The sequence below is a fragment of the Pseudocolwellia antarctica genome, assembly GCF_049933045.1.
In the GTDB taxonomy this organism is placed as follows: domain Bacteria; phylum Pseudomonadota; class Gammaproteobacteria; order Enterobacterales; family Alteromonadaceae; genus Pseudocolwellia.
In genome coordinates this window covers 807400-922742 of the sequence record NZ_CP187926.1, presented here as the reverse complement: position 1 = coordinate 922742, position 115343 = coordinate 807400, and the positions used below count along the sequence as shown (strand labels likewise).

General features: G+C 34.6%; 110 protein-coding genes, 1 other RNA gene and 1 pseudogene (2 of these 112 only partly in view). 38 read left to right on the top strand and 74 right to left on the bottom strand.

Features of this window, described 5'->3' with window-relative positions:
* The 4 genes from ACPUVN_RS04040 to ACPUVN_RS04025 all read right to left on the bottom strand — a co-directional run.
* On the bottom strand, window positions 1–351 hold the 5' portion of the coding sequence (locus ACPUVN_RS04040) for an anti-sigma factor (RefSeq protein WP_426370008.1). 333 nt of this gene lie to the left of the window's left edge; the window shows 351 of its 684 coding nt (coding positions 1–351); it begins with the start codon at window positions 349–351; its stop codon lies beyond the left edge, outside the window.
* Window positions 348–884 (bottom strand): sigma-70 family RNA polymerase sigma factor, encoded by a 537-nt coding sequence (locus ACPUVN_RS04035; protein WP_426357893.1) that lies wholly within the window; start codon window positions 882–884, stop codon window positions 348–350. The genes ACPUVN_RS04040 and ACPUVN_RS04035 overlap by 4 nt, the downstream gene beginning before the upstream one ends.
* 283 nt (window positions 885–1167) lie before the next feature.
* Complete coding sequence (locus ACPUVN_RS04030) at window positions 1168–1566, bottom strand: hypothetical protein (RefSeq protein ID WP_426357894.1); 399 nt, start codon at window positions 1564–1566, stop codon at window positions 1168–1170.
* Between the two features lie 117 nt (window positions 1567–1683).
* On the bottom strand, window positions 1684–2580 hold the full coding sequence (locus ACPUVN_RS04025; RefSeq protein WP_426370007.1) for a LysR family transcriptional regulator: 897 nt from the start codon (window positions 2578–2580) through the stop codon (window positions 1684–1686).
* A gap of 241 nt (window positions 2581–2821) precedes the next feature.
* Between ACPUVN_RS04025 and ACPUVN_RS04020 the strand changes: the two genes are divergently transcribed.
* Window positions 2822–3343 (top strand): NADPH-dependent FMN reductase, encoded by a 522-nt coding sequence (locus ACPUVN_RS04020; protein WP_426357896.1) that lies wholly within the window; start codon window positions 2822–2824, stop codon window positions 3341–3343.
* 143 nt (window positions 3344–3486) lie between these two features.
* On the opposite strand, the gene tnpA (ACPUVN_RS04015) is transcribed toward ACPUVN_RS04020, so the two are convergent.
* Window positions 3487–3930: an IS200/IS605 family transposase gene (tnpA, locus tag ACPUVN_RS04015; RefSeq protein WP_426357338.1), complete on the bottom strand. Its 444-nt coding sequence runs from the start codon at window positions 3928–3930 to the stop codon at window positions 3487–3489.
* 178 nt (window positions 3931–4108) lie between these two features.
* On the opposite strand from tnpA (ACPUVN_RS04015), the gene ACPUVN_RS04010 reads away from it, so the two are divergent.
* Entirely contained in the window at window positions 4109–5035 is a 927-nt protein-coding gene (locus ACPUVN_RS04010) for a sensor domain-containing diguanylate cyclase (RefSeq protein ID WP_426370006.1), read from the top strand.
* Window positions 5036–5142: 107 nt separating this feature from the next.
* Here the strand turns inward: ACPUVN_RS04010 and ACPUVN_RS04005 are convergent, their stop codons facing one another.
* The gene (locus ACPUVN_RS04005) at window positions 5143–6771 is read right to left on the bottom strand and encodes a methyl-accepting chemotaxis protein (RefSeq protein WP_426357898.1); all 1629 of its coding nucleotides are present in this window, start codon (window positions 6769–6771) and stop codon (window positions 5143–5145) included.
* 356 nt (window positions 6772–7127) lie between these two features.
* On the opposite strand from ACPUVN_RS04005, the gene ACPUVN_RS04000 reads away from it, so the two are divergent.
* Together ACPUVN_RS04000 and ACPUVN_RS03995 are read left to right on the top strand one after the other, a co-directional pair.
* Window positions 7128–7301: a hypothetical protein gene (locus tag ACPUVN_RS04000; RefSeq protein ID WP_426357899.1), complete on the top strand. Its 174-nt coding sequence runs from the start codon at window positions 7128–7130 to the stop codon at window positions 7299–7301.
* A gap of 27 nt (window positions 7302–7328) precedes the next feature.
* Window positions 7329–8555 carry a sensor domain-containing diguanylate cyclase gene (locus ACPUVN_RS03995; RefSeq protein ID WP_426370005.1) on the top strand — a complete coding sequence of 409 codons (1227 nt, stop codon included), beginning with the start codon at window positions 7329–7331 and terminating at the stop codon, window positions 8553–8555.
* Between the two features lie 39 nt (window positions 8556–8594).
* Here ACPUVN_RS03995 and ACPUVN_RS03990 read toward each other — a convergent pair whose 3' ends face one another.
* Window positions 8595–8909 carry a hypothetical protein gene (locus ACPUVN_RS03990; RefSeq protein ID WP_426357901.1) on the bottom strand — a complete coding sequence of 105 codons (315 nt, stop codon included), beginning with the start codon at window positions 8907–8909 and terminating at the stop codon, window positions 8595–8597.
* A gap of 444 nt (window positions 8910–9353) precedes the next feature.
* Here ACPUVN_RS03990 and ACPUVN_RS03985 point away from each other — a divergent pair, with 444 nt between their 5' ends.
* Together ACPUVN_RS03985 and ACPUVN_RS03980 are read left to right on the top strand one after the other, a co-directional pair.
* Window positions 9354–10247 (top strand): LysR family transcriptional regulator, encoded by an 894-nt coding sequence (locus ACPUVN_RS03985; protein ID WP_426357902.1) that lies wholly within the window; start codon window positions 9354–9356, stop codon window positions 10245–10247.
* Between the two features lie 127 nt (window positions 10248–10374).
* Window positions 10375–10908, top strand: coding sequence for an NUDIX hydrolase (locus tag ACPUVN_RS03980; protein WP_426357903.1), 534 nt, complete (start codon window positions 10375–10377; stop codon window positions 10906–10908).
* A 125-nt stretch (window positions 10909–11033) separates the two neighbouring features.
* Here the strand turns inward: ACPUVN_RS03980 and ACPUVN_RS03975 are convergent, their stop codons facing one another.
* The 5 genes from ACPUVN_RS03975 to yeiP all read right to left on the bottom strand — a co-directional run bounded on the left by ACPUVN_RS03975 (window position 11034) and on the right by yeiP (window position 14713).
* Window positions 11034–11714, bottom strand: coding sequence for a methyl-accepting chemotaxis protein (locus ACPUVN_RS03975; protein ID WP_426370004.1), 681 nt, complete (start codon window positions 11712–11714; stop codon window positions 11034–11036).
* Window positions 11715–11939: 225 nt separating this feature from the next.
* A complete protein-coding gene (locus ACPUVN_RS03970; RefSeq protein WP_426370003.1) occupies window positions 11940–13034 on the bottom strand; it encodes a cache domain-containing protein in 1095 nt (364 codons plus the stop codon).
* A gap of 61 nt (window positions 13035–13095) precedes the next feature.
* Window positions 13096–13539, bottom strand: a complete 444-nt coding sequence (tnpA, locus tag ACPUVN_RS03965) for an IS200/IS605 family transposase (RefSeq protein WP_426357338.1) — start codon at window positions 13537–13539, stop codon at window positions 13096–13098.
* 78 nt (window positions 13540–13617) lie between these two features.
* Window positions 13618–13806, bottom strand: a complete 189-nt coding sequence (locus ACPUVN_RS03960; protein WP_426357907.1) for a hypothetical protein — start codon at window positions 13804–13806, stop codon at window positions 13618–13620.
* A gap of 334 nt (window positions 13807–14140) precedes the next feature.
* Window positions 14141–14713 (bottom strand): elongation factor P-like protein YeiP, encoded by a 573-nt coding sequence (gene yeiP / locus ACPUVN_RS03955; RefSeq protein ID WP_426357908.1) that lies wholly within the window; start codon window positions 14711–14713, stop codon window positions 14141–14143.
* A 246-nt stretch (window positions 14714–14959) separates the two neighbouring features.
* On the opposite strand from yeiP, the gene ACPUVN_RS03950 reads away from it, so the two are divergent.
* Window positions 14960–17239 carry a marine proteobacterial sortase target protein gene (locus ACPUVN_RS03950; protein ID WP_426370002.1) on the top strand — a complete coding sequence of 760 codons (2280 nt, stop codon included), beginning with the start codon at window positions 14960–14962 and terminating at the stop codon, window positions 17237–17239.
* Window positions 17223–17834 carry a class GN sortase gene (locus ACPUVN_RS03945; RefSeq protein ID WP_426357910.1) on the top strand — a complete coding sequence of 204 codons (612 nt, stop codon included), beginning with the start codon at window positions 17223–17225 and terminating at the stop codon, window positions 17832–17834. The genes ACPUVN_RS03950 and ACPUVN_RS03945 overlap by 17 nt, the downstream gene beginning before the upstream one ends.
* A gap of 148 nt (window positions 17835–17982) precedes the next feature.
* On the opposite strand, the gene ACPUVN_RS03940 is transcribed toward ACPUVN_RS03945, so the two are convergent.
* From ACPUVN_RS03940 to ACPUVN_RS03920, 5 genes are all read right to left on the bottom strand, one after another.
* Window positions 17983–18420 (bottom strand): DoxX family protein, encoded by a 438-nt coding sequence (locus ACPUVN_RS03940; RefSeq protein ID WP_426357911.1) that lies wholly within the window; start codon window positions 18418–18420, stop codon window positions 17983–17985.
* Between the two features lie 46 nt (window positions 18421–18466).
* Entirely contained in the window at window positions 18467–19291 is an 825-nt protein-coding gene (locus ACPUVN_RS03935; RefSeq protein ID WP_426357912.1) for a putative DNA-binding domain-containing protein, read from the bottom strand.
* Window positions 19284–20306, bottom strand: coding sequence for a DUF692 domain-containing protein (locus tag ACPUVN_RS03930; protein ID WP_426370001.1), 1023 nt, complete (start codon window positions 20304–20306; stop codon window positions 19284–19286). The genes ACPUVN_RS03935 and ACPUVN_RS03930 overlap by 8 nt, the downstream gene beginning before the upstream one ends.
* Before the next feature lie 31 nt (window positions 20307–20337).
* A complete protein-coding gene (locus ACPUVN_RS03925) occupies window positions 20338–20625 on the bottom strand; it encodes a DUF2282 domain-containing protein (RefSeq protein WP_426357914.1) in 288 nt (95 codons plus the stop codon).
* A gap of 76 nt (window positions 20626–20701) precedes the next feature.
* The gene (locus ACPUVN_RS03920; RefSeq protein WP_426357915.1) at window positions 20702–21169 is read right to left on the bottom strand and encodes a YHS domain-containing (seleno)protein; all 468 of its coding nucleotides are present in this window, start codon (window positions 21167–21169) and stop codon (window positions 20702–20704) included.
* A gap of 300 nt (window positions 21170–21469) precedes the next feature.
* Between ACPUVN_RS03920 and ACPUVN_RS03915 the strand changes: the two genes are divergently transcribed.
* Window positions 21470–22138, top strand: a complete 669-nt coding sequence (locus ACPUVN_RS03915) for a helix-turn-helix domain-containing protein (protein ID WP_426370550.1) — start codon at window positions 21470–21472, stop codon at window positions 22136–22138.
* Between the two features lie 26 nt (window positions 22139–22164).
* On the opposite strand, the gene ACPUVN_RS03910 is transcribed toward ACPUVN_RS03915, so the two are convergent.
* From ACPUVN_RS03910 to recR, 8 genes are all read right to left on the bottom strand, one after another.
* Window positions 22165–22626 carry a DJ-1/PfpI family protein gene (locus ACPUVN_RS03910; RefSeq protein ID WP_426370549.1) on the bottom strand — a complete coding sequence of 154 codons (462 nt, stop codon included), beginning with the start codon at window positions 22624–22626 and terminating at the stop codon, window positions 22165–22167.
* Window positions 22627–22898: 272 nt separating this feature from the next.
* Window positions 22899–23843: a DUF4339 domain-containing protein gene (locus tag ACPUVN_RS03905; protein WP_426357917.1), complete on the bottom strand. Its 945-nt coding sequence runs from the start codon at window positions 23841–23843 to the stop codon at window positions 22899–22901.
* 49 nt (window positions 23844–23892) lie between these two features.
* Entirely contained in the window at window positions 23893–24336 is a 444-nt protein-coding gene (locus tag ACPUVN_RS03900) for a DUF4339 domain-containing protein (RefSeq protein WP_426357918.1), read from the bottom strand.
* 237 nt (window positions 24337–24573) lie between these two features.
* On the bottom strand, window positions 24574–25374 hold the full coding sequence (gene pepA, locus ACPUVN_RS03895; protein WP_426357919.1) for a flocculation-associated PEP-CTERM protein PepA: 801 nt from the start codon (window positions 25372–25374) through the stop codon (window positions 24574–24576).
* A 199-nt stretch (window positions 25375–25573) separates the two neighbouring features.
* A complete protein-coding gene (locus tag ACPUVN_RS03890) occupies window positions 25574–28669 on the bottom strand; it encodes a glycoside hydrolase family 15 protein (RefSeq protein WP_426357920.1) in 3096 nt (1031 codons plus the stop codon).
* Window positions 28670–28899: 230 nt separating this feature from the next.
* A complete protein-coding gene (gene adk / locus ACPUVN_RS03885; RefSeq protein WP_426357921.1) occupies window positions 28900–29544 on the bottom strand; it encodes an adenylate kinase in 645 nt (214 codons plus the stop codon).
* Between the two features lie 149 nt (window positions 29545–29693).
* Entirely contained in the window at window positions 29694–31637 is a 1944-nt protein-coding gene (htpG, locus tag ACPUVN_RS03880; RefSeq protein ID WP_426370000.1) for a molecular chaperone HtpG, read from the bottom strand.
* A 249-nt stretch (window positions 31638–31886) separates the two neighbouring features.
* Window positions 31887–32489, bottom strand: coding sequence for a recombination mediator RecR (recR, locus tag ACPUVN_RS03875; RefSeq protein ID WP_426357923.1), 603 nt, complete (start codon window positions 32487–32489; stop codon window positions 31887–31889).
* A 388-nt stretch (window positions 32490–32877) separates the two neighbouring features.
* Between recR and xdp1 the strand changes: the two genes are divergently transcribed.
* The 3 genes from xdp1 (at window position 32878) to cobA (ending at window position 37644) form a co-directional block, all read left to right on the top strand.
* Window positions 32878–33708 (top strand): exosortase-dependent surface protein XDP1, encoded by an 831-nt coding sequence (xdp1, locus tag ACPUVN_RS03870; protein ID WP_426357924.1) that lies wholly within the window; start codon window positions 32878–32880, stop codon window positions 33706–33708.
* 130 nt (window positions 33709–33838) lie between these two features.
* Entirely contained in the window at window positions 33839–36604 is a 2766-nt protein-coding gene (locus ACPUVN_RS03865; protein ID WP_426369999.1) for a tetratricopeptide repeat protein, read from the top strand.
* Between the two features lie 212 nt (window positions 36605–36816).
* Window positions 36817–37644 carry a uroporphyrinogen-III C-methyltransferase gene (gene cobA, locus ACPUVN_RS03860; protein WP_426357926.1) on the top strand — a complete coding sequence of 276 codons (828 nt, stop codon included), beginning with the start codon at window positions 36817–36819 and terminating at the stop codon, window positions 37642–37644.
* Between the two features lie 7 nt (window positions 37645–37651).
* Here the strand turns inward: cobA and ACPUVN_RS03855 are convergent, their stop codons facing one another.
* From ACPUVN_RS03855 to ACPUVN_RS03840, 4 genes are all read right to left on the bottom strand, one after another.
* Window positions 37652–38389 (bottom strand): tRNA-uridine aminocarboxypropyltransferase, encoded by a 738-nt coding sequence (locus tag ACPUVN_RS03855; RefSeq protein ID WP_426357927.1) that lies wholly within the window; start codon window positions 38387–38389, stop codon window positions 37652–37654.
* A 62-nt stretch (window positions 38390–38451) separates the two neighbouring features.
* Window positions 38452–39039: a PepSY domain-containing protein gene (locus tag ACPUVN_RS03850; RefSeq protein WP_426357928.1), complete on the bottom strand. Its 588-nt coding sequence runs from the start codon at window positions 39037–39039 to the stop codon at window positions 38452–38454.
* A 28-nt stretch (window positions 39040–39067) separates the two neighbouring features.
* On the bottom strand, window positions 39068–40018 hold the full coding sequence (locus ACPUVN_RS03845) for a DUF808 domain-containing protein (RefSeq protein WP_426357929.1): 951 nt from the start codon (window positions 40016–40018) through the stop codon (window positions 39068–39070).
* 26 nt (window positions 40019–40044) lie between these two features.
* Window positions 40045–40365, bottom strand: a complete 321-nt coding sequence (locus ACPUVN_RS03840; RefSeq protein WP_426357930.1) for a DUF6172 family protein — start codon at window positions 40363–40365, stop codon at window positions 40045–40047.
* Between the two features lie 196 nt (window positions 40366–40561).
* Here ACPUVN_RS03840 and ACPUVN_RS03835 point away from each other — a divergent pair, with 196 nt between their 5' ends.
* The 3 genes from ACPUVN_RS03835 (at window position 40562) to ACPUVN_RS03825 (ending at window position 42423) form a co-directional block, all read left to right on the top strand.
* Window positions 40562–41128 (top strand): paraquat-inducible protein A, encoded by a 567-nt coding sequence (locus ACPUVN_RS03835; RefSeq protein ID WP_426357931.1) that lies wholly within the window; start codon window positions 40562–40564, stop codon window positions 41126–41128.
* Window positions 41129–41252: 124 nt separating this feature from the next.
* Window positions 41253–42001 (top strand): IS5 family transposase gene (locus ACPUVN_RS03830; protein WP_426358621.1). Its coding sequence is split into 2 segments (ribosomal slippage): window positions 41253–41601 and window positions 41601–42001, totalling 750 coding nucleotides; the frame shifts between segments, so codons are not numbered across the junction.
* A gap of 128 nt (window positions 42002–42129) precedes the next feature.
* Window positions 42130–42423: a hypothetical protein gene (locus ACPUVN_RS03825; protein ID WP_426357932.1), complete on the top strand. Its 294-nt coding sequence runs from the start codon at window positions 42130–42132 to the stop codon at window positions 42421–42423.
* 645 nt (window positions 42424–43068) lie between these two features.
* On the opposite strand, the gene ACPUVN_RS03820 is transcribed toward ACPUVN_RS03825, so the two are convergent.
* From ACPUVN_RS03820 to ACPUVN_RS03770, 11 genes are all read right to left on the bottom strand, one after another.
* Complete coding sequence (locus ACPUVN_RS03820; RefSeq protein WP_426357933.1) at window positions 43069–43494, bottom strand: response regulator; 426 nt, start codon at window positions 43492–43494, stop codon at window positions 43069–43071.
* A gap of 27 nt (window positions 43495–43521) precedes the next feature.
* On the bottom strand, window positions 43522–45429 hold the full coding sequence (locus ACPUVN_RS03815; protein ID WP_426357934.1) for a sensor histidine kinase: 1908 nt from the start codon (window positions 45427–45429) through the stop codon (window positions 43522–43524).
* Window positions 45430–45650: 221 nt separating this feature from the next.
* On the bottom strand, window positions 45651–46022 hold the full coding sequence (locus ACPUVN_RS03810; RefSeq protein ID WP_426369998.1) for a response regulator: 372 nt from the start codon (window positions 46020–46022) through the stop codon (window positions 45651–45653).
* A gap of 3 nt (window positions 46023–46025) precedes the next feature.
* Complete coding sequence (locus ACPUVN_RS03805; RefSeq protein ID WP_426357936.1) at window positions 46026–46787, bottom strand: sensor histidine kinase; 762 nt, start codon at window positions 46785–46787, stop codon at window positions 46026–46028.
* A gap of 8 nt (window positions 46788–46795) precedes the next feature.
* Complete coding sequence (locus ACPUVN_RS03800) at window positions 46796–47251, bottom strand: response regulator (protein ID WP_426357937.1); 456 nt, start codon at window positions 47249–47251, stop codon at window positions 46796–46798.
* 29 nt (window positions 47252–47280) lie between these two features.
* A complete protein-coding gene (locus ACPUVN_RS03795) occupies window positions 47281–50289 on the bottom strand; it encodes a CHASE domain-containing protein (protein WP_426369997.1) in 3009 nt (1002 codons plus the stop codon).
* Window positions 50282–51517, bottom strand: coding sequence for an ABC transporter substrate-binding protein (locus tag ACPUVN_RS03790; RefSeq protein WP_426357939.1), 1236 nt, complete (start codon window positions 51515–51517; stop codon window positions 50282–50284). Before ACPUVN_RS03790 ends, ACPUVN_RS03795 begins: the two co-directional genes overlap by 8 nt.
* Window positions 51518–51766: 249 nt before the next feature.
* Window positions 51767–53461 carry a putative bifunctional diguanylate cyclase/phosphodiesterase gene (locus ACPUVN_RS03785; protein ID WP_426369996.1) on the bottom strand — a complete coding sequence of 565 codons (1695 nt, stop codon included), beginning with the start codon at window positions 53459–53461 and terminating at the stop codon, window positions 51767–51769.
* A 24-nt stretch (window positions 53462–53485) separates the two neighbouring features.
* Window positions 53486–54745 carry a GAF domain-containing sensor histidine kinase gene (locus ACPUVN_RS03780; RefSeq protein WP_426369995.1) on the bottom strand — a complete coding sequence of 420 codons (1260 nt, stop codon included), beginning with the start codon at window positions 54743–54745 and terminating at the stop codon, window positions 53486–53488.
* Window positions 54746–55044: 299 nt separating this feature from the next.
* Window positions 55045–55617, bottom strand: coding sequence for a tRNA-(ms[2]io[6]A)-hydroxylase (locus ACPUVN_RS03775; protein WP_426369994.1), 573 nt, complete (start codon window positions 55615–55617; stop codon window positions 55045–55047).
* Window positions 55618–56104: 487 nt separating this feature from the next.
* Window positions 56105–56278, bottom strand: a complete 174-nt coding sequence (locus ACPUVN_RS03770) for a DUF3545 family protein (RefSeq protein ID WP_426357942.1) — start codon at window positions 56276–56278, stop codon at window positions 56105–56107.
* Window positions 56279–56744: 466 nt separating this feature from the next.
* Here ACPUVN_RS03770 and ACPUVN_RS03765 point away from each other — a divergent pair, with 466 nt between their 5' ends.
* Together ACPUVN_RS03765 and ACPUVN_RS03760 are read left to right on the top strand one after the other, a co-directional pair.
* The gene (locus tag ACPUVN_RS03765) at window positions 56745–57713 is read left to right on the top strand and encodes a rhodanese-related sulfurtransferase (protein ID WP_426357943.1); all 969 of its coding nucleotides are present in this window, start codon (window positions 56745–56747) and stop codon (window positions 57711–57713) included.
* 725 nt (window positions 57714–58438) lie between these two features.
* Window positions 58439–58792 carry a PilZ domain-containing protein gene (locus tag ACPUVN_RS03760; RefSeq protein ID WP_426369993.1) on the top strand — a complete coding sequence of 118 codons (354 nt, stop codon included), beginning with the start codon at window positions 58439–58441 and terminating at the stop codon, window positions 58790–58792.
* A 120-nt stretch (window positions 58793–58912) separates the two neighbouring features.
* Here ACPUVN_RS03760 and ACPUVN_RS03755 read toward each other — a convergent pair whose 3' ends face one another.
* Window positions 58913–59482 (bottom strand): PhnA domain-containing protein, encoded by a 570-nt coding sequence (locus ACPUVN_RS03755; RefSeq protein WP_426357945.1) that lies wholly within the window; start codon window positions 59480–59482, stop codon window positions 58913–58915.
* Window positions 59483–59709: 227 nt separating this feature from the next.
* On the opposite strand from ACPUVN_RS03755, the gene sstT reads away from it, so the two are divergent.
* A complete protein-coding gene (sstT, locus tag ACPUVN_RS03750; RefSeq protein WP_426357946.1) occupies window positions 59710–60933 on the top strand; it encodes a serine/threonine transporter SstT in 1224 nt (407 codons plus the stop codon).
* 528 nt (window positions 60934–61461) lie between these two features.
* Here the strand turns inward: sstT and tilS are convergent.
* The 18 genes from tilS to rpsB all read right to left on the bottom strand — a co-directional run bounded on the left by tilS (window position 61462) and on the right by rpsB (window position 82811).
* Window positions 61462–62907, bottom strand: coding sequence for a tRNA lysidine(34) synthetase TilS (gene tilS, locus ACPUVN_RS03745; protein ID WP_426369992.1), 1446 nt, complete (start codon window positions 62905–62907; stop codon window positions 61462–61464).
* 96 nt (window positions 62908–63003) lie between these two features.
* Entirely contained in the window at window positions 63004–63960 is a 957-nt protein-coding gene (gene accA / locus ACPUVN_RS03740; RefSeq protein ID WP_426369991.1) for an acetyl-CoA carboxylase carboxyl transferase subunit alpha, read from the bottom strand.
* A gap of 41 nt (window positions 63961–64001) precedes the next feature.
* Window positions 64002–67511 (bottom strand): DNA polymerase III subunit alpha, encoded by a 3510-nt coding sequence (gene dnaE, locus ACPUVN_RS03735; RefSeq protein ID WP_426360574.1) that lies wholly within the window; start codon window positions 67509–67511, stop codon window positions 64002–64004.
* Between the two features lie 44 nt (window positions 67512–67555).
* Window positions 67556–68239, bottom strand: a complete 684-nt coding sequence (rnhB, locus tag ACPUVN_RS03730) for a ribonuclease HII (RefSeq protein ID WP_426369990.1) — start codon at window positions 68237–68239, stop codon at window positions 67556–67558.
* A gap of 16 nt (window positions 68240–68255) precedes the next feature.
* Window positions 68256–69401, bottom strand: coding sequence for a lipid-A-disaccharide synthase (lpxB, locus tag ACPUVN_RS03725; protein ID WP_426370548.1), 1146 nt, complete (start codon window positions 69399–69401; stop codon window positions 68256–68258).
* Window positions 69402–69476: 75 nt separating this feature from the next.
* Window positions 69477–70247: an acyl-ACP--UDP-N-acetylglucosamine O-acyltransferase gene (gene lpxA, locus ACPUVN_RS03720; RefSeq protein WP_426357950.1), complete on the bottom strand. Its 771-nt coding sequence runs from the start codon at window positions 70245–70247 to the stop codon at window positions 69477–69479.
* Between the two features lie 30 nt (window positions 70248–70277).
* Window positions 70278–70730: a 3-hydroxyacyl-ACP dehydratase FabZ gene (fabZ, locus tag ACPUVN_RS03715; RefSeq protein ID WP_426369989.1), complete on the bottom strand. Its 453-nt coding sequence runs from the start codon at window positions 70728–70730 to the stop codon at window positions 70278–70280.
* Window positions 70731–70789: 59 nt separating this feature from the next.
* Entirely contained in the window at window positions 70790–71824 is a 1035-nt protein-coding gene (gene lpxD / locus ACPUVN_RS03710) for a UDP-3-O-(3-hydroxymyristoyl)glucosamine N-acyltransferase (RefSeq protein ID WP_426357951.1), read from the bottom strand.
* 2 nt (window positions 71825–71826) lie between these two features.
* The gene (locus ACPUVN_RS03705) at window positions 71827–72345 is read right to left on the bottom strand and encodes an OmpH family outer membrane protein (protein ID WP_426357952.1); all 519 of its coding nucleotides are present in this window, start codon (window positions 72343–72345) and stop codon (window positions 71827–71829) included.
* Between the two features lie 74 nt (window positions 72346–72419).
* Complete coding sequence (bamA, locus tag ACPUVN_RS03700; RefSeq protein WP_426357953.1) at window positions 72420–74879, bottom strand: outer membrane protein assembly factor BamA; 2460 nt, start codon at window positions 74877–74879, stop codon at window positions 72420–72422.
* A 53-nt stretch (window positions 74880–74932) separates the two neighbouring features.
* Window positions 74933–76288: a sigma E protease regulator RseP gene (gene rseP, locus ACPUVN_RS03695; RefSeq protein WP_426369988.1), complete on the bottom strand. Its 1356-nt coding sequence runs from the start codon at window positions 76286–76288 to the stop codon at window positions 74933–74935.
* 1 nt (window position 76289) lies between these two features.
* The gene (gene ispC, locus ACPUVN_RS03690) at window positions 76290–77546 is read right to left on the bottom strand and encodes a 1-deoxy-D-xylulose-5-phosphate reductoisomerase (protein WP_426369987.1); all 1257 of its coding nucleotides are present in this window, start codon (window positions 77544–77546) and stop codon (window positions 76290–76292) included.
* A gap of 3 nt (window positions 77547–77549) precedes the next feature.
* Entirely contained in the window at window positions 77550–78416 is an 867-nt protein-coding gene (locus ACPUVN_RS03685; RefSeq protein ID WP_426369986.1) for a phosphatidate cytidylyltransferase, read from the bottom strand.
* Window positions 78417–78566: 150 nt separating this feature from the next.
* A complete protein-coding gene (uppS, locus tag ACPUVN_RS03680) occupies window positions 78567–79307 on the bottom strand; it encodes a polyprenyl diphosphate synthase (RefSeq protein WP_426357957.1) in 741 nt (246 codons plus the stop codon).
* Window positions 79308–79600: 293 nt separating this feature from the next.
* Window positions 79601–80158 (bottom strand): ribosome recycling factor, encoded by a 558-nt coding sequence (frr, locus tag ACPUVN_RS03675; protein WP_426357958.1) that lies wholly within the window; start codon window positions 80156–80158, stop codon window positions 79601–79603.
* A 16-nt stretch (window positions 80159–80174) separates the two neighbouring features.
* Window positions 80175–80915, bottom strand: coding sequence for a UMP kinase (pyrH, locus tag ACPUVN_RS03670; protein ID WP_426357959.1), 741 nt, complete (start codon window positions 80913–80915; stop codon window positions 80175–80177).
* Window positions 80916–81068: 153 nt separating this feature from the next.
* Complete coding sequence (tsf, locus tag ACPUVN_RS03665) at window positions 81069–81929, bottom strand: translation elongation factor Ts (RefSeq protein WP_426357960.1); 861 nt, start codon at window positions 81927–81929, stop codon at window positions 81069–81071.
* 153 nt (window positions 81930–82082) lie between these two features.
* Entirely contained in the window at window positions 82083–82811 is a 729-nt protein-coding gene (rpsB, locus tag ACPUVN_RS03660; protein WP_426357961.1) for a 30S ribosomal protein S2, read from the bottom strand.
* A gap of 288 nt (window positions 82812–83099) precedes the next feature.
* Between rpsB and ACPUVN_RS03655 the strand changes: the two genes are divergently transcribed.
* From ACPUVN_RS03655 to ACPUVN_RS03635, 5 genes are all read left to right on the top strand, one after another.
* Window positions 83100–83765: a hypothetical protein gene (locus ACPUVN_RS03655; RefSeq protein WP_426357962.1), complete on the top strand. Its 666-nt coding sequence runs from the start codon at window positions 83100–83102 to the stop codon at window positions 83763–83765.
* 130 nt (window positions 83766–83895) lie between these two features.
* Window positions 83896–84684 (top strand): type I methionyl aminopeptidase, encoded by a 789-nt coding sequence (gene map, locus ACPUVN_RS03650; RefSeq protein WP_426369985.1) that lies wholly within the window; start codon window positions 83896–83898, stop codon window positions 84682–84684.
* Window positions 84685–84737: 53 nt separating this feature from the next.
* A complete protein-coding gene (gene glnD, locus ACPUVN_RS03645) occupies window positions 84738–87374 on the top strand; it encodes a [protein-PII] uridylyltransferase (RefSeq protein ID WP_426369984.1) in 2637 nt (878 codons plus the stop codon).
* Between the two features lie 24 nt (window positions 87375–87398).
* Entirely contained in the window at window positions 87399–88223 is an 825-nt protein-coding gene (gene dapD, locus ACPUVN_RS03640) for a 2,3,4,5-tetrahydropyridine-2,6-dicarboxylate N-succinyltransferase (protein ID WP_426357965.1), read from the top strand.
* 255 nt (window positions 88224–88478) lie between these two features.
* Window positions 88479–88823 (top strand): hypothetical protein, encoded by a 345-nt coding sequence (locus ACPUVN_RS03635; protein WP_426357966.1) that lies wholly within the window; start codon window positions 88479–88481, stop codon window positions 88821–88823.
* Window positions 88824–88849: 26 nt separating this feature from the next.
* Here ACPUVN_RS03635 and tnpA (ACPUVN_RS03630) read toward each other — a convergent pair whose 3' ends face one another.
* Complete coding sequence (tnpA, locus tag ACPUVN_RS03630; protein WP_426369983.1) at window positions 88850–89293, bottom strand: IS200/IS605 family transposase; 444 nt, start codon at window positions 89291–89293, stop codon at window positions 88850–88852.
* A 178-nt stretch (window positions 89294–89471) separates the two neighbouring features.
* Complete coding sequence (gene truC / locus ACPUVN_RS03625; RefSeq protein ID WP_426357967.1) at window positions 89472–90236, bottom strand: tRNA pseudouridine(65) synthase TruC; 765 nt, start codon at window positions 90234–90236, stop codon at window positions 89472–89474.
* A 185-nt stretch (window positions 90237–90421) separates the two neighbouring features.
* Between truC and ACPUVN_RS03620 the strand changes: the two genes are divergently transcribed.
* The 4 genes from ACPUVN_RS03620 to ACPUVN_RS03605 all read left to right on the top strand — a co-directional run bounded on the left by ACPUVN_RS03620 (window position 90422) and on the right by ACPUVN_RS03605 (window position 94824).
* The gene (locus ACPUVN_RS03620; protein ID WP_426357968.1) at window positions 90422–91459 is read left to right on the top strand and encodes a DUF3549 family protein; all 1038 of its coding nucleotides are present in this window, start codon (window positions 90422–90424) and stop codon (window positions 91457–91459) included.
* Between the two features lie 5 nt (window positions 91460–91464).
* Window positions 91465–91767: a DUF3301 domain-containing protein gene (locus ACPUVN_RS03615; RefSeq protein WP_426357969.1), complete on the top strand. Its 303-nt coding sequence runs from the start codon at window positions 91465–91467 to the stop codon at window positions 91765–91767.
* An 877-nt stretch (window positions 91768–92644) separates the two neighbouring features.
* The gene (gene recN / locus ACPUVN_RS03610) at window positions 92645–94312 is read left to right on the top strand and encodes a DNA repair protein RecN (RefSeq protein ID WP_426369982.1); all 1668 of its coding nucleotides are present in this window, start codon (window positions 92645–92647) and stop codon (window positions 94310–94312) included.
* A 164-nt stretch (window positions 94313–94476) separates the two neighbouring features.
* The gene (locus ACPUVN_RS03605) at window positions 94477–94824 is read left to right on the top strand and encodes an outer membrane protein assembly factor BamE (protein ID WP_426357971.1); all 348 of its coding nucleotides are present in this window, start codon (window positions 94477–94479) and stop codon (window positions 94822–94824) included.
* A 131-nt stretch (window positions 94825–94955) separates the two neighbouring features.
* Here ACPUVN_RS03605 and ACPUVN_RS03600 read toward each other — a convergent pair whose 3' ends face one another.
* Both ACPUVN_RS03600 and ACPUVN_RS03595 read right to left on the bottom strand, forming a co-directional pair.
* A complete protein-coding gene (locus ACPUVN_RS03600) occupies window positions 94956–95288 on the bottom strand; it encodes an RnfH family protein (protein ID WP_426357972.1) in 333 nt (110 codons plus the stop codon).
* Window positions 95289–95304: 16 nt separating this feature from the next.
* Entirely contained in the window at window positions 95305–95736 is a 432-nt protein-coding gene (locus tag ACPUVN_RS03595; protein WP_426357973.1) for an SRPBCC family protein, read from the bottom strand.
* Window positions 95737–95887: 151 nt separating this feature from the next.
* On the opposite strand from ACPUVN_RS03595, the gene smpB reads away from it, so the two are divergent.
* The 7 genes from smpB (at window position 95888) to ACPUVN_RS03560 (ending at window position 100357) form a co-directional block, all read left to right on the top strand.
* Window positions 95888–96370 carry an SsrA-binding protein SmpB gene (gene smpB / locus ACPUVN_RS03590; RefSeq protein WP_426357974.1) on the top strand — a complete coding sequence of 161 codons (483 nt, stop codon included), beginning with the start codon at window positions 95888–95890 and terminating at the stop codon, window positions 96368–96370.
* Between the two features lie 93 nt (window positions 96371–96463).
* Window positions 96464–96813, top strand: a transfer-messenger RNA (tmRNA) gene (gene ssrA / locus ACPUVN_RS03585).
* A 175-nt stretch (window positions 96814–96988) separates the two neighbouring features.
* A complete protein-coding gene (locus ACPUVN_RS03580; RefSeq protein WP_426369981.1) occupies window positions 96989–98227 on the top strand; it encodes an integrase domain-containing protein in 1239 nt (412 codons plus the stop codon).
* Window position 98228: 1 nt separating this feature from the next.
* Complete coding sequence (locus tag ACPUVN_RS03575; protein ID WP_426369980.1) at window positions 98229–98687, top strand: hypothetical protein; 459 nt, start codon at window positions 98229–98231, stop codon at window positions 98685–98687.
* Window positions 98688–98762: 75 nt separating this feature from the next.
* Window positions 98763–99017 carry a helix-turn-helix transcriptional regulator gene (locus ACPUVN_RS03570; RefSeq protein ID WP_426369979.1) on the top strand — a complete coding sequence of 85 codons (255 nt, stop codon included), beginning with the start codon at window positions 98763–98765 and terminating at the stop codon, window positions 99015–99017.
* Window positions 99018–99025: 8 nt separating this feature from the next.
* Window positions 99026–99454 (top strand): hypothetical protein, encoded by a 429-nt coding sequence (locus tag ACPUVN_RS03565; RefSeq protein WP_426369978.1) that lies wholly within the window; start codon window positions 99026–99028, stop codon window positions 99452–99454.
* Between the two features lie 342 nt (window positions 99455–99796).
* Window positions 99797–100357, top strand: coding sequence for a YagK/YfjJ domain-containing protein (locus tag ACPUVN_RS03560; RefSeq protein ID WP_426369977.1), 561 nt, complete (start codon window positions 99797–99799; stop codon window positions 100355–100357).
* Between the two features lie 47 nt (window positions 100358–100404).
* On the opposite strand, the gene ACPUVN_RS03555 is transcribed toward ACPUVN_RS03560, so the two are convergent.
* Window positions 100405–100938, bottom strand: coding sequence for a hypothetical protein (locus ACPUVN_RS03555; protein WP_426369976.1), 534 nt, complete (start codon window positions 100936–100938; stop codon window positions 100405–100407).
* 123 nt (window positions 100939–101061) lie between these two features.
* A complete protein-coding gene (locus ACPUVN_RS03550) occupies window positions 101062–101577 on the bottom strand; it encodes a hypothetical protein (RefSeq protein WP_426369975.1) in 516 nt (171 codons plus the stop codon).
* Between the two features lie 248 nt (window positions 101578–101825).
* On the opposite strand from ACPUVN_RS03550, the gene ACPUVN_RS03545 reads away from it, so the two are divergent.
* The 3 genes and pseudogenes from ACPUVN_RS03545 to ACPUVN_RS03535 form a co-directional block, all read left to right on the top strand.
* The gene (locus tag ACPUVN_RS03545) at window positions 101826–102068 is read left to right on the top strand and encodes a hypothetical protein (protein WP_426369974.1); all 243 of its coding nucleotides are present in this window, start codon (window positions 101826–101828) and stop codon (window positions 102066–102068) included.
* Window positions 102069–102088: 20 nt separating this feature from the next.
* Window positions 102089–102706: a hypothetical protein gene (locus ACPUVN_RS03540; protein ID WP_426357981.1), complete on the top strand. Its 618-nt coding sequence runs from the start codon at window positions 102089–102091 to the stop codon at window positions 102704–102706.
* 292 nt (window positions 102707–102998) lie between these two features.
* Window positions 102999–103958: pseudogene (locus ACPUVN_RS03535) on the top strand (integrase arm-type DNA-binding domain-containing protein); the annotation flags it as partial.
* Here the strand turns inward: ACPUVN_RS03535 and ACPUVN_RS03530 are convergent.
* The 4 genes from ACPUVN_RS03530 to ACPUVN_RS03515 all read right to left on the bottom strand — a co-directional run bounded on the left by ACPUVN_RS03530 (window position 103895) and on the right by ACPUVN_RS03515 (window position 108336).
* Window positions 103895–105445, bottom strand: a complete 1551-nt coding sequence (locus ACPUVN_RS03530; protein WP_426370547.1) for a DUF5916 domain-containing protein — start codon at window positions 105443–105445, stop codon at window positions 103895–103897. The pseudogene ACPUVN_RS03535 and the gene ACPUVN_RS03530 overlap by 64 nt on opposite strands.
* 298 nt (window positions 105446–105743) lie before the next feature.
* Window positions 105744–106058: a hypothetical protein gene (locus tag ACPUVN_RS03525; protein ID WP_426357984.1), complete on the bottom strand. Its 315-nt coding sequence runs from the start codon at window positions 106056–106058 to the stop codon at window positions 105744–105746.
* Between the two features lie 378 nt (window positions 106059–106436).
* Window positions 106437–107564, bottom strand: coding sequence for a zinc-binding dehydrogenase (locus tag ACPUVN_RS03520; protein ID WP_426369973.1), 1128 nt, complete (start codon window positions 107562–107564; stop codon window positions 106437–106439).
* Window positions 107565–107658: 94 nt separating this feature from the next.
* Complete coding sequence (locus tag ACPUVN_RS03515; protein ID WP_426369972.1) at window positions 107659–108336, bottom strand: glutathione S-transferase family protein; 678 nt, start codon at window positions 108334–108336, stop codon at window positions 107659–107661.
* 222 nt (window positions 108337–108558) lie between these two features.
* On the opposite strand from ACPUVN_RS03515, the gene ACPUVN_RS03510 reads away from it, so the two are divergent.
* On the top strand, window positions 108559–109464 hold the full coding sequence (locus tag ACPUVN_RS03510; protein ID WP_426369971.1) for a LysR family transcriptional regulator: 906 nt from the start codon (window positions 108559–108561) through the stop codon (window positions 109462–109464).
* Between the two features lie 188 nt (window positions 109465–109652).
* Here the strand turns inward: ACPUVN_RS03510 and ACPUVN_RS03505 are convergent, their stop codons facing one another.
* The 5 genes from ACPUVN_RS03505 to ACPUVN_RS03485 form a co-directional block, all read right to left on the bottom strand.
* Window positions 109653–110516 carry a prohibitin family protein gene (locus ACPUVN_RS03505; protein WP_426369970.1) on the bottom strand — a complete coding sequence of 288 codons (864 nt, stop codon included), beginning with the start codon at window positions 110514–110516 and terminating at the stop codon, window positions 109653–109655.
* 182 nt (window positions 110517–110698) lie between these two features.
* The gene (locus tag ACPUVN_RS03500) at window positions 110699–111664 is read right to left on the bottom strand and encodes a PstS family phosphate ABC transporter substrate-binding protein (RefSeq protein ID WP_426357989.1); all 966 of its coding nucleotides are present in this window, start codon (window positions 111662–111664) and stop codon (window positions 110699–110701) included.
* Window positions 111665–111936: 272 nt separating this feature from the next.
* Entirely contained in the window at window positions 111937–113244 is a 1308-nt protein-coding gene (gene phoR, locus ACPUVN_RS03495; protein ID WP_426357990.1) for a phosphate regulon sensor histidine kinase PhoR, read from the bottom strand.
* A gap of 3 nt (window positions 113245–113247) precedes the next feature.
* Window positions 113248–113943, bottom strand: a complete 696-nt coding sequence (gene phoB, locus ACPUVN_RS03490; RefSeq protein ID WP_426357991.1) for a phosphate regulon transcriptional regulator PhoB — start codon at window positions 113941–113943, stop codon at window positions 113248–113250.
* A gap of 566 nt (window positions 113944–114509) precedes the next feature.
* A protein-coding gene (locus tag ACPUVN_RS03485) for a porin (RefSeq protein ID WP_426369969.1) crosses the window boundary here: on the bottom strand, window positions 114510–115343 show its 3' portion. 87 nt of this gene lie beyond the right edge of the window; only the last 834 of its 921 coding nucleotides appear in the window; its start codon lies beyond the right edge, outside the window; it ends in the stop codon at window positions 114510–114512.

Sequence of the window (115343 nt, the reverse complement as noted above, 5' to 3'; positions counted from 1 at the left end):
AACAATAGGTGATACAGGTTGCAGTAATATTATGGCTAATACTAAACTTGCTGCCGTTGCAATTAACGACCATGGGCGCCAAAATCCTGGTTTAGTTTTAATCACAGTGCTTGGTGTTTTTCTCGTTTCAAGGCGTTGCAAAATCTGTTGCCATACCTTTTCGTCAGGCTTCACAGGCTTAATAGCACTTGAAAGGCTATTAAGATTAGCTTCCCATGTATGAGTTGCTTCACGCGCCATAGTAGAAGTAAGCATTAATCGCTGAAAACGTTTACGAGTAAGTCCTTTAAGCGTACCTAAAACATACTGTGCAGCGAGTAAGTCGACAAGTTCGGGATCGTTATATTTCATAATGATAAACACCTTTGTAGCTGTTGTAGTCCACGTCTTATCCAACTTTTTATTGTGCCTAACGGAATACTAGTTTGATTAACTAATTCTGTATGGCTAAGACCTCGATAGTAGGCAAGATGGATCACCTGCTTTTGTTGCACCTCTAATTCTTCAATGCAATTAACAAGCTTAGTGTCTGAGTCGTAATCAACTTCAATAAACTCTTCACTTATTGTATTAAGACTTTCATCGTTAGATAAAATTTCTTCTTTACGAACCTTGTTGTAACGCAACACATCTAAACATCGGTATCTCACAATGCTTATCATCCATGAAATAACACTACCTTTTGATGAGTTGTATTCTGATGCGTTATGCCAAATTTTGACAAAAGCATCCTGTAATACTTCTTCTGCATGAGCTCGGTTAGTTAACATTTTTAAGCTAATGGCAAATAACTTGCTGCTCGTCTCCTCATAGAGTTGTGCAAATGCTTTTTTATCGCCTTGAGCAGTCGCACTAATTAGAGAGAGTAATTCATCACTTTGCATAATTTACCTTTTTTCTTATATAAACGTTCGACATGGATTTTTGGATGCAGCTTATTTTAAAGTTTTTAAATAAATATAAAAATGCATAAGAGAATAAATAATTGATATACGTATATATCGCTAATAACTTTAGCATTACATTCATTCAACCGATATAGATAAAAAACCTAGAGCAGAGACAAGGAGATGAATATTATGGGGATTTTTGTGATATAGGTATTTGAAAGAGGGAGTAAGACAAAATAAGAGTTTGTTATTTTGTCCTACTCAATTGAGTGCTAATTTACTCGTATGATACTTTCGCTTTATTTTTTAATTTCTCTTTGTAGACTGGGTATAAATTATAAGTAGAGTAAAACTCTGTATGAAATGCTTTCCAAGCCGTTTTTTCTATAGCGAGGTTAACTTCACGGACTTGATGCGCAGGGACTTCTAAAGTTACAACCTGCCCAATACCCATCATTACATACCAACTAACAACAGAAACACCTTTAGGCGGAAATGTATCAAAAAACCCTTGTTCTGTGAGAATTGCCTGAGTTTCATCTAAGATTTTAGTTTGATCGTGTTTTAAGAAAACAGTCAGCAAAACTGAATCTTTCGGCTGCTTATCAGCCCCCTGTTCAGCTAAAGAAGTAAAGCTTGTTATAACAAGCACACATAACATAAATAATTTAATCATAAATTTTCCTTTTTAAGATAGATTTTTAAGACTTATTGAGAGATTAAATATTAGAGGATAAAATAACGACACACAAGGTAATAGTCATTAAAACCATAAGAGAGATGTAAAAATAAATTAATGAACACTCGTTAATAAATCTAAGAACTTCCTCACTTTCGGTGATAAATGTTTTCTGCTGGGATATAAAGCATAAATATTGATAGGTGTTTGCTTGTAGTCTTCAAATAAAACAACGACTTGTTTTTCTTTCAGCTCTTTTTCCATATAGAAAGCAGGTAAACGACATATTGCTTTATGTTGTAATACCATAGCCAGTTCCATTTCAGCGTTATTACATAAAATAGTTGCAGGTACTTCCACTTGAATACTGTCACCTGTTAACGATTCAAACTTCCATTTAGTAGGATTTTTAAGGTTACTGTAGCTCAAACATTTATGAGTTAATAAGTCTTCGGGTTTTTTAGGTGTGCCGTTTAACGTTAAGTATTGATGCGAAGCTATAATATGAGATTTATATGAAGCTATTTTTTTACATACAAGTGTTGAGTCTTCTAATTGGTTTGTTGCTCTGATGGCAAGATCGTAGCCTTCTTGAATAACATCTACTTTTCGATCGTTAAAATCTAGATCAAGTTTTACATCGGGATATAACCGTGTGTATTCAATTAAAACCGACTGCAAGTGACTCATCCCATAACCAACAGGACAACTAATTTTAAGCACACCTTTAGGCTCTATATTGGCTTGATTAATGATCCCTAAAGCTTGCTCCGCATCTATGATCATTTGTTCACATTGTTGAAAGAAAGCCTGTCCTTCTGGCGTTAAACTTATTTTTCGCGTTGTACGACTTAACAGCCTCACACCCAGACGTGATTCTAGCTTATTAATTTCTTTACTAATGAATGACGTAGAGTGGCCATTAATAAGTGAAGCTGCAGTAAATCCGCCGCTATTAACCACTTGCGTAAATAACACAACGCCATCAAACAATTTTAGGTCTTTAATCATGCTTATCTCTCATTAAATTTCTATTACACTCTATAACTCAAGCATAACTTTGTAACCTTGCAATTAACAGTCATACGGAAATAATGTTTACATAAAAAGCATATTGCTCATTAATTGGAAACTATATAAAATAACACTATAAATAGCGTTAATTACTTAAAAACACGATAACTTAAATTAATACTCGAGCGATTACGTAAAGTGTTAATAACCTAATTCCTAAATAAGAAGAGAGATTTAAATGAAAATTTTAGCTTTTGCAGCCAGTAGTAGTAAAAATTCTATCAACAAAAAATTAGCAACTTATGCGGCAAATTTAGCTGAAAATGCAGAGGTAGAGGTTATTGATATTAATGATTATGAAATGCCTATTTTTAGTGAAGATAAAGAAAAAGAATTAGGACAACCTCAGCCAGCCAAAGACTTTTACCAAAAGCTTGGAGAAGCTGACGCTATTATTATTTCATATGCTGAGCACAATGGTACTTACACTAGCGCTTATAAGAACTTATTTGATTGGACATCAAGAATTAACCAAAAGATATATCAAGATAAAGCCATGGTTGTTTTAGCGACGTCTCCTGGTCCTGGAGGCGCAAGCACAGTGTTCAATACAGCGATAACGTCAAGTCCATATTTTTCAGCTAAGATTGTAGGATCGTTATCGGTACCGAGCTTTTATGATAACTTTGATAGTGAGACAGGAAAACTAACAAACCAAGTATTAAACGACGAACTAAAAGCAATTATCGCTAAGCTTTAATTTCTCTACTTTAAATTCTGCTAAATCAGTTGTTAACTAAAAATGCTTAACAACTGATGTTTACACTATTTTACAAAGCAAAGTTATATTTTACTTTTGTTCACATCACTTTTATAAAATTCTCGGCCGCAAGCGACCGAGTTTCAAAACAAGTTCAGTTGATCGCTATTAATTTCTTTACCATCTAATTCGATTAACTGTTCTTGAACATATTTCCTGATAACTTCTTCTGTTGCGTTACCAATCGTTTCAACAAAAAAGCTTTGTGTCCATAATTTACCGCCCCAGAAATACTGCTTTTTAATTTCAGGATAAATTCTAAAAAACTCACGAGCAGTTATACTTTTAATTATTTGCATAACATCGCTTGGCGACTGTTTAGGGATCCCTCTAATAACCATATGAATATGGTCACTCGGAATTTCTAACTCTACGATATCAATATCGTAGTCATATCCTACTTTTTGAATAATTGCTTTCATTGTTGAACGATAAGGTTCAATGAAGACTTTGTGTCGATACTTTGGTATCCACACAAAGTGATACATTAATCTAAAGACATGATGTGTATTTCTTTGAAGTTCCATATGAAGAATAGCATTTACTGGGGTCCCCCCAGTATACACTATCCAGCACGGGGGCAAGCCCCCGAGATTTACGCTTCGCTAATTAAACAAGTCATCTATACTGATATAAAACAAATTATGTGAGTACAGAGTTTTCATGATACCGCCCAAGAAACCTGATAATGAAAAAGAAAGACTTATGGCTTTAAAGTGTCTTGGTATATTAGACACTCCTGCACAAGAGCATTTTGATCGCATTACCCGAATGGCAAAACGCTTATTTGATGTCCCCATTTCATCTATTAGCTTAATTGATGAAGACAGACAATGGTTCAAGTCTAAAGTAGGACTTGAAGCTAGCGAAACACCAAGATATATTTCATTTTGTGGTCATACTATTTTAAATGATGAAACATTTATTATTGAAGACGCATCGAAAGATGAACGCTTTGTTGCTAACCCATTAGTTGCTGGTGAACCTTTTATTAAGTTTTATGCCGGACACCCTTTAAAAACAAGAGATGGATATAGTTTAGGTACACTATGTATTTTAGATTTAAAGCCTAGAACACTTTCCAATGAAGATATTCTTACGCTTAAAGATTTAACATCAATTGTAGAAGATGAACTAAATGCCTTAAAGATGGCAGCATCTGACGAATTAACAAAAATATCTAATCGCCGTGGCTTTATTGAATTAGCAAAACACGCCATTGCGATGAGTGTTAGGCAAAACAATCAATGTTACATAGCGTATTTTGATTTGGATAACTTTAAAGTGATTAATGATACTTATGGCCATGCAGCTGGCGATAATGTTTTAGTTTATTTTGCTAATCAAATGCAACAAACCTTCAGAGACTCAGATTTTTATGCACGAATAGGTGGAGATGAGTTTGCTGTTTTTCTATCAAATACCTCTGAAGAACTCGCTAAGGATGCAATTACCCGATTAAAATTAAATATAAAAAACAACCTCAACAAAGATAAATTCCCACACCCTATTTCATTTTCAAAAGGTTTAATCAAATATGATCAAGCTATTCATAATAATATTGACAGCTTTATCAACGAAGCTGATCTAGCTATGTTTGCTAATAAAAGAAAAAATAAAAAGTCGCCTTAATCAACCTGTAGAACAAGCAGATTACTTTTATAAAATATAAACGACTTGATTGCAGTTAATTAAAAAAAACCTCACAACTAAACTCTATTTAACTCAAAGTTTATAAGTTAGAGCGAAAAGAATTCTACATCTGAACTTAATTTAACCGATAGCTTTTCTAAATGGTTAGCTTGCTCAAAACTTCCCTTTAAAGCGTCGTTAGTATCTTTCGCGATATGGTCTAACTCAGAAACTGTTTCTTTAATACTTTCAATCGTTGAAACTTGGTTTGATGTATTTTTCACAACCTCTAAAACATTCTCTAATGAACTATTCGCTTGCTGCTGAATATCGCTCAATAACTTACTCGCTTCTTTGGTTAATACTAAACCTCTTTCTACTTTAGGTACCGCTGTTTCCATTGCCGCCACTGAAGCTTGCGTGTTTGTTTGCACTTGCGAAATCATTTTTTCAATTTCACCTGTTGCTTCACCCGTGCGTAAAGCAAGTTGCCTTACTTCATCAGCAACTACAGCAAAGCCTCTACCCGCCTCACCTGCTCTAGCAGCCTCAATAGCAGCATTTAGGGCAAGTAAATTAGTTTGATCTGAAATAGAGCGAATCACATTAACTATGGTGCCAATTTCTTTAGCTCTTTCTTCTAATAAATTAACTTGTTCAACCGTATTAGCAACCGTGCTGGCGATATCTTCAATTTCATTAGCAACATTAATAACTGACTCTTTTCCTGATAAAGATAGATCGACTGTTTTTCTTGAGTTATTTTCTGTTTGATAAACCACATCAGCAATGGAATTAATGCTTTGGCTCATATCTTCAAGGGATGAAACAACTGAAGATGTATATTTAGATTGTTTTTCAGCGAGTATTAATGAATTTTTCGACGATTCAGTCACCGTTTCAGCTCTTATTAATAATTCAGACGATGAGTGAGTGATATTATTAACTATTTGCTTTAACGTATTTTGCATACTGTTTATAGAACCCATAATACTGTGTGAGTATTTAGTGGTGATAGAGCCAGTTAAGTCTCCTTTGGCTATTTTAGAAATAATAACTTCAGCTTCTTTTGGCTCGCCACCCACCGATTCTTCTATACGTCGTAAAATGAAAAAAGCTAATCCAGAACCAACAACCAACGCAATGACCGTTAATATGAGCATCCAATTTTGAAATCCACTAGTGACTGTTCTTGTTTGCAAAGTAGCCGTTTCGTTTAAGCTTTCTTGGTAATCAATAAATTCATTAATAGTACTTAGCCACTTAACAAATGCAGGCCTAGCTTTAGTCAGTAATATTTCTTTGGCTTTTATAGGATTTTGATCTTTAACTTCTTGAATAACCTGTTCGAGTAAAGCTGTTGAGTGTTTTTCAATAGTTTGAATTCGATGGTAAATGTCGTTCTCTTTTGTGTTCATTTCCATATTATTAGATAGGTCTCGACTTAGATCTTTTGCAGAGATTTGATAAAATTCATCAAGCTGTTTTATAAGTTTTAGTATGTCATCAAATTCCTGTTGAGATTCAACAAGAACAACATCTCTCAATGCAATAGCTCGATCATGAACACTGCCACGAAAATTAATAGCATATCGTTGTTTTTTTGAATTAACATCATTCATCTGCGTTAATGTACTATCGATGACATTAACTTGGGAAATACCAATAAAAGTTAATATACACATCATTAATAATAATGATCCAAAACCAAGGATTAAACGTGTACTCATTTTCATAACACAACCTTTATAACTTTTAATATGAATAGTAAGTATATACGGTTAACTGTAATTAGCTTTGATTTTTAATAGCTTTTTAGACTTGCTTACTACTGAAGATTAAACGATAGTGAGTGAACATTAATTAGTTGTTCAATGTGGTTTTATTTGGGCTTCAGTATTATTTATAAAAACGTTCATGCATTTACCTATACACAAACATTACGCCTTAAAAATATAATGTAGTGATACAGACCCTTAAATTATAATTTTCAGTCTTTATTTTAATTATAATTTTTTTATAATTAGATATTAACTTTTAAAAATAGCGGCATTTTTTAATCCGCATCTCTCAAATTGCTACGGAAATGCAAATGCACAAACGCCAAAAAAACTTTAGTATAGTTTTAGCTGTATTATTATCAGGTTTTCTCGTTACAAGTTGGTTAAGCTATCAAGTCGCTAGCAGTTCTATTGGCAAACACATTTCTGACGAATCGCTTCCACTAACCAGTGATAATATCTACTCTGAAATTCAAAATGACTGATTTAAACCTATCTTCATCTCGGGACTAATGGCACAAAATACTTTTGTACGAGACTGGGAGTTAAAGGGTAAAGATGGCCCTGGGGAAATCATCAAGTATTTAAATGAAATACAAATAAAATATAAGATGATCACCAGTTACTTCACCAGTGATAAAAACCTAAACTATTACCACCCTAACGGTGTTATTGAAAAAATTTCAAAAGAGAATAAAGCAGATAGCTGGTACTTCTCTTTAAAGAATACACCTGAATCACAAATGTATGAAATAGCTATAGATTACGATACGTCTAACGCGAATAAGATTACGATATTTATTAACCATAAGGTTTATGATTATAACGATAACTTTATTGGGGCGACAGGTGTTGGGCTTGCTCTCGACACGGTAGAAAATTTAATAGCTAATTATCAAAATCGATATCACAGAACAATTTACTTTATTGATAAAGAAGGGAAAATAGTTCTTAAAGGTGGGCAGTTTAATCATTCATCTACACTTTCAGACCGCTTAAAAAACAAAAAGCTTACCCAAAGCGTTCTTAACACTACATCCAACACCATTGACTATACTCATGCAGGTAAGAAGATTTATTTAAACAGTCGTTATATTAAAGAGTTTGACTGGTTTTTAATTGTAGAACAAGATGCTATCAACAGTGAAGAAGAGCTAACCAATACATTTATTATCAATATATTCCTCAGTTTATTAGTAACCATAGGGGTATTATTTATTGCCCACTTAGCTTTTAATAATTACCAGAAAAACTTAGTAACTATGGCAAGTATTGATAAGTTATCAGGCTTATTAAATAGACAAGCCTTTGAGCCCATCATATTAAATAACATTGAACAAAGTAAAAGAAATCAAACCCATCTTTCTCTGATGATGCTTGATATAGATTTTTTCAAAAAAGTAAATGATACCTACAGGCATCTGGCTGGTGATAAAGTGATCAAGTATATTTCACAAATATGTAAATCACATGTTCGAGAAAGTGATGCAGTTTGTCGATGGGGCGGAGAAGAATTTATTATAATGCTTGCTGATACATCCCTTGATGGTGCAAAAAATATAGCTCAGCGCATACAAGAAACATTATCAAAAACCACTGTAGAACCTAAAGTAACCATTAGCTTAGGGATAACAGTATATCAACCAGATGAGTCGTTAAATAGCTTTATCGTTAGAGCAGATGACGCTTTATATGAAGTAAAACATAATGGACGTAACTGTATAAAAATAAAGAAATAAAACAGATAACATGAATAGTAAACTAGGTTTATAAAGAACTTATACGACTTTCGATTTACCCAAAAATAACAAGACGAATATTTCTTTTAAGTTTGCATTAATTAACCAATAACTAAAGCTTTTATCTTGCGTTTTAGTCTTATTGGTTTGGATATTTACGTGTCTTTTACTCGCGACCTGTTGTTGTAAAACTTTCTGCTTTTGCACTAATCTGATTTCATCTCTGCGATCTTGTGCAGCATTTGCTCGCTCAGAAAATCGGCGTCTCGATTCAGGAGAAATATTTGCTAATATACTTCCACCGCCTGATTTCTTACCTTTTGATTTAGTTCTTGGTTTAGGTGAACTACACATATAATCCTCTCGAAACTCTTATCTGAAATATTCAATGACTCTTACTTATTAGACCTTATACTTCATAAAAAAATTTCCAACAATTTAAGCTACCGATTACTCCAGTACTTGCTAAAATTAATTTATGTAATACCAAACGGATTAATTTATTGAGCAACTTAGAGCTACATTAGCAAGCTTAGAACAAGCAAAATTGATTAAACATAGTTATTCTATATTTTTTTAATTTTGTGATGTTATCAGTTTGCTAATGAGCTCTCGAAGGGCGAGAATTTAATCCGTTTGGTATGAAATAATCATGTGTATTACTGACTTCAACATATCTTTAAATAAATAACCTCAGCTCTAGTTAAGCTAAATCATGAAAAATAACAATATAAATACACAGTTCTATGAATTAAACTCATGTATAAGAAATTCCAATGAACAAATGAGTAAACTCAGATGATTGAACGGACACACTTATCTATAATTAGGGAAGTAAACCGACTAGGTACACTTACAGAAGCAGCTAATGCTTTATTTTTAACTCAATCGGCTTTAAGTCATGCAATAAAAAAACTAGAGGGTCAGCTTGGTATTAAAATATGGTCGAAAGAAGGTCGTAATTTACGTCTAACACAAGCTGGCGAACATATATTGTCGTTAGCGAATAGAACCCTACCCCAACTTGAACATACTGAACATTTAATTGAGCAAATAGCTAAAGGTAAGCGTGGTTCTTTGCGAATAGGTATGGAATGCCACCCTTGCTATCAATGGTTATTAACCGTAGTTTCACCTTATTTAGAACAATGGCCAGATGTTGACTTAGACGTTAAACAACGTTTTCAGTTTGGTGGTTTAGGTGCTTTATTTAGTCATGATATTGATGCCTTGGTAACACCCGACCCTTTGTTTAAAAAAGGCTTAACTTACCTACCTGTTTTTGATTATGAGCTGGTATTAGTTACTCATAAAGAGCATGTGTTAGCTGATAAAAGCTTTATTGTTCCACAAGACTTAAATGATGAAATATTAATTACTTACCCTGTAGAAACAGAACGGCTTGATATTTTTAGTCAATTTTTAACGCCTGAGCAATGTAGTCCTTATAAACATAAAAGAATTGAAACAACCGATATAATGCTGCAAATGGTGGCAAGTAAACGTGGTGTTTCAGCACTTCCTGCTTGGCTGGTTGAAGAATATTCAAAAACATTACCGATTAAAGCGATTAAGTTAGGTAAAAAAGGGATTGCTAAGCAAATATTTATTGGTCTTAGGGAAAGTGATGTAAGCATTGAATATATACAAAGTTTTATCGATATTGCCAGTAAACACTCCACAATTAAGTAAGCTTATAATAATGATATAAACCCCTTCAGCTATAATTGAAGGGTTTCAGGCTTTTAAGTTAGCTGAAAATATTCGATAATATACACTCTTCTTCGCTTTCTCTTTATTTATCCTATAAGTACCTTTAATGAAATTATTAACCTCTGCTATTCATCCTGATCTTAACGATCTTTCTGGTTCAACTTTTATCCGTAACGCAGCTCGCGCTATTGTACTTAACGGTGAAGATATTCTGCTTTTATACACTCAAAGATACCACGACTACACTTTACCTGGCGGTGGTATAGATGATGGTGAAACACATGAAGAAGGGTTAATAAGAGAGCTACAAGAAGAAACTGGCGCCCATAATGTCACTAACATTAAAGCTTTTGGTTTATATGAAGAATTTAGACCTTGGCACAAAGATGATTTTGATATTGTGCACATGAAATCCTATTGTTTTGTTTGTAATATCGACAGTGAATTACGCGCTACAAATTTAGAAGACTATGAAATAAACAATGGTATGGTGCCTGTTTGGATGAACATTCATCAAGCGATTAAACATAATGAAGAAACCCTCACTAAAAGCGCTAAGAAAGGTTTATCTATTGTACGTGAAACCTTTTTATTAAAGCTTATTGTGAAGGAAATATTGTGTTCAGAGCGAGCAGTTTGAACAGCGTAAATACTCTCATATAAAAAACTCAATAACCTATATTATTGAGTTTATCTTGTTAATCACTCGTCTTAAAAAATTCAAATATTAGATGTACTTAGATATAACATAAATAAAATACTGATCTAAACCTTGAACTCAGACGTTAAGCTTCTTAAACCTTCTGCAACAGTCGCTAACTCTGCCGCTACTGAATTTATATTGGTAGAAGCTTGAGATATTTCAACTGAACCATCCTGTAAACTGCTCATACTTTTAGTGATAAAATCGATTGAATGATATTGTGTTTCTGTTTGGCCTGATATGCTTTGATTCATGGTTTCAATCTGTTTAACTACACTACCTAATTCAGATATTGAAGCAGATACAAACTCAACCATTTCAATACTATGCCCTGCAGTTTCAGAAGCTGATTCCATAGAATTCACAGCTTTACTCGTTGCAGAGGTTAATCCTTCAATTTGAGATTGAATAGTAATGGTACTTTCTTGTGTTTTTGAAGCAAGAGTTCTTACTTCATCAGCTACAACTGAAAAACCGCGTCCATGTTCACCAGCTCGGGCAGCTTCAATCGCAGCATTAAGAGCAAGTAAATTTGTTTGATCGGCAATGGAATTGATAACACTTAATACATTGCCTATATCTTCAACACTTTCTTGTAACTCTCTAATAGAGTGCGTAGAAGATTGCACTTGCTGTGAAAGTTTTTGCATGTCATTGGTTGCAGATACAGCTTTTTCAGTACTAACGTTAGCTATTTTATTAGCATTCTCTGTTGCTTCAAAAGCTAATTTAGTTTCTTGCATTATGCGATCAAGTGATGCACTAAAGTCAGATATAGCACTAACTACTTGTTCAGTATCATGACCTTGTTTCTTGATGTTTATACTTGTTTGTTCTGTTGTTACACCCAGTTCAATACCACTGGTTGCGAATACATCAATTGTTGCTTTAATTTCAGAAACTAATATATGTATTTTCTTAATGAAGCGATTAACCCCATCACTGACCTCATCAATCTCAGCAATATTTTATCCTTTGATTACAACGGTTAAATCAGCTTCACCACTAGATAACTTATTCACCTTTTCAGCTAGTTCACTTAGAGGTCGAATTAAATAATTAGCTATAGCGATTGCTGCAGCAATTGATACAACAGAGGAGATGAGTAAAATAACAAGACCTTGTATTACTATCTGTTCTGATAAATTTTTTGCGACTCTATGTGCTTCTTCTACATCTATCTCAGAAATAATAGCCCAACTCAATCCACCAACATTAATAGGTGCAAAAGCACTAAAAACATCGACACCTCTATAATCTTTGAAGGTATCAGTATCACTTACTCCCGATAATGCTTTTTTAGCCGCTATTGTACTAACGGGCTGTAATGAAATGGTTGTATTCTTTCTTTCTATTTCTTTCCAGGCAGCAATATTCTTACTTTTAAGAAGATCTAAATAACCTTGTTTATCTTCAACGAAAAAACGACTATCACTTCTTAATGTATTATCTGAACCAACAAGATATATTTCGCCACTTTCCCCAAAACCTGATTCGAGCCAATTACGCTCTTGGAGCATTATATTATTAACATGTTCAATGGGCATTTGATAAATAAGTATACCAATTAAAGTATTATTATTATAAATAGGTGTAGACATGAAACTTGCTGAGCTGTTGTAAGAAGGAATATAAGGTTTGAAGTCAGTTAAGTAAAACTCACCTTCTTGTAAAGTAAGCGCATTTTTAAATGCTTCAGCAATACCACTGGATTTGTAAGGACCGTTTGTTAATGAAGTTGCATAATCTAATTCTTTATAAACACTGTAGATAATGTTCCCCTCTTCAGGTTCTACTATGAAAATATCGTAAAACTCAAATTCGTGTAAGAACTTTCTGAACGTTGGGTGGTATTTTTCATGTGTCCGATTATAACTATTATCTGCTTTAGCCGTATCTAACTTATCTTTTTCGCCTAAAGAGAACGCGTTATCAGCTATATATTGATTTTGAAAATTAATCGCTGCAGGCGATAACTGACCTATAAGCTGACTTACATCTATTTGTTGTTCGTTTTTATAGTCATATATGGCTTTATAATCATTTTGATAATATTGCAGCAAACTATTTGATGTGGTGCTGCCTGATTGATCTATAAAATTCTCGGCCGCAAGCGACCGAGTTTCAAAACAAGTTCAGTTGATCGCTATTAATTTCTTTACCATCTAATTCGATTAACTGTTCTTGAACATATTTCCTGATAACTTCTTCTGTTGCGTTACCAATCGTTTCAACAAAAAAGCTTTGTGTCCATAATTTACCGCCCCAGAAATACTGCTTTTTAATTTCAGGATAAATTCTAAAAAACTCACGAGCAGTTATACTTTTAATTATTTGCATAACATCGCTTGGCGACTGTTTAGGGATCCCTCTAATAACCATATGAATATGGTCACTCGGAATTTCTAACTCTACGATATCAATATCGTAGTCATATCCTACTTTTTGAATAATTGCTTTCATTGTTGAACGATAAGGTTCAATGAAGACTTTGTGTCGATACTTTGGTATCCACACAAAGTGGTACATTAATCTAAAGACATGATGTGTATTTCTTTGAAGTTCCATATGAAGAATAGCATTTACTGGGGTCCCCCCAGTATACACTATCCAGCACGGGGGCAAGCCCCCGAGATTTACGCTTCGCTAGTTAAAATAATCAACGACTTCTTTGGCCACTAAAGAACGTTTAGCGATTAAATTATCTTTGAACTGACGCTCTGAATCTACTTCAACTTGGGCGATAGAAAAATAAAGAAGAACAGCGATAATAGCGATAGAAAGAGTGATAACTAACGAGGATTGCATCAGTATAAACTTTGTTTTTAACGACATGTTAACTCCAGTTTAATAATACATAAAGATGATAGATTCTGTGCTTACTAAAAGACTAAAACTACCACTTTATATTTAAATTAAGAGTCAAAACTACTCAATAATCATGTGAAGGTTTGATAACTCATAATGTTTCAAAACATGAATACGTAAAAATAAGCACTATAGATCACATTAATATCTCTTCCTTAAACTTTGAACTCCGTAGCACTTTTTGCATGCATTCTGTGTTTAGTCACAAATAAGTATAATTCATATTTAAAAAAACATTTTATTATGGTCAAAAAGAAGCCTCAATAAGTAAACTTATTGAGGCTTCTTAGATAATAAATATTTATTTGTCTGCACGACCCATAAATTTACATTCAGCTGTATTCACTTTGATTTTGTCACCAGTAGAAACATGCTCAGGTACTTGTACTGTTAAACCTGTAGAAAGAATTGCTGGTTTAGTACGAGCAGTAGCAGAACCACCTTTAATTGACGGGTCTGTTTCTGTGATAACTAGCTCAACACTTGCTGGTAAATCAATGGCAACAGGCGTTTCATCAATAGAAATAATTAATAAGCCTTCAGTTTCTTCAGTAATAAAGCGTGCTTCATCAGTAATCGCGTCTAAATTCAGGTTATATGGCGTGTAATCTTCGTTATCCATAAATACATATTGATCACCGTCAATATACGAAAACATCACTGGGCGACGTGTTAGTTCAGCTAATTTAAGCATGTCGCTGTCTTTAAATGTTTCATCAACTTTATGACCTGAAACTACATCGTACATACGCATACGATATAAACTGCCACCTGCGCGACCTTGCGGTACTGAGCGCTCAATATCTTTAACAATGTAAACACTACCGTTATGTTCTATCGCGGTATTCTTTTTAACGTCACTTGCCTTTGGCATGAAAAACTTCCTTAAAATAATGAATGCTGGAAAAATAGCATGAACTCAATTTTATGCAAGCGCTTATCGGCTAATACCTTGCTAAATAAAGCGTTAAACACCTAATTTCTGCTATATGTCATAAGTTGTTTAAACTTTTGCCATAATTTCGCCCTATTTCAGCCTTACATTGCCTTTTTGTTGTCGGTTAATAGTCGAATTTGATTGCTTTAATACAATTACATTAAATACATCGAAGACGACATTATGTTTAAACAAACCTTATTATCAAAAGCACGCAGAAATAGAGAGATCATTGATTATGCGCCTACTTATAATCGCCGTAACCGAAGTAGTAAATGGTACTCACCATTGTCATTACTGAAATGGCTTTTATTGGTGGGTTTATTGGCAGGTTGTGCTTTTTATGTAATGCCTCTTAATGCTACAACCTATAACAATTATTCTAGTTTAGATGATGTGAGTAGTGGTCAGTTATTGTTTGAGTCGACTGAAACCGTTAAAACTAACTTAAAAGAAACTCAATTGTATCAATCCGCTATCTTACTTAATTCAGCAGCCTCATTTGATATTAACGGCATAATAGCCTCAGTTACTGTGACTCAGTCTTTTTTAAATACAGGTGATGAAATAACTAATGGTTTGTATACCTTTCCTTTACCTGAAAACTCTGCTGTTAATTATTTAAAGATCCAAGTCGGCAAAAGAGAAATTGAAGGGAAAATATTAGAAAAAAACGAAGCTAAAAAATTATTTAATCAAGCCAAAGCTTCAGGTAAAAAAGCCAGCTTAGTTGAACAACATCGTCCTAACCTTTTTACCAATAAAATCGCTAATATAGCGCCTAATGAGCAAATAACCGTAACAATAAAATACGTTCAACATGTTGACTATACTGACGGTGAATTCAGTTTACGCTTTCCGATGAGTATTACGCCTCGTTATCAGCCTGTGTCGCTACCTATAACAAGTGATAATTTAGAAACAAAGAATGAAACTGGTTTTTACTCAAGTTCAACTCGCTTACTGAATGAAGACTTATCTATTTCCGAACTTTCCCAATTTACACAACTAAATAAGAACCAAATAAATTTACGTGTGAATTTAAATGCAGGTATTCAACTCGCAAGTATTGATAGTCCTTCACATACGTTGAAATTAAATAATAACGAATTAAATGGCGAACCTGTAAAAATAAGCGTCGGTAATGTACAAGTTCCGATGGATAAAGACTTTGTATTACAGTGGCGTCCAAAAGCGTCAAATGCTCCGCAATTAAGCCTTTATAATCAAACCTTAGATGGTGAAGAATATACGTTAGCGATGTTATTACCGCCAATATATTCAACACTTGATGATAATGAACAATTAGCGACTTCATTCGCTCGAGATATAACTTTTATTATTGATACGTCAGGCTCAATGCAAGGTGAATCAATGATACAAGCCAAGCAAAGCTTACGTTTTGCACTTAATACACTTACCGAACATGACAGCTTTAATATTATTGCCTTTGAGTCCCTTTCAACCAACTTGTTTCGACAAACGAAAATGGCAACCTCAAAAAATATAGCCAACGCATTAACCTTTATTAATCAACTTTCAGCTGATGGCGGCACTGAAATGTATCAACCCTTGAGCAATGCTTTGAGCATGCAACAAACACCATTACAAAATGAAAATGCGATCAAACAAATACTCTTTATTACAGATGGCGCGGTAAGTAATGAATTAGCGCTATTTAAGTTAATTAAAAAAACCACCGATTTACCACGTTTATTTACAGTAGGAATTGGTAGTGCACCTAATGGGTTCTTTATGCGTAAAGCAGCTCAATTTGGACAAGGTAGCTATACTTTTATTGGTAATATTGATGAAGTAGAAAAGAAGATGGCTATGTTATTAGAAAAGATTAGCCAGCCTGCTCTCACCAATATTAATGTTCAGTTTCATCCATTACACCTTGGAAACATTGAACAATTCCCAAATAAGATCCCTGATTTATATGCGAATGAGCCACTTATTATTGCATTTAAAACCACAGATAAACCTGCAAGCATTCAAATGTTTGGTGATTTAGCCAACAAAGGCTGGCAGCAAGAGGTTGAATTAAATACAGCTAAAACAGTAGATAATAACTCAGGCATATCATCTATTTGGGCAAGAGCTAAAATTGAAGATTTGTTAGATGGTTTAGTTGTTGGTAAGCCACTAGCAGTAGTTAAAAATGATGTGATTATGACCTCATTAAAACATCAGGTGATGTCGCCTTATACAAGCTTTATCGCTGTAGAAAAAGAAATATTAAGTGCTGATGAAATAGATAAACGAAAGGAGGAACTATTAGCACAAAAAGAGAAACAAGCGAGTCAAAAGTTAGCAAGCAAAAATAGCTTACATGCGACTGTATTTCCGAAAACAGCTGTTGGTTGGAAGTTACAATTATTATTGGGCTTAGCTCTTCTAGCAATTTCTCTTCTTTGGCTTTCAAGACTAAAGAGGAATAACCATGAAGTTTCTCTTTAATCAAAGTATCGCCAATAGCTTAAACTTGAGATTCTGTTCCATTATATTATGTGGCGTTTCATTTTTAATCATTGCACACAGTATGTATCTTCCAGCTAAAGCTTGGTTATCTCAAGAGTTAATAGCTTATAGCTGGGAAGTTACACAAACAACTAAGGAGCCATCTCCGCCTTGGCCATGGGCAGATACAACAGCGATAGCTAAAATGGATATTGAACGACTAAATAAGTCGATGGTATTACTTAAAGGGACAGATCCAACAACGCTGGCATTTTCAGCAGGTGTTATGCATCAATATTCAACATTAAGTAGTAATCGCCCTTTTGTTATTGCTGGGCACAGAGATACCCATTTTAGTTTTTTACAAGATGTACAAATGGAAGATGTAATTAAGCTTGGAGATATAAATGGCAATACTCAACGTTACCGAGTTGAAAGTATCGAAATTATAGACAGTGATAAAACACCATTATTATTAGATATGGGGGAACCTGAATTACTATTAATTACTTGCTACCCGTTTAATGCTATGCGAGCAGGAGGCAGCTTACGTTATGTGGTTAAGGCTAAAAAGCTCAATGAAATGATCGGCTAATAGACTTATTGTTGGTTCTATATTTAAGCGGTTCACAAAAGATAAATGGTTTGAATGAATTAAGATGTAGTTAATAAAATAAGCAAGCTTATGCTCATAGCATTCGCTTGCTTTTTTAATGTGAAAAACGATTAAATTAACAGTTAACCTAAGTTATTTTTAACATCTTATCTAATGAGAAACGTTGTCCGCCTAATACGATAAGCATTACAATTAAACTTCCCCACAATACATGCTCATTAAATGCAGCGGGAGGTATATCAACTAAACTGATAACCGCAACAGCATTAACAATAAATAATCCGACGGCTGATAGTCGTGTAAATAAACCAAATACAAGTAATACAGGTAAAACAAGCTCACCTGCTGTTGCTAGCCATGCAGCCACTTCATAAGAGAGCACTGGCACTTCATACTCATATTCAAATAACATTAATGTTGATTCCCAATCACGTAATTTGGTGAGCCCTGATTTAAAGAAAATATTAGCTATGTAGATACGTGTAAAAAGAAATGCAGGGGCTTTTAATAATTCTGCAAACCCTAAGATTTGGTTGTGAAAATCTCTAACCTTTTGAATAGTCATATTTGAGTGCCTTATATTTGAATAGTTATGAATTATATTATAGTTATTATTTTTGTAGGGTAATGCCATTAATAAGTCGTTCTTGTATGGCTTTAGGTAGCCATTCAACAAATGAAAAATCTGTTTCATTTAAGTCATCAAGTGCCTGACCAATTGAAGTTTTAGATGTTAGATCTTTGTCCAACAAAGTGTTGAACCATAGGTATTCTTCAGTTGAAATACGAGTGTATTGCGCTTGAAAATCTGGTCGCCAAATAATGAAGTTATATAGTGTTTCGCTTTTATTATCAGCTGGATTATATCTTGTTGAAAACTCTGTAAGTTTTTGAGTAACATCAGCAAGGCTATTAATTTTTTGCTCTTCAGTTAGTTGAGTGATGGTATTATTTATTTCATCTAACGGTAGTATTGATTGCATTACGTTTATGCCCGAGCAAAAGCTAATATATAACTCGTATGCATCATGCTCACTCAATAAATTTAATGTTGTTAAATCAACAGGTATATCTTTACTACGTTCTGACTGATGGCAAAAAAAATCAAGTTCAGCTAATTGAGAAAGTAAATAAGCATTCTCAATATCTTGTTTTGCAATAAAACTAGATAAGCTACTACCAAACTCTCCCCAATCGTATTCTTGTTTCAATTCTGCTTTTAAATACTTTTTAACTATTGCATCAAATGTATTTTTACCTAAATAAGAATGCACTGTTGCAAAGGTTATTGATAAAGCTCGTGCAGCATTAGCAATTAGACTGTGCTGATATATTTTAAGTCCTTTATTTTTCACATCATTTTCTGATGAGTGATTAAATAAGCTGTTATCTAAAAATATAGCTTCTAATAATTTAGTCTGTTGCTGATCAAGCATGTTGATGACTCATACAATGAATATCATCTGCTTGTTCGATTTCTTCCAATTGGTAATCTTCACTACTACTAAGAAAGTATTCACTTTCGTCAAGAATATCGGTAAAACTAGTGTCTTCATCGTTACCAAAAATCATTTTGGCAATATCTTTAGCTTTGTTAGCTTCAGCAAGCAAAGTTGCCCACGATGGAAGGTTTTCATCCCATTCAATCAATGTTGGAACGGCACCAAAACGTGTAAGTGCAAAGTAATATATTGCCCATGTATTAATAGATACAGGACAACTATGATCATCAATCATTAAATTGTTTACAGATACAGGCGTACAGCCCGCTAAATGAAACTCAGCCACAATGTCAGTTGGAATGTTAGCTAACCATTGTTTAGCATACTCAACAACATTAAGCTTTTCGCCTGTGCCACTCAATAATGCATGATTAGTTGCGTTAACAACTAAATTATTCAAATCAATTAATAATTTACACTGCGTAAGTTCGCATAATTTAACTAAAAACTCGCTCTCGCTATAAATAGAATCAGGTAACTCTAAATAAGCCGATAAATTTTCTACAAGTATCGTTCGACCTAAAACACGTTGCACACGTAGAACATTAGCCGCCATTAAATTAAGGCTTTCTTCATTAAATGGTACGGGCAGTAAATCACCACCATGTACATGTTTGTTATTTATATCAGCCCAACTAAAACACGCATGATCAGAGACTAAAATGGGCTCACAACGTTTTATTAATCCGTTAAGTTGATTAATTTGTTTAAGTGGTGTTTGCGAAGCAGAACCTAAACCTAAAGATGTTGCATGCAAACTTATAGCGTATTTTTGATTTATATCATTAAACAATTGGTAACTTGCGCCACCATCAGCAAAGAAATTCTCCGCATGTACCTCAATAAAGTCAATGTCAGCTGGAGTATTCAAGGCTTCATCATAATGTTCATGCCTTAAACCCACACCAATTAAGGGGAGTTTTGATGCTGCTTTAATATCATCACTCATAGAATTTATACTCCAGAAACATCAATTAAAATTAAGACTGCATTTTAACTTTTGCGCGAGCTTCTTTACTTGTTAAACCGCCTTTAACTTTACATAAACCTTTGTTTACTAAACGCCATTCACCTGGATCGTTATCTAATGTAGATTGACCCGCACAAGAATGTGTTCCTGCGATATTACTACAATCGTTTTGACCTGCTAGTGATACGCCATAACACTTTTCTTTTTTAACTCGTTCTTCGCCAGCTACACTGTCTGCAACTGCGCCTAAAGTAAGAGCTGCCGCTAATGCGCTTGATAATGCTAATTTATGACTCATAATTTTTTCCTTTAAAGTTAAAAAATAATACTTACAATCTATTAGAACGTATTAATAGATTGTAACTTTCATTAAATTATAATTTTTTTGCTTCAACACTTTTAATTTCAGGCCAATTTTCATTTGCTGAATTTAAGTATCCTGGTACGTCTGTTAACCACTTCTTTTGTACATCTTTGTTTAAATTAAGATATAGCTTGTTATCAACAATTTTCCAAGCTAATGGATCTGTATCAAACTTTTTCTCCATTGAAACACCAAAAGCACAATATCCACCATATTGAGGAGCATATTTACTTGGGCTATTTTTAAATGTATCGCGATTCTCTTCTGAACTAAAGCGATAAATGCCACCTTTATATGTTGCGGTGTAATTTGCTTTACCTATAGTAGGGTTAGCATTTGCAAAATAACTTACAGGGTCATAACCTTGAATAGCTAAGTCATTCGCATCAGCATTCATATCAATATCCGCAGCAAAAGATAAGCTGCTAGCTGCTAAAATAGAACCAGCTAAAAGAGTTTTTAAAGTTGTTTTAAACATAATGTATTCCTCATTCGTATTTTTAATAATGTTTTAATAATGTTTTAATAATGGGTATTAAGTACGGATGAAATAATAGTGTAGTTCCGTAAAGGCGTGAGATACAATCGTCCAAACTTTGAATCAAATCGTCCAATACTGCTATGGATCACCTTTCTCAGATAATAGATCGCTTCACTTTACAGGCTGGAGTCTTTTACACAGGTAAACTATGTGGTTTATCAAGTTTTAAAGATGACAACGCTTTAGAGGGACATATTCACTTATTACGAAGTGGATCATTATCAATTGTAGGTTTGGATAAAAAAAAAGATCGTACTTGATAGACCTTCGCTTATATTTCTCCCTAGACCACTTAAGCATGGTTTACAGGCAAAAGAAGTAGATAACGCTGAACTCATTTGTGCAACATTAAGTTATGGAAGTAGTACCTCTAGCTTATTGGCCGATACCTTACCTGATTTACTCATTCTTCCATTAGAGCAATCTCCTTTTTTACAAACAAATATCGATTGGATTATTCAAGAAGCCGCCGAAGAAGATCAGCAAGGTCGGCAAGCTGTGATGAATCGATTAATGGAAATATTCATTATTAATATGATCCGTTCTTTATTACACAACGGCGAATTAGCGCAAGGTATGTTGTCAGGGCTCATGCATCCTCAACTGAAGAAAGTTTTACAAGCGATACATAATGCGCCTGAAAAACCTTGGACTTTAGAAGTCATGGCAGAAACTGCAGCGATGTCTCGCTCTAAGTTCGCTGACGTATTTAAGAGTGTGATTGATCAAACGCCAAATGAATATTTAATTCGCTGGCGTGTTGGCGTAGCGCAAACTCTATTAAAACAAGGGAAAAGTGTCAGTCTTGTAGCAAATAGTGTCGGGTATGAAACCGCTTCTGCCCTGGCTAGAGTCTTTAGAAAAACTTGTGGCTTATCGCCCAAAGAATGGCTGGATAGCTTATAAAGTATTTTCAAATAGATATACACTCCTTATAAACTAGACCAACTAAACTCCATCTGTTTAGCGGTAGCTATTGCATGCTCTGGTGAACTCATTCGACTGACTAAATGAAGGCTCATATCGATTCCAGCAGAAATACCGCCGGAAGTTATTATATTGCCTTGTTCAACCCAACGAACATCTCGTTTAACTGTAAGCTTTGGGTATTTCATTTGTAAATCGTTAATATCTTCCCAATGTGTTGTTACTTCGTGATCATAAATAACACCCGCTTTAGCTAATAAAAATACACCTGTACAAACAGAAGCAACTATTTTAGCTTTTATGCTTTGCTCTAATATCCGATCAGTAACCTGTTTTTTGTTCAATTCGTTTGTATGATCACCACCAACGATTATTAATAGATCTATTTCTGGATGATTATTAATTTGATAATCGGGTACAAGTTTATAATTTGATCTAGCTTTAACTATCCCATCACTTTGATTAATTAGGAAGGTACACTTATTGATCTCTTACCCAATAAACACATAATTCAAACCTTGTATTGGCATAGATGGTCTTTAGTAAAAGGGGGATTTAAGAAATTTTCAGATACCATTATCAATAAAGGAAATGATATTTTAGATTAAAAATCTAATATGAATTGGTGAAATACTTTTTAACAGAAAATAAGATTGTATGAATGACAATCCACTCATACAATTTAAATTATCATCAACGAATTTATTTGCAATTAATTTTGCGGATAAAAATAAGTTAATTAGAAACGTCTACGTCTTCTTCTTGTTTTCTTTTCTTCGTCATCATCAAGTAAGTCTTCATTGATTTCATCATCAATATTCACGACTTCATCATCTGTTTTAACTTTAAGGTTATTTATTTTTAACTGTTCAGATAATGAAATAGCTGGCTCTTCGCTTTTAGCTTTAAATACAGACTTCAATCTGCTTTTAACATCATAAAACGCCGTATTATCATGTTCTACAGAAGTACTAGGATGGCCTTTGTCAACATCCTTACCTTTAGTTAATACACCTTGTTCTGTAGGTGGCTCTAGAATTACTTCAGCTTTATCAACTTCTTTTTTTATGCCTATTTTTTGCGGCTGTTTTAACTCTACTTCAGCTTTAGCTTGACCAAGCCCATCTTGTTTTTTTACTTGTTTAAGTTCAGGAAGATCGTCAATATTTATCAGATCGTCAGAGCTTCCCGACGTTTTACTTAGTACAAGATCACCGAACTCTTTAACCACATCTATTATTTCATTCTTTGCGATATCTGTAGCTCGGATTAATTCAGTTAATTGCTTAGACAGTAGAAGCTGTTTCTTCTCGATAGGTAAGATATTAGCTTTCACTTCTGGTGATAAATCTTCAGTCAAACTATTGTAGTTTTTAATGATCCCTTCAAAAGTATACAAATTACTTTTAGTATTTTTAATCAATTCATCTATTAATTTAATTTTTTTATTTAAATCTCGTTTTTTAGAAACAAACTTATCAATTAACTCTTTAGATATTTGAGTTACGGGTTTACTTTCAGAGATGAACTCACTAAGTTCAGCTATCTGTGCAACAGGTAACCATTGGCTAAAAGAAGGGTTCCAACCATAAAGGTCATTATTTTTAGCGAGTAATGAGGTCGCATCATTTATATTTAAAGGGCCTGAAACTTGGCCATTATCAGAAAAGTACCATTTTTTCATAATTATATCTTATTGTTATTATGGTTAATGTTGAATGTCTTGTTTTAATTTAAAAAACAAGTTCTTCCTTTTTAAATTCGTCAATACTCTTTTGCAATGCTTCGTATTGTTTACGTACATTTCTTAGAGTTACATCAACTTCTGCATTCAACTTTTCAGTAAATGATTGATAAGTATCGATATCATTATTGAGATCTGAAAATGCAGCTCTTGTATTACCTAAGGTATTGTCTATTCTTGAAAGAGTTTTGAATAATGCTTGTTCTTGATTTTTATATTCTTCAATTAAGTCTTTCGGCAAAGCGACTGGAGGTGTTGGTATAGAAATTTCTACTTCAAAATCATCAATACTATGCAGTGGCATCCAATAGGTAAAGGAAGGGTGCCATACATATAAATCGAGAGTTGGATTATTTGAAATGTATTCTTGTGCTTCAGAAAAGCTAAGAGACTCAGTTATTTTACCATTGTTTGAAAATAGCCATTTATTCATTTTATTACTTCCATTAATTATTATGAATATAAATTTATTATTGTTATGAGTATATTTTTTCAGTTATTAATCTATCAAGTTATGGATATATTTTCATCTATTTATTTAATGTCATGAACACAAAAGTTAAATTTCAGTAACATTAATTATTTTTTACTAAAAATTAGGCACAAAAAAGCCGAACAACTGTTCGGCTTTTAATTAACTTATTCTATAAACAATAAGTTATATCTTTAATTAAGCTTTACGACGACGTGCGCCAGCAAAACCTAAAAGACCTAAACCTAAGATAGCTACAGAAGCTGGCTCTGGAACGTCAAAAGTCATATGACCGTCATGACTGATTTTAAATTCTTGAGTCGGTTGGCCACCGTTATAATCAACTGAGTAACCACCAATATCATCAACAGTCACAACTAATGATGCTGTTTGAGCACCAGGTTGTGTTGCTAAATCATTACCTGCAGCATCAAAGAAGTAACCAGCTGCAAAACTAATATCTAAATCAATGTTACAGTTACCTATTTGATTAGATAATCTAACTAAACAAGTGCCACCACTGTTAACAGTAAATGAAGCTAATTGAGTATTAACAGTATTTAACATAGTATTAACGGTAGTATCTAAGTATAAACCTGAAGTACCAGCATTTGCAGTGAAAGATACTGATAAGTAATCACCACCAGCAAAACCTGGGAAACTAGGAAGTGTTACAACTTCTGAAGTACCTATAAGGCTGTAGTCATAAAAAATTTCGTATGCAGGGTCAACGTTAGTAGTAGCATTGTTTAAAGCAAAAGCTAAAGCATCTGTAGAACCAACTTCAACGAATGAATCAGGACCGCCGTAAGTGCTGCCATTAGGAGTTGAATCTGTTTGAGTTACAGTTGCAGGATCATTTGTAAACTGAATTTCATCAAAAACTACTGTTGAATTAGTAATATTATTGAATGATGAATCATCAAATGTAATTACAGAAGATGCAGAAGCACCAAACGATGTAGCAGTTACTAATGAAGCAAGTAATAATTTTTTCATGTTTAATTCCTTATAAATATAAATTGTAAAGTTATTTGGATAAGTAATTAAATATTTAATTACTATCTATCTCGTATTAACAATAAAGCATACTACGTGCCAACATTTAACAACCCTTTATTTACAGTAGCTTACAAAAACAAAAAATAACAAACACTTCATACACAGCATGGATTGTAAAGAAAACCGACACATTACTTTAGCTAGTTTTTAATATACTTAATGCTTCAAAAACACTAAACACATACTTTTTTAATACTTCTGGCGGTTGCGCCATGAGTACATCTAAGCTTCTTTCTTGGCCAATATCTAAATTTGAATCAATAACGTAACGTTTTGCTGCTTCTTCTATAATCTCACCCAAGACGATTATTTCAAAACTTGAATCTGGGTATGTTTTACAATATTGGGTAAAAGCATATAAAACTTCAACAATAGCTGATTTATAATAAGTTGGATGTAGGTGCTGAATTAATACATCAAGTGTTTGTGCAAAGCTCTCTTCTTTGGGTGTCATTGATGTACGTACCCTATTCGCATCTAATATCTCGGTAGCATTTCTATTATCACCAAAAATAATAGTTTGAGTATTTGATAAGCTCTGCCATATATCAGTCAAAAACACATCATCTATACGTGTAACCAAACCTCTAGCTGTTCGCCATTGTATCCAGTCGGTATCTATTGCTTGTGCTTGATCAGAAATATTATGATTATTTAATTGAGCTGTAGAGCTATATTCAGCACCGAAATTAAATGCTTCTTGCTGTGCATTAAGTATTTTCTTTACGATGTTATTTAGATCCGCTGGTGACTTACTTGATAAAAAAGTAAGTGACTCTTCAGCGCATTCAATACCTTCTGCACAAATAGCTAAAATACTATTAAGCTTAATAGATCGTAAACCATCAAATAAATGCGTATTTGTACGAACTAGATTCCCAAGAATAACGAGCAGCTCTTGAACGAGTGTTCTTTCAAGTAAATTATCTGATGCACTATCGAGTTTTTTTACAAGATTCTTAGGTTTTAGTAAAAAGTGTTCTCCATTAAGGATCGTTTCATCGTTATGCCCTACAGCAATAGTGATATTTCGAGCACAAACCTGAGAAAGATCATCAACAAGATCTTTATAAGACAATTCAAGTAATGAGAAACATAATCGAGCTGTTAACCAGTGTTGTTTATGTTGAGCTCTACTGTAGATACTTTCAACTAAACATTTAAAGGTAACATTACTACTATCATCTTCATCAGTTGTTTCAATATTTGAGGCTAAATTGGTGTCTAATTGATATTCAGTACTCCAAGTCATTAACTGCTCGTAACTGGTTTTATCTGAAAAATCGAATGACTTCAACCCTTCTTGGATTGTTTCTGAAAACAATGAAAAGTCGAATGGAATAATGTGTGAATTGGAAACTTCTGGTGTATTAGCTAATGCATGTATATTAATACTAGGCACAACAAGCTGGTTTTCTCTTGAGGCTCTATAAGCTAGGCTTGCTGAAGCATAACCTACATTTGTTTGGGTCGTTCTTAATTGTAACGCTCTAATCGTATCCAATAGCACATCTACATTTACGCTATCACACATATCTTGTGTTAATAGGTAACTAAATACAGCGACTTCATCATTAATCCAGTGTTTACTAATATGACTTACTTCACTTTCTAAATGCTCAGTGGCTAGTTCTGCATCAAATATTCTATAGTTGTTTTCTTTATGTTGTAAGCTTGAAAGCGATAAATAAGCTTTACCATTAAAGGTATGCGTTTGAGCTGTTGCTAATCCTTGAAGACGACGCTTAGAGCGTCCTGTTAAGTTTAATCTCTCATTCGCACCTACTTTTCTATAACACTCAACTAATTCTTCTGCGGTAATAACACCTATAGGGCTAATTTCATCAATAGTTTCAGCGATAACGCCTTTAGCCGCAAGCTGTTGCTTTACACTATTATTTTCAGCTAAAACAACTAAAGCTAATTGCGCTTCTGCGGCCTGAGTAGATTTAGATCTTAATTTCAAAGGATCTAGATCACTTTTTTCAATAACGCCTTCATCTAGCATTAAACCTGTAAAATATAAACTTTGAGCCCAAACTAATGGAATGTTTTCATTCGGTTGTCTTACTTGACTACCCGGTGATTTTCTTTCAGCTTCAATATTTTCATCCGCAACATAATACAATTCAGGTAAAAGCCTTTTACCATCAACTTCTACCATAAGTGATTCAAGTTTGTCTTTGTATTTTTTAGCTTCAACGTCATCATCATCAAATAGCGCTTGAATATATAAGTAAGTATAAAATAATGGCCATTCCGACTCTATATTTTCAAAACTAGCTAATTCAGAATGTTCGTAATGCATTCGACTATGATCTTCGATAGCTGTTTGATGCCCGTCCCATAAGAAACGCTTACAACCATAATTCCCACCTAGCTCAGATAAGATTTTATTTTTAGTTTCTTTAACTAATTCTTTATCACTCACAGCAAAAGCTGGAAAACCTATAACACTTAAAATAGCGCTATCGACTTCTTTAGAAACCGACTCACGAGGTAATAAATGGGCCAATGTATTTCTAGCTCTTGAGATAGCATCAGGAATAGTATGAATAATAGCGCGTGGGTTTGCGTCCACACCAAAAAGATTAAATCCATCAAGCGCTTGTAATGCTGCTTTTGCCATACCTACAGAGCTAGCATTAATCTCGGTTTTCCCGTTATTGATCTTATTACCACGTTCCCAAATACCATAATCAGGAGTCCTGTAAGCAAAGGCTACGTAATAAACAAGGTTTTGAACAAAGTCGACTTCGTCTATTGTTTTAATAATGCGTAAACCTGAAGCTGACATTTGAGCAACCATCAATAAGAATATTGACGTTGCATCAATTTGCAAGTGTCCCCACTCATCATCCCCAACGACAGTAAGCCCTGTAGTTGTACTGTATTTAGCATGCAAACAATCCATAGGATCTAATGTAGTTTTAAATTTTTCTACTTTATCTGCTTGTCGCATCATTGATATAAGTAAGCCGCGCATGAGTTTAATTGTAGATTGCTCTAACTCATCACACTTAATTTTATCTCCACCACGTTTAAACGCCATGCTTAAGCTCCACACACTAAGAATAGAGTAAACATTATCTCTAACCCAAGCATCTGTATAATCACCATGCGTTGTAATAGCGGTACTAGCTGGTAGTAATCCGCTAACAGGGTGTTGTCGTTGAACAATAATATCGTTTATATCTTTGTATAGACGATGTAATAAATCAGCTTTTTGCATAAATAATTACCCTTTTAGAAGGATGGAAATAAAATAAAGTGGGAGTATTAATAGTATTGTTCAAAAATGTAGAGAATGTTAATTGGTATAAAATAAAAGTGATAAACATCAAACCAATTAAAGAACTTGAGTTAATAATGCGGCTATTAATTAAAAAATCAATGAAAAATAAACCATTAAAAACAAAAAAAGCTCGTTAAACGAGCTTTTATTTAAATTTTATTGAATGCTTAAGAAAGTTTTTCAGATAAAATTGTATTTACTGTATCAACAGTTTGAGTACCATCGATAGATATATATGAACAGTTATTTGCTTTAGCTTCTGCTTGGTAATATTCAACAAGCGGTTTAGTTTGCTCATGATAAACAGTTAAACGTTTACGCACTGTAGCTTCTTCATCATCAGGGCGAATAGAAAGATCTTCACCTGTGTCATCATCCTTTCCTTCAACTGAAGGTGGGTTATAAACGATATGATATACACGACCAGAACCTGAGTGAACTCTACGTCCAGCCATACGTTCAACAATTACACTATCAGGAACATCAAACTCAATAACATAATCAACTAAAACGCCATTATCTTTCATCGCGTCAGCTTGAGGAATAGTTCGTGGAAAGCCGTCAAGTAAAAAACCAGACTTACAATCGTCTTGAGTAATACGTTCTTTAACTAAGCCAATAATCAGTTCGTCTGAAACCAATTGGCCTGCGTCCATCACTTCTTTAGCTTTAATGCCAAGATCTGTACCAGCTTTAATAGCAGCTCTAAGCATATCACCAGTTGAAATTTGTGGGATGCCAAACTTGGCCATTAAAAATTGTGCCTGAGTACCTTTACCAGCCCCTGGAGCACCTAATAAAATAATGCGCATTTATAAAGCCCTTTATAATTTATTTATGATAGATTTTAAAAAGCAACACTATACATTTTCAGCAGGTTGCAAACAAGTAAGAAAATGCAAGAATAAGCTAAAAAGGAGCCATTTGGCCCCTTTTTAAGACTAAAGTATTATAGTTAAATTTACTTGGTAAGACTTAACATTAATTTATTTAATCGTGTTACAAATGATGCTGGATCTTTTAAGCTACCACGTTCTGCTAACATTGCTTGGTCAAATAACACTTCGCTCCATTGATTAAATTGCTCATCATCAACTTCATTTGAAATGTGTTTAACTAGTTCATGTTCGGCATTTATTTCAAAGATTGGTAATGTTTCAGGTACAGCTTGCCCTACTGATTCCATTAACTTAATCATTTGGCTACTCATATCATGTTCATCAGTAACGATACATGCTGGTGAGTCAGTTAAACGATGAGAAAGTTTCACATCTTTAACTTTACCTGCAAGTGATGTTTTAATACGAGCAACGACTGAATCAAATTCTTGCTCAAGCTTTTCTTGCGCTTCTTTAGTTTCAGCATCGTCCATATCACCTAAATCTAATCCACCACGAGTAACAGATTGAAGTTGCTTGCCATCAAATTCATTTAAGTGACTTACTAGCCATTCGTCAATTCGGTCTGATAATAATAGAACTTCAATGCCCTTTTTACGGAACACTTCTAAATGTGGACTACTTTTCGCAGCAGGGAAGTTATCAGCAACAACATAATAAATCTTGTCTTGCCCTTCTTTCATTCTCTCAACATATTCAGCTAAAGACACACTTTGAACATCAGTATTTTCATCTGTTGAAGCAAAACGTAAAAGCTTAGCAATTTGTTCTGTGTGACTAGGATCTTCTGCTGGACCTTCTTTTAGAACTTGTCCAAATTCATTCCAGAATATTTGATACTTTTCTTTATCATTTTTACCTAGTCGTTCAAGCATAGTTAGCACACGTTTAGTACAACCTTTTCTGATTGCTTGTGTCACTTTATTATCTTGTAAGATCTCACGAGAAACGTTTAATGGTAAATCATTAGAGTCTAATAAACCTTTAACGAAACGTAAGTAAGTAGGCATAAATTGTTCAGCGTCATCCATAATAAATACACGTTGAACATATAATTTTAAACCATGTTGTTTTTCACGATTATGTAAATCAAAAGGTGCTTTAGTAGGAACATATAATAAACTTGTGTATTCAGTTTTACCTTCTACTTTATTATGAGCCCATAATAGTGGGTCACCAAAGTCATGAGATACATGTTTATAGAATTCTTTATACTCATCATCTGATACTTCAGATTTTTCACGTGTCCATAATGCTGTTGCTTTATTTACGGCTTCCCATACTGCTGACTTAGCTTCAACAGCTGGACGAGTAACATTACCTTCGTCATCTTTTTCTTCATCTACAGCTTCAACGGCAGGTGTTAACATTTCTACAGAAACTGAAATATGATCAGAATATTTAGTTACTATTGACTTTAAACGCCAATCATCTGCGAACTCAGCTTCATCTTCTTTTAAATGAAGAATAATATCAGTACCACGACTAGACTTTTCAATTTGAGCCGTAGTGAATTCACCTTCACCTTCACTGCTCCACTCTACACCTTTAGATGCATCATCACCCGCAGTACGAGAACGAACAGTAACTCTGTCAGCAACAATAAATGCTGAATAAAAACCAACACCAAATTGACCAATAAGTTGTGAGTCTGATGCTTGATCGCCTGATAAATTAGAAAAGAAGTCAGCTGTACCTGATTTAGCAATAGTACCTAAATGATTAACGATGTCTTCATGATTCATACCAATACCGTTGTCTGAAATAGTCACCGTATTGTTTTCTTTATCAGCACTTACTCGAACACGTAAATCACCATCACCTTCATACAAATCTGCATTTGATAATGCTTTAAAGCGTAATTTATCAGCAGCATCAGCAGCATTAGAAACTAATTCACGCAAGAAGATTTCTTTATTTGAATATAAAGAATGGATCATTAATTTTAAAATTTTAGCGGTATCTGCACTAAAGCTGTGATTTTCGGTATTTTTTACATCAGTCATTGAATAAACCTTTTAGATAAAACTTATTTGTTCGTACATAGGGCAACAACTCAATAACAGGGATTAAAGTACTTGTTGCCAGTTGCCATTAGATATAAGACTGGGTTTTGTCTTTTCAACCTTTAATGGTAAAAAGTTAATAAACAATGTGAGAATAAATTAATATTTAGAGGAGAGACGGGGTTCCAACACAAATCAAAATAGAGTTTAAATAATCAATGCTGGAAGGTTTAAATAGAGAAGAAAGTCTTATGAATAACGTTTACGACCAGAAAGAGCATGGGATAAAGTATTACCGTCTACATATTCTAATTCACCACCCACTGGGACACCGTGAGCTATACGCGAAACCTCCACATTATGCTTAGAAGCTAATTCAGCAATGTAATGAGCAGTAGCTTCACCTTCTACCGTAGGGTTTGTTGCAAGAATAATTTCTTTAAAGTGGTCGCCATCAAGTAACTGACTTAAAATGTCTAAGCCTAAATCTTCAGGACCTATTCCATCAATAGGAGATAAGTGTCCCATTAAAATAAAATACTTACCTTTGAATTCGCCTGTTTGTTCAATTGCTATTACATCTGCAGGAGATTCAACAATACAAAGCTGTTGAATAATTTCGCGCTTAGGGTTTTGACAAATTTCGCATACATCCAATTCTGTGAATGTTCTACATTGTTGACAGTGGCCGATATTTTCCATCGAGCGTTTCAAAGCACTTGATAATTTAGAGCCCCCTGTACGATTTCTTTCTAATAAATGAAAAGCCATGCGCTGAGCTGATTTAGCACCAACTCCAGGTAAACACTTCAAAGCATCTATAAGTTCTTGCACTAACGGACTAAAGTTCATGGTATTTAACACTTAAATAGTAATAAAATAATTTATGCCGAATATTCTATCATTAACTTATGAGCTAAAATATAAAGCACAAAATAAATTTTGTAACTTTAGTGATAGATAAATCAGTAAAACACATCAATCAAACGACAATAAAAAGTAACAAAAATGTTAATGTAGATTTACGAAATATCTTTAAATTAGGTGTCTATAAATTTTACACTCTCTAGTTTTATATTTATAAAAAACAAAATAAATCAAGTAAGAGATTGAAATAAAACAAATAAAAATAAAAGGCATGATTTGTGCTTTATTCGTCATCAATAAGATAAAAATTTAAATGCGCGAATATTTTTAACTCTCGCATTACATATAATAAAAATACAATGGAGTTAACAGCATGTTGTTAAACATAAGTAAATTAAGTATCGCTGGCTTAGCGATAATGTCTGCATCAGCAATGGCAAGTACTACATACGCTAATTTTGGTTCAATTGTTGATACTGGGAACAGTTTTAACGAATTCTCCCTAAGTGCGGCTAATGGAGTAGAAATTAATGTTTCTGGCTGGTCAGACACTGAGAACTTCTCTTCTTCTATTGGTAACCCACTAACTGGTGATGATAAAATAGCAAGAGCTGTTGATTTTGATAAAAATGGTAATGGTTGGTCGATGGAAAATATTGATGAACCAAATAAAACGACATCAAATTGTGGTTATTCTCACTCTGCAGATAATCTAGGTAGTGGCAGTTGTAATTATAATGATTACGATATGTTCCTAGTTGAGTTTTCTGAAGCAGTTAATATCTCTGCTGTAACATCTAGCTGGTTATATGGAAGTACAAGTAACAACCAAATAACTGTGGCAGCACTTAATAACAACGAATTATTAGGTAACTCATGGAGTGATGTGCAAAGTAATCAAACTATGAGTTCTGGTTATTCAGGGTTTACTGGCACTTCTGGCTATTACACTTCTGATTTAACAGCTAATACTGCAAATGTTTCAGGTGTATATTCTTCTACGTGGTTAATAGGTGCATTGAATACTGTATTTGGCGGTAATAAATCACTAGAAGGTAATGATGGCTTTAAATTTTCAGGAATATCTTTTTCTACAGATTCAAGCACGCCACCTCCAGCAACTACAGTTCCAGAACCTACTTCTGTTATGATGTTTGGTTTAGCATTAGTTGGTTTTGCTGCTAGCAGACGAAAAACAAAATAATATATAAATTATTTATCGAAAAAAGATGGCTTTGCCATCTTTTTTTTTAACCTTAAATTAAGTTATATTGATAACTTAGCTAGTCTATTATAGCTTCAACCTTACTTTTCACTTCCAAAACTGGATAAATATGCGTTCATTACTTATTGCATCGACATTACTACTCTCTCTAAATACATATGCCTTTAACGATTTTGAAAAAGCACTTACATCATATAATACTAATAATGTTGATGAAGCCTATATCCATCTAAAAAATGTTTTAAAAGATGACGAAGATAACTTACCTGCTATCATTTTAATGGGAAGAGTTTTACTAAAAAAAGGCTTATATCTTGAAGGAATAGAGGTATTACAAGAAGCAATATTTAGAGGAGCCGATATAAATTTTTTACTTAATGATCTTAGCCGTGCTTTGATGCTAACAAGTAATTTTGATGAAGTGATCAAACTAGGCTCAAATAAAGGCTTAACACCAGAAAGCCAATTAACAACATTTTTATTATCAGGCAACGCTTACTCAGCTATGTTAGATAATGATAATGCAAAAATTTTTTATAAAAAAGCCTATGCACTAGCTCCTAATAACCTACGAACAATCGGTGCGTTAACAGCTCATGAATTGTCTCAAAATAATATTGCTGATGCTGAAAACCTTATTGCTAAAGCACTTATATTATTTCCAAATGATAGCCGTGTCTGGAACTTGAAAGGCCAACTTCATGATAATAAATCAGAATATGAGTTAGCTCTTACAGCTTATAAACAAGGTTATGATGTTAATCCTAAAGACCCTTTTATCCAAAGAGCACTAGCTAATGCTTATGCTAATGCCAAACGTTCAGAAGAAGCACTTGCATTAATAGATAACATTTTAGAAGATACCCCGGAAGACCCCTTCGCTAAACTACTTAAGAGCCGCTTATTTACTTATACATCAAGAGAAAAAGAAGCGAATCAAATACTTGTAGATATCAGCCAAAAACTCTCTTTATTAAGCGATAAACAAAGAGCAAGTAATGTATCTCTTTCATTAGTTGCAGGTACTGCAGCTTATTTACAAAACAACTTAGAACTGGCGCAAAAAGAATTACAGTTTTATGTACAAGAGCAGCCACAAGATTTGAGTGGTATCGGCTTACTAGTCGATATATATCTAAGCCAAGGGCAAGAAGATAAAGCATTTGAATTACTTGAAAGTAAAACTAAAGTAATCAAACATAATTTAGAACTTTCATTAAAGTTATTTGAACTTTATCTCAATAATAATAAAGTTTATAAAGCCCAGCAAATCTTAGAGCCATTGGAAAAAACTTATGGTAAACACCTCAAAGTCACTTTAGCTAAAGTTAATCTTTTAGCTAAAAGTAATCAAACTGATAAAGCCTTAATATTATTAGAAGAGAACAAACCAGAAAAATTTTCATCAACTTATTATTTAACAAAAGGGTTATTGTTCTCTTCAAATAACCAACTAGTTGATGCTCATAATATTGCTGATGAACTACTTACACTGAATAAAAACAATACGGATTATTTAAGTTTTAAAGCGAGTTTATTGTTACAACAAAACAAATGGGCTGAAGCACTTGATGTTTTATCTACGATAATAAAGTTACAACCTAGTAACTTTAGTGCTTTATTTAATAGTGCTACAGCAAATGCGGCATTATCTAACCTAGAAGAAGCAAACAATATTTCAACACGTTTACTTGAAGTACAACCAGATAATATTTCGTTGCAAGTACTTAAAGCTAAAATAGATAGAAGTATGGGTAATATAGAAAATGCCAAAACGGCTCTAAAGAAAATTATAGATAAAAACTCTACCTACACTCCAGCTTTAGAAGTATTGATGGAAATTAATTACCAGCAAGAAAAGTATGAAGATGCTCTTGAACAAGTTGATAGGCTTAGCAAGCTTAGTTTCTTAAATACCAAATATATAAGAATGAAGGCCTTAATTTATATTGGTTTAGGAGACTTAGGCAATGCCAAGAAACAATTACAAATACTGTTTGGTGTTGTAACAAGTCCAAGAGAAATGTTTTCAGTAAGCCAAATGCAAATCCAAGCAAATGATTTAGCAGGAGCTAAGCAAAGTTTAGAGAAAGCTTTATCAATAGAACCTGACAATATATTTATTCAACGTTCATTAGTAAAACTAGAAATAGATACAGGTGAATTCACAAATGCTAATACTATTCTTATACATCTAGAAAAAACAAATAAGAGTGATCCGAATATATTAATGCTTAAAGGTGATCTCTCTCTTAAGCAAGGTGATAAAATCGAGGCTCAAAAGCTTTATTTAAAAGCTTTAAATCTTGATAACAACTTTCATATAGTTTTATTAAAGTCCTATCAACTAGCATTAGCTAAGGTTGAAGAACAAAGCTTTAAAACAACATTAATTAGCCTTTTAGATAAAAATCCTAACAATTACTTAATGCGTTCCGTTTATGCTGATTACCTTTTAAATAACGGTAAAACACAAGAAGCTAAAACTCATTACGAAATGTTAGCTGATGTTGAAAACTTAAAAAACAGAGCCGCTGTGCTCAATAATTTAGCTAATATTTACATAGCTACCGATTTAAATAAAGCGGAAGAATATTCAAAAGAATCAATGGAGTTAAATAAAAATTCATCAGCGATTATAGATACTTATGGTTGGATACTAAGCTTAAACAATAAGTTCGATGAAAGCTTATCTATACTACGAAACGCTTATTCAATGGACTCTAACAATCCTTCAATTAATTATCACATTGGTTATGCTTTAGCTAAATTAAATCGCATAGAAGAAGCCAAACGAGAATTGAGGCAATCTTTGAGGCACAAAGCTAAATTCTCAGAAAGAGAAGACGCACAAAACCTCCTTAACTCTCTTTAATAAAATAAAGAGTCTACGTATTATATCGTAGGCTCTTCCCTTCTTGAGTCATAACTCCAAATACTATAAATACGTTTATATAGATGATATTTTTATATAATAATATAAAAGAGTTTTTTTATACCCTTACTTAAAGTGATACTATTCAACGCTAAATTAGCCTAGCTAAGTCCATACCAGATTCAACCTCACCATCTTATAAAAGGTTACCAATGATCATTAATGAAAATGATTCGAACATTACATTTAATAGTAAAGCTGTTTTAAATTCTGGCGAGGTAGCACTTGTTGGTGCGGGTCCTGGTGATCCTGAACTCTTAACATTAAGAGCATTACGCTTTATTCAACAAGCTGAAGTCACTATTTACGACCGTTTAGTTAGCCAAGATATTCTCAATTTATTACCTGAAGGTTCTGAACGCTTTTATGTTGGAAAGAAACAAGCTAACCATTCTGTGCCACAAGACAAAATCAATGAATTATTAGTTGAACAGGCTAAATTAGGCAAACGTGTATTACGCTTAAAAGGCGGCGACCCTTTCATTTTTGGTCGCGGTGGTGAAGAAGCTGAGTACGCCCTTTCAAAAGGTGTAAATTGTCATTTATGTCCTGGCATAACAGCAGCTTCAGGCTGTACAACTTATGCAGGTATTCCTTTAACACATAGAGGCGTTGCTCAAGGCTGTACATTTATCACTGGGCATATGGAAAACAATGGCGAGCTGAATTTACCTTGGGATAGTTTGACCTCGAATGCCCAAACAATTGTGTTTTATATGGGTATAAATACACTGCCTATTATTGCTTCAAAACTTATTGAACATGGTAAAAAAGCAGATACACCTGCGGCGTTGATTTTCAAAGGAACTCAACCAGAACAGCAAGTGTATAGAGGACAATTAAATAACTTGGCTGATATCGTTGTTGAACATAATATTAAGCCACCAACATTAATTGTTATCGGTGATGTTGTAAACCAGCTTACTGAAAAGCAATTAAGCTCTCCAGGGCTTTTAGAAGCTGAAACTGAACTAGACTAAGGTTAAGCTATAAACTTGCTAAATATGTTTGGTAATCCTCTATAGCCTGAGGGTTACCCGTATTAGCTTGGCAAACACTTTTACGATATTGAAGATTAAAAACATCAAACCATAAATCTAATATTTCAGCGTTGACCGACTCCCCTGCCATATCTAAAACTCTCGCAGCGACTTCAGCTGTAGCAAATTGATTTAAAACATTAGCCTGTCTAATTTGATATCGAGAAATGATACCTTTATTGTCAGTCATTTCAGGATTGAACGATACAACAGGAAAACAGTTAAGATAAGGACTTTTACGAAACATCTTTTTAGCTTCACGCCAACTACCGTCTAACATAATAAACAATGGTCGCTTACCCGTATATGTAACAATGCTCTGATTAAAAACTTCTCTTTCAGCTTCTGCGTATTGTTCAGGGAATACAACAAAAGGTTGCCATTGCTCGTCATTTAAAACAGCTAACAATTCTGGATTTTCTTCAGTTCTTGACCATAAAAAAGCAAAAGTATCAGGCACTACATCAGCAATCAGTTTACCCGTATTACTTGGCTTTAATATTTCTGTATCGTACATCAAAAGCAAGAAGCCAGCGTTACTCTTCACCTTAGGTGTTAATTCACAAATACAGTGAGATAAACCAATACGGCATTTTTCACAACGTTTAACTTTCCAACCTCTAGAGTTATATACGGTTGTACTTATACTTTTTCGGTGCTCGTAAAGCTTATGAACTGCGTTCATTTTATTTCTCATAAATAGGTGGTGAATATTAGGAACTGTTAATAAAACTGACAGTTATATAACTAATTTTGAAATGTTTTATCTGAAGGTTTTGAGCGCTTAAAACTAAGTGTTATGCCTAACCCAGCTAGAATAATCACTAAAGCTAATCCAATTACGCCTAAAACATTATCGACAACTTTAATCCCCGTCCATTGTAAATAATGAATTCTGTACATCATTTGAATAAACTCAGTATCAGTGCCCTTTTGACGTAACGTCATTTTATTCCAGTCGAGTGTGATTTTTACTTTCTCAGAAGTTAACGCTACTAAACCATCAATTTGATTTACGGCACCATAGCGATCTGGATTATGTTTTATCGCATCTTTAATTAAGAGCCTAACTTGATCTGAACCAGGAGCTTCAACTACTTCCATCGTAACCTTATTTAAATGAGACCATTTATTGTCTTCATTTTTAACTAATAAGTGCTCACCAAGAATAGAACGTATAATTTTAACTTCTGACCACGTGTTATCTGCGTTAGGCAAGAAAGGCGTTATGGTTGGATAACTAGTTATTGAAAGCTTTTCATAGGCGTCTGAATAGCCAGGCTTAATAAAAAAGAATACACCTGTTATTGCCCAAGTAATAAAGGGTAATAACATGATGTAACCTAAATAATTATGATATTTCTTAAGACTCAAGGTTAGACTTAAAACGCTTAAGTTTTACTAGGCCTGCAATAACGGGTAATAAAACTAAACCTGCTGCAATTCCAACTAAACCTTCAACAATAATAGAAAGCACAGTTTTAATATCAAGCGTTAATAAGCTGTTAGCCCAAGAGAGAAAAGATTCTACAAGATGATGAATAAAATCAATACTATGAACAATAATGCCACCGCCTACTAAAAACATGGCGATAGTACCTACCACACCTAAAGTTTTCATTAATAAAGGAGCAAACACTAACAACCCACGCCCTAAAGCTCTTTTAATAGCGCTAAATGAACCACTTATAGACTGTTTTAACAGATATAGACCTAAGTCATCCAGTTTAACAATCGCGGCAACTAAGCCATAAACGCCAACAGTAATAAGTATCGCCATAGCCGACAACACCATTACCTGCATTTCAAAAGAAGTCTCTTGCAGAGTACCTAAAACAATAACAACAATTTCAGCTGATAAAATGAAATCGGTTCGTATAGCACCTTTAATTTTGTCTTTCTCTAGAGCGACTAAATCAACATTGTTTTCAATAGATTGATGAATATTGTCTTTATGTTTTTGTTTGTGCTCTTCATCATGAAAAAGCTTTTCTACAACTTTCTCTACACCTTCGTAACATAAAAACAAACCACCAATCACTAATAAAACAGTAATCAAAGGAGGTGCGAAAGCACTAATAGCTAAAGCAGCTGGCACTAAGATAAGTTTATTTAAAAACGAACCTTTAGTTACCGCCCACACAACAGGTAATTCACGATCAGCTTTTACGCCAGAAACTTGTTCTGCGTTTAACGCTAAATCATCGCCTAATACACCAGCCGTTTTCTTAGCAGCGACTTTAGATAAAATAGCGACATCATCTAATATAGATGCAATATCATCAATTAATGTTAATAAACTAGCACTTGCCACAAACTACTCCCTGTTAGTAAGAAATACTAATCTTCTGCTTCTTCGTCTTCATCTTCAATATCTGATTTATATTGTCTTAAACCTTCTTTCACTATTATTTCAATGTAGAAAGACGTTAAGTTTTCAGATGCTGCTTTATCAATATGTTTGTTAAGTTCAGCTAAATGAACTTCTTCCGCTTCACTTTCAGTTTGACCAAATTTACAATCAAAGTCCCAAAAGTCAGCATCAACAGGAAGTTGCTTATTACGCTCTCTTTTAACGTATTTTTTTACTTCATGTTTAACGCCGTCAATAAGTCTATCGTATTTAATTTTCGGGTGAGTAAGCGTAAATGTCTTTTTCATGATTTTCCTAAATGTTTTACTAAAATTAAGATTTAGTTCGTTGGCGGTATTTTACGTGATTTTTATTAGGGTATCGATACAATAATTCGGGATAATAATTAAAAATATAAATTTTAGCTTATTGATAACTATTTGGTCCATTAAAGCTAAGTGTTATAGTAGGTTACAAACTCATCTCTTTATTGAAAATGACAAAATGATTAAGAAAAAACTCGGCTTTGCGATCAACCTTCTCGCTTTATTTTTATTTGTTCCTGGAATTGTGCTTCCAATGTTTTCTCTTTCGATGGAAATGACAGCGAATGTTAGTGGAAGTAACTTATCTTCAACCCTTATAGATAAAGAATTATCCTTAGTAAATACCATTCAAGAACTGTTTTTAGATGATCGTATATTGGTTGGCTTACTCATTTTAATTTTCTCGATTTGCATACCTGTACTCAAAACAATTATGGTCTCTGTTGCTTTTTTAAAGAGAGAACAAATCATAGAAAAGAAGATCATTAACTTCGTTGCTTCAATAGGTAAATGGTCAATGGCTGATGTATTTGTTATTGCGATATTTCTCGCTGTTTTATCCACTAATCATGCTGAAACAACCAACGCACAGCAACTTGCTTTATTTGGCTTTAAGCTAAATTTAAACATTAGCAGCGAAACATTATCTTTCGTTGGCCAAGGCTTCTATTACTTTACTGCCTATTGCTTACTATCACTTATAGGTACGCATTTATATCAAAGTGCTTTAAAAGAGAAAAATTGATCACTTGAAAACATGGAATGATTTCTGCTTATTACTAGGGGGTGTTGATCTTTGTTTTAATTTTATACGTAAGCGGTAATCTCGTATAATTTACTTCGCCAAAAACAAACCTTACGAGATCACCATGCCCCGATTAATGCTCACTGATGAGTTGTGGTCGAAGCTAAAAGCTATTTTGCTTGAAGATAGAGTTTATAACAAGCTTGAACACAGACAAACGATGGAAGGAATTTTATATCGCTTGCGTGTCGGCTGCCCATGGCGTGACTTACCAGAGTGTTTTGGTTTATGGAATACCATTTATCGCAGGTTCCTTCTTTGGTCGAGAAAGGGAATATTGATGAGGTTATTCAAATCGTTATCCGCTAATAGTGATGTAGAGTGGGAGTTCATTGATGGTAGCTATATTAAAGCACACCAACACAGTACAGGTGCTGCATCTAAACAAGAGCAAGCGATAGCGTTAAGTCGAGGGGTAATACGAGTAAAATTCACTTAGCTGTTGATAGTTATGGTTTGCCTATCGAATTTATTATTACAGGTGGTGATGTTCATGATAGTAAAGTGGCAAATGAGCTGATTGAATTATTACCTCAAGGTGATTTTGTTATCGCAGACAAAGGCTATGATAGTGAAGCTATAAGAAATAAAGTTCGAGAGCGCAACTCAATCCCTATAATACCGAGAAAGCAAAATTCAAAAACAGGTAATGGTGATATTGATTGGTGCTTGTATAAATATAGGCACTTAGTTGAAAATGCATTTGCAAGGCTAAAACATTTCCGTTCTATAGCTACAAGGTATGATAAATTGAAATTACAGTTCGAGAGTATGCTAGCACTGGCGTGCGCAATGATTTGGCTGTCAATGTGAAAGATCAACAGCCCCTAGTTGAATTAAATTTTGTTAAAAAATTGACGTTTGCGTATTGGGTTTTATAACTGTTTTATGTGAACCCTGTTTTAACATTGCGCTGTGTTCACACTTAATAAGGATAAATTATGTTAATTATTAGCGGTTCAGCTGAGTTTATTGGCAAGACAAACATGTTTGTTAAAGGAGACTTACACGCATTTACTATGTTTTGCTCAAATGAAAACTTACAAGAACAACTTAAAGAGATTGAAGTTTTTTTCAACCAGTTAGATTGGGATGAAATAGTGATTGAAAAAGAAGGGATAATTGAAAATACCGCTTCTTTAGAAAACGATACGCTTAAACAAGCATTTGATAAAGCATCTCAAGACAAGCTATCAGTGGTTATTCAAAACACTCCACTATCGGTTGCGGCTTGAGACAATATGCTGATGCGAAGCTGGTTATTTAACCTGAACTCGGTTTGAAATGTTTTTAATTCATTGAAATTATTACTAATAAAATTTAACTTATACTCTAGCTTGATAGTTTTTCTTTCTTCAAGGCAAATTTCGCGTCAATAGCTAGCCTATTGCAAGTAAATTTAACGATGAAGCAAGTAAAAGTAGCTGTTAGAGAAGAATATATTAAGCCGAGATCAGGTTATTTAAGTCTTTTGAATTAACTCAATTTAAATAACCGCTACTCTTCACATATAATTTATTCGACTATATTTAAACGGCGAATATTATAAAAATTTAGATAAAGTATTGAACTACTTATCTTCCTCACCTACTTAGATCGATAAATACTTAGATTCAGGTATTTGGCTTCACTTGGCTTTTATTGTAAAAATAAGATCCCCTTACGCTGAACTCTATAGCTATTCTGTATTGATTAACCAGTCTAATAATCATACAAGTTCATTACGAAAGGAAGCTAACTCATTACACCGAATAATATCTTACTGCTTACACATGAACATTAATGTGAGTGTAAATTAATGCTTATGTACAATAGTAAAATGTCTTATTGCCTAACGATAACATCCTAGCTATAACATTGAAGCTACTTGCTAATAATGATTAGTCAGGTAATCTTACAATGTGCCAATAGTAATCTAACATTTTAAGCACTTTATCAAACTCACCTTGCACATCAGATTTAACAATATAACCCGCTATGTTTTCACTGTATGCAGCAACTCTATCTTCATCAGCAGCCGACGTAGTTAAAACAAAAATAATAGAATCCCTAAGATGATCATCTTGACGTATATTTTTCAAGAACTCTAATCCACCCATAATTGGCATGTTTAGATCCAGAAATATAATATAAGGTTTAACAATTAACTCTTTATTGTGGAGTATTTCTAGCGCTTCAGCACCATTTGTAGCTCTAACAACTGGGTTAGTTAATTTAAGTTTCTTTGCAACTCGTTCAACAGCTTTAGCATCAATATCATCATCCTCGATTAATAAGATACTAACTTCTTTAGTATGTTTTTTCATTTATGATCATATCCTTTGTTTATAACTTTATTCATGTAATTTTACGATTATTTTAGGCCAAGTAAACGAAAAAGTGCTGCCTTGACCAATAGATGACTCTAAATTAACTTCTCCAGAATAACGCTGGACTATTTTCTTAACTAACGCTAATCCCATTCCGCTGCCTTCAGTTTCATCTCTACGTTTTAATGTTCTAAACATTTGAAATATGTTGTCATGAAAATCTGATTTTATACCGGGTCCATCATCTCTAATCAAAAAGTGATAAAAGTCATCAACTTCTTCACAACGTATTTGTATACGTCCTTCAGCCTTATTATGATGTTTAATCGCATTACTTATAATATGACTAAAAACTTGCTCTAAAGGTAAGTTCGCCGTAGTAAATACAGGGAGTTCGCCATGAACAGATAATGTAAAAGCGCCAAGAGGTGAATTAAGTAAAACTAACTCATTAACAACTTTAAATACATCAATTTCATTCAGCTTAAATTCTTGTCGATTAATTCGAGAATAAGCGAGTAAATCGTTTAATAAGTTTTCTAAACGCTGCACTCTACTACACATTAAATTAAGGTGTTCAGGTACTTCTTCTAAATTCCCTTCTGCTATGTCTTCATTTACCCATTGTGCTAATTGGTCAATAGCACGCAGTGGTGCTTGTAAATCATGAGAAGCAATATAAGCGAAATCATCTAAGTCTTTATTTGAACGAGATAAATCTAAAGCGCGTTTTTCAGCATTACGTTTGGCCGTTATAGACTCTTTAATTAAACCCGACATAACAACACGTTTAACTTTAAGTTCTTCAACTATAGTAATAAGTTCGTTGTTTTTGTGTTCAAGGGACTCGGTTCTTTCTAAAACTTTAGTTTCAAGTTTATCATTTTGATCTTGTAGTTTTTGACTTAACGACCTTATATTTTTAGAACGTATAATCGATATTTGTAATGCAAAAATAGATAAGGCCATCAAGAAGCTTACTAAAAATCCACCTGCCAGAAACCATTTAACGGCAATAGGCGATTCAATACTTTTTAATAAAGACGCTTGTAAACCTATATTCAATCGCCACTGGCGATCAGGTATATCTAAGTCAAAATGAATAAATGGTGCTGTATTTATCTCGCCAAAAAGCAAACTACTGTCATCTTGATTTATATCTAAAAGAGTTAATATTAAGTTTTCTTTATCTGCCTGATCTTTCACAGATAACATTAAAGTATCAATTCTGAATACACCTGTTACGTAACCTTTTAATGCATGTATACGCTCTTGTACTGTCGAAACAGCTAATGCTTGTTTATAGACTGGCGCTATAATTAAAAAGCCGACAGACTCTCCCTCTTCCTGTACTAAACGAATTTTACCTGTGGTGGTCATTTTTCCATTGTCACGGGCAGACTCTAACGAGTTTCGGCGTACAGTATTACTTGTAAGGTCATAACCTTGTGCCGATTTGTTTTTCTCAAAAGGACTAATAAAGGTAACAGGTGTGTAATATTCTTTGATATTACTAACAATTAACTTCCCATCTTTGGTTCTTTCAGTGATATTAAAGTTAGATTGCTGTTCTCGAATTAAAGTTTCAAAACCCTCTCTGTCATTATCTTTTATAAGAGGTACCCAGCTTAATGCTTGAATATAATTACGTTTTTCAATATCTAAAATCGTCATATATTGATTAAATTGATTTTGAGAAAATATGTCTTTATTAACACTATAGAATGCTTGTAATCCCTGAAGATCATTGAATGATTTATCTAAAGCATTTTGAACATTGATAGACACTTGCTTAGCAATATTCTCTACTTTTAAGTAATTTTGTGTTTTTAATTGTTCGCTTATCTTAACTGACAAACCATAAGTAATTAGAACGCCAATGCCACAAACTACAGTGGCTGAAATTAACGATCTAATTGAAATTCTATTCATTTTAACAACCTTGTAATCTCGCTTACCTTAGGTAAGTTCTTCGAATTTTCGTGTATCTTTATTAATACTAGTTCAGAATTCATTATTTTATTTTATTTTTTAAATATAAGTAAGGTGTTACTTTTTTGTTAGGAAGGTGTAATCCCTTGCATACAATGAAATAAAAGTGAAAGGATAAAATAGGTTTAAGAGGAGAGATATAGTATCTATTTATGTGTTTTTTATAAAAATGTATAAATGTAATTTGCGAATTTCTTATTATAGTTTTTTTCTATGAAAGCCGTTGCTTTAGTATTGTCAGCTTCTATTTCGTGTGCCTCAGACAAAGCGCCACTTAAAATAAATAATGGAATATTTTGATTCATATCGCGAATAAACTTCACGACTTCTATACCTTCGCCATCAGGCAAGTTCCAGTCAACAAGTGCTGCACTATGTATCTCAATATCAAACAGATCTTTAGCTTCTTGAACCGTGTCAGCAACATCAATAACAATAGGTTTTGTGAATGCATATCGCTTAAAGCACATTTTTAAAAGTTCAGCATCAATCTCACTATCTTCAACATACAAAATTCGTATTTCATCACTCATAGTTTACATCTTCCTAAGTGTAAAATAAAACGATGAACCCGTGCCTTTTTCAGACTCAAACCAGATTTTACCTTGATGCTTAGTGATTATGCGTTGTGAACAAGTAAGACCAACTCCTGCCCCTGAAAATTTCTTTTCAGAAACGCCTCTACGAAACATTTTAAATATTTTCTCCGATACGTTCTCCGGAATACCTATACCATTATCCGTGATACAAAATTGCCAATACTCATCAAACTCAATCACACTGATGTTTACTTTAGGTTTATTATCTGGCATTTGATAATGCAATGCATTGTGAAGGAGATAAGAAAACATTTGGCTAATTAGCTTTTCATCTCCTTTTATTACAGGCATGTTTTCATAAGTAATTGTAGCGTCCGTCTTATTAATTAAAGGAGATAATTCTTTAATATTATTAGAGAGAAGCACATTAATATCTAATTCTTTTAGCGATTCTTCTTTAGTACTAATACGGGAGTACAAGGTTAAATCATCTAGAATATTTCTTATGGTATTTCCGCCTTTAAGAATAAAATCAAAATGGCGTTTTGTTTTATCGTCAAAATCCTCTTGGTGTTTATTTAAAACCATTTCAGAAAAACCTTCGATTTGACGTAAAGGTGCACTTAAATCATGAGAAACGATATAAACAAACTCTTGATACTCAGCTTTTAATTGCGCTAAATTTTCCTTAGCTTTAGCTAACTCGCTTTGAGTTTCAGCTAATTGAGTGTGTAATTGTGTATTTAAATCGTTAGGCATAATTTAGCTTAATCATCTTCAGAGTCTGACGGAGGTAAACAAACAATATCAACCCAAAAATTTTCAACTGTTTGCACAACTGCCATAAATTTTGCAGCGTTAACGGGTTTAACAATGTAACAGTTAGCATGTAAATCGTAGCTTTCAACCACATCTTTATCTGCTCTAGAGCTGGTTAATACTATAACGGGAATTCTTTTTAAACGCGGTTCCGCTTTAATAATTTCTAATACTTCTCTACCATCTGTACAAGGTAAATTTAAATCCAGTAAAATAATATCAGGCATTACTGCATCTTCAAATCCATTACGTTTGAAAAGATAATCTAGGGCTTCATCACCATCTTCAACAACATTTAACGTGTTGCGAAATTGAGCCTCTTCAAAAGCTTCTTTAGTTAACTCTATATCACCTTCGTTATCTTCAACTAGAAGGATTTCAGCGAGTTTTGCTTCTTTAATCATAATTAACCTTGTTAAAAAACCTGCAAATTTTAGGCTTTTAATAATGTAAAATAAAAAGTCGAACCCATACCTTTCTCAGATTCAACCCATATAGTTCCGCCATGGCGCTCTACTACTTTTTTACAAATAGATAGGCCAACACCTGTACCTGCATACTGACTTCTGCGGTGCAATCGTTGGAAAACTTCAAAAATCTTCTTAAAATGGCGCTCATCCATGCCAATGCCATTATCTTTTATCGAAAAGCACCAATGATCTGTAGCGTCTTTTACACTTATATGAACATGTGCCTTAGCATCAGGTTTTTGATATTTGATGCCGTTATTAATTAAGTTTTGGAACAACTGAAATAACTGCGTTTTATTACCATGTAAGTTGGGCAAGGTATCGTATGTTATTTCAACGGTGTCACCTTCCGTTAAATCAAGAGCGTTTTTCTTAATAACATTAAGAAGATCTTGCATATTAACATCTTCTAATTGTTTTATATCGTTATTAATACTTGAATAGGTAAGGATATCATTAATTAGTGCTTGAGCACGAATAGCACCATCAATAACAAAGTGGAAATATTTCTTACCTTTTTCATCATGTTCAAGATCGTCTTTAATATGATCTTGAAGCTTTTCAGAAAAACTTCTTATCATACGCAGTGGTTCTTGTAGATCATGTGAACAAACAAAAGCAAAGCGTTCAAGCTCTTCATTCGAATCAGTTAATTTTTCTATAAACTGTTCACGCTCTTTCTCAAAAGCAACGCGGTCACTTATATCTCTAACAATTCCACTGTACTTGATTGTAGAACCGAGCTTTATTTCGCTAACAGAAACTTCTATAGGGAATGTTGTTCCGTTTTTATGCTGGCCTTTTGCATATTTCCCACTACCTATATAACGCTCAATTGAGATTATTTGTTCTTTGGTTTCATCTTGTTTATTTTTAAAGTAATCATCACTTCCTTGATGGGAAGAAGCTGGCATTAAAATTTTAATGTTAGAGCCAATCACTTCTTTAGACGGATAACCAAATATATTTTCGGCTGCATTATTAAATCGTTCAATAATTCCAAATTTATCAATGGTGATCAGGCCATCAACCGCTAGCTCCACTATCGCTCTATGATGCTCTTCACTTGCCGTAAGTTCTGCAGTTCTTTGCACAACGATCTGTTCAACATACTCACGTCTACGGATCAAATGAACCAAGCCTAAAACGATAATGCCAGAGAATATTAAGCCCGTAATTAACATACCCCATGCAGATTGCGCATATTCAGTTTTATTTTCTTTACTGTATATTTTTATTCGCCAGCTACGCCCTGCTAAATTGATAATCTCATCTCGTGAAAAAGACTCCACTACTTGAGGTGTACCATAAAGGGTTTCTGGGAATTCAGGATCTGAGATGTCTTGAATAAACAAAGCTAAATTACTATCCATACCTAACAGCACTTCATTGACAAGGTCTTCAACCCTTAATGAAATAGAAGTAAAACCTTGTAGCTTAAGCTTTTCAGTTACTTGTTTTTTATCATTATAAAAAACAGGTCTGAAGATAAAAATACCCGCTTTAGTTATATCTTCTTCAAATAAAGTAATTTTAGAAGTAGCAACTTTACTCTCGCTTTCTTGCGCCTTAATTAAGGTTTTTAGCTCTAAAGGATTAGAGGCTAAATCAAAGCCTAATGCGTTTTCGTTACCTGCTACAGGCTCTAAATAATAAACAGGTAAATAATGTTCACGTTGTGGCGCTGAAGCTAAACTCCCATCTTGGTTAATTTCATTAATACTAAAGTTTGTAAAGCCATCTAACCTAGCTTCTTCTTCAAGTACTAGACGTTCTTCATGAGTAATACTCGGTATCCACTCTATTGCTTTAATACTTTTATGTTGTACAAGAAACGATTCAACAAAAGCTTTAAAATCTTGACGTTCTACTTCTTCAGAAGCACTAAAAAATGCGTTAACTGAGTCAAGAATACCTAAGTAGGTGTTTAGGTTTTCTCGCACTTCTTGTACGTGTTTTTGACTTTCAAAAATCAAATTATTTTCAACGGATACTTGTTTAGCATTCGATACAATAATAAAAGTAATAATACTAGCGCTAACACCTAAAACACCAATAGTGATAGGCATAAGAAATAAACTAATACGGTTATTCTTTCTATCTCTCTGCTTTAATTTTTGTAACGTTCCAGTGTAACTGAGCAGTGAAAATAAAATAAAAGATACGGCTAAACCTGCCAATAACACCGAGAAAATCAAGTTCTGAACGCTACGCTCTCTTTTCAATAAAGGTGCATCGTCGGTAATATAAGTAAATATTACATTTAGATCCTCTAATACAGCGGTATTCTCACGAGCCAAAGCAATTTGATTGGTACTTGTACCTACCGTTAATTCATTTTGGGTTAACGTTATCGCAGTATCTGAACTAAACGTTTGATTAACAAAAACATCACTAGTCGATATTTTTATTTCGCCTGTTAGTATACCTTCTACGTAGCCACTGTAGAGTACAGGTACTGATAATTTGAAAAATATAAACTCTTGATTCTGACTTAACAATTGAAAATGATAGGGTTTGGAGGCGTTTAAAACTTCTTCTATCCAAGGCTCTTCATTACTATAAATACCTTGTAGCTGTTTTGTGGTTTGTACTAATACATTCGCTTCAATATCTTGTAAGACGAGTCGCCCTTTTTCACCACCTATAACAACATTCTTTAATAAACCATTGACTGAGCCATTATCTGCATCAGATAACATAACCGCATTGGTTATACTTGGAAATTTGGCGAGATCTTCAATAACCCTTCTTTGGCTTTCAATAAAGTTATTAAATAGCGCAACTTCTTTTTTAAGCTCTCTTTTAGTGTCTTTATCATATTGCTCTTCGAACAATGTATTTATTTTTGGGATAATAATAAAAGCACTAAGTAGCATTAATAAAGAGAGTAAACCTATACTGTAACCAACCACAGTACGGAATATTATCACCTTATTTGATGCTTCATTTTTTAAATTAGTCTTATTCATTTATGATTATAATTTCATTCGTTGCGCCGTAATATCCCATACAATAGTCACTGGCATTTAATGCTTCGTGCGCTTTGTTATTGAGTACAGAATCAAAAATTGAAAAAGGTTTATCATATATTTTTATTAAACCTTGAACGGGATTAGAGAGATTTTCTAAAGCAAGACGTATTGTATTTCTGTCTTTTAAGGTGTCTCCAGTTAGCTTTGATTGTTTAATTGCCTGGATTAATAATTTAGTTAAATCATAAGCATGTATAAAACCAACCGCTGACTGTAAATCAGCTGGTTTGTTAATAGTACCTTTAGTATGTGTAATTAATTGATTAAATACTTGGTTAGCCAGAGGCGTTTGAGTTTCATTTGTAAAGGCAAAACAACTTTGAATAAAGTTTAAAGCTAAGCCTTCTCTTGTCTTAACATCAATTTTTTCATGTAGGTCACCACTGGTTATTCCCCAATGACTAATAATAGGCAATCTTTTACTTGTTGGTACCTCTAACATCGCATTAGCGAATACAATACCTTCAACAGCATTACTTACTAAGATTAAGCAATCGCTACCTTGGTTAATAATGCTATCGATAAGTACTTGCGCGCCCTTGGCTTTAATATTCAAATCAAAACGAGTAACTTGAGGAGATTGAATGTCATAAGTTGTCAAAGCTTTCGACATATTCAGTAAGTTAGATGTTCCCCAAGGTGTGTTTTCGAGTAAAAGCTGAGGTTTGTGGCATTGCTGGTTTTTCATTGCATAATCAATAATGACTACGCCCGCTTGCATATCATCTACAGATAAACGGAAGATCCAGTTCTCTTTAGCAGGATGACGTGTAATAGGTGCACCTGCTGCCCAAGGAACAAGAGTTAGCGCTTTATTTTTATTAATGAAGGTTCGATTTTTAATTAACGGGGCTGAATGTATACCTGAATATATTACCAAAGCATTAGGATCATTCAAAAAGGCTTTATAGTTTCTTTTACTGCGGATCACATTGCCACGGTGGTCTAGGTATTTGAAAAGGACTTTATAACCATTTACCTCATTATCTACTTCAGCGAAGGCAACTTCGATGCCTAGTTGAATCGCTTTTGAAGATTGGCTATGTATAGATAAGTCGGCATCTTGATAAATATGAATAATTTTATCATCTGCTTCTACATTACCGACAAAGAGTAAGGTTTGAGTAACCCAAAGAATGAGGATTGAACTTATTATTTTTTTCATAGTCAATTTTATGTATCTAATTAAGTTAAAGTACCGATTCAGTAAAATCGTCTATCCGATGTAAATATATCAATATTACTATTTAATACTTAACCATCTTCGCTTTTTTAATAGCTTATGAAGTCCTTCATTTATTTACGTATGTATTTGGGTAACCATCAAATCTAGCATCTCACATCACTGTATAAAATATACCAAGCTATTCTATTTAAAGAGTAACAAACTAATATAACAATAAAAAGACACTTTCTACTTTAACCACTTTTCAGCTAATTCATTTGCAGGTAAGGCTTTTTCAAAAAAGTAACCTTGTAACTCATCTACTTCTAATTCTAAACATAAATCGCTTTGATATTGAGTTTCAACACCTTCAGCAACAATATGTAAACCTATAGTTCGAGCCATTGCTGCAATTCCTTTTACAATCGATAAATGTCTTGTTTCTGATTTACAGTTAGGTAAAAGCGATTTATCTAATTTAACAATATTTATAGGGTAATTTAATAAATGCGATAAAGATGAAAAACCTGTTCCAAAATCATCTAGTGCTAATTTACAACCTAATCGATATAACTCGGTTATACGCTGATTATTCTGTTCATCTTGAGACAGTAGTGCAGTTTCAGTAAACTCTAAAACAATTGATTCTGGTTTAATATCATACTTATTCAACATATATTCGAAAGTAGGAATAAGCGTTGAGTTATTCAATTGTTTAGCTGAAATATTAATTGCCATAGTAAGTGGTTTATTATATTTACGATGCCAAATAGCTAATTGCTTTATAGCCGTTTCTAAAACCCACTCACCTATTTGAATAATAGTTTTAGACTGTTCCGCAATAGGAATAAATTCATCTGGCGTTGAGTTTAGCTTGCAGTTTGGCCAACGAATAAGCGCTTCTACACCGATAATATTTTTGCTTTGAACATTAATAACAGGCTGATAATGTAGTTCGAAATCTTGGTTGATCACCGCTTTTTTCAATTCCATCTCTACTTCATAATTTCGAGAGAATTGTTGCTGCATTTCATTTTCAAAATAACACAGCTGATTTCGACCTTGTTTTTTGGCTCGGTACATCGCAATGTCGGCATATTTAGTCAAAGACTCTGCAGTGCTGGCATTTTGAGGATGCAGTGCTATTCCAATACTTACGCCACATTGAATTGTATGACCATCAATAACAATCGGGTTTTCTAAAGATCGAATAATACGTTGAGCCACAGAAGTAGCACCACTAATTAAATCCAAACCCGTTAGAAAAATAGCGAATTCATCACCACCAAGTCGACCAAAAAGTTCATTATCGCGTAAACACTGCTTAACTAAGTTAACGACATACTTTAATAGTTTATCGCCGACTTCATGACCGTAAGTATCATTAACCTTTTTAAAATGATCTAAATCTAATAAGAGTAAAGCAATATTGCTTTGAAAACGTTTGTTGTTATCGATTGAGACTTTTAAGGCTTCTTCAAAATGATAGCGATTAGACAATCCCGTTAACGAGTCTTTTTCTGCTAACTCTCTTACTTGGCAAAAGCTGTCATAAACTTTCTTTTCAAGTTCAAAGCGTTTTTTGGCTTGGAGAATGGCGCGCTTTAGTTTGCTTGTTGTAATTTCACTTTTAGGGATAAAATCTTGTGCGCCAGCTTGTAAGCAAGACAGTGCGAGCACTTCATCATCTGATGCACTCATCATAACTATTGCTGTTTCGCCAAGATTAGGACGGCTTCTTAGTTCAATAACCATTTCAATACCATCAACCTCAGGCATTCTATAGTCAAGTAATAGTACGTCAAAACCGCCACGTTCAGCTATTCTTAAGCCTTCCTCAGCGGAGTTAGCTTCAAATAACTCAAACTCACCTTCATTCCGACTTAACGTCCTTCTGATAATTTCTCTATCAGCTAAATCATCATCTACTAATAATATATTCATTACGTCCCTTATGAAATATAACGCTTAAAGCACTGAGTTAATATTATGTTTTGGCCAAGTGATAGTAAAAGTAGCCCCTTCATTTTCTTGAGATTCAACGTTTATCTCAGCTGAATAAAAGGCCAATGTTTTTTGTATCATGGTTAAACCAAGTCCACTTCCTTCAACTTGATCTTTAGATTTTAATGTTTGAAATGCTTCAAAAACTTTCTTCTGGTAAGTTTCGGGGATACCTGGCCCATCATCAGAAATCGACAGATGAAAGTGTTCTAACTCATCTGTGTAGCTAATATTAATATTGCCTTGTGTTTTATCATGATGCTTAATTGCGTTTGATAATAAATGATTCAAGACAAATAATAGCGGCTCTCTGGGTAATTCAATTTTGCATTGCTCAACTGAAACATTAAAACTGTTGGGTAACTGAACCGCGACACAACTTTCATTAACTAACGTTTTTAAACTAAAACTTTCTGCTGGATGGAGTTCTCTACCAATTTGTGAATATATGCTTAAATCAGTAAGTAACCTTTCCATTCTTTTCGTGCTATTAGCTACCATAGAAAAGTTTTTGTCATTGTCATCGGTAAGACCATCATCAATATCTTCTTGAATCCATGAGGTGATATTTTTTATTGCATTCAATGGCGATCTTAGATCATGAACTGCTCGATGAAGAAAGGTATCTATTTCGGCAAATATTTCTTCTTTAGTTAAAATTCGTACTGAACCTGATGAAACTTCATTATTCTGAGAAGCACTTTCTTCTAAAATTGTATTCTTTAGATAAAGCTCTATTTGTGAGGCTATATTCTTAACCATTAACAATAACGCTGATTTACTATCCTCAGTTAATAAACAAGCTTCAGAGTTCATTAAGCATAAGGTACCTATAACACTTCTATCAGATAAAGTGATGGGAATAGCTGCATAGTGTTTGATATTAATATCATTAATAAAGATGGGATGATTAATGATTCGGTTATCTTCTAATATCCCCGATACTTCAAAAAGTTCATTATGCTTGATGACTATTTCGCTTAATGCGTGAGTCGTTTCACAATAGCCTGTAGTAAACTCAATATCAGTTTTGCGCCAATACTTAGTGTGACCAATAATATTTATTTGACTAAATGAACTCTCACATACTCTATTTGTTAAACACAAAACATTATTAAAGGCATCATCAAAAGCAATGCTCAATACACCTTCGTCTAAAAAGTAACGATCTAATAATTGACCATAATTCAAGTTACTATTATTTGGAGTTTCAGAATGCTTCATTTAAAAAACTAGTTGTTAATATCTTGATAAAAAGAGTATGGCACTCTTGCTATTATTTTCCAATTTTTTGTAGTTGATCGCTTGAATAAAAACTTATTTAATAAATTCAACTAACTAAAGTTGTATAAAAACACAACGGATGCTAAATAAATGTTAACAATATTAACAACTTTGAAACGAATGAAAATTTGGGGACTTAAAACATAAAATAAAAAAGCTAATTTAGTTTTATCTAAATCAGCTGTTAATTTTAATATATTAGATATGTAAATGATGTACTAAAAAGGAGGAATTTAATGCTAATGAAGAGCGGCTCTGAACGGTAATTTTGCACAAACTTTAGCTTCAAACTCTAAAATTTCTTCCAAGCGTGCATTTACTTCATCTTTATCAAAATATTCATAGGCTAATTCTACAAATAAATTTTTATGTTTTTCTTCTGATTTAGCGATACTTACATAAAAGTCTTTATCTTTTCCTGGCTCTAATGCTTGAGCAACTAAAGAAAAACGTTCATGACCACGAGCTTCAATAACACCACCAACCAGTAATCGATCCATAAAGAAAGCTTCTTGCCCATGTCTAAATACGGTACGTAACTCTTTTACATAAGGATCTTTTTTGTCATTAGCTAATGGCACATCGCGTGCGATTAACAACTTTAACACTTGTTTAAAATGGATAAGCTCTTCTAAAGCTAAATCTGTCATTTCTTTTACTAAACGTGAGCGGTCTTGATAGTGAGATAACATAGACATAGCCATACCTGATGCTTTTTTCTCTGCAGCAGCATGGTCTTGTAAAAAAGAGCTAAAGTCAGCTAAAACAGCTTCAGTCCATTCAAAAGGAGTATTGTATTTAAGTTCAAACATGGAAGAGTCGCTCTAATTCAGTAATAAATAAGGCGGGATTTTACCTATGTCTTTAAGAAGAAAAAAGCATTAATTCTTATTAAACTCAGCTTAGGTGAAGTTGTTTTTCTGAATCATTCGTTTTTAGCAGCAATATCCGTTATTTATATTTATTCTTAGTGAGCAAAACATGCGAATAATTAGATGATATGTTTATGAATCATTTCGTTAACCTATATTGATATCGGTATAAGCTTTAAGAGTTAAAAGCGAATTTAAAGCCCTAGCTAAAGTCAGGGCTTAATTTCGGTATTATGAGTAACAACGAATATCACGCTATCTAAAGCTTAATATGGCGAGAGATAACTCGATATGACTAAGTAAGCTGAGCTCGGCTTAATATATTCTTCTCTAACAGCTACCTTTACTTGCTTCATCGTTAAGTTTTATTAGTAATAATTTTAATGAGTTAAGAATATCTTAAACCGTGTTCAGGTTAAGTATAACGTTATAAACCGTATTGACTATATTCTAACAATTCGCGGTGTAACTTTTGATTCTCTTTAAAGTTTTCTATTTCACGCCATTTTCTGGTTATCGTTTTAGTGGTTATTTTTGGTGTCACTTCAACAGTTTCCTCGCTCATGAATTCTTCTATTGCATATAAATCATAATTAGCCATTTTCAAAACCTCTTTAAAAGTTATTAGAATTTACTGATCATCAATTCAATTAGGGTATGTTGAAGTTTTGTGATCCTATAATGTAGGATTCAATCGTTTTAATACCGGCTATTAATGTTTGGGCAGTACTTTAACTAAATATTTAAGTACAACTTTGTTCACACATAGTTTTGCTCAAAAAAATCGCAGCTAAACAATCTCAAAACTCAACAGCTTTAATGTAAAAACAAAATATGACAATTCGTTTACTAAACCATGACAAGTTGATGACACTAAACTTTGATCTATCGCAAGTGAATTAGCTTCATTGCTGTTTAGTTAATGCATATTATTTGCTAGAATCCCCAACGCTTTTTTAAGGGAACAACCTTTTAATTACAAAAGCATCTAAGTACATATAAATTATGTATATTTTATTAATCTACAGCACCAAATTTACGGTTTGGTTAGTTCAATGGGTAACGTTATGAGTCAAATTACAGTTTGCGCACTATATAAGTTTGTTCGTTTAGAAAATTTTGAAAGTTTAAAAGCTCCTTTACTCGCAGTAATGGAAGAAAATGAAGTTAAAGGCACCCTGCTTTTAGCTCAAGAAGGTATTAACGGTACAATAGCGGGTCTACAAGCAGGTATTGAAACTGTGCTCACCTATTTAGAACAAGATGAACGCTTGTCTCCTTTGTCTTGTAAATATGCTTACAATACTGAAAACCCTTTCCAACGTACAAAAGTTAAATTGAAAAAAGAAATTGTTACTATGGGCGTTGAAGGCATAGATCCTACGCTCACTGTGGGCACTTATGTAAAACCAAAAGACTGGAATGCTTTGATTTCTGATCCTGATGTTTTATTGGTAGATACTCGTAATGATTACGAAGTAGAAATAGGTACTTTTCAAAACGCGGTTAATCCTAATACTGAAACCTTTCGTGAATTTCCAGAGTATGTTGAAAAGAACTTAGATAAAAACAAACATAAAAAAGTCGCTATGTTCTGTACGGGCGGAATTCGTTGTGAAAAGTCTACCGCTTATCTTAAAGAGCAAGGCTTTGAAGAGGTTTATCATCTTGAAGGTGGTGTACTTAAATACTTAGAAGAAGTACCACAAGAAGAAACCATGTGGGAAGGTGAATGTTTTGTATTTGATAGCCGAGTAGCCGTAAATCATAACTTAGAGCAAGGCCAATACGATCAATGTTTTGCTTGTCGCTTTCCAATTACAGAAGAAGAAAAGCTGAGTGAATTTTATGTTAAAGGTGTTAGCTGCCCTCGCTGTATCGACAAATATACTGATGAGCAACGTTCTGGTTTTAGAGAGCGTGAACGTCAAGTAAACTTAGCTAAACAACGTGGTGAAACACATATTGGTGGTGATGTTAAACATCTAATAAAAGAGAAACGCCAAGAAAAAATAGAACGTAAAACAGCTAAGTAAAAGATATACGTTAGCTCAGGTATCGTTTTCTATTACTTACTAGAATATGAATATTGATGTCTAAATTATTTTAACTCTCACTAAAACAGAAAGATAAAAAGTATCGTATTTACACTTAAAAGGTAAATATGATACTTATACCAAACGGATTAATTTATTGCTCACTTAGCGAGAATTTAAAGGCTTAGAGGCACAGGTTCATAGTTCCATACTGAACCTAAGCACCTACATCCATGTAGGCGAGGCATTGATTGAGAGAATGGTTATTCTCGGTAACTGCTCCTGCGTTACCCTAATGTCCTACATCCATGTAGGAACCTTGTCAAAATCAATAACGCGGCATATAAGCCTTTAAATTCTCGCTCTTCGGGAGCTCATTAGCAAACTGATAACATCACAAAATTAAAAAAATATAGAATAACTATGTTTAATCAATTTTGCTTGTTCTAAGCTTGCTAATGTAGCTCTAAGTTGCTCAATAAATTAATCCGTTTGGTATTACTAAGTACAACAATATTTTTGTCGGATTGTTGTACTTAAATAAACCACTCCTCTATCCCATACCTTCATCTCACAACACAGCAATATAATTATAAATTTTTTATAAAACTCAACAGTAATAAATAATCACACTAGAGCTAAAACCTAGCTGTAGCACAGCTATAAACTAACGTTATCAAAAATTTGAACTATACTGTTCTGTATTCATTAAAGGAAATAATCATATGAATATAGATAATAGAAAACACGCAAGAGTTAAACCACAAAGCTTAACAGCAAACATTACGATTTTTACGCCTACTGATGATACTGAAATACATTTAGAAGGTCAGGTGCTTGATATGAGTATGGCAGGCATAAAAATAAAACTTTTTTCTGCTATGCCTGAGAATATAGCTAAAAGTAAAATTAAAATTAAAATTAATTTACTTATGCCTAAGTCAGGCTTACCTGTAACAATAAAAGGGGTAATTAAACGTTTAGATAATGATTCAGAATGCGGCATTCAATATTATAAAGATCACCCTGATAAGGAAATAGACAATTTATTATTTGAATGTATTAAGAGTGTTCAATAATGATTTAGATAAAATACTGGTTTAGGTGAACTACTGAACAAGTAAAATAAGCTTTATAGCTAATCTATAAAGCTCGTGAATAACCTAGAAATTAAAAAAATCTAAAATTATAAGATTTAATTAGGCTTTTTTAAGGTAACTCGCAACTAATACAATACGTGTACCATTAACTTTCCCTTCAATGTGTTCAGGGTTGTCTGTTAACGTAATACCACGCACTAAAGTCCCTTGCTTAGCGGTAAAGTTTGCACCTTTTACTTTTAAGTCTTTAATCAAAGTAACATCATCACCATCTTGCAATTCAGCGCCATTACTATCTCTTGTTGGACCTTCACGCTCGGCTGCAGCGATACCTTGCTCTGCCCATGTTTTTACATTGTCTTCCATGTAAATCATATCTAAAGCATCTTGCGCCCAGCTTTCAGCTGATAGTTTATGTAACATACGGTACGACATAACTTGAACAGCAGGTTCTTGATTCCACATGCTATCTGTCAAACAACGCCAGTGATTTACATCTAAATCAGCATTGCCTTCAATTTGTTCTAAACACGTATGACAAACTAAAATGCTTTGTTGAGCACTTAAATCACTTGTTGGCGGCACGGGAAATACAGCTAATTTTTCTGTTGCTGTACATAATTCACAAGTGTTATTGCTACGTTGCTCTAAAGCTTTTTGCGCTACCATTTCTCATCCTAGAAGTTATAAAATATCAGTGGCGTAATTATACGACGCTCCAGTGAAAAAACAACGTCTCAAGTCCCTAAGACTCACTAAAAACATCAAGTTAATTGAATTATTGTAGACATTGAGGCTGCAATAAGAAAAACTACGCACATAATTCAAGAATTTATATTAAATTCGATGAATACAAAATATATTGATAAATAAGAACAATAACTTAGGATTAATTCATGACACTAGCCAACGAAGGTTCTCCTTCTTTATCTACCAAATTAAAATCTATGGGCTTAGTAAGCCAAATTATTATCGCCATTATATTAGCGTCAATATTCGCAACAGTAGCACCTGATATAGCACAATCATTTGCTGTGCTTGGGCAATTATTTGTTAATGCTTTGAAAGCTGTAGCCCCTGTACTTATTTTTGTTTTAGTTATGTCTTCTATAGCCAATCAAAAACCTAATAATGACGCTAACTTAAAACCTATTATTTTCCTTTATTTTATAGGTACCTTAAGCGCGGCTTGTGTTGCTGTAGTATTAAGTTTCTTATTTCCTACAACATTGACTTTAGATATTGTTGGCGCAACAGCAAACCCACCTCAAGGATTGGGTGAAGTACTAACAACGTTAGCGTTTAAAGTAGTAGAAAACCCAGTAACAGCCATTACTAACGGTAACTTTATCGCTGTTTTAGCTTGGGGCATTGGTTTAGGGCTTGCATTAAAACATTCAAACGAAAGCACTAAAGCTATGGTTCACGACTTTAGTGAAGCGATTACGGGTATTGTAAGGTTTGTTATTCGTTTAGCACCTATTGGTATCTTCGGTTTGGTTGCTAATACTATTGCAAGTACAGGGTTTTCAGTATTCTCAGAATACGCACAACTATTAACTGTATTGGTTGGCTCTATGCTAATTATCGCTTTGATTGTGAATCCGTTTATTGTGTATATGGTAACGAAAAAAAATCCATTCCCATTAGTTTTCACCTGTTTAAAAGAGTCAGGTATTACGGCATTTTTCACCCGCAGCTCAGCAGCAAACGTTCCAATTAACTTAGCGCTATGTAAGAAACTTAACTTGCATGAAGATACTTACTCAATTTCAATTCCATTAGGTTCAGCAATTAATATGGCTGGCGCGGCTATTACAGTAACAGTATTAACACTTGCTACAGCAAATAGCTTAGGTATTGTTATTGATTTACCTACCGCATTATTATTGTGTGTAGTGGCTTCTATATCAGCTTGTGGTTCTTCAGGCGTTGCTGGTGGGTCTTTATTACTTATCCCATTAGCTTGTAGCTTATTTGGTATTCCTAACGACGTGGCTATGCAAGTGGTAGCGATTGGATTTATTATTGGTGTGATACAAGATTCTGCTGAAACAGCACTTAATAGCTCAACAGATGTGGTATTTACTGCTGCAGCGTCACATTACTTATCTAAGTAAGCTTAGTTATAGTTAAGTAGATAATAATTAAGAACAACAAAAAAACAGCCACTTAAAGTGGCTGTTTTCATTTCAAAGAAGTTATTTAAAATATATTTTATACCAAACGGATTAATTTATTGAGCAACTTAGAGCTACATTAGCAAGCTTAGAACAAGCAAAATTGATTAAACATAGTTATTCTATATTTTTTTAATTTTGTGATGTTATCAGTTTGCTAATGAGCTCCCGAAGGGCGAGAATTTAAAGACTCATATGCCGCGTTATTGATTTTGACAAGATTCCTACATGGATGTAGGACATTAGGGTAACGCAGGAGCAGTTACCGAGAATAACCATTCTCTTCAATCAATGCCTCGCCTACATGGATGTAGGTGCTTAGGTTCAGTCTAGAACTATGAACCTGTGCCTCTAAGCCTTTAAATTCTCGCTAAGTGAGCAATAAATTAATCCGTTTGGTATTAGCTAACGTGTTTTAATTCGTTAACTGTAGATAGCTTAGTTTTAGACAACTGAGCTTTAAACAACTCATTTTAGCCAAGAGGCACTTAATATATTATCAGTTTCCGTTGGGAGGTATTCTTTACAAACAAAGTACCCAATTACAGCAACAAGTTCTTCATTGTAATATAAGAAAGGTAAACGTTTACGTTCCCAAGTAGGTAGTTCTAGTTCTTGTAAAATCTTTTTTAATGAACGCGAATGTTGTCGGTAATCTGGCGTACAAGTGGGATTGTTATGAGAAAAACGAATACTTACTGTTTGATTTATAAGTGGAGCAACAATACCTTGGCTCGCCTTATTTTTATCTTCGCCTTCCTGCTCATGTTCTTGTTCTTGTTCTTGTTCGTGTGCAGCAAAATTAATACGGTTAGATAAACCTTGAAGTTCAAATGTTAATTGACCTAAACCATCAGGTAATTCAATAAGAGTCTTCGATGATAACGTAAGTTCATCTAACTTGATTGGCAAAATCACTTCAGTAATATCTTGTAGTTCACCTGTAAGATAAACATTGTCCTTGAAACGTCTTAACCAATAATCCCCAACTTTAACAGCTGGTGTTTTATCTGTTTTAGCAAACAGTTGGCTTTGTAATTGTGCTAATTGTGCGGTGCTCGGCATCAAGCCGTCATGACTACTGAGAAAATAGCGAATAAGGTTATTAAAACGCGCTGGTGATAGTGCTTGTAGTTTAGTTAACGACAAACATTTGTCCGCGGTTTGAATACTATGTAAATCTTGTTGTGCTAATTCAACCAAGAGTGATTCAGCTTCTTGGCAATGCTCAGCACTTCGATTAATGGTTTTTAAAAAGCTTGGCCATCTATCGGTGATTTTAGGCATAACATGGTGACGAATAAAATTACGATCAAAACGAACATCATCATTTGATTCATCTTCAATCCAAGAAAGTCCATTATCGTGCGCATAAGCTTCTATTTGGCTTCTAGAAAGATTAAGTAATGGTCTTGCTAGTAATGCGTCTCCAAAAGCCATTGTGTGCTTCATGGCTGATAAACCTTTAAGACCTGAGCCGCGTTTTAACGCCAACAAAAAAGTTTCAGCTTGGTCATCACTATGATGCCCAGTGAGAACAATCACATTACTGAGTTTTTTTTCTGTAATTAAGGCTTTTATCGCGTCGTATCTTGCGTCTCTAGCAAGCTCTTCAATACTTTGTTGTGCTTTAATATTTATATGAACACGACAAATATCTAAAGAAAATTGACGTAAATCACATTGCTCTTTAGCAAAGATTTCCCATTGTTCGGCGTTTTCGCTTAATCCATGATTAACATGACAAACACTGACAGAATTAGAAATATGAATTGCGTTATCTGATGAATGTTTTTTAATATTTGCTAAAGCGTGCAATAGAACTTGAGAATCGATACCACCGCTATAAGCGATAATAAGATGTGAGTCAGGGTAAGAAGTTAAAAAATTATGTAGAGTGGATTCTAATGACATGCGGATTAGCTTACTCTTTGGTACGTTCTAGAATATAAACTAGCTTTAACTCATCATATGACTCGTTAAAGCTAGAAAATTATTCAGGCTGTTAAATTAACAGTAACCGTAAGACATTAAACGATTGTAACGTGCTTCAATTAAGTCTTCTTTAGATAAGTCAGTTAACTCAGCTAAGTTGCTTTTTATTTCTTGCTTCAAGCATTCAGCCATAAAATCCATATCTCTATGCGCGCCACCTAAAGGCTCTTCAACAACATTATCGATTAATTCTAATTCTTTAATACGATGTGCAGTTATACCCATAGCTTCAGCTGCTAATGGTGCTTTTTCAGCGGTTTTCCATAAGATTGAAGCACAACCTTCTGGAGAAATTACTGAGTAAGTAGAATATTGCAACATGTTAACTCTATCGCCAACACCAATTGCTAAAGCACCACCAGAACCACCTTCACCAATTACAGTACAGATGATAGGAACAGTTAAGCGCGCCATAACTTTTAAGTTAGTTGCGATAGCTTCTGATTGACCACGCTCTTCAGCGCCAATACCAGGATAAGCACCTGGAGTATCAATAAACGTGATGATTGGCATATTGAAACGCTCTGCCATCTTCATTAAACGTAATGCTTTACGGTAACCTTCTGGACGAGGCATACCAAAGTTACGTTTAACTTTTTCATTAGTAGAACGACCTTTCTGATGACCAATGATCATTACAGGCATACCGTCTAATCTTGCTGTACCAGCAACAATAGCTCTATCGTTTGCGTAAGCACGATCACCTGCTAATTCATCAAACTCAGTAAACATACGCTCAATATAATCAAGTGTATAAGGACGTTGTGGATGACGTGCCACACGTGCTGTTTGCCAAGGGTCAAGATTAGCGAAAATCTTTTTCGTTAATTCTTTGTTTTTGCCGCGCAACTGGTTAATTTGTTCTTCAAGATCTAAATCAAGTACTTGCCCAGAATTTACCGACTCTAATTCTTTAATTTTCGCTTCAAGCTCAGAGATTGGCTGTTCGAAGTCTAAAAAATCTAATGACATGTTAATTTTTACCTAAGTCTTTGAGCTGTGTTAGACAACTCTTATTTAAATTGTAACGCTAAGCACTCTTCACCAAGTAGTGTCCTTAGTTCATGCAATAAAGCATCTTCTGGAGTAACTCGCCATTGTACGCCTAATTCAAGCATTCCGTGCGCTTCTTCACGCTCGTAAAATACCCGTATAGGGCAAGTACCATCTTTAAAAGGAGACAGTACCTGAGAAAAACTTTCTATAAAATTATTATTAATAGCTGTACGTTTAACATTAATATCGAGAGATGTGACATAGTTTTCTCTTGCATCAGCAATGGTCATTATATCTCGGGCGGTCATTGTAATGCCACCAGAATATTCATCAAAGCTGACCAGTCCACTACATACTAAAATAGCATCTGCAACAAGTAACTCGGCAAAGGTATCATAATCATCAGGAAAAAGTCGAATATCAATACGTGCACTTTTGTCATCTAATGTAACTAATGCCCATTTACGACCACGTTTATTCACCATAATTCTTACGCCTAACACCAAACCGACAGCAACTGTGGTCTTATCTTTATTGGTGGGTTGCATACTAACTAAGCGACCACTAGCGTAATGTTTTATTTCAGACAAGAAACGATTTATAGGGTGACCTGTTAGGTATAACCCTAAAGTTTCTTTTTCGCCATTTAACCAAACTTCTTCTGGCCATTTAACAATGGTTTTAAACGCTTGCCTGGTATCTTCAGGTTCTTCATTAATTAAACCAAATAAATCATCTTGACCTAATGCTTGTGCTTTTGCATGCTGATCAGCAGCTTTAATGGCTTCAGGTAAGGTGTCAAACAAGGCAGCTCGATGCGGACCTAAATTGTCCATAGCACCTGCTTTCACAAGTTTTTCAAGTACCCTTTTATTGGTTTTCTTAAGATCTAAACGTGCACAAAAATCAAATAAATCAACAAAAGGGCCGCCCTCTTTACGCGCTTTTATAATCGCTTCTATCGGGCCTTCACCAACACCTTTAATAGCACCAATGCCATAAACGATTTGATTATCTTCATTTACCGTAAACTTATAATGACCTGCGTTAACGTCAGGTGGAAGAATATCAATATTCATGTTTCCACATTCATCAACTAGTGTAACAATTTTATCGGTATTATCCATATCAGCAGACATTACAGCAGCCATAAACGGCGCAGGGAAATGGGTTTTCATCCACAATGTTTGATATGAAACTAATGCATAAGCTGCTGAATGTGATTTGTTAAAACCATAACCAGCGAATTTTTCCACTAAATCGAAAATCTTCATGGCTAATTCGCCATCAACACCACGATCTTTAGCGCCTTGCTCAAAACCTGCACGCTGCTTTGCCATTTCTTCTGGTTTTTTCTTACCCATAGCACGACGGAGCATATCTGCTCCACCTAACGAGTAACCCGCTAAAACCTGTGCTATTTGCATAACTTGTTCTTGATACAAGATAATGCCGTATGTAGGTTCTAGTATCGGTTTAAGGTCTAAATGTTGCCATGTTTCATCAGGATAACTAACCGCTTCACGACCATGCTTACGCTCGATAAAGTTATCAACCATGCCTGATTGCAATGGACCGGGTCTAAATAAAGCTACCAGTGCGATGATATCTTCAAAGCAATCGGGTTTTAGTTTGGCGATTAATGATTTCATACCACTTGATTCCAATTGGAATACAGCAGTGGTTTCAGAATTTAGCAGAACTTTAAAACTGGCAGGATCTTCAAGATGAATACGAGTAATATCAATCGGTTCTTTACCCGCTTTTAATAACTTTTCATCTGCCATTTCGATCGCCCACTGTAAAATAGTAAGCGTTCTTAAACCTAAGAAATCGAATTTAACTAAACCTGCATCTTCAACATCGTTTTTATCAAACTGTGTAACAGGGTTTTTACCTTCGTCATCACAATAAAGTGGTGCAAAATCAGTAATGGTTGTAGGTGATATAACAACACCACCCGCATGTTTACCCGCGTTTCTCGTCGTACCTTCTAATATACGACACATGTCGATGAGATCTTTTACATCAGAATCTTGCGCATAAACTTCAGGTAACTTAGGCTCAATTTCAAAGGCTTTAGCCAATGTCATCCCTGGATCTCCAGGAATTAATTTTGAAATACGATCAACAAAGCCATAAGGATGACCAAGTACACGACCCACATCACGGATCACCGCTTTCGCAGCCATCGTACCAAAGGTAATAATTTGAGATACAGCATCACGACCATAAAGTTCTGCTACGTGATCAATAACTTCATCACGCCTATCCATACAAAAATCGATATCAAAATCGGGCATTGATACACGTTCAGGATTTAAGAAACGTTCGAAAAGCAAATCGTATTCAAGAGGATCTAAGTCAGTAATTTTTTGAGCATAAGCAACTAATGACCCTGCCCCTGACCCACGTCCAGGACCAACAGGAATATTGTTATCTTTACTCCATTGAATAAACTCCATTACGATCAAAAAGTAGCCAGGAAAACCCATTTCGTTCACTACTTTTAGCTCTATCGCTAAACGTTCATCGTAAGGTTTACGTTTTTCTGCAAAATCTGGCGCATCTTTATCAAATAGAAATTCAAGTCGTTCTTGCAAACCTTCTTCAGAAACTTTAACTAAAAAGTCTTCTATCGATAAACCTTCAGTAGGAAAGTCAGGTAAAACATATTCACCTAAGGTTACTGTTACATTACAGCGTTTTGCAATCTCAACACTGTTAGCTAATGCTTCTGGAATATCTGAAAATAGCTCACACATTTCCTCTTCAGAACGTAAATATTGTTCTTTGCTGTAACGTTTTGGACGACGCTTGTCATCTAATGTGAAACCGTCATGAATCGCAACACGTATCTCATGTGCGTCAAAGTTTTCTTCTTTTAAGAAAACCACTTCATTAGTAGCAACAACAGGAAGTTGGTATTTTTCAGCCGCTTCTACAGCTAAATGTAAATAGGTTTCTTCGTTTTCTCGACCCGTGCGAATAAGTTCTAAAAAGAAATTGTTATGAAAATTCTCTTGATAAAAAGAAATCATTTCACCAACTAATTCCATGTTCCCTTTGGTTAAGGCTTTACCTATATCACCTTCTCGACCACCTGATAAAAGAATTAAACCTTCAGAGTAATCAACTAACCAGCTTTTATCGATAACCGCTCGGTCTTGAATATGACCTCGAAGATAAGCATTAGAAATAAGTTCGGTGAGGTTTTTATAACCTTTGTTATTAGATGCCAGCACAACAAGGCGAAATAATTCGCCTTCTAACTCGTCACTTTTAACCCAAAAATCACAACCAATAATTGGCTTTATACCTGCGCCATGTGTCGCATGATAATATTTAACTAAACCACAAAGGTTGGTTTGATCTGTAATAGCTAAGGCAGGCATGCCTAAGTCTGCTGCTCTAGCAACAATAGGCTTAACTTTATTTAAGCCATCGCACATAGAGAAATCGGTATGAAGTCTTAAATGGACAAATTTAGGGTCTTTAGCAACAGGCTCTAAGCTTTCTGCTGCCATAAGTTCAGTAGAACCGTTAGATGTTTCAGGTGTATTATCAGACATTAAGGTTTGTTAACCCCTTGCTCTTGAATAACTTTTGCTACAGGTTTGAAACTGGCTCGGTAACAATCTAAAACACCATGCTCAATAATTTTTTCTAAATGCGCTTTGGTTGGATAACCTTTATGCTGAGCAAACCCGTATTCTGGATGTAACTTATCAAGCGCCACCATTTCTTCATCACGGGCAACTTTAGCTAAAATAGAGGCCGCACTGATTTCAGCCACTCTATCATCACCTTTTACCACGGCTTGTGTATCGACTTGACCATTCTCACTTAAAAATACAGGGCATCTGTTGCCATCAACTAATACAAAATCAGGTGTGACCTTAAGCCCTTGTACTGCTCTCTGCATGGCTAACATGGTGGCGTGAAGAATATTGAGGGTATCAATTTCTTCAGGGGTAGCTCTACCTATTGCCCAAGCAATAGCATTTTTCTTAATTTCTTCAGCCAATATTGGGCGTTTTTTTTCAGAAAGCTTTTTAGAATCTTTTAAACCTTCAATAGGATTATCGGGATCAAGTATTACCGCTGCAGTAACTACATCACCAACTAATGGTCCACGACCCACTTCATCTACGCCTGCAATACAGTAAGCTAAAGGATATTCAAACGGAGGAAAAATAACTTTAGGTTTTTTAGCTGGCTTCTTTTCAGGCTTTGCAGTGATGGTTTCACTCATGACTCTATTAACTCGCTCATAATTCTATTAATTCAATTACTGCTTGTGCTGCTTTTTCACTGGCATCTTGTTTAAGGCTATGATGAATTTTCATAAATTTATCATTCAAACTAGATTGATCTTCATTTAAAAACTTTTGTAGCAACGGTACTATTTTTTCTGGAACCACTTCGTCTTGCAGTAGTTCAGGTACTAAGGTTTCGTTAGCTAACAAGTTAGGCAACGAAAACCATTTAAGCTTAACTAACCATTTAGCGAGCATATAGGTAATAAAGTTAAACTTATAAGTGATAACCATAGGACGTTTAATCAATGCTGCTTCAAGTGTTACTGTTCCAGAAGCTGTTAATAAACAATCACTAGCTGTCATTACTTTATGAGTTTGATTAATAATAATTTCAATAGGTAAATTTGGCGCTATTTCATTTTTAAGAGTAATAAATTGCTCAGCTCTTTTTTGACTGATCATCGGAGCAACAAATATTAAGTCTTTATCTTGTTCTGCGAGTTTCAAAGCACTTTGTAAAAAAGGTTCAACTAACTTGGCAAGTTCACCACCGCGACTTCCAGGCATTAATGCGAGAATTTTACGGTCATGAGGTAAGTTAAGGCTGTCTCTGGCTTCTGATTTATTAGAAATTAACGGGATGTCATCTGCTAACGAATGTCCAACAAACGTACATGGGACATTGTGCTTATCATAAAATTTCTTTTCAAATGGTAGTAATGATAAAACCATATGAGTTGCGCGTGCTATTTTAAAAATACGTTTTTCACGCCAAGCCCAAACCGAAGGACTGACGTATTGCACTGTTTTAATGCCTTTCTGTTTTAATTTTTCTTCTAAAGTTAAATTAAAGTCAGGTGCATCTATACCAATAAACACATCAGGTTTATTGTCAGTAAAGTATTGTAAAACACTTTTTCGGACATGTAATAGGCGCTTTAAACGCCCTAAAACCTCAACAATGCCCATAACAGAAAGCTCATCCATAGCGAATAAACTTTCAAAGCCTTGATTAAGCATTTTAGGACCACCAATGCCAACGAACTTAGCATTAGGATAGTTACGTTTAAGCGCGATAATCAAACCTTCGCCTAAAGTATCACCAGAATGTTCACCAACAACAATACCTATAACAGGCTTTGATGTTGATGGTATATTTTTCTGATTAGTTTCTTCTATAGGATGAGTCACAATATTTCTTATACTCTATAGGCAAAGAATGTGCGGTATTTAACGAATAACACCGCGGCTTGAATCTCGAATAAAATCAGAGAATAAAGTTAATTCAGGCATATTATCCGCTAGCTTTTGAATTTCTTCAATCGCATCATCAGCTGACAAACCTTTTCTGTACACAGCTTTATATGCACGTTTGATAGTTAAGATAACATCCTTATCAAAACCACGACGCTTAAGACCTTCAGAATTTAATCCAAATGGTTTAGCTGGTTGCCCTGACGCCATAACATATGGAGGAACATCTTTTAACACTAATGCATTAGCAGCGATAAAACTATGGGCACCAATATGACAAAATTGATGAACACCTGACATACCACCTAAAATAACATGATCACCTACATGTACATGACCAGCAATTGAAGCGTTGTTTGCAAGAATACAGTGATTCCCTACAACACAATCATGCGCGACATGGGTATAAGCCATAAATAGGTTATTGCTACCTATTTTAGTTAAACTGTTATCTTGAACTGTTCCGCGATGAATAGTACAGCTTTCTCTAAAGGTATTATTATCACCAATAACTAATTCTGTATGCTCACCTGCATATTTCAAATCTTGACAGTCTTCGCCGATACTAGCGAATTGAAAAATACGATTTCCTTTACCGATTCGTGTAGGTCCGTTGATAACAACATGCGAACTAATTACGCAATCGTCACCAATAACAACATTTTTACTAATATATGTCCAAGGACCAATAGTTACGTTTTTACCAATAACCGCACCTGGTTCAATAATAGCTTGTTCGTGAATCATTTTTTCACCACTTATACTGTTTAAATCGGTTTAAAGCTTACGTCTTGCACACATGAGATCAGCTGAACAAACAATTTTTCCGTTTACTTTAGCTTCACCATGAAATTTCCACATACCACGACGTTCTTTCAAGAACTCAACATGCAAATGCATAGTGTCGCCAGGAACAACAGGTTGTTTAAAACGTGCATTATCTATAGACGCAAATAAATACATTTCACCATCTTCACGACCTTCGCTAGATTTAAAACCTAAAATGCCTGTTGCTTGTGCTAATGCTTCAAGTATTAACACTCCAGGGAAAATAGCAAGTTCAGGGAAATGTCCCATAAAGACAGGTTCGTTGAATGTCACATTTTTGATTGCATGAAGGGTTTTACCCGGTTCAAAATCTAAAACACGATCAACAAGTAACATTGGGTAACGGTGAGGGATTAACTCTTGAATTTCATGAACGTTTAACTCATTTTTTTGAGATTCCAATTCATTCTTCCTTATGAAGTAATTTAATTAGCCATATTTTAACAAATAAATACTCTAAATTACTTCTTTTTTTCTAATATTTCAGATTCTAATGTACTTAGGCGTTTTGACATACTATCTAAGCGTCGAATACGAGCATTCATCTTGTTCCACTCTTTATTTGGAGTGACTGGCATACCAGAAGAATAAACGCCTGCTTCATTGATTGATTTAGTTACCATTGCCATACCAGTAAACATACAATTATCAGTTACATTGATATGTCCGTTGATACCTACTAAACCAGCAATAGTACAATTCTTTCCTATAGTCGTGCTACCTGCAATAACACTACATGCAGCCATTGCTGTACCTGCACCTATAGTTACATTATGGGCTATTTGAATTTGATTATCTAAAATCACATTATCTTCAATAATAGTATCGTCTAAAGCACCACGGTCAATAGTCGTACTTGCGCCAACTTCAACATTATTACCAATAATAACGGAGCCTAACTGAGGTATTTTCAGCCATTTACCTTTTACGGGTGCGTAACCAAAACCATCAGAGCCAATAACGGTATTAGCTTGAATTAAGCAACCGCTACCAATCTTAACTTCATGATAAATGCTCACATTAGCCCACATTGCACTATTGTTACCAATTGTTGCATTTCGACCAATAAAACAACCAGCACCAATTGATACATTATCTGAAAGCACTACACCAGCCTCTATAACAGCATTAGCTCCTACAGAAACGTTATTGCCTAAGGTGACTGTTGAATCAATAACAGCTGAAGGATGTATGCTAGTAGAAGGTTTTGGTGTTGTATCAAGTAATTGAGCAGCAAGCGCATAACCAAGATAAGGGTTATCCATGACTAATGCGTTTGTTGGGGCATCTTCTAAACAATCGGCAGTAATAATAACCGCGCTTGCTTTGGTATCATTAAGTTGTTGACGATATTTTTTGTTAGCTAAAAAAGCTATCTGCCCTGGCTGAGCATTCAACAAAGTCGCTAAACTGTTAACTTCACAATTTTCATCGCCGTTAACAGTTGCGCCAATCTCTTTTGCTATTTCAGCCAGCGTAAATGATTTTTCGCTCATCACTAGTTAAGTTTGCTAATTTGTTCTACAACTTTATCTGTAATGCTTGCTTTAGGCTTAGAGAAAACAACTGATTTCTGCTCTAAAATTAAGTCAAATTTATCAGACTTAGCAATGCCATCAATTGCTTGACGAACTAATGCGATAATTTTAGTTGTTTCTTCATTTTGACGAGCACCCGTTACTTGTTGGAATGCAGCAGCTTTAGTTTGATATTCTTGGTACTTAGTTCCAATATCTTTATCAAGCTTGTCTTTTTCTTTTTGTGTTAGTAAAGCACCGTCACGTTGTTTCTTTTCTTGAAAATATTTGATGTCTTTTTCTAACTGTGCAAGTTCCGCTTTTTCATCTTTAAATTCAGCTTCTAGTTTTTGCATCACTACAGCTGTTTGTGGAATTTTACTCATAATTTCTTGGAAATTAACAACACCAATCTTTTGATCAGCAGCCATCGCAGATCCCGCTAATAACATTCCTGATGCTGCTGTTGTCATTACTAAAGATTTCATAAATTTATTCAACTTCTTCTCCTAGATATTTCATTATTTTATTTTAATTGCTGATCATTATAACTATATAGGGATCAATTGTTATTTTAAAAGGTTTGTCCAATATTAAACGTAAAGAATTTTGTATCATCGTCATCTGTAGACTTCAATGTTTTAGCAAAACTAAAAATCATTGGTCCCATAGGTGATAACCATTGTATTGATAAACCTGCTGATGCTTTATAGTTTGTTGGGTCGGCAAAGTCATCAATAAAACTTCTTTGCGTGGCAGATAAATCATCAAATCTATTTAAATCAAACTCAGTATCCCAAACATTACCTGCATCTGCAAAGAAACTTGTACGAACACTGTTAGACATACCTTCATCTAAGAATGGTGTTGGTACAATTAGCTCAACACCGGCCAATACGATGGCATTACCACCTACTGAACGACTAGATATTTGAATAGTATCGCTATCTGAGCTTAAACAACATGCTGTACCAAAAGGTGAAGCTATCGTTGATGAGTTACGATATATCGCTCTTGGACCAACAGTGTTTGTTTCAAAACCTCTTAATGTATCTGCACCACCCGCTCTAAAGTTTTCTTGGAATGGGAAGATTTGATCATTACCATTAATAGTGCCGTAACCATTACCATAACCTGCTTCGAAACGCGTTAAGAAAGTCCAACGTTGATCTTGAGATATAGGGAAATACCATTTGGTATCTAAATTCAACTTAAAGTATTTTAAATCAGAATTTGGTGTAGTTACTTTAAACGTTAACGTTTGATTTGAACCAGCAGATGGGAAAGTACCACGGTTAAGTGTATTTCGCGATATTGCTGCAGATAAATCAAAAGTTTCAAACTTAAGTTTTGCACTTGGATCGTTTGAATCAGCATATAAATCATAAAACACATCAATTTGCTCGTAAGACTGTAAGCGAGAAATCGTTTCATTTTTATAATTTAAACCAAAGTTTAAGCGTATATATTCATTGATTGGAAAACCAAGATTTACACCAACGCCAAACTTTTTACTGTTGTATTGTTCAAGGTTAGCAGCACCGGCATCAAATTCAGTATAGAAAATACTGCCACCGAGGGATACACCATCAGTAGTAAAGTATGGGTCCGTATAAGAAATACTTGCACTTTTCGAGTAGCTTACTGTATTAATACTTAAGCCTAACGTGTTACCTGTTCCTAAAAAGTTATTTTGTTGGATACCTGCGTTTAAGCTAAGTTTTGTTGTATCACCGTAACCTATACCAGCAGTAAAAGAGCCTGAAGGCTGTTCTTTTACAGTGAAGTCAACATCAACTAAATCATCTTCACCTGGAAGTTTATTCGTCTCAAATTCAACATTTTCCATATAAGGAAGACGTTGTAACCAAGCTTTAGAAGATTCAACATTGTTATTAGATAACCATGAGCCTTCCATTTGACGCATTTCACGACGTAAAACGCGATCTGCTGTTACATCATTACCGTTAAAGTTAATGCGGTTAACATAAACTCTTTTACCTACATCAACAGATACAACAAGCTTAACGGTTTTATCTTCTTCGTTAATTTCTGGAATAGTTGTAACTTTTGGATAAGCGTAACCAAAACGAGCAAGAAATTTACTGATCATTTCTTCGTTATAAGTTACTAATGCGCCGTTATATAATTTGTCAGCTCTTAATGGCGTTATCGCTTTAATGGTTTTTTCAAACTCTTGAAATTCACCAATAAACTCAACTTCACTTATCGTGTAAGTTTCGCCTTCTGTTACGTTTAAAGTAATGTAAACAGCTTTTTTATCTGGTGTCATTGAAACTTGAGTAGAATCAACTTTGTACTGTAAGTAACCACGGTCTAAGTAGAAACTTTCAATACTTTCAATATCACCTTGTAAGGTTTGTTTTTGATAGCGATCTTGAGCCATAAAATTCCACCAAGGAGAATCAAATGTTAGCTCAATATTTTTTAATAAATCTTCATCAGTAAATAATTCATTACCAACGATATTAATTTGTTCAATGGCTGCAGCATCACCTTCTTTAAAATCGAAGTTGATTTTTACACGGTTACGCGGCAAATGAGTAATATCTGCATTAACGTCAGCATTATATTTACCTACACTGTGGTAGAAATCTTCTAAGCCAAGCTCGATACCAGAAAGTATAGTTTTATCTAAAGTTTCACCTACTCTGATATTACTATCGTCTAAGCTTTGTATAAGCTGCTCATCTTTTAAGTCTTTGTTACCATCAAAAGTTACTTCACTGATAGTTTCTCTTTCTCTGACTCTAAAGATAAGTGCATTACCATCACGGTAAACGGCAATATCATTGAAATGACCTGACTTGTATAAAGATTTTATAGATTGAGAAATTCTATAATCATTTAGCGTGTCGCCAATATTAAATGGGATATGAGTTAAAGCGGCACCAACAGCAACGCGTTGCAACCCTTTAACTTGAATATCTTCGACTTTAAACGCTTCTGTAGCTATAGCTGGAGTGATAGAACCAGTTAGCATGGTAGCTAGTGCAATTTTTTTTATCATCATAAAATATAAACTTTATTTACTTCTTTTATTGAATAGTCAGTGTCGAAATTTTACTAAAGTCGAGACAAATCATTAAACAGAGCGATACTCATTAAACACAGGAGTGCAATAGTACCAAATTTAAACCCAACCTCTTGTACTTTTTCAGGTACGGGTTTCCCAGTGAAAAGCTCTATAACGTAATAGAGTAAATGCCCACCATCAAGAACAGGTAGCGGTAATAAATTAATTATTCCTAAGTTAATACTAATTAAAGCTAAAAACCCTAAAAAATAAACCAAGCCTATATTAGCGCTATTACCCGCACCTTGTGCTATAGATATTGGTCCACTTAAGTTTTTAACCGAAACATCGCCTGTTATTAACTTCCCTATCATATCAAAACTTAAAACCACTAAGTTCCATGTTCTTTCTACACTTTGACCTATAGCTTCAATAGGTCCATAAGATGTATTAATTCGGTACTTTTCTGGGTAAGGATCAGATTTAGGTGTTACACCAAAATATCCAACTTCTTTGCCATTACGTTCTACTGCTTTTGGAACCGCAGTTAATAATTGCGTAATGCCACCTCTTTGTACTTTAATTTCTACCGATTGTCCTGCTAATTCTTTAATTTTATTTGAAAAAACAGTCCAATCACCTTCAAGAGAAACACCATTGAGCTCAAGAAGTACATCACCAACTTGTACACCTGACATTTCTGCGGGGCTATCAGGATGAACAATAATCACTTCGTTATATACTTTAGCTCTAAATGGTTGGATACCTAAGCTAGTAAATGCTGACTCTTTATCTGGAGAAAACGCCCAACCAGAAGTATCTAATAAGCTTGTCGTTATATTAACGCTGTCTTCTTGTTTGGTTTTAAATTCTATAGATTGGCTACCTATTTCACCAACCAAGGCAAGGTTTACATCTTGCCAATCTGTAATTTTGCTACCCGCTATTTCTACTATTTGACTGTTAGCAGGTAAATTCGCTTTTGCTGAGATTGAAGTAGTCTCTATGCTGCCGATAATAGGCTTAATACTTGGAACACCAATCAAAAACATAAGGTAAAAAGCAACAATGGCGAAAGCAAAGTTAGCAAAAGGGCCTGCAGCTATAATAGCTATACGCTGATAAACGTTTTTTCCATTAAAGGTTTTATCTTGATCTTCAGGTAAAACATCATCAACACGATCATCTAACATTTTAACAAAACCGCCAAGAGGAATTAAAGCGATAACGTATTCAGTACCGTCTTTACCTATCTTACTCCACAAAGTTTTACCAAAGCCGATTGAAAATTTTTGTACCTTAACGCCATTCTTACGTGCCACCCAAAAGTGACCATATTCATGTACGGTAATTAATATACCCAATGCAATAACAAACGAAGCTAAGTTCCATAAAAATACAAACATATTAATGGTTATCTCTATTCATGTTATCGCAATTATCTTCCATATCGTATTGAGTTAATAAATCTTTGGTAAATTCTCTAACACGATGATCTAAACTCATTACATCATCTATTGAAGTTACCTCTTCTGAGACAAATTTATTCACAGAAGTTTCATTTATTTTGTATATATCAGTAAACTTTATTTTTTTGTTCAAAAAAGCATCTACTGCTATTTCATTAGCAGCATTAAGTGCTGTACATGCACCCTGGCCATTTTTACAGGCTTCAATAGCTAATTTTAGATTTGGATATTTTACGTAATCAACATCTTGGAATTCAAATGAAGGCGTGTTAAAAAAATCAAGCGGCTCAACACCTGACTCTATTCTTTCAGGAAAAGATAAAGCATGAGCAATAGGCGTACGCATATCAGGATTACCCATTTGCGCAATAACAGAACCGTCTTTATATTGAACCATAGAATGTATAGTACTTTGAGGATGAAGAACCACTTGAATATCTTCAGGCTCAACATTAAATAACCATTTAGCTTCAATGAACTCTAAGCCTTTATTCATCATAGTAGCTGAATCTACTGATATTTTTTGTCCCATATCCCAATTAGGATGAGCACAAGCCTGCTCAACAGTTACACTATCTAATTGTTCAACGCTAAAAGTTCTAAAAGGCCCGCCAGAGCCTGTTAATAGTATTTTACTAATACCATTTTCTGATAGGTTACAATAACCGGGAGTATTTTGAGCTTCAATAGGTAAGCACTGAAAAATAGCATTATGTTCACTATCTATTGGGATAAGTTGAGCGCCACTTGCCTTAACGGCTTCGATAAAAATAGCACCAGACGTAACAAGCGCTTCTTTGTTCGCAAGTAAAACACGCTTACCTGCATTAACTGCAGCCAAAGTTGGTAGTAAACCTGACGCACCAACAATAGCAGCCATTACAGTATCAACATTTTCATCTCGTGAAATAGTTTCTAATGCTTGAGCACCTGATAAAACATTGATGTGACCTAGGTTTTTTTCAAGTAATCGTTTTTCTAATTGTTCTGCATGAGTTTTTGAAACCATAACAACCGTTTCAGGTAAAAACTCAATACATTGAGTCAATAACACATCAACACTTGAATGAGCAGATAAACTCACAACAGTAAACTTTTCAGGATGTCTGCGAACAACATCTAATGTACTTAAACCAATGGATCCCGTCGCACCTAAAATACATAAACGACGTACAGCATTTTTTATTTCTGACACAAACTACCAGCCTATTAACGCATAACATAAGGCATATATAGGAGCAGTAGCGGTTAAACTATCAATCCTATCTAATATTCCACCATGACCTGGTAAAATAGAGCCACTATCTTTTATACCTGCTTGGCGTTTAAACATACTTTCGTTTAAGTCACCTAAAACAGACACTGTAGTAATTAAAATGGTAATTGGGATAACAAGATAAAACTGCTCTAGTTGCCAGCTCATTGTTAAGCCTGCAACAGTTACTAATATACAAGCAACTACAACACCACCAATAAAACCTTCCATTGTTTTACCTGGGCTTACATTAGGCATTAATTTATTTTTACCGAATGATTTACCCACAAAATAAGCACCAATATCCGCACTCCAAACCATTAAGAATAAAAACATAATGAGTTGAGCGCCGTGATAACTATCGGTTTGGTATTCACTACTACGCATAACAATAAAAGCTAACCATGTAGGAACAAGCGTTAACCAGCCAAATACACCTCTAATAGAGCGATGACTCGACCAAAACTTACTATAACGAGGATAAAGGAAAGTTAATGTAGCTGATAACACCCACCAAGCAACAGCTAACCACAATATATAAATAATGGGTTCTTGAAGCTTTGACGTTGTTATCCATAATTCTAATAAGGGGAAGTAATACCAAAGTGCAGCGATTAAAATACTTGTAACAATAACAAAAGCTATTCGTCTTCTTTTATTAGCAAAGCCCATTAAAGGACCCCACTCCCATGCGCCTATTCCCATTACAGCAAGCATTAATGCTGAAAAATAAGGTAATGGTAAATAAAATATACTTGCTATCGTCGCAGGAGCTAATACTAACGCTGTTATAATTCTATGTTTTAACAAATTTCACCCTTTTTACGTTAAAGTTGTTTTTATTATTATTTTTTAATTTTATTAATCATGAAAACTAAAATATTTTGATGGACACTTTATTACACAAATAAAAATAAACATATGCTTTTATCTGTAATATCTATGTCTTCGCATACTTCCCTATTCGGGATTGTTTTTAATTTGGTCGCCTGTTAAGCCAAAGCGCCTTTCTCTTTTATCAAACGAGAAGATAGCTTCTTTAAAAGCTTCATCATTAAAGTCTGGCCATAACGTCTCGGTAAAATAGAATTCTGCATAGGCAGCTTGCCACAATAAAAAATTGCTAATTCTATAGTCACCACCTGTTCGAATTAATAAATCTAATTCAGGTAAACCATTTAAAGAGATATGTTCATTCATTAGCTGTTCAGAGATATCGTCTACCGCTAACTCATTATTTTTAACTTTTTCAGCTATTTTTTTTGTTGCCTGAGTTATATCCCAGCGCCCGCCATAATTGGCAGCAACAGATAAAACCATATCAGTATTATTTTGGGTAAGCGTTTCAGATTCTTTGATCTTTTTTTGCAGCTTTGCGGAAAAGCGACTGACATCACCGATGATCTGAAAACGTATACCGTTTTTATGTAAGCGTTTAACTTCACGAGTTAATACAAACATAAACAATTCCATCAACACACTAACTTCAGACTCTGGACGTAACCAGTTTTCACTACTAAAAGCAAAAAGAGTTAACGCTTTAACACCTAATTCTCTTGCCGTAGTAACAGAAGAACGAACAGTTTCCACACCTGCTTTATGACCTGCAACTCTCGCTTTCGAACGAGATTGCGCCCAACGTCCATTACCATCCATAATTATGGCTACGTGCTGCGGAATTTTTCGATTTTCTTCTGACATTTATTCTTTATAACCTTATAAATAACCTACTAACTAATTTAGATTTCTATCCCAACCAACCAAGTTCATTAATAAATAATATCCTTCGGGTAATATGGCGAATAATAATCTAGCTTCTTAAAATCATTGAATGTTTCTCTCAATAATTTTGTTATAACGTTTTTTGTGAAGCTTTGTCTTAATAAGACATTAGTTAATCTGGTATAAATACAACCTATCTACGAAACAAAAAAGCCGCAGAAACTTACTTTACAAGTATTATCTACGGCGTTTAGTAATAAGCAATTAAAAAACTAAATTTCCATTAACTCAGCTTCTTTAGAGGTTAATATATCATCAACCTGCTTAATATATATATCAGTTACTTTTTGAATATCATCTTCTGCTTGATGATGCTCATCTTCACTAATTTCTTTATCTTTTAATAAGCTTTTGTAATCAGAATTTGCATCACGACGAATATTACGGATAGCAATCTTACCGCCTTCAGCTTCACCACGTACTACTTTAACAAGGTCTTTACGACGCTCTTCCGTTAAAGGAGGAAGTGGAATACGAATTAACGTACCATTCGACTGAGGGTTTAAACCTAAATCAGACTTTAAAATAGCCTTTTCAACAGCAGAAATCATTCCTTTGTCAAAAACAGTGATCGCTAGATTCCTTGCATCTGGAACAGAAATATTACCCACTTGGTTAAGTGGTGTTTCCATTCCGTAATAATCTACAGAAATATTATCAAGTAATGACGCATGTGCACGGCCAGTTCTTATTTTGGCTAAACTGCTCTTTAATGCATCAATACTTTTACCCATACGATCTTGAGCATCTTCTTTAATTTCATTAATCACGTGATATTCCTCAAAACTAATCTAAATTCTTTGCGTGGTCGATAATTGTACCTTCGTCGTCACCTAAAATAACAGATTTAAGTGAGCCAGGCTTATTCATATTAAATACTCGAATAGGCATGTTATGGTCGCGAGCTAATGTAAACGCTGCTAAATCCATAACTTGTAACTCTTTATCAAGTACTTCAGCATAAGTTAAATGCTTATAAAGTGTTGCTTCAGGATTTTTCACTGGGTCTTCTGAATATATACCGTCAACTTTAGTTGCTTTTAAAACAACATCAGCTTCAATTTCGATTCCGCGTAAACACGCTGCAGAGTCAGTGGTAAAAAATGGATTACCCGTTCCAGCGCTGAATATTACTACTCGGCCAGATTTTAATAAGCTGATTGCTTCAGCCCAGTTATAACGGTCACACACACCAGCAAGATCAATTGCTGACATTAAACGTGTATTTACAAACGCACGATGTAAAGCATCACGCATTGCTAAGCCGTTCATTACGGTTGCAAGCATACCCATTTGGTCGCCTACTACACGATTCATTCCTGCGTCAGCTAGTCCTTTACCACGGAATAAGTTTCCTCCGCCGATAACTAAGCCAACTTGAACTCCCATTTCAATGAGTTCTTTGATTTCTTGAGCCATGCGATCTAAAACTTTCGGGTCAATACCGAAACCTTCAGAACCCATTAAGGCCTCACCACTAAGTTTTAACAATATACGTCGATATGTTGGTTTGGGATTCACGCTCATATAAAAAACATTCCTGTACTTTTCTTAAGATGAAAAAAAATAGCCGAGACCTTATTTGGTCGCGGCTATTCTAGTACGTTTAGCTAACTATCGAAAGTATATTTACAAAATAAGCGTCTCTAAAGTTAATTAAACGTTAAAAGCGTTTAAAAATTAAGCTTTTGCCGCAGCAATTTGAGCTTCAACTTCAGCAGCAAAATCTTCTTCTTTCTTCTCGATACCTTCACCAACTTCTAAACGTACGAAGCTAGAAACCGTAATACCTTTTTCTTTAAGTATTGCGCCTACAGTTTTCTTAGGTTCCATGATGAAAGCTTGACCAGTTAAAGAAATTTCACCAGTAAATTTCTTCATACGACCAATGATGATTTTTTCTAATAAATCAACAGGCTTTTTCTTGTTTTCTTCAAGAGCATCATTTTCAGCTTTTAAGATATCTAACTGAATGCGTTGTTCGTTTTCTACTACGCTAGCAGGAACATCTTCAGGGTTGATGTATTCTGGCTTGCTTGCAGCAACGTGCATTGCAATGTGCTTAAGTGAATCAGCATCACCTTCACCAGAAACAATAACACCAATAGTAGCACCATGTTTGTAAGTAGCTAAAGTAGTACCTTCAACATAAGCTACGCGACGAACATTGATGTTTTCACCAATTTTAGTCACTAGAGCAATACGCTCTTCTTCAAACTGTGTTTGAAGTTCTTCAATTGTTACTTTTGAAGCGGCAGCAGCATCTGCAACTTTGTTAGCAAATGCTAAAAAGTTATCATCTTTTGCTACGAAATCAGTTTGACAGTTAACTTCAACTAATACGCCATCTTTAATGATGATTTGACCTTCAGCAGCGATGTTACCTGCTTTTTTAGCAGCTTTAGCTTGACCGTTCTTACGCATGTTCTCAATCGCAAGTTCCATGTCGCCTTCAGCTTCTTGTAAAGCTTTTTTACAATCCATCATGCCCGCAGCTGTGCGTTCACGTAATTCTTTAACCATTGCAGCAGTAATTTGCATGAGTTAATTCCTAATTTTTAGTTATCCCCGTACAAAGAGTAAAGTTTATCTTTAAGATAAATACTCCATAAAGTTTTGGGCATAAGTATTAAATAAGTTGGCGATAATAAAGAAACTTTATTATCGCCACATGAAATAAACGTTAAGAGCTAATTACTCAGCTTCTACAAAACCGTCTTTTTCAGCTTGAACAACGATGTTTTGCTCACGACCTTCTAGAACTGCGTTTGCAGCAGAATCTAGGTATAAAGTCACAGCACGGATAGCATCATCGTTACCAGGTACGATGTAATCAACACCGTCTGGGTTAGAGTTTGTATCAACTACAGCGATTACTGGAATGCCTAAGTTGTTAGCTTCTTTAATAGAAATGTGCTCATGATCAGCATCGATGATGAATAAAGCATCAGGTAAACCACCCATGTTTTTAATTCCACCAAGGCTTTTTTCAAGCTTTTCCATTTCACGTGTACGCATTAAAGCTTCTTTCTTAGTAAGAGCTTCAAAAGTACCGTCAGAGCTTTGTGCTTCTAAATCTTTTAGACGCTTGATAGATTGACGAACTGTTTTCCAGTTAGTCAACATACCACCTAACCACCGGTGATTAACGTAGAATTGATCACATTTGATTGCAGCATCTTTGATTGCATCGCTTGCAGCACGTTTAGTACCTACAAACAAAACTTTACCTTTCTTAGAAGAAACGTTGTTAATAAAAGCAAGTGCTTCGTTAAACATTGGTACAGTTTGTTCTAGGTTGATGATATGAACTTTATCGCGAGCACCAAAAATGTAGCTTTTCATTTTTGGATTCCAGTAACGGGTTTTGTGACCGAAATGTACACCGGCTTTAAGCATATCGCGCATTGAAACGTTTGGCATGATTTTTCCTTTAGGGTTAAGCGTTCATACACCTAATATACAAGACTCTTAAATGCTTCATCATTTAATATGATTTAGCTGAGCACCCTAGTATATCTTTGCGAGATGTATGTGAGTTTATATTTAAAATCAACATCAATTGTTAATTCAGTTTTGCTTAACAACACATAACAAATACTATGTAGATTATTAGCGGCGCACTTTATACCATAAGTCAGGCTTTTTTGCTAGAAATGGCGTTAAATAATATTAATTAACGAAAATGAATATCGTAGTTAAGAATATTCTATGCTAATGGGTCATAGCGCGTTAAAATTAGCACAAAGTAATCAAATGTTAATAACTATGTCTGTACAACTATTTTATATTTACGATACTCATTGCCCTTGGAGCTATGTAACGCTTCCATTAGTTAATGAAATTATGGCTGCTCATCCTGAATTTACGCTTAACTTATTACATTGTGCGCGTTATGAAGGTGATGAGAATATTTCTAAAAAAACTATCGAAACTATTGAAGACGATAGCGCTACTATATTTAGTGATGCTTATATGGCTCAACTAAAACAAGCTAAAGATTCAACCTTAACGGCTAACGTTATGTCTTGGGTTTCTAACAAAGTACCTCATATAGGTTTAGAAGTATTAAATTCAATTTTCACAGCACACTTTGAACAAGCGAACGAATTACGTTCTTTTGATGACATGAGTGAAATAGTAAGTGAATTTAAGCTTTCACCACCTAATAAGGTATTCACGCTAGAAAAATTCACAAAAGATGCTGAAATATTATTAAGCAGCCTTGAAGAATTACAAGACATCATGGGTACAAAAGCTATCCCTGCTCTGTTACTCGCTATAGATGAAAGACTTATTTTATTAAATCATAATCTTTATCTAAAGCATCCAAAAGCAATTGTAGAAGCGATTGATCTTGAGTTAGCTAACGATTAGCTGAAAAAAACACGATAGACAAAATATGAACATTTAGGCAAAATAGCGCGTCTAAAAACAGCGTTAATTTTTTAAAACCTGTTTATATTTATACATAAAATCAAACGAAAATTAATTAAATGAGGCATTAATGGGAATCGCTATAAAAAGTCAGGAAGATATTGCAAAAATGCGTATAGCAGGACAACTTGCTGCAGACGTATTAGAAATGATAGAGCCGCATATAAAGGCGGGCATTACTACTGACCAATTGAACACCATTTGTGCTGAGTATACAGAGAAGGTACAAAACGCAATATCTGCACCTTTAGACTATCACGGATTTCCAAAGTCTATTTGTACCTCAGTTAACCATGTTGTTTGTCATGGTATCCCTGATGATATAGAGCTAAAAGATGGTGATATTTTAAATATCGACATTACCGTTATTAAAGATGGTTTTCATGGCGATACCAGCAAAATGTTTTTTATTGGTGATGTAACGCCTGAAGACAGTCGTTTATGTCGTATTACGCAAGAAGCACTTTACATCGGTATGAAAAAAGTAAAACCAGGTGTTACCTTCGGCGAAATTGGCACAGCTATTCAAAAGTTTATCAAAAAATCAGGTCGTTATTCTATTGTTAAAGAATATTGTGGTCACGGTATTGGTGAAGTATTTCATGAAGAGCCTCAAATTGTTCATTATAAAAATAATGACAATACCAAAATGGAAGAAGGCATGTGTTTCACTATAGAACCGATGATCAACTTAGGTCGTGCTAATACCATCCTTGATAAAGAAGATAACTGGACGGTTTATACAATAGACGGTAAAAAGTCAGCTCAATGGGAACATACAATAGTAGTAACCAAAACGGGTTGTGAAGTCCTTACGTTACGTAAAGAAGAAACGATAACAAGAATGTTACACAACTAGCGTCTACTCAAATCATGCTAACAACTTTAATTAATTACTATAAGAAGAAAACAGTGACCACTGAATCTACCTTGCCAAGTCAATTTGTTGAGCCGCTAGCGATCAGTGCTCCTTTTATTTCTAGTGCTGAAATTTGTAAAATAGGCGTTGAATTTCAAGAATGGCAAAAAGAAATTTTTCCTGTTGAAGATATTACAGCTCTAGTAAATGCTAGAGCTGAATTTGTGGATAATATTTTAACCAAACTGTGGTCTCAGCATGAACTTGATGAATACCAAATTAGCTTAATTGCTGTTGGTGGTTATGGTCGAGCTGAATTACACCCTTATTCTGATGTTGATATTCTTTTATTAACTCAAGAAAAAACTGACAAAGATTTAGAAGAAAAAATATCTACCTTTATTACCCAACTATGGGATGTAAAGTTAGACATAGGTCACAGTGTTCGCAGCGTAAAAGAATGTTTAAAGCAAGCCATTAACGACGTAACTATTGCAACAAACTTAATGGAAATGCGTCAAATATGCGGTAACGAAGCATTAACTGAACAACTTCAACCCTTATTGAATCAAGACGTATTCTGGACCTCAAAAAAATTCTTCATTGCCAAACGTGACGAACAATATAATCGACACAAACAATACCATGGCGCCTCTTACACTCTTGAGCCTAACCTAAAAGCTAATCCTGGTGGTTTACGAGATATACAAACCATTGGTTGGGTAGCAAAACGTCACTTTATTGCCGACTCGCTTGAAGAGCTTGTTGAACATAAATACCTTACTATTAATGAGTATTTCGAATTAGTAGAGTGTCAAGATTACCTATGGCGTATGCGCTTTGCTTTACACTTTGTAGCGAGCAGAAATGAAAATAGATTACTGTTTGATCATCAAGCCAGTGTAGCTGAACTCCTTGGTTTTGGTGACGGTGGAAAGCTAGCTGTTGAAAGAATGATGAAACGTTTTTTCAGAATCATTGGTCGTGTTGCCGAATTAAACAAAATGTTACTTCAACATTTTGAATACGTTATCATCAATGAAAATAAATATAAAAAAGTTACGCCAATCAACGACGAATTCGTCATTGTTGATGGACAAATAAAAGTAACTAATCAGCGTATATTTACCCGTTCAAATAAAATTATGGAAATGCTATTACTGATAGCAGAACATGATGAAATAACAGATTTACATCCCGACACCTTACGTTTAATGAGAAATGCGCGTCGTCGTTTTGTATCATGTTTAATGGATTACGCAGACTCAAGAAAAGCCTTCATGAAATTAATGAGGCATCCAAAAGGTTTAGGCGTAGCATTTACCTTAATGCACAGACATTCAATTTTAGATGCCTACTTACCTGAATGGCGTAACATTGTTGGTCAAATGCAATTTGATTTATTTCATGCCTATTCAGTTGATGAACATAGCTACCGATTAATCAAAAACTTATACAAGTTTAGCCAACCTGAATTCAACAAAGAGTTCCCACTTTGTAGCAAGCTAGTGCAACGTGTACGTAAGCCTGAATTACTTTATATTGCGGGTATATTTCACGATATAGCCAAAGGTAGAGGTGGAGATCACGCTAAGCTAGGCGCTATAGATGCACTGAACTTTGCAAAATTACATCAATTAAGTGATCACGATGGGCGATTAATTTCATGGTTAGTTAAACATCATTTATTAATGTCGGTAACTGCACAACGTAGAGATATTTCAGATCCTAATATCATAAAAGAATTCGCTGACATTATTCGAGATGAAACCCATCTAGATTACCTATACTGTCTAACAGTTGCCGATATGCGTGCAACAAATGAAAGTTTATGGAACAACTGGAAGTCGAACCTTTTACAAGAGCTTTATTACAGTACTAAACGTGCATTCCTAAGAGGTTTAGAAAAACCTGTAGATTTACGCGCTAAAGTACGTGAAAACCAACAACTGGCTTCTGAGTTACTGCTAACCTACAACTTTACAGAGACTCAAATCACTAAAGTATGGCAAGAATTTAAATCTGACTACTTCCTACGTTACGGCCCAGAACAGATCACTTGGCACAGCAGACATATTTTAAATCATAATAAAAAAATACCTTTAGTTATTCTAAACCCCACCCCTTTTAGAGGCGGTACTGAGGTTTTTGTTTACACTAAAGATCAATCGAATATTTTTTATAATATTGTTTCATTATTGGGCTCTAAACAGTTATCGATTCATGACGCGAAAATCATCACCACCAAAAAAGGCTACACAGCAAATACCTTTGTAGTACTTGATCAACAAGGTGAACCGATTGATGATATTGAAAGAGCAAATATAATTGAAAAAGCACTCACTGAAGTATTGTCTGCTTCTCAGTGTTTAATAAAACCAAAACCTTTAGCTAAAAGATTTCAACAGTTTGATATACCGACGCAAGTTAGCTTTATTGAAACGAAAACCAAAGCTAAAAATACAACCATGCTTGAAATACTAACACTTGATACACCAGGGCTTTTAGCAAGTATTGCTGAAGTTTTTCAGAAGTGTGAGGTGCAAATCCATTCAGCCAAAATTACAACCTTTGGTGAAAAAGCAGAAGATGTATTTACGTTATCAAACAAATTTAACCAAGCACTTACATTAGAAGAGCAAGAAGCTCTCACGGTAATGTTGTGTGACAAAACATCTCATTCAAATTAACTTTAGAACAAATTAGGAAATATAATGTCTGAATTACAAAGTATTATTGAACAAGCATTTGAAGACCGTGCTGACATCTCTCCATTAACAGTAACTCCAGTAGTTAAACAAGCAGTTTTAGATGCTTTAGATGCTTTAAACAATGGTTCAGCTCGTGTTGCTGAATACATAGACGGCGAATGGGTTGTTCATCAATGGCTTAAAAAAGCGGTACTTTTATCTTTCCGTATTTGGGATAACGAAACGTTAGACGGCGCAGAAAGTAAGTTTTACGATAAAGTACCTATGAAATATTCAAACTACGGCAACGAAGAATTTAAAGCTGACGGCGTTCGTGTAGTACCTGGTGCTTCTGTTCGTACTGGTAGCTTCATTGGTAAGAACGTTGTTGTAATGCCTTCATTTGTTAACATTGGTGCGTTTGTTGACGAAGGTACTATGATTGATACTTGGGCAACCGTTGGTTCATGTGCACAAATTGGTAAGAATGTTCACTTATCTGGTGGTGTTGGCATAGGTGGTGTTTTAGAACCTCTACAAGCTGGTCCTACAATTATTGAAGATGATTGTTTCATTGGTGCTCGTTCTGAAATCGTTGAAGGTGTTGTTGTTGAAAGAGGTTCTGTAATTTCAATGGGCGTTTACATCGGTCAATCAACTAAGATTTTAGATCGTGAAACAGGTGAAGTAACTTACGGTCGTGTTCCTGCTGGTTCTGTAGTAGTGGCTGGTAACATGCCATCTAAGTGTGGAACTTACAGCCTTTACTGTGCAGTAATCGTTAAAAAAGTTGACGCTAAAACGTTAGGTAAAACAGGTTTAAATGAATTATTACGTACTATCGATTAATCAGCTAATCGCCTGATTAAGTACAATAGTTATAACGTAAAAAAGTAATTTTAAAAGCAGCCTATATATCCATAAAATTTATGAATATATAGGCTGCTTTTTTATTGTCATTAATTTGACACAGCTAATTAACATTAAATTAACACCGTTAGAAAAACCACACTCCCCTAATAAATCCTATACAAATCATTAAATTAAAATATTGGCATAGCACTTGATATACCTAACTTATAGGTTTTAAATAAAGAGTGTGTTATGAAAATAATTAATATAGTTACGGCGTGTATTTTAGGTGTATTTCTTACGGCGTGTAATTCAACCCCGAAGCCAATGCAGCTTATTAAAAAGCCCTTAGTTTCCGATCATTATTTATTAATGTCTTTGATGAACCGACCTGTAACAGCAGATCAACAATTAATGTTAGCGTTTCAGCAACAACGTGAAAGTTACTACGGTGATGTTTTTGTGAATGCGGTATCACTTAAAGGACCTAAGTTAATAGATAACTCTGCGCCTGTTAACCGATTTGAATTCCTGATTAATAACGATATCAACGCGATTAATATTCAAGGTCCAATAGCTAAAGCCAATGACATATAAAATTCTCGGCCGCAAGCGACCGAGTTTCAAAACAAGTTCAGTGGATCGCTATTAATTTCTTTACCATCTAATTCGATTAACTGTTCTTGAACATATTTCCTGATAACTTCTTCTGTTGCGTTACCAATCGTTTCAACAAAAAAGCTTTGTGTCCATAATTTACCGCCCCAGAAATACTGCTTTTTAATTTCAGGATAACTTCTAAAAAACTCACAAGCAGTTATACTTTTAATTATTTGCATAACATCGCTTGGCGACTGTTTAGGGATCCCTCTAATAACCATATGAATATGGTCACTCGGAATTTCTAACTCTACGATATCAATATCGTAGTCATATCCTACTTTTTGAATAATTGCTTTCATTGTTGAACGATAAGGTTCAATGAAGACTTTGTGTCGATACTTTGGTATCCACACAAAGTGGTACATTAATCTAAAGACATGATGTGTATTTCTTTGAAGTTCCATATGAAGAATAGCATTTACTGGGGTCCCCCCAGTATACACTATCCAGCACGGGGGCAAGCCCCCGAGATTTACGCTTCGCTAGTTAAATCGTTGATTGCAGTATAAACTCAACGATTTTTAAACCTATGATCTTATAAATATAAAACGTCTTATTTAGTGATTAACCAGCTTAAACCCGTTAATCACACGTTAAATCTAATTGTTTAAACACATCTAACCATTGTTCATCAAAGTCAGCCTGTATTTTAACTGCTTCATTCGTTATTGGATGAGTAAACTCAAGTTGACGAGCATGTAACATTAATCGCTTAAAGCCAAAATACTCATTAAAAAATGGGTTTTGTTTATTATCCCCATAATTTATATCACCAATAATTGGATGACGTAAATGAGCCAAATGACGTCTTATTTGATGTCTTCTTCCTGTTACTGGCATTAATTTAATCAAAGAGTATCGCACCGAATCAAACTTACCTACCGTTTCATTTAATGTCGCCGTACCTATAGATTGATAATGAGTTTGCGCTTCTTGAGCTTCCTTATTAGGATCAACGTACTTATCACCTAGCTTATCTAGCTTCTCTTTTAGCGCATAATCCACCAAATCTTCGCCCATTAAATGTCCACGAGTAAGGGCATAATAAGTTTTTTGAATCGTTTTATTAGTAAAGGCTTCTCCCATCAAACGCGCTACCTCTTGATTTAAACCAAAAAGTAATACACCTGAAGTCGGTCGGTCTAAACGATGTAATGGATAAACATATTGCCCAACTTGATCACGTACTAATTGCAAAGCAAAATAAATTTCATCTCTGTCCATATAGCTTCTGTGTACAAAAAGCCCTGAAGGTTTATCTACAGCAACCAAATATTCATCTTGGTAAAGTATTTTTAAAACAGGTTTTTCAAGATCTTCATCTTGGTTTTCGAATAATTCAGTCATTACTATTTATCACTAATCTAAAGTTATTAAATAAAGATTTAAAAATACGCATAAGCCCTCTTTACCTAGATATATATAAGGCAAAGCAGCTAAAGCTATCTAAATGTGGGTATCTAAAGTTTTTACGTGGAGTTCACTTTCTATTATCTCTATAATGCGCTTATTATTCGATACATATTTTAACTATGACTACTATTTCTTCTATATCAGAATTACTTTCTTTATCAGGTTCTCAATTCAGAGTTTACGATCTTGGCCGAAAAATAGATAAAATATCTAAAGACACCTTTAATAAAATAGAATTAAATCAGCTACCCTACCCTTACCCTACCCAGGCTAATGCTTGTTTAGCTATCGTATTTTGGCAAAAAAATTCACAACAACCTTTTATTTGGTTTATAAAATTACCGCTAGATGAAAGAGGTTTATTGAATCAAGGTGCAAGAAATCATTATATAGCCATTATTATTGAAGCACTTGGCAATAACATTACAGATACCCCGTCAGAAAAGCAGGAAGAATTACTTAAAAATAATCCTTATCATTTTACCCCTGCGCAATACAAATTAGCAGCATTAAACAGTATTGTTAACACTGAACTAAAACGAGAAATGAGCGAGCATCACGGCTTATTCACTCAATATATATCTGGCGATTTAGGCTGGGACAATTGGCAGAATATTGGTGTACAAGGTATAAACGACTTTGCTTCAAAAATTAATGAATCAAATAATGCGCAGCAACTAACACGCTCATTTAATTTATTGCCTGATGAAGTCATTAACCCTTTATGCACCGCACTAGAAAACCAGAAACTACCACTTGGCTTAATTGAAGCGATACTCAATAAACTTCAACAAGCAAACCTTGATGAAAACACAAAAAGTAATTTATTGAGAGGATTATCAAGCTCAAGTTCACACCCATTAGTGGTAACTTATATCAATTCATTACTTAAGCAAGACGAATCTTTATCAGTAAATACACTCATTTTATTTGCGGGGCGATTATGGGATGTTTTCGACAATACAGAAATCTTATTAAGCTATTTAGAAGCCATTGCTAAACATGATGATGTTGAATTATTTACAGAAATATTTAAAGATTTAGTTGCTATACCGTCATTGCGCCCCAAAGTATTTGAAGTAATGAGAGCTCCAGAAAGAAGTGACGCCCTATCGCGCGCTATTGGTTATATTTTTCAAACAACAAATAAAGGCTAAACCTCATGGAAAACATTTACTACTTACTGATTGTTGGCCTTGTGTTTTGGTATTTTATTCATTTAAGAAAAATATCAGAATATGCACGAAACCACATCAATCACTACTGTAATACCGAAAGTTTACAATTTATATCACTCGCGAGAAAATCGAGTAGGATCCGTTTCAGTAAACAGCATGGTCCTCATTGGATGAGTATTTTTGAATTTGAATTTAGTGGTGATGGTGAGTCATCGTACTTAGGTGAAATGCAGTTAAGAGGCTATAAAGTCGACAATGTTAATATGCCTCCTTATAAAATAAATTAATTTATAAGCCTCAAATTTTAAATAAAAAAAATGCGACTCAAAGAGCCGCATTTTTTAACTAGCTTATAAATTGCATCCTGCAATTAGTGTTCCCACATCATCCTTAATAACTATCCTTAGCATTCCCTAAACGAATCTTTCGTTGTCCTTCATACCTTCCTGGCAATAACTACTCCGAGTTATTAAATCTTTAGCATCATCCTTAATAACTATCCTTAGCATTCCCTAAACGAATCTTTCGTTGTCCTTCATACCTTCCTGGCAATAACTACTCCGAGTTATTAAATCTTTAGCATCATCCTTAATAACTATCCTTAGTTTTCCTTAAACGAATCCTTCGTTGTCCTTCATACCTTCCTGGCAATAACTACTCCGAGTTATTAAAAATCTATTTTTAGCATCATCCTAATGCACACATCCATGTATTATCATATACAGTATGTCCTTATAAATTCCTTTTGCGTAACTCCATTACTAATCAATCATCCTGACTGACTGTCTTCCTGACCAGAGATATAATACGCTTAAAAATAATTATGCGAACCATACTAAAGTAAAAACATTACAAAAATGTAAACGCTTACACACAAAAAAACACAATAACAATATAATTCAGCAAGTTAGAATGTAAACAAAATGTATCTAAGTACGAAAAAAGCTTTATATCCTACACTAATGTAAGACATGTCTTACATTGCCTTTCTTAATTAACCCAATTTTTTAATTATCTATTCAATAATCCAATAGATAATTATGATTGTTTATTCACTTTAAATTGATTTGTACAAAAATAAAACTATTTTTCATTCAACACTTGCATAAAAAACAATTACTGTATAAATTAACAGTTAATTGTTTTTAACCATTAAATCGCATTATGTTATTACACTTAAATATTCAAAATTTCGCTATCGTAAAAACACTAGATATTGATTGGCAAAATGGCATGACAACTATCACGGGTGAAACAGGTGCTGGTAAGTCTATTGCTATAGATGCCTTAGGTTTATGTTTAGGTGCAAGAGCGACAACTAATGTTGTAAGGCCTGAGACTAAAAAGGCAGAGCTAGCAGCTACGTTCGATATTTCAAAAAATAAACATGCTGCTAAATGGTTAAACCAACACGATTTAATTAGCGAAGAGAATGAATGTATATTGCGCCGTGTAGTATCTGCAGAAGGTCGATCTAAGGCTTATATAAACGGTAGCCAAGTTCCACTAACCCAATTAAAAGAAATTGGCGGTTTACTGATTAATATTCATGGTCAGCAAGATCATCAATTGATCATGAAAAATACAGAACAACGTAAAATGTTAGATGGTTACGCAAACCACAGCCATTTACTTAACGATGTTCAATACTACTTTCATAACTATAAAAAACTCAGTAATGAATTAGCCGTATTAAATGAAACGAAATTACAAAGAGATGCAAAGCAACTTTTATTACAATACCAAGTAACAGAGTTAGATGAGTTTTCACTACAAGATGGCGAGTTTGAAACTTTAGAGCTGGACTACAAACGTCACAGTAATGCTCAAGACATTCTGAACGATACCTTATATTCCATCCAAACTTTATCGGAAGACGATAACTTTAATATTATAGACTCGTTACGTAAAACAAACGAAAGCTTAACAACACTATCAAAGCTAGACGGTAAGCTTGAAAATATCGCGAATACAATAAACGAAGCACTAGTACAAATTGAAGATGCAAGTAGCGAATTAAAACACTATTACGACAATTTAGAGCTAGACCCTCAAACCTATGCACTTATTGAAGAACGATACTCTCAAGCCATATTAATTGCTAAAAAGCATCAAATAGCACCACAAAACCTCGCGAAATTTCATGCAGAGCTCACAGTAGAATTGAAAAACATTAGCTCTGATGAAAACAGATTGATCGAAATTGCTAGTGAAATTGAAAAAACTAAAATTAGTTATTTTGAAGCATCAAACATACTGACTAAATCACGAATTAAATCAGCACAAAAATTAAGTAAATTAATTAGCGCAAATATCCAAGATCTTAATATGCCTCATGGAGAGTTCAAAGTTGATATTCAACCATCAGCAAATGAAAAGATTTCTATCACAGGTAGCGACGATGTCTCATTTCTAGTAAGTATTAACCCAGGTCAACCACTAGAAGTAATGGATAAGGTTGCCTCAGGCGGCGAACTTTCAAGAATAAGCTTAGCTATGCAAGTTATTCTTGCTGAGAAAATAGTCACACCTACATTGATCTTTGATGAAGTTGATGTCGGCATTAGTGGACCTACAGCATCAATGGTAGGTTCTAAGTTACAAGCATTAGCTAAAAACACCCAAGTTATTTGTGTTACTCATTTACCACAAGTAGCAAGTAAAGGGCATCAACAACTATTTGTTGCTAAATTAACAGACGGATCACGTACCGAAACAACCGTAACGGAACTTTCTGAAAATGGTCGAGTCCAAGAAATTGCGCGTTTGCTCGCAGGTAACAAAATAACAGATACCAGTTTAGCTAATGCCCAAGAGCTTCTTGCAAGTTAATAGGTCATTAATACCGAACATTACATTTGAACTGGTTGAATGATCTCATGGCAATATTTAGGACAAATAGGTATAAAAGTTAGATAAAATTAAAATAGCTTTGTATATAAAGCTCACCTTAGTTATTATCTGCACTTACCTCTACATAGGAAGAATTTAAATACATGTTGTTTCGTGCTGTAACCCTTATTTTATGTTTATCAATTAGTGCTTGTTCAAGCTGGGTTTATAAATTAGATATGCCGCAAGGTAATTATCTTGGACAAAAAGACATCGATAAACTCCAAATAAATATGACCAAAGAACAGGTTAAATTTGTTTTAGGAAGCCCTGTAGTTGTAGATTCATTTCAAGATGATACTTGGCACTATGTTTACCGATTAAAATCAGGTAAAAGTGAAAAATATAACAAGAAAAAGAGCTTCACTGTCGTATTTGAAAATGACCGCTTAGTAAAAGCAAGTGGTGACTTTGAATTACCAGAATCGTATAACACACCAATGGAAAACTAAACCAGACCGTGTGATGAAATTTATATATTGAGATTGAAAATAATCCATTGATAAATTTTCAATAAAAAAGGCTGAAATTTCAGCCTTTTTTAATATCTGTGTTTTAACAATTACAGAATACAAACCCAAAACTATAATAACTTAACTCTACCGCCCGTTATTTTATTAGCTCTGCCCTCTTCTTTTGCTTTTTCAGCTCGGCGTTTTCGAACTTCTTTAGGATCAGCAAGTAAAGGTCTGTAAATTTCAATTCTATCTAAATCATTAAGCATATCAGTTAATTTAGCGGCTCTATTCCAAATACCGACAGCATTCACCGTTAAATCAATCTCAGGATAAATAGATATGATCCCTGAATCTTTAATTGCATTTTCAATAGTAGATTCAGCATCAACCTTTATTTCAATAATTTTTTGGCTCGTTGGAGTTCCGTATACAACTTCAACGCTAATTTTACTTTCCAACGTGCTCGACTCCATATTAACCGTAAACCTCTTTGGCTCGGCTTGTAAAAGACTTAACCATATTATTAGCTAATTGGTTAAATACTTTACCAAAAGCTAAATCAAAAACTCTACTTGAAAACTCATACTCTAACGCCAGCTCAATTTTACATGCTTCGTCGGACAAAGGAGTTAATAACCAACCACCTGTAAGTTTTTTAAATGGACCATCAACTAAATCCATAACCACTTCAGAATTACTTTTTAGCGTATTTTTAGTAGTAAACCACTTTTTAATACCACCTTTGGAAATAAGTAACGATGCCGTCATCGACGTTTCATCTTCAGTAACAACTTTACTATCAATACAATCAGGTAAAAACTGAGGATACGATACAACATCATTAATAAGGCTGTACATCTGTTCAACACTATACATTACTAACGCACTACGACTAATACTTGGCATTTATCCTCCAATTCTCAAGGGCGACATCATACCAAAACTCTACAAAAAACGCATTAATATGAAAAATGATAAATAAGCCGTTTAAATACTACTGATTCCCCGTATAATGACGCCGCTTGCTATCTATTTTGGCAAAAAGAATGGAACTAACATGGCAAAAAAACAGAAATCAAATAACAATACCATTGCACAAAACAAAAAAGCTCGTCATAACTATACTTTAAGCGATAAGTTTGAAGCAGGTATGAGTTTGCAGGGTTGGGAAATAAAATCAATCCGAAGTGGTAAAGTAAACATATCAGACTGTTACGTACATATTAAAGATGGCGAAGCGTATTTGCTTGGTGCTGAAATAATGCCCCTCAATGCAGCATCTAGCCACGTAGTATGTGATCCAAACCGTGATCGTAAATTACTATTAAACCGTAGAGAATTAGAGCAAGTTACCGCTTACGTAGAGCGTGATGGCTACTCACTAATCGCTACGGCTATGTATTGGAAGGCTTGCTGGGTAAAATTAGAGTTCTTCATAGGTAAAGGTAAAAAAGACCACGACAAACGTTCTGATATTAAAGACAGAGAATGGGCGGTTGATAAAGGTCGTTTAATGAAAAACAAAAACTTAGAGCGATAACTGGTTAAAAATTACCACGTTGTCTATTTAAACTAAGCGTTGTACAATGCACGGCATAAGCTATTATAGCTTATAGAAAAAAGAGTAAACTTTGGGGCGGATTTAGGATTCGACAAGATTCACGAAACCCAAGGTGCATGCCGAGGGGCGGTTGGCCTCGTAAAAAGCCGCAAAACTATAATTGCAAACGACGAAACGTTCGCACTAGCCGCTTAGGCTAGCCATCGCCTCAAAAATTGTCCTGTTGTTTAGAGGATCGATGGTCACCCCAAACAGGATAGCGAGGGAAGCACGCTTAAGGCTGAACCGCGAAATAGTATTAAGCTCACCATGACGAAGCCTGTCGATTGGCGTCCAATTGGTTAAATAAATAATCGACTAAGCATGTAGTACCGAGGATGTAGGTTTTTTGGACGGGGGTTCGATTCCCCCCCGCTCCACCAATTTTAAAGATTAAGACGCGTCCTAGCGTCTTTTTTTATGCCTAAAATTCAATAAACAGTGCCTTACAAGCGCATTTAGTGGTTTTTAACGCTTTTTAATAATTAATGACATTCAGCATTTTTAGGGGTACTGTTAAGGGGTTCAAGACTAATTCATAAAAGTGAACCCCCTAAAATGGCTAAAATAACGAAACCTTTAACAAATACAGAAGTTAAACAAGCTAAAGCTAAAGAGAAGCCTTACAAGCTATTTGATGGAGCTGGTTTAGTATTAAAGGTAAGAGTAAACGGCTCAAAGTCTTGGTTGTTTATGTACAAAAAACCATTCGTTTCAAAACGTGCTGAATTAGTTTTTGGTATGTATCCAAGTATTAGCCTAGCTGAAGCAAGGGAATTAAGAACAAAGGCAAGCGAGTTATTATCTAAAGATATTGACCCTAAAGAACACAAAGACGAACTAAACCGCCAGCAACAAGAAACCCTAAGTAATACTTTTGAACAAATAGCCGCTAATTGGTTTCAAGTTAAAAAAACAGAAATTAGCACGGATTATGCTAAAGACTTATGGCGGTCATTAGAATTACATATCTTTCCAGCGTTAGGAAAACACCCAATTAGTAAAATAACTGCCCCCCTAACAATTGATGTTATCAAACCGATAGCGGAAAAAGGTAGTCTTGAAACAGTTAAACGACTCACACAGCGCCTAAATGAAATAATGAACTATGCCGTTAATACTGGACTTATTCATGCTAGCCCATTAACAGGAATAAAAGCGGCATTTAAAAAACCTGAAAAACAACATATGCCCACCCTAGCCCCTGATCAATTACCTGAGTTAATGAAAACAATTAGTTACGCCAGCATAAAAATAGTTACTCGCTGTTTAATTGAATGGCAACTTCATACCATGGTTAGACCAAGCGAAGCGGCTGGCGCTAAATGGTCAGAAATAGATTTAGAAAATAACCTATGGCTTATTCCTGCCGAGCGCATGAAAAAGAAGCGTGATCACACTGTACCGCTAACAAAACAAACAATAGAACTATTAGAACGCTTACAACCTATAAGCGGTCACAGAGAATACTTGTTTCCTGCCGATAGAGATCCAAAGAAACACGCCAATGAATCAACCGCAAACGCAGCACTAAAGCGCATGGGCTATCATAAAAAGCTTGTTGCTCACGGTATGCGCGCATTAGCCAGTACCACATTAAACGAACAAGGTTTCGATGCTGATGTAATTGAAGCAGCACTAGCACACGTAGATAAAAATGAAGTTAGACGTGCTTATAATCGTGCTAAATACCTAGAACGTAGGCGAAAGTTAATGTATTGGTGGTCTGAGCATATAGAGCAGGCGCAAACAGGCAAGTTTATCCTAAATCCTAATCAAAATTTAAGGGCAGTTTAATATGGACGATGAAACAGCGTTCGAATTTATTAGTCGTCCATTAGAGAAGTTAGCGATGTCATATTATAAAGATAAATCTAGCTTTACCAAAAAACACCAATTAATTCTTAGCTATATTGAATCATTAGAGAATAATTCATTAGCTAATAATTTTATTGCGGAAATATTATTTAAAAATATGAGTGCCGACCTGAAGCCTGAAATTAAAAAAAAGAGAGCAGGTAATCCTAATAAAATAACCATAGACCCTATAAAAATTGATTATTATGTTCTGAAAACATCAAAAAACATGGCATCCAAATTATTGGGAGTAGATAGAAAATCAGTTAGTAACCTTATGACAAATTCTACTGCTATGATTACGGATGAACGTGTCAAAGCTTTTATGGATAAGTTATACCTAAATGAATTTGAAAACGACCTTTCAGCATACAAAGATAGGGTGGGAAGTAATAAATAATATTTCCCAGTATTTATATTAAAGAATGTGTTTAAAATCCCATATCAGTTACTAAAAACCAATACAGGTACTGATATGAAAATTAAAAAAACTATTGAACTAATCCGTAGAAAGCCAGTTTTAACATTAACGGCTAGATCTAAATCAGCATTACAACTAGATGAAAAAGCGGGGCTATTTTGCCCTCCTGTATCAATCGGTGATCGTGCTGTTGCTTATATCAAACATGAAGTAGAAGCTGTTATTCAAGCTCGCATTGAAAGTAAATCAAAAGAAGAAATCAAAGTACTTGTACGTGATCTTATCCAACAGCGCAAGCAAGTAGCTTAGGAGGCAACATGGATAATTTATTATTTACTGCCCCTGATGGCGCATTGCCTGAAATAACTAGCCCTGCTTATGAATTACTTTTAATTCTATCTGATGGCAATAAACACGCAAGAGATCACCTTTGTAATGAACTAGGTGGCGGCTTCAGAGCTTACCTACAACAGCTAACTGGTGAGTACTATCAGCACTGGCTTATTCATACCGAACAGGGTGAATTTAAGGGTAAAAAGCAAACTTACTACAATCTTGATGAACGGCACTTTTCTTGTGATTGGGAGCAAGACAAAGACGCGCGAACCATTGCCCGAAAACAATATAAAGACCGTTCGTATTACGGCACTAAAAACGCTGTTAAACGCCTTGAACAAGCCAAGCAAGAAAAGGCCGAAGCTGACAAGGAATATCAACAGCGTATAGAAAGTAAAAAGCCCACTTAATTAAAGTAGGCTTTCGTATGAACTGGCTAGTGGATGAAGTTTGACCGCTAAAGCACTAGCCACAACACAAGAGATAGTAGCAAATGTTCATCATAAAAGATAATTCACCAGCAAAATACAACCATCTAAATATTGAACTATTAACCATTAATAATCGTTATAAATTTCAAACGATGGTTTTACACAAAGGTTTCACTAACACAAAGTTAACCTGTATCCCTTTAATAATGGGTAGTAATCAAACTAATAAAAGCACTGTTTCAGCTAGGTTATTATGTATTCTATCTATTAAAAGAATAACTAAAGGGGCTAGAGATCATAATCAATTAAAAGTGTGCCTACATGTACACTAAATTAGGCACTGATTATAGACTTTATAACGGGAACTATTATGAAGTTAACGCTAAAAATAGTGGTATTAATGAACGAATATTAAACAGTTTCTTAGGGCAATTGGCTGTAATGGAAAACCGCCACAATAAGTTATTCGTTTATATTTTTATTCTTGATGTAAAAGATAGTTATGATACAAATGCTATTATGAAAGCCTTTAATATTAAGCTAGATAGACACTTGGCTAAATATCAAAAAACTAAAGAGATGGCTTATCATTGGGTAAGAGAAAAAGTTGATAATAAACCTGAGCACTACCACCAAGTATTAATACTCAACGGCAATAGAATACAAAATATCAAACATATTTATCAGCCAATGATCGATATATGGAAAAGCGTAGGCGGTAGCAACATACACCGACCAGTAAACCCATATTACAACTATAGACGGGGAGACTATCAAACTTTGGCTGATATCATTTACCGAGTATCATATTTCGCTAAAAATGCGACCAAAGGTAATAAACCAGCACAAACCAAAAACTATGGTACAAGCCGTATTAAATAAACGTTAAAATATAATGGGTTTGAAAAATTAATTTTTTAGTTACAGGCTTATTTTTGAGAAATGATACCAATCCCACCTTGTATTCCTCGAATATTTATATCTTTTAATTCATCCCCATTCATAAATTCGACACTTAGTGAAACGATCTCAACCTGGCTAGCATTTGTATGATAGAAAACGTTGCTCCATCCATTATAACCACCCCAAATAACTTCATTGGGTTTAAAAGGGCCTGTAGCTTGTAAATAAGTATGACTTTTCCCTGAAATTTCCCCGAACACCAAATCGTTAACTCTATTCTTAAATATCACCTTAAACGTCGCATATTTTACAATACGTGATTCATCAATGTTTTTATAAGTAATAGATACATCAATACCATTCGCAAAATTACGTTCAGCATTTATAGCGGAAATAGCAATAGGTGAATTTAACGTTTTAGCTGATTCAACCTCAGCCTCAGACGGTGAACTTGATAAAGCTGAGAGTCCCGATAAAGCTTCCATATCAGCGGCTATTTGAGCACAACCATTTAAAGCAAAAATTATAATTCCAGATAATAAACATTTATTTATTCGCATGTTCTCTCCTTTAAAACAACTTTAACACCTATTTTTAATAAAAAATCAGATTGAATCTGAACGTATTAAACAACGTATATTGAATATATAATTAATTAAACATCAATTCAAAAAGTTGTAAGTTTACTTAGTTCTTGGATCCGCATCTGAATATGGCATATCGTTTGGGCGAGTTATGATGAACTCATCTCGACCGCCTGATAACTTGTCAATAACATAAACTTTCAAATTATAACGAAAGGGATTTTTCAATCCAATTGACTTTATGTTCCACCAGTTCCCTGTAGAATGTCGAGGTATCTCAGCAATATCATCGCGGCCAGAACGTCTATAAACCTCAACTTCATCAGTGAGTACAACAAATTCAAAATATTTATTGTTAGCCGCACCTATTGTAGAACGCTCTATAGTCACTGATAACAAGCCTCCTTTATCTATACTATTTCCAACATTGACTTGTTCAGCATGATTAGGTGTACGTCCTACTAAACTATCAGCTAATTTATTAAGTTCAGTATCATACAATAAAAATGGTGCTTCATATTTAATACTAACGCGCCCAGATGTTTTAGGGTTTTTCTTTTGTACAATATTATGCTCAAAAATTATTTTTTTACTAAAGTCATAACCTAACCCCATGTTTCCCGTATTTGAACAGGAACACAAAAATAATGAAACGGTTACTAATATTAAAATCTTCATAAAATTCAACTTATAAATAGGTAGAGGTTTGTTAGACTTCGAGTCGTTAATATATCAATAACGGCTCAGATTAACTAAGCATATATTCAGTGTAAGAACGTAATATAACTTAAAATTACAACCTGTTTTTCGTACAAGAAAAAAATGATACACTGTAAAGAAATCATTACAAAAAGACTTTTAACATGGCAACCACGAATAAAGTACCTAACAGTAAATATATGGCTGGCGACATTAGAAACTTAATTAACCAAGCCATTCAAACTGAGTTAACCAATTTACCCAGTACACTAGCCGACATTAAAGACCCTGTTCAAAGGTTAAACTTCTTAACTAAACTAATGCCTTTTGTTTGTGCCCCAATTAAACAAGTTGGCGTTATTACAGCACGTAGGGAAACTGGCGAAGATGATATTTTCTCTAGTTAGTTTTTCAGAGTAAAATAAGAATGCCTAAAGGTCATCATTACGGTAGAAAGCAAACCAGAGCTTATACAAGCGAATATCACCGCATAAATGCTAATGTGTTTAAGTCATTACTTACTAAGCCATTAGGATTTTATTCACTCAATGCTGAACAGCTTAGTAATGAACATCAAAAATTAAAGCTAGAAGAAAATAAAAATGGCGTTCGTTATGTAACATTCACAATAAAAGACAAGCCTCATAAAATAGCCTTAAAGCTCGATAACAATAGCGCCAGCAATAAACTATACATAACTTGCCCCTACTGCCAAAAACAACGCCAAAGCCTTTATGCGATTAAATACGCCTATGGTTGTAGGCAATGTATCGGCTTACATTACGCAACGCAAAGTGAACGCCCACAAGACAGACTGATGAGGCGAATAAGAAAGTTAAGAAAAGAGTTATGGGGTTATGATTGGCCTGAAGTGAATAACATGTTTGCGCAAGTTACTTTTTGGCCTAAACCTAAATGGATGCGCTGGAAAACATTTGAACAAAGGCGAAATAAGATAACCGAGTTAGAAAAACAATATTGGCCTATGGCAGTTGCTCAAATGAAAACAACTTTTGGTGATCAATTTATGAGTGATTGTAGTTAATATATGGGGTGACAATAACAGTTAAGGGGGTTAGTTAGGGGTTCACAACAAGCATAGATACAGGATAAGCATATATAACAACCACTTAAAACATCAATTCAGATGACCCCCGCTCCACCAATTACAAAGATTAAGACGCGTCCTAGCGTCTTTTTTTATGCCTGAAATTTGATATTCACTGGCCTGTAGCTATATAGCACTATCAATAAGGATTATTAACGACCAGTGACAATCAACAATTTAAGTAGTCCATTATGTAGTACCTAAAAAATCTCATGTAGTACCTAGTGACATGGCAAAGACTAATCCGCTGACAAATACCGAAATTAAGCAAGCTAAGCCTAAAGAAAAGGTTTATAAGCTTTCAGACGGTAAAGGCTTACAGTTAAGAATAAAACCCAATGGTAATAAATCTTGGCTACTCGATTATATAAAGCCTCATACTAATAAACGTTCTTCAATGGGTTTAGGTGGTTATCCTGAAGTAAGTCTTGCTGATGCTAGAAAGCTTAGAGATAAAGCAAGAGAGCTAATAGCTAAAGATATAAATCCCAAAGAACATAAAGATAAAAATAAACGCCAGCAACAAGAGCAACACGCTAATACATTTTTTCATGTTGCTACCAATTGGTTTGAAATAAAAAAAAAAGAAATAAAAGCTGACACAGCCAAAGATGTTTGGCGTTCGCTAGAGCTTCATATACTTCCTGCGCTTAGCAATTACCCCATAAGTAAAATTACCGCTCCTATCGTTATTGAAGAACTCAAACCCATAGCGGCAAAGGGAACGCTTGAAACTGTTAAGCGACTATCACAGCGTTTAAATGAAATTATGACTTATTCTGTTAATACAGGGCTAATACATGCGAACCCATTAACAGGTATAAGATCGGCATTTAAAAAACCAACTAAACAAAACATGCCAACGCTTACCCCAGATGAATTACCCGAATTTTTAAAAACATTAGGTTACGCCAGCATTAAATTAGTCACTCGCTGTTTAATAGAATGGCAATTACACACAATGGTTAGACCAAGTGAAGCGGCTGGCGCTAAGTGGTCAGAAATAGATTTAGAAAATAGGCTTTGGGTTATTCCTGCCGATCGCATGAAAAAGGCGCGTGAACATACCGTACCATTAACAGCGCAAGCACTAGAAATACTTCAAAGACTACAACCTATTAGCGGTCATAGAGAATATGTTTTCCCTGCCGATAGAGATCCTAAAAGACACGCTAATGAATCAACAGCAAAGGCATAACTTAAATAAAGCGCAGTTAGTTTTGATAAGGCATATTTATAACGCAACTGAAATGCACTTTCAGAAAAAGCAAAATCATCAATCGTATCTTGGTATTCTGCTAAGCCATCACTTTTAACACTATAATGTCCTATGCCATTTGCTTTACCAATGAGGGGCTCAAACTTTAATCGTAATTCTTGTGTGTCATCAATTTGATAATTTAAGCTAAATTCAATTCCTTGTTCGGTGAAATTGTATTCATTTATAATATTGTCTTCATCCCAATCTATCCAGCTATCACTATTATATTGTGAAACAGCAACTCCTAGATTAATGTTTTCGCTAAATTGATGAATAATGCTCGCTTCAAAATTATAAAACTGCCCACCCCAGCCTTCACCACCTACTTCTATTTCAGCTTCATATTTTCCCCAAAAGTATTCTGGAGACGATAAGTTTAACGTAATTTTATTAGCTGATGGAAACCATATTGAATGGTTGCCACGTGTCGTTAAATCATCAAATCCAGAGGAGGTATATTTCAGTTCAACTTCATATTCAAACTCTGTATTGGTTACGACTTCGACACTTCCTTTAATTTCTGTTGGTAGCTTTTCACCTTGAACGTTTGTTTTAAATTCAGAATCTAAAGAAAAAGTTATATCTCGAATTTGCTCGATAGACACATTGGGGATTTTGTATTGATACCCGTATTCAAATTGTTTTAGGTTGATGCGTTTAACGTAACCAAGGTCATTCAGTTCTAAATCATCGCCATATACAAAATACTTAAATTCGTGGGAATGCTGTTCATTTATATCTGAACTGCCTGTTACCCACCAACCACTGTCTCGAAGTAAAACATCATCAACTTCTGACTCGGTTCTAATAACACCAAAATTCAATGACGTATCTTCTGACACGGCATAATGAAGATCCGACGAGGCTACCGTTGCTACTCTGTTAATACTTGGTGTATCAACCCGGTTTAACGACACACCTATTTTATTTACACCTAAAGCGTACTGCCCTCTTAGTACAAAGAAGTCACGACCTTTGTTTTGTACTGTTGAACTTTCAAATGCTGATATTAAACCAACATCAAAATCAGGTTGATTCATTGTATATTTGACGGCTGAATCTAATTCATTTTTGTAACTCTTATCATAATATGACTTTCCACCAATTCTTGGTGTGTACACTATATTCAAGTCTTCAGGACCTTCTACATCAAAAATGCTTTGATTGTCATTAAAAAATGGACGCTTTTCAGTAGAAAATGTCTCAATAGCAGAAAAGTTAACGACCAGTTCATCTGATTCAATTTGACCAAAGTCAGGATTGAGTGTCGCACTTAATTTTTGTCCATAACCAGATTGCCAAAAGGTTTCTGTACCAACAGAGCTGTTATTTTGACCCGCTTCTATGTCTCTATTCCACGAAACATAAGGGAAAATGTCCCACTTTTCTGGGCTGTCTATCTTTGCAGTGTGCATTGTAAACTGTTGATAAAAGCTGTTCATGGAAGAGGTAGCTGCCGATGAGGCATAAATGGCGTTGGTGCTTTCATCAAATCGGCTAATATACATTCCGAAGCGATTTTTTTCTTTTATGCTAAATGACATTGCACTCCATGGAATGAAAACTTCTGCCGACCAACTTTTATTATCAGCGCTAATTGCGTATTCCCACGAAGCATTCCAATCTAAATCCAGATCCTTATCTACATTTAGCATGCCGTCAAAATATTTACCTTGGTGATTTATTGCAAATACATAAGCATCTTGAGCGTTATTATTCATATCCAGCATGATTTGAAAATTCAGCATCATTCTCTTGAGTTCTAAGCCTCAGAGGCTTCGATTTATTTGCGGTTAAACCAATATAAAGACCTGTTTTGGCTGTTACTATTTTGTAAGAAAAATTATTGTTTATCTTATTTAATGTTTGGGGAGATACTTCATAATTAGTGGTTTCACTCAGAACATCATTCCAAATGGCGTCATCAAGCTTTCCATCAATATCAACTGCATGCGCACAAGAGGAGAAAAACGACAGAGTAGAAAACGCAATGATATAATTTATCATTATAATATTTAAAGCTTTCATCATTTACACCCTCTGATTTAATTATAATCAGTTTAACGTAAAGATAATAAAGCCTAGATTACTAAAACATTAATTATTATTAATAATAGAAAAAGTATAAATTTAGTCTAATCGTAACCAGTATTAATGGGCGCTTAAAGTTATTACATACTAAAAATAACTCATCAGCTACCTTCTTGTTAAATAAAAGTTACTCTGCATTGAAGTACCTCTATTCTATTTTGTGATCATTTACATAATACTAAGTTTAAAAATATAGATCCTTGCTCGAGTTAAAAATTAACCAATAAAAAAGCAGATACTATAATCAGTATCTGCTCTACATCTGTTAGAAAGCACTTCATTATGAGCCCATCTCTTATCTAAACATCAAAAGAATTAAGCTTGAGGTTTAATTAAGTACTTCTCACCTGTAGCTTGTTTAGAATAACCTGCTATTGATTCTAATTTTAATATCTCAGCTAAAGACACTTCATGGGTGTATTTACTAGCAAATGTTGTGGTTATTTCATCTGCAACACGTTTACGCATTGTCATTACCGTTTTAGTACCTAACTTACCTAGTGCATTGAATAATAAGAATCCATTTACAGCCCAAGCAAAACCGAAGTTACGATTTAATGTAATAGGACCACGGTTTAATGCGCCATAAATATATACTTGTTTGAAGGTATCTGAACCATAAAGGCTGTGCTCTTTCATATCGCGAGCTGCTGCAACTTCCATACAGTTAAGAATATCACTTGTTAATTCGCCGCCACCAATTGGGTCAAACGCGATGGTTGCGCCTGTTTCAATAATAGCCGCCGTTAAGTCGGCAATGAAAGACTCGCTACTTGAGTTAACAATATATTTTGCGCCCATATCACGTAACAAAGTTTCTTGTTCTTCTTTACGTACAATATTAATTAAGTCGATACCGTCTGCAATACAAATGCGATTTAACATTTGACCAAGGTTAGAAGCAGCCGCTGCATGAATAATAGCTTTATGACCTTCAGCACGCATGGTTTCAACCATAGCTAATGCAGTAAGTGGGTTAACAAAAGAAGATGCGCCCTCTTTCGCTGTTGTGCCTTCTTTCAATTCTAAGCAACTTTGCACATTAGCACAGAGGTATTGGCGATATGTTCCGCCACCAATCACAGCAACAGTTTTACCCATTAATGCTTGTGCTGCAGGCGATGATCCTGCGGTAACTACAGTACCTGCACCTTCATTTCCCACAGCAATTGCTTTACCAACACGTGTTTTAAGAGATGGCATAAACTGAGCAGGAACATCAGCTGTAATAACTGGGCTTTCTTCAGTGCCTGATTGTGTCGCTGTTGTCATATCAGCAGCACTAAATAGAACGCCTAAATCAGAAGGGTTTAACGGAGCAGCTTCGATACGGATAACAACTTCATCGGCCCCTGGTTGTGGCATTTCGATATTTTCTAAGGCAAGTGTTAGTTTATTATCTTCATTGATTGTTGAAGTAAGCTGAATATTTGTATTTTTCATGGGGTTTCTCCTGCAAATAATTAAATTTGTTTAACCAATAAGCTGATTGTCATTGGTTGTATTTTGTTTGTCGTTAAATCTTTATCACTAAATATTATTTAGCATGTGCCGCTTTGATCTGAGCTCTCACCTTTTGGATAAACTCAGGTATATTTGCCAAACGATCTGCTTCTATACTTTTAGCAATGTCAGATTGGCTCATTGAATCATTCCACTCTTTCATTCCTGGTATATCGGCTAGAACATCCCATTCAAGTTGGCTAGAGCCGAAATTGCTCACAATAGTATTTACGTAATAAACATAGATATCAGCCATGGTAAATTGTTCGCCCGCAATCCAAGGAGAGAACTTACACAAACGACTCAAAGCTGTAACGCCACGACTTAATACTTGACGTACTTCAACTTTAATCGATTCAGGAACTTCTGCGCCTGAAAGTACATAAGGTATAAATCGTCTGCTTGGCAATTCAAAATAAAGCTCGGAAATTTTCATAATTTGACGCACAGCAGCGCGTTCTTCAGCATTTTCTGGGTATAGCGGAGTTTCTGGGTGAGTCTCTTCAATAAAGTCACAAATAACGCTAGATTCTGAAAGAGTAAAGCCTTCAGGTGTTGAGATAACGGGTACTTTGCCAGCAGGGCTAATTTCAAGTAACTCTTCGCTACCACCGTAAACAAGGTGTTCATCAAATGGCAGGTTTTTATATAGAAGTACATGTTTCACTAGATTGTAATAGTTGCTAGCGGCAAAACCGTGGAGAGTAATCATAAGTCAGTATTCCATCATTAACGTGAAAATTGCTTTTATTTGCTCAAAAGTACAATTAAAGCTTCTGTATTTAAAACATTACAGCAGAGTTAGGCTGTAATGTTTAACTTAAATCTATTATTACCTATTTAAATATGATCATATATAGGTGAAAATACCAATCACTATTGCTTTAAAGACAACAATAAAGCGAACTCATCTACATATTTATGGAGAAGTTAGTTGGATCAACTACGCGCAATACGCTATTTCAGTACAGTTGTAGAAACAGGCAGTTTCACAAAAGCGGCTAAGGTCTTTAATGTACCTCCATCATCATTGTCGAGACGCGTAGCTGATTTAGAAAAGAGTTTAGGAGCAACCTTGCTAAAGCGCTCTACCCGAATTGTTAAGCTGACAGAAGTAGGACAAATTTATTATAAAGATGTACAGCAAATACTGAATCAACTAGAACAAAGTAATGAGACTGTACGTAGCTACCAAACAACACCAATGGGACGTTTACGTATAAGTTCGATGGTAGGTTTTGGTGATAAAATATTACTGCCTTTATTAGATGAATTCAGCGAGTTATATCCTGAGATTATATTAGATGTTAGTTTGAGCGACGAGTTATCAACACTTGGGCGTGATGATGTCGATATTGCTATTCGCGGTGGTTATGCACCCAATGAACGAGTGCTAGCAATACGATTGATGGACAATGGCTTTATCCCTGTCGCTTCACCAAGCTATTTAGAAAAGTACGGCATGCCTAACAATGCGATGGAACTAAAGGAGCATAAAGGTCTTTATTTCAAAACACCTACAGGAGCAACACCTTGGTTATGTAACGTAGATGGCCAATGGCATGATGTATCAGGACCCGCCGTAGCTATTTCAAATAACGGACCTTGGCTAGCAAGAAAAGCCTGCAATGGAGAAGGTATTTTTATGTCTACTCGATGGGCGTTAGCTTCACTTCTAGAATCAGGCAAGTTACAAGAACTTAAGTTTGAACATGAGTTAGCCATCACTCAAAGTTCTAATTTTGCCGTTTATTTGTTGTATCAAAAACAACGTTATTTAGTACCTAAAGTAAAAGCCGCCGTGGATTTTTTAGTTGAAAGAATAAAAGTCGGAAATTAAAAATAAGATAACATTGCGTATTATCAATCTACAATCAGCTTACAGTTTTAATCATAGTAAGATGAAATTTTAAAGCGTTGTTATTATTTTTCGCTTTTTCTACGAATTTACGTATAAAAAAAGACGCCTCTCAGCGTCTTTTTTAATTTATGTTTAAACTAAGTTATTTTAAAAAATCATTTTAAAAATCATTTAGCTCGTAGGTCTAAAATAGGCATATTCTGACCACCTAACATGGTTGAAGGTAATTTACCGTCCCAGTTTTGAGCTTCTGTTAACTTAACAATTAACGGGTTATCACCTAACGCTTTAGCTTTTGCCGTAATAGCTTCTGCTTCTGCTAAGCCTTTTATGCGAATAGATTCAGCTTCTGCGATAGCCACTAATTTAATACCGTCAGCTTTTGCTTTGGCAGTGTTTACATCTCGTTGTGCTTCTAAGTTTTGTCTGGCAAGTTTATGTTCTTCTGCTGCCGCTAAGTTCTTTTCAGTTTGCTTAGTTTCAATAGAGGTTAAGTACTTAGCTGGTAATTGAATGTTTTCAATTTGAATGTTATCAACGGTTACAGGGAAGTCTTTCATCTCTTCGATTAAGTTAGCTTCAATTGCTTGGATCGCGCTCGCTCTGTCTTGAATAAGTTTCTCAGCATCAAAGCGTGGGATCACGTCTTTAGTTGCCGATCTAAATCTTGGATCTAAAATTCTACTTTCAAATTGTGAAAGACCACCGTATTGTCTAAATAACTCTAATGCTGCAGTTTTATCTACCGTCCAGTTAACAGAAACGCTAACCGTAACAGGCATTTGTTCTTTAGTGCTAGACGCCATTCTTTCTTCATTTTTACGTGTTCTAACTTCTATTTCTTCAACACTATCAATAAAAGGTACTTTAAAATGTAGTCCTGGGTTTACTTGTTCTTTAGCTTCGCTGAAGCGTTTTACTATACCAATGTGTCCTTCATTCACTGTATAAATAGATCCCATTAGCGACACTAAACACGCTGCTATCGTTATAATAGTTTTTACTGGAATATTTAATTTTTGAAAATTCATTTGTTCATCCTTAAGTTATCAACCGCATGATAAATATCACGCGCGCTATAATAACTAAAGCCATGATGTATAGAAACAGTTTACTTAACGACTGAAGAGAATAAATGTTGGGCGGTAAATACAAAAAACTCATACCCCTTTCGGAGTATGAGTTATATAAGCTAGTTATTTAACAGGTAGAATTATAAGTTAAAGCCTAACTTTTTAAATTCTTTTCCAACAATTTTTGCTGGTAATGGAATGTACCCATCTTTCTCAACAATCTTTTGACCTGATTTAGATAAAACCATCTTCAAGAATTCAGCATCCATAGGAGATAAAGGCTTGTTAGGATGCTTGTTTACGTAAACATATAAGTAACGTGATAACGGGTACTTGTTATTCACAGCATTTTCCATGTTAGCTTCTACAAAGTTATCGCCTTTTTTAGCTAAAGGTAATGCACGTACACCAGACGTTTTATAACCAATACCTGAATAACCGATACCGTTTAAAGAAGCTGATACAGATTGCACTACTGAAGCTGAACCTGGTTGCTCGTTTACTGTATTTTTGAAATCGCCTTTACAAAGCGCTTTCTTTTTAAAGTAACCGTAAGTACCTGATACTGAATTACGACCGTATAATTGAACGTCTTTACCTTCCCAAGCGCCAGTTAAACCTAAGTCACCCCAGCGATCAACATTCTTATCTGCGCCACATTTTCTGTTGTTAGAAAATATTGCATCTAATTGGTCAATACGAAGACCTTTAATTGGGTTATCTTTATGAACAAATACCGCTAAAGCATCAATCGCTACACGAACAGCGGTAGGCTTATAACCATATCTTTTTTCAAAAGCTTCAATCTCTCTCGACTTCATCTTACGGCTCATTGGACCTAAGTTTGAAGTTGCTTCAGTTAAAGCTGGTGGAGCAGTAGAAGAACCTGCCGCTTGAATTTGTACATTTACATTCGGGTAAGTGCGTTTAAATTCTTCAGCCCAAAATGTCATCATGTTAGCTAAAGTGTCTGAACCTACTGATGATAGTGTTCCTGAAACGCCACTTACTTTTTTGTATTCTGGTAAATTATTATCAACCGCTAAAGTTGAAAGACTTACTAAACTTGTAAAACTTAAGATGCTTAAAGCACGTTTAAAACCCATGTCATTCTCCGACGTAAATAGTTATATATAGTTGGTTGCGATCTACTGTATAAACGCAATATGAAAATTATATGGGAGATATGTGACAGTTAGATGACAGGTGAAATAAAAAAGAAATAAAAATGTAATTTGGAAAAAGATTAGATTTTAAGTGAATATAAAAACAATATAAAAGTTACGGTAAGTAAAAAATAACAAAATAGAGATTCAGAGATAAAAAAGTCGCTATTGAAAGTAGCGACTATGAGTATCTGAAATGTATAACACCCGAGTTATTTTGTTAAAACCACTAAACTCTTTGCTTCAAATATAATAATAAATTCGCTGCCTTTGCCTAATACACTTTCAACTTTTAGTTCTGCATGATGATGATTTAATACATGCTTAACTATCGCTAACCCTAATCCTGAACCACCCGTATCACGAGATCTAGATTTATCTATACGATAAAATCGTTCGGTTAATCGAGCAATATGCTGCTGGCCAATACCAGGTCCATCATCCTTAACACTGTACATCATTTTGTTGCCGTGTTTTTTCCACGTTACATGAATGTTGCCGTTTAAATTTGTATAAGCAATGGCATTAGATAATAAGTTAGAAAATGCACTTTTTAGTTCAGTTTCAAAACCTAACAGGCCAATGCTTTGATCAATATCTATTGTGATGGTGTGCTTACTTTCTTGATTTAACCACTGTGAATCTTCAACTAAATCTTCAATAAGCTCAGGCACATTCACAAGATTTTGCGCTTGGTTATCTACATTTATTTCGGTTTTAGACAATACGAGTAGCTGCTCAACTAATCTATCCATGCGAGAGACTTGGGATTCGATAGTCGAAAATGTTTTCTTCCAATAAGGATTAAACGCATCTTCTTCCATTTGTATCATTTCAATGTAACCACGAACCACGGTTAAAGGTGTTTTAAGTTCATGAGATACATTGGCAACAAAGTCACGACGCATTTCTTCTAAGCGGCGAATTTTACTGACATCACGGGCGATAAATAAGAAGTGATCGGTACCATAAGCCATAAACCTGAGCTCTAAATGAACCTCATTATTTACTGGTGAAACGATATGACAAGGTGTTTCCCAGTTCTGAGCTTCTAGGTATTTAGAAAAGATAGGAAATCGAATGAGGTTATCGATACGTTGACCAACATCGCCCGACGTACGAACACCTAATAACTTTTGGGCTTTTTTATTACCCCATTGAATAATGAAGTCTTTAGATAAAACTAATGCAGCATCAGGTAAAGCTTCTGCCCCATCTCTGAATTGGCGTAGCTTATCGTTTAAGTTCTTTTGTTTTTGACGTTGTTTTTTTATTTGGCGATATAAGCCATTGTATATCTCTCCCCAAACACCTTCAGCTTGAGGTGGAGAAATCGCTTTGCTTTGCCATATCCAATTAATAAATTCGTACAAATGTCGATAATGCCAAGCAATAACAACAAGGCTACATAAGGCTAACACAGCCCAAACGCTATCTAACAAATAACCCACAAATATGCTCAGTGAGAGCCAAGTACCTAACTTGAGAAATAGCGTACGAATAATTAATTTAAAATTCATAGTTTAAGACGATAATTTTCCTGAAAAACGGTAGCCTGAACCACGAACCGTTTGAATGAAGTTTTCATGACCTTGACCAGAAATAGCTTTGCGTAAACGTCGAATATGAACATCTACCGTTCTATCTTCAACATAAACATTGGTTCCCCAAACATTATCTAATAGCTGTTCGCGGCTATATACACGTTCAGTGTGAGTCATAAAGAAATGCAGTAAGCGAAATTCCGTAGGGCCTAAATCTAAATTACTATCATTAATAGATACACGGTGTGAAACAGGATCTAACTTCATACCATGAAATTCAATTTCTTCTTCTAAAGAAGTTGGCGAAACTCTGCGAATAACGGCTTTAATACGAGCAATAAGCTCTTTAGGTGAAAAAGGTTTAGTAACGTAATCATCTACGCCAGCTTCAAAACCTTTAACTTTATCTTCTTCATCACCTCTAGCCGTTAACATAATAATCGGAATATTTCGGGTGTATTCATTTTGCTTCAAAGATTTAGCTAATTTAACTCCCGTACCGCCAGGTAGCATCCAATCTAATAAAATTAAATCTGGGTAAGGTTCTACAACTTTCTTTGCTGCTTGTTCAAAGTCTTCAGCCTCAACAACATTAAATCCATTTTGTTCTAAAACAAAAGTAATCATATCTCTGATTGGCGTTTCGTCTTCAACAACTAAAATACGTCTGCTCATAAAATTCCTGCTATGTTTCAAAAAGCGGTCAATATAACCATGTTGAATTTACTCATCTGGCTATTACTATAGACGAGTAAAATATGTATATGTTTATTGTGCTAAATTTAGGTGACACTTTTATGACAAAGCCGATATTAAATACATAATATCAAGATGGTCTTTATATCACTATCATTTATACCCATTACTACTCAAAGTGCAGGACTTAAAACTCATTTAGACACAGGTTTAACGCTTCAAACGTAATATGTGTTCATACAGCAAAGAATTAGTATTTTTATTCTTTCATTTAACAACACAGTATAAATGAACTTTAAGCCCATCGGAGAAGTGTTTGAGCAATATCACTTCGTCGTTGCTTGCATGGATACAAGTACTTAGCTTTTGCCTGGAGCAAAAAAAGCTGTGCTTTGATTGATAAGAGAGTAACCATTATTAAATCATAGCGCCTTGAATTGAAATCGCTCAACCACTCTGAAGCCTGCATATTAAATAGTAATGCGTATAGATATAAAAAAACCGTAATAAATACGGTTTTTTAAGGTATACAAAAGACAATTTACTTAGAAGTTATATTCAACGCCTACACCTAAGTATTCTTTATCTTCTTGAGTGTCTAAATCAAAATTAGTATAGAAAGCAAATAGCTTGGTACTTTTAGCTAATTTATAATCAACACCTACAGTGATGCCTGTTTGATCATCACCATCTTTGTAATTTGCTGCTTGGAACTGACCTTTATATGTCATTTTATTTACAGTGTACTTAGCCGATAGCATTACGCCGTCCATCTCTTCAGTACCGTCAATGTTTTCTTGTGTTTGTAACATAGCGCCTAATGTAAAGTCTGCTACCTTACCTTGTACCGTTGCACGTATTACGTCATAGCCATCAACTTCAGAATCAACTGCTAATGAAGCGTAAATATCAGATTTTTTAAGTTTAGCATCACCATATACAGCTGACACAGACACACCACTTTCGCCATCAACACTGTCTTCTGCGATGTAAGTAACACCTAATTGAATGCCTGAGAATTTAGGCGACTTATAAGTGATTGTGTCAGATAAACGATTTTCACCTTCAAAAAGACTTTTAATATCGCCATTTAAATCACTAAATAGATCAGCTTTACCTTGAGATTGTTTTAAAACAGTATCGTTTTTACCTACTAACACTTCACCAAAAGCACCACGTAAACCTATGTATTGGTTACGGCTAGTAATGTTATCGTCACTGTCGCCATCAAGATCAACTTGAAATTCAGCTTTGTAAACAACTTCAAGGCCATCTTCTAATGCATGAGTACCTTTAAGACCAATGCGCGATGCATTACTTTTTACTTCAGTATAAGAACCTTCACCATCATCTGATGATTGAACAGTAAGGTTAGCTTT

Excerpts from the sequence above, each read along its gene's own strand:
- ACPUVN_RS04035 (WP_426357893.1), bottom strand. The coding sequence starts at position 884 with ATGCAAAGTGATGAATTACTCTCTCTAATTAGTGCGACTGCTCAAGGC.
- ACPUVN_RS04030 (WP_426357894.1), bottom strand. The coding sequence starts at position 1,566 with ATGATTAAATTATTTATGTTATGTGTGCTTGTTATAACAAGCTTTACT.
- ACPUVN_RS04025 (WP_426370007.1), bottom strand. The coding sequence starts at position 2,580 with ATGATTAAAGACCTAAAATTGTTTGATGGCGTTGTGTTATTTACGCAA.
- ACPUVN_RS04020 (WP_426357896.1), top strand. The coding sequence starts at position 2,822 with ATGAAAATTTTAGCTTTTGCAGCCAGTAGTAGTAAAAATTCTATCAAC.
- tnpA (WP_426357338.1), bottom strand. The coding sequence starts at position 3,930 with ATGGAACTTCAAAGAAATACACATCATGTCTTTAGATTAATGTATCAC.
- ACPUVN_RS04010 (WP_426370006.1), top strand. The coding sequence starts at position 4,109 with ATGGCTTTAAAGTGTCTTGGTATATTAGACACTCCTGCACAAGAGCAT.
- ACPUVN_RS04005 (WP_426357898.1), bottom strand. The coding sequence starts at position 6,771 with ATGAAAATGAGTACACGTTTAATCCTTGGTTTTGGATCATTATTATTA.
- ACPUVN_RS04000 (WP_426357899.1), top strand. The coding sequence starts at position 7,128 with ATGCACAAACGCCAAAAAAACTTTAGTATAGTTTTAGCTGTATTATTA.
- ACPUVN_RS03995 (WP_426370005.1), top strand. The coding sequence starts at position 7,329 with ATGGCACAAAATACTTTTGTACGAGACTGGGAGTTAAAGGGTAAAGAT.
- ACPUVN_RS03990 (WP_426357901.1), bottom strand. The coding sequence starts at position 8,909 with ATGTGTAGTTCACCTAAACCAAGAACTAAATCAAAAGGTAAGAAATCA.
- ACPUVN_RS03985 (WP_426357902.1), top strand. The coding sequence starts at position 9,354 with ATGATTGAACGGACACACTTATCTATAATTAGGGAAGTAAACCGACTA.
- ACPUVN_RS03980 (WP_426357903.1), top strand. The coding sequence starts at position 10,375 with ATGAAATTATTAACCTCTGCTATTCATCCTGATCTTAACGATCTTTCT.
- ACPUVN_RS03975 (WP_426370004.1), bottom strand. The coding sequence starts at position 11,714 with ATGCAAGAAACTAAATTAGCTTTTGAAGCAACAGAGAATGCTAATAAA.
- tnpA (WP_426357338.1), bottom strand. The coding sequence starts at position 13,539 with ATGGAACTTCAAAGAAATACACATCATGTCTTTAGATTAATGTACCAC.
- ACPUVN_RS03960 (WP_426357907.1), bottom strand. The coding sequence starts at position 13,806 with ATGTCGTTAAAAACAAAGTTTATACTGATGCAATCCTCGTTAGTTATC.
- yeiP (WP_426357908.1), bottom strand. The coding sequence starts at position 14,713 with ATGCCAAAGGCAAGTGACGTTAAAAAGAATACCGCGATAGAACATAAC.
- ACPUVN_RS03950 (WP_426370002.1), top strand. The coding sequence starts at position 14,960 with ATGTTTAAACAAACCTTATTATCAAAAGCACGCAGAAATAGAGAGATC.
- ACPUVN_RS03945 (WP_426357910.1), top strand. The coding sequence starts at position 17,223 with ATGAAGTTTCTCTTTAATCAAAGTATCGCCAATAGCTTAAACTTGAGA.
- ACPUVN_RS03940 (WP_426357911.1), bottom strand. The coding sequence starts at position 18,420 with ATGACTATTCAAAAGGTTAGAGATTTTCACAACCAAATCTTAGGGTTT.
- ACPUVN_RS03935 (WP_426357912.1), bottom strand. The coding sequence starts at position 19,291 with ATGCTTGATCAGCAACAGACTAAATTATTAGAAGCTATATTTTTAGAT.
- ACPUVN_RS03930 (WP_426370001.1), bottom strand. The coding sequence starts at position 20,306 with ATGAGTGATGATATTAAAGCAGCATCAAAACTCCCCTTAATTGGTGTG.
- ACPUVN_RS03925 (WP_426357914.1), bottom strand. The coding sequence starts at position 20,625 with ATGAGTCATAAATTAGCATTATCAAGCGCATTAGCGGCAGCTCTTACT.
- ACPUVN_RS03920 (WP_426357915.1), bottom strand. The coding sequence starts at position 21,169 with ATGTTTAAAACAACTTTAAAAACTCTTTTAGCTGGTTCTATTTTAGCA.
- ACPUVN_RS03905 (WP_426357917.1), bottom strand. The coding sequence starts at position 23,843 with ATGAAAAAATGGTACTTTTCTGATAATGGCCAAGTTTCAGGCCCTTTA.
- ACPUVN_RS03900 (WP_426357918.1), bottom strand. The coding sequence starts at position 24,336 with ATGAATAAATGGCTATTTTCAAACAATGGTAAAATAACTGAGTCTCTT.
- pepA (WP_426357919.1), bottom strand. The coding sequence starts at position 25,374 with ATGAAAAAATTATTACTTGCTTCATTAGTAACTGCTACATCGTTTGGT.
- ACPUVN_RS03890 (WP_426357920.1), bottom strand. The coding sequence starts at position 28,669 with ATGCAAAAAGCTGATTTATTACATCGTCTATACAAAGATATAAACGAT.
- adk (WP_426357921.1), bottom strand. The coding sequence starts at position 29,544 with ATGCGCATTATTTTATTAGGTGCTCCAGGGGCTGGTAAAGGTACTCAG.
- htpG (WP_426370000.1), bottom strand. The coding sequence starts at position 31,637 with ATGACTGATGTAAAAAATACCGAAAATCACAGCTTTAGTGCAGATACC.
- recR (WP_426357923.1), bottom strand. The coding sequence starts at position 32,489 with ATGAACTTTAGTCCGTTAGTGCAAGAACTTATAGATGCTTTGAAGTGT.
- xdp1 (WP_426357924.1), top strand. The coding sequence starts at position 32,878 with ATGTTGTTAAACATAAGTAAATTAAGTATCGCTGGCTTAGCGATAATG.
- ACPUVN_RS03865 (WP_426369999.1), top strand. The coding sequence starts at position 33,839 with ATGCGTTCATTACTTATTGCATCGACATTACTACTCTCTCTAAATACA.
- cobA (WP_426357926.1), top strand. The coding sequence starts at position 36,817 with ATGATCATTAATGAAAATGATTCGAACATTACATTTAATAGTAAAGCT.
- ACPUVN_RS03855 (WP_426357927.1), bottom strand. The coding sequence starts at position 38,389 with ATGAACGCAGTTCATAAGCTTTACGAGCACCGAAAAAGTATAAGTACA.
- ACPUVN_RS03850 (WP_426357928.1), bottom strand. The coding sequence starts at position 39,039 with ATGTTATTACCCTTTATTACTTGGGCAATAACAGGTGTATTCTTTTTT.
- ACPUVN_RS03840 (WP_426357930.1), bottom strand. The coding sequence starts at position 40,365 with ATGAAAAAGACATTTACGCTTACTCACCCGAAAATTAAATACGATAGA.
- ACPUVN_RS03835 (WP_426357931.1), top strand. The coding sequence starts at position 40,562 with ATGATTAAGAAAAAACTCGGCTTTGCGATCAACCTTCTCGCTTTATTT.
- ACPUVN_RS03825 (WP_426357932.1), top strand. The coding sequence starts at position 42,130 with ATGTTAATTATTAGCGGTTCAGCTGAGTTTATTGGCAAGACAAACATG.
- ACPUVN_RS03820 (WP_426357933.1), bottom strand. The coding sequence starts at position 43,494 with ATGAAAAAACATACTAAAGAAGTTAGTATCTTATTAATCGAGGATGAT.
- ACPUVN_RS03815 (WP_426357934.1), bottom strand. The coding sequence starts at position 45,429 with ATGAATAGAATTTCAATTAGATCGTTAATTTCAGCCACTGTAGTTTGT.
- ACPUVN_RS03810 (WP_426369998.1), bottom strand. The coding sequence starts at position 46,022 with ATGAGTGATGAAATACGAATTTTGTATGTTGAAGATAGTGAGATTGAT.
- ACPUVN_RS03805 (WP_426357936.1), bottom strand. The coding sequence starts at position 46,787 with ATGCCTAACGATTTAAATACACAATTACACACTCAATTAGCTGAAACT.
- ACPUVN_RS03800 (WP_426357937.1), bottom strand. The coding sequence starts at position 47,251 with ATGATTAAAGAAGCAAAACTCGCTGAAATCCTTCTAGTTGAAGATAAC.
- ACPUVN_RS03795 (WP_426369997.1), bottom strand. The coding sequence starts at position 50,289 with ATGAATAAGACTAATTTAAAAAATGAAGCATCAAATAAGGTGATAATA.
- ACPUVN_RS03790 (WP_426357939.1), bottom strand. The coding sequence starts at position 51,517 with ATGAAAAAAATAATAAGTTCAATCCTCATTCTTTGGGTTACTCAAACC.
- ACPUVN_RS03785 (WP_426369996.1), bottom strand. The coding sequence starts at position 53,461 with ATGAATATATTATTAGTAGATGATGATTTAGCTGATAGAGAAATTATC.
- ACPUVN_RS03780 (WP_426369995.1), bottom strand. The coding sequence starts at position 54,745 with ATGAAGCATTCTGAAACTCCAAATAATAGTAACTTGAATTATGGTCAA.
- ACPUVN_RS03775 (WP_426369994.1), bottom strand. The coding sequence starts at position 55,617 with ATGTTTGAACTTAAATACAATACTCCTTTTGAATGGACTGAAGCTGTT.
- ACPUVN_RS03770 (WP_426357942.1), bottom strand. The coding sequence starts at position 56,278 with ATGGCTAATTATGATTTATATGCAATAGAAGAATTCATGAGCGAGGAA.
- ACPUVN_RS03765 (WP_426357943.1), top strand. The coding sequence starts at position 56,745 with ATGAGTCAAATTACAGTTTGCGCACTATATAAGTTTGTTCGTTTAGAA.
- ACPUVN_RS03760 (WP_426369993.1), top strand. The coding sequence starts at position 58,439 with ATGAATATAGATAATAGAAAACACGCAAGAGTTAAACCACAAAGCTTA.
- ACPUVN_RS03755 (WP_426357945.1), bottom strand. The coding sequence starts at position 59,482 with ATGGTAGCGCAAAAAGCTTTAGAGCAACGTAGCAATAACACTTGTGAA.
- sstT (WP_426357946.1), top strand. The coding sequence starts at position 59,710 with ATGACACTAGCCAACGAAGGTTCTCCTTCTTTATCTACCAAATTAAAA.
- tilS (WP_426369992.1), bottom strand. The coding sequence starts at position 62,907 with ATGTCATTAGAATCCACTCTACATAATTTTTTAACTTCTTACCCTGAC.
- accA (WP_426369991.1), bottom strand. The coding sequence starts at position 63,960 with ATGTCATTAGATTTTTTAGACTTCGAACAGCCAATCTCTGAGCTTGAA.
- dnaE (WP_426360574.1), bottom strand. The coding sequence starts at position 67,511 with ATGGCAGCAGAAAGCTTAGAGCCTGTTGCTAAAGACCCTAAATTTGTC.
- rnhB (WP_426369990.1), bottom strand. The coding sequence starts at position 68,239 with ATGAGTGAAACCATCACTGCAAAGCCTGAAAAGAAGCCAGCTAAAAAA.
- lpxA (WP_426357950.1), bottom strand. The coding sequence starts at position 70,247 with ATGATTCACGAACAAGCTATTATTGAACCAGGTGCGGTTATTGGTAAA.
- lpxD (WP_426357951.1), bottom strand. The coding sequence starts at position 71,824 with ATGAGCGAAAAATCATTTACGCTGGCTGAAATAGCAAAAGAGATTGGC.
- bamA (WP_426357953.1), bottom strand. The coding sequence starts at position 74,879 with ATGATGATAAAAAAAATTGCACTAGCTACCATGCTAACTGGTTCTATC.
- rseP (WP_426369988.1), bottom strand. The coding sequence starts at position 76,288 with ATGTTTGTATTTTTATGGAACTTAGCTTCGTTTGTTATTGCATTGGGT.
- uppS (WP_426357957.1), bottom strand. The coding sequence starts at position 79,307 with ATGTCAGAAGAAAATCGAAAAATTCCGCAGCACGTAGCCATAATTATG.
- pyrH (WP_426357959.1), bottom strand. The coding sequence starts at position 80,915 with ATGAGCGTGAATCCCAAACCAACATATCGACGTATATTGTTAAAACTT.
- tsf (WP_426357960.1), bottom strand. The coding sequence starts at position 81,929 with ATGCAAATTACTGCTGCAATGGTTAAAGAATTACGTGAACGCACAGCT.
- rpsB (WP_426357961.1), bottom strand. The coding sequence starts at position 82,811 with ATGCCAAACGTTTCAATGCGCGATATGCTTAAAGCCGGTGTACATTTC.
- ACPUVN_RS03655 (WP_426357962.1), top strand. The coding sequence starts at position 83,100 with ATGCTAATGGGTCATAGCGCGTTAAAATTAGCACAAAGTAATCAAATG.
- map (WP_426369985.1), top strand. The coding sequence starts at position 83,896 with ATGGGAATCGCTATAAAAAGTCAGGAAGATATTGCAAAAATGCGTATA.
- dapD (WP_426357965.1), top strand. The coding sequence starts at position 87,399 with ATGTCTGAATTACAAAGTATTATTGAACAAGCATTTGAAGACCGTGCT.
- ACPUVN_RS03635 (WP_426357966.1), top strand. The coding sequence starts at position 88,479 with ATGAAAATAATTAATATAGTTACGGCGTGTATTTTAGGTGTATTTCTT.
- tnpA (WP_426369983.1), bottom strand. The coding sequence starts at position 89,293 with ATGGAACTTCAAAGAAATACACATCATGTCTTTAGATTAATGTACCAC.
- truC (WP_426357967.1), bottom strand. The coding sequence starts at position 90,236 with ATGACTGAATTATTCGAAAACCAAGATGAAGATCTTGAAAAACCTGTT.
- ACPUVN_RS03620 (WP_426357968.1), top strand. The coding sequence starts at position 90,422 with ATGACTACTATTTCTTCTATATCAGAATTACTTTCTTTATCAGGTTCT.
- ACPUVN_RS03615 (WP_426357969.1), top strand. The coding sequence starts at position 91,465 with ATGGAAAACATTTACTACTTACTGATTGTTGGCCTTGTGTTTTGGTAT.
- recN (WP_426369982.1), top strand. The coding sequence starts at position 92,645 with ATGTTATTACACTTAAATATTCAAAATTTCGCTATCGTAAAAACACTA.
- ACPUVN_RS03605 (WP_426357971.1), top strand. The coding sequence starts at position 94,477 with ATGTTGTTTCGTGCTGTAACCCTTATTTTATGTTTATCAATTAGTGCT.
- ACPUVN_RS03595 (WP_426357973.1), bottom strand. The coding sequence starts at position 95,736 with ATGCCAAGTATTAGTCGTAGTGCGTTAGTAATGTATAGTGTTGAACAG.
- smpB (WP_426357974.1), top strand. The coding sequence starts at position 95,888 with ATGGCAAAAAAACAGAAATCAAATAACAATACCATTGCACAAAACAAA.
- ACPUVN_RS03580 (WP_426369981.1), top strand. The coding sequence starts at position 96,989 with ATGGCTAAAATAACGAAACCTTTAACAAATACAGAAGTTAAACAAGCT.
- ACPUVN_RS03575 (WP_426369980.1), top strand. The coding sequence starts at position 98,229 with ATGGACGATGAAACAGCGTTCGAATTTATTAGTCGTCCATTAGAGAAG.
- ACPUVN_RS03570 (WP_426369979.1), top strand. The coding sequence starts at position 98,763 with ATGAAAATTAAAAAAACTATTGAACTAATCCGTAGAAAGCCAGTTTTA.
- ACPUVN_RS03565 (WP_426369978.1), top strand. The coding sequence starts at position 99,026 with ATGGATAATTTATTATTTACTGCCCCTGATGGCGCATTGCCTGAAATA.
- ACPUVN_RS03560 (WP_426369977.1), top strand. The coding sequence starts at position 99,797 with ATGTACACTAAATTAGGCACTGATTATAGACTTTATAACGGGAACTAT.
- ACPUVN_RS03555 (WP_426369976.1), bottom strand. The coding sequence starts at position 100,938 with ATGCGAATAAATAAATGTTTATTATCTGGAATTATAATTTTTGCTTTA.
- ACPUVN_RS03550 (WP_426369975.1), bottom strand. The coding sequence starts at position 101,577 with ATGGGGTTAGGTTATGACTTTAGTAAAAAAATAATTTTTGAGCATAAT.
- ACPUVN_RS03545 (WP_426369974.1), top strand. The coding sequence starts at position 101,826 with ATGGCAACCACGAATAAAGTACCTAACAGTAAATATATGGCTGGCGAC.
- ACPUVN_RS03540 (WP_426357981.1), top strand. The coding sequence starts at position 102,089 with ATGCCTAAAGGTCATCATTACGGTAGAAAGCAAACCAGAGCTTATACA.
- ACPUVN_RS03530 (WP_426370547.1), bottom strand. The coding sequence starts at position 105,445 with ATGCACACTGCAAAGATAGACAGCCCAGAAAAGTGGGACATTTTCCCT.
- ACPUVN_RS03525 (WP_426357984.1), bottom strand. The coding sequence starts at position 106,058 with ATGAAAGCTTTAAATATTATAATGATAAATTATATCATTGCGTTTTCT.
- ACPUVN_RS03520 (WP_426369973.1), bottom strand. The coding sequence starts at position 107,564 with ATGAAAAATACAAATATTCAGCTTACTTCAACAATCAATGAAGATAAT.
- ACPUVN_RS03515 (WP_426369972.1), bottom strand. The coding sequence starts at position 108,336 with ATGATTACTCTCCACGGTTTTGCCGCTAGCAACTATTACAATCTAGTG.
- ACPUVN_RS03505 (WP_426369970.1), bottom strand. The coding sequence starts at position 110,516 with ATGAATTTTCAAAAATTAAATATTCCAGTAAAAACTATTATAACGATA.
- ACPUVN_RS03500 (WP_426357989.1), bottom strand. The coding sequence starts at position 111,664 with ATGGGTTTTAAACGTGCTTTAAGCATCTTAAGTTTTACAAGTTTAGTA.
- phoR (WP_426357990.1), bottom strand. The coding sequence starts at position 113,244 with ATGAATTTTAAATTAATTATTCGTACGCTATTTCTCAAGTTAGGTACT.
- phoB (WP_426357991.1), bottom strand. The coding sequence starts at position 113,943 with ATGAGCAGACGTATTTTAGTTGTTGAAGACGAAACGCCAATCAGAGAT.